At 59.8% G+C, this 99,968-nt stretch carries 93 protein-coding genes, 1 tRNA gene and 2 pseudogenes; 51 read left to right on the plus strand and 45 right to left on the minus strand.

Annotation, left to right across the window (positions count from 1 at the left end):
* Positions 1 to 29 precede the first annotated feature (29 nt).
* Together QP934_RS04295 and QP934_RS04300 are read left to right on the plus strand one after the other, a co-directional pair.
* Positions 30 to 209 (plus strand): hypothetical protein, encoded by a 180-nt coding sequence (locus QP934_RS04295; protein ID WP_419126884.1) that lies wholly within the window; start codon positions 30 to 32, stop codon positions 207 to 209.
* A gap of 813 nt (positions 210 to 1,022) precedes the next feature.
* Positions 1,023 to 1,370 carry a tyrosine-type recombinase/integrase gene (locus QP934_RS04300; RefSeq protein WP_419126935.1) on the plus strand — a complete coding sequence of 116 codons (348 nt, stop codon included), beginning with the start codon at positions 1,023 to 1,025 and terminating at the stop codon, positions 1,368 to 1,370.
* A gap of 54 nt (positions 1,371 to 1,424) precedes the next feature.
* On the opposite strand, the gene QP934_RS04305 is transcribed toward QP934_RS04300, so the two are convergent.
* Positions 1,425 to 2,141, minus strand: a complete 717-nt coding sequence (locus QP934_RS04305) for a trimeric intracellular cation channel family protein (RefSeq protein ID WP_284792205.1) — start codon at positions 2,139 to 2,141, stop codon at positions 1,425 to 1,427.
* Positions 2,142 to 2,263: 122 nt separating this feature from the next.
* Between QP934_RS04305 and QP934_RS04310 the strand changes: the two genes are divergently transcribed.
* From QP934_RS04310 to QP934_RS04360, 11 genes are all read left to right on the plus strand, one after another.
* Positions 2,264 to 3,460, plus strand: a complete 1,197-nt coding sequence (locus tag QP934_RS04310) for an MFS transporter (RefSeq protein ID WP_419126885.1) — start codon at positions 2,264 to 2,266, stop codon at positions 3,458 to 3,460.
* Between the two features lie 67 nt (positions 3,461 to 3,527).
* Complete coding sequence (gene glmU / locus QP934_RS04315; RefSeq protein ID WP_419126886.1) at positions 3,528 to 4,973, plus strand: bifunctional UDP-N-acetylglucosamine diphosphorylase/glucosamine-1-phosphate N-acetyltransferase GlmU; 1,446 nt, start codon at positions 3,528 to 3,530, stop codon at positions 4,971 to 4,973.
* Positions 4,974 to 4,988: 15 nt separating this feature from the next.
* Positions 4,989 to 5,963 (plus strand): ribose-phosphate diphosphokinase, encoded by a 975-nt coding sequence (locus tag QP934_RS04320; protein ID WP_049379117.1) that lies wholly within the window; start codon positions 4,989 to 4,991, stop codon positions 5,961 to 5,963.
* A gap of 254 nt (positions 5,964 to 6,217) precedes the next feature.
* Complete coding sequence (locus QP934_RS04325) at positions 6,218 to 6,868, plus strand: 50S ribosomal protein L25/general stress protein Ctc (RefSeq protein ID WP_419126887.1); 651 nt, start codon at positions 6,218 to 6,220, stop codon at positions 6,866 to 6,868.
* A gap of 92 nt (positions 6,869 to 6,960) precedes the next feature.
* Positions 6,961 to 7,491, plus strand: a complete 531-nt coding sequence (gene pth, locus QP934_RS04330) for an aminoacyl-tRNA hydrolase (RefSeq protein WP_340419149.1) — start codon at positions 6,961 to 6,963, stop codon at positions 7,489 to 7,491.
* Positions 7,492 to 7,496: 5 nt separating this feature from the next.
* A complete protein-coding gene (locus tag QP934_RS04335) occupies positions 7,497 to 8,357 on the plus strand; it encodes a fumarylacetoacetate hydrolase family protein (RefSeq protein WP_419126888.1) in 861 nt (286 codons plus the stop codon).
* Positions 8,358 to 8,433: 76 nt separating this feature from the next.
* A complete protein-coding gene (ppk2, locus tag QP934_RS04340; RefSeq protein WP_419126889.1) occupies positions 8,434 to 9,321 on the plus strand; it encodes a polyphosphate kinase 2 in 888 nt (295 codons plus the stop codon).
* 26 nt (positions 9,322 to 9,347) lie between these two features.
* On the plus strand, positions 9,348 to 10,526 hold the full coding sequence (locus QP934_RS04345; protein WP_419126890.1) for a sensor histidine kinase: 1,179 nt from the start codon (positions 9,348 to 9,350) through the stop codon (positions 10,524 to 10,526).
* Positions 10,519 to 11,178 (plus strand): response regulator, encoded by a 660-nt coding sequence (locus tag QP934_RS04350; RefSeq protein ID WP_419126891.1) that lies wholly within the window; start codon positions 10,519 to 10,521, stop codon positions 11,176 to 11,178. The genes QP934_RS04345 and QP934_RS04350 overlap by 8 nt, the downstream gene beginning before the upstream one ends.
* A gap of 86 nt (positions 11,179 to 11,264) precedes the next feature.
* On the plus strand, positions 11,265 to 11,978 hold the full coding sequence (locus QP934_RS04355; protein WP_419126892.1) for an ATP-binding cassette domain-containing protein: 714 nt from the start codon (positions 11,265 to 11,267) through the stop codon (positions 11,976 to 11,978).
* Complete coding sequence (locus tag QP934_RS04360) at positions 11,971 to 13,461, plus strand: hypothetical protein (RefSeq protein ID WP_419126893.1); 1,491 nt, start codon at positions 11,971 to 11,973, stop codon at positions 13,459 to 13,461. The genes QP934_RS04355 and QP934_RS04360 overlap by 8 nt, the downstream gene beginning before the upstream one ends.
* Before the next feature lie 142 nt (positions 13,462 to 13,603).
* Here QP934_RS04360 and QP934_RS04365 read toward each other — a convergent pair whose 3' ends face one another.
* Entirely contained in the window at positions 13,604 to 15,058 is a 1,455-nt protein-coding gene (locus QP934_RS04365; protein ID WP_408933131.1) for a glyceraldehyde-3-phosphate dehydrogenase, read from the minus strand.
* Between the two features lie 64 nt (positions 15,059 to 15,122).
* Complete coding sequence (locus QP934_RS04370) at positions 15,123 to 16,106, minus strand: nitronate monooxygenase (RefSeq protein WP_340419142.1); 984 nt, start codon at positions 16,104 to 16,106, stop codon at positions 15,123 to 15,125.
* A 35-nt stretch (positions 16,107 to 16,141) separates the two neighbouring features.
* Between QP934_RS04370 and pth (QP934_RS04375) the strand changes: the two genes are divergently transcribed.
* Complete coding sequence (gene pth, locus QP934_RS04375) at positions 16,142 to 16,789, plus strand: aminoacyl-tRNA hydrolase (protein ID WP_419126894.1); 648 nt, start codon at positions 16,142 to 16,144, stop codon at positions 16,787 to 16,789.
* Here pth (QP934_RS04375) and QP934_RS04380 read toward each other — a convergent pair.
* Both QP934_RS04380 and QP934_RS04385 read right to left on the minus strand, forming a co-directional pair.
* A complete protein-coding gene (locus QP934_RS04380; protein WP_049379102.1) occupies positions 16,786 to 17,478 on the minus strand; it encodes a potassium channel family protein in 693 nt (230 codons plus the stop codon). The two genes, pth (QP934_RS04375) and QP934_RS04380, sit on opposite strands and share 4 nt — an antisense overlap.
* Positions 17,471 to 18,823, minus strand: a complete 1,353-nt coding sequence (locus QP934_RS04385) for a TrkH family potassium uptake protein (RefSeq protein WP_419126895.1) — start codon at positions 18,821 to 18,823, stop codon at positions 17,471 to 17,473. Before QP934_RS04385 ends, QP934_RS04380 begins: the two co-directional genes overlap by 8 nt.
* Positions 18,824 to 18,904: 81 nt before the next feature.
* On the opposite strand from QP934_RS04385, the gene QP934_RS04390 reads away from it, so the two are divergent.
* Both QP934_RS04390 and QP934_RS04395 read left to right on the plus strand, forming a co-directional pair.
* Positions 18,905 to 19,741, plus strand: coding sequence for an SDR family NAD(P)-dependent oxidoreductase (locus tag QP934_RS04390; protein WP_419126896.1), 837 nt, complete (start codon positions 18,905 to 18,907; stop codon positions 19,739 to 19,741).
* Between the two features lie 24 nt (positions 19,742 to 19,765).
* Positions 19,766 to 21,400, plus strand: a complete 1,635-nt coding sequence (locus QP934_RS04395; RefSeq protein ID WP_225747269.1) for a peptide chain release factor 3 — start codon at positions 19,766 to 19,768, stop codon at positions 21,398 to 21,400.
* Between the two features lie 72 nt (positions 21,401 to 21,472).
* Here QP934_RS04395 and QP934_RS04400 read toward each other — a convergent pair whose 3' ends face one another.
* The gene (locus tag QP934_RS04400; RefSeq protein ID WP_239277803.1) at positions 21,473 to 23,038 is read right to left on the minus strand and encodes a TrkA C-terminal domain-containing protein; all 1,566 of its coding nucleotides are present in this window, start codon (positions 23,036 to 23,038) and stop codon (positions 21,473 to 21,475) included.
* Positions 23,039 to 23,190: 152 nt separating this feature from the next.
* A complete protein-coding gene (locus QP934_RS04405) occupies positions 23,191 to 24,060 on the minus strand; it encodes a patatin-like phospholipase family protein (protein WP_239277802.1) in 870 nt (289 codons plus the stop codon).
* Positions 24,061 to 24,085: 25 nt separating this feature from the next.
* On the opposite strand from QP934_RS04405, the gene QP934_RS04410 reads away from it, so the two are divergent.
* From QP934_RS04410 to QP934_RS04420, 3 genes are read left to right on the plus strand one after another with little or no spacing between them, the layout of a single operon-like run.
* A complete protein-coding gene (locus QP934_RS04410) occupies positions 24,086 to 24,427 on the plus strand; it encodes a hypothetical protein (protein WP_419126897.1) in 342 nt (113 codons plus the stop codon).
* Between the two features lie 11 nt (positions 24,428 to 24,438).
* The gene (locus QP934_RS04415) at positions 24,439 to 24,816 is read left to right on the plus strand and encodes a hypothetical protein (RefSeq protein WP_419126898.1); all 378 of its coding nucleotides are present in this window, start codon (positions 24,439 to 24,441) and stop codon (positions 24,814 to 24,816) included.
* 19 nt (positions 24,817 to 24,835) lie between these two features.
* Positions 24,836 to 25,375 carry a gamma carbonic anhydrase family protein gene (locus QP934_RS04420; protein WP_419126899.1) on the plus strand — a complete coding sequence of 180 codons (540 nt, stop codon included), beginning with the start codon at positions 24,836 to 24,838 and terminating at the stop codon, positions 25,373 to 25,375.
* On the opposite strand, the gene QP934_RS04425 is transcribed toward QP934_RS04420, so the two are convergent.
* Positions 25,372 to 26,025: a hypothetical protein gene (locus QP934_RS04425; RefSeq protein ID WP_419126900.1), complete on the minus strand. Its 654-nt coding sequence runs from the start codon at positions 26,023 to 26,025 to the stop codon at positions 25,372 to 25,374. The two genes, QP934_RS04420 and QP934_RS04425, sit on opposite strands and share 4 nt — an antisense overlap.
* 233 nt (positions 26,026 to 26,258) lie before the next feature.
* Here QP934_RS04425 and QP934_RS04430 point away from each other — a divergent pair, with 233 nt between their 5' ends.
* The 5 genes and pseudogenes from QP934_RS04430 (at position 26,259) to QP934_RS04450 (ending at position 32,892) form a co-directional block, all read left to right on the plus strand.
* The gene (locus tag QP934_RS04430) at positions 26,259 to 28,637 is read left to right on the plus strand and encodes an MMPL family transporter (protein WP_419126901.1); all 2,379 of its coding nucleotides are present in this window, start codon (positions 26,259 to 26,261) and stop codon (positions 28,635 to 28,637) included.
* A complete protein-coding gene (locus tag QP934_RS04435) occupies positions 28,630 to 29,226 on the plus strand; it encodes a TetR/AcrR family transcriptional regulator (protein ID WP_419126902.1) in 597 nt (198 codons plus the stop codon). Before QP934_RS04430 ends, QP934_RS04435 begins: the two co-directional genes overlap by 8 nt.
* Positions 29,227 to 29,349: 123 nt before the next feature.
* Positions 29,350 to 30,551 (plus strand): annotated as a pseudogene (locus tag QP934_RS04440) (NAD-dependent epimerase/dehydratase family protein).
* Between the two features lie 17 nt (positions 30,552 to 30,568).
* Complete coding sequence (locus tag QP934_RS04445; RefSeq protein WP_419126903.1) at positions 30,569 to 31,717, plus strand: glycosyltransferase family 4 protein; 1,149 nt, start codon at positions 30,569 to 30,571, stop codon at positions 31,715 to 31,717.
* Positions 31,714 to 32,892 (plus strand): DUF6882 domain-containing protein, encoded by a 1,179-nt coding sequence (locus QP934_RS04450; protein ID WP_419126904.1) that lies wholly within the window; start codon positions 31,714 to 31,716, stop codon positions 32,890 to 32,892. Before QP934_RS04445 ends, QP934_RS04450 begins: the two co-directional genes overlap by 4 nt.
* On the opposite strand, the gene QP934_RS04455 is transcribed toward QP934_RS04450, so the two are convergent.
* Positions 32,869 to 33,912, minus strand: a complete 1,044-nt coding sequence (locus tag QP934_RS04455) for an enoyl-CoA hydratase/isomerase family protein (RefSeq protein ID WP_419126905.1) — start codon at positions 33,910 to 33,912, stop codon at positions 32,869 to 32,871. The genes QP934_RS04450 and QP934_RS04455 overlap by 24 nt on opposite strands.
* Positions 33,913 to 33,936: 24 nt before the next feature.
* On the opposite strand from QP934_RS04455, the gene QP934_RS04460 reads away from it, so the two are divergent.
* The gene (locus tag QP934_RS04460; RefSeq protein WP_284786517.1) at positions 33,937 to 34,779 is read left to right on the plus strand and encodes an HAD family hydrolase; all 843 of its coding nucleotides are present in this window, start codon (positions 33,937 to 33,939) and stop codon (positions 34,777 to 34,779) included.
* A 120-nt stretch (positions 34,780 to 34,899) separates the two neighbouring features.
* Positions 34,900 to 38,652, plus strand: a complete 3,753-nt coding sequence (locus QP934_RS04465; protein WP_419126906.1) for an acyltransferase family protein — start codon at positions 34,900 to 34,902, stop codon at positions 38,650 to 38,652.
* Positions 38,653 to 38,842: 190 nt separating this feature from the next.
* Here QP934_RS04465 and QP934_RS04470 read toward each other — a convergent pair whose 3' ends face one another.
* Both QP934_RS04470 and QP934_RS04475 read right to left on the minus strand, forming a co-directional pair.
* Positions 38,843 to 39,166 (minus strand): putative quinol monooxygenase, encoded by a 324-nt coding sequence (locus QP934_RS04470; RefSeq protein ID WP_005323747.1) that lies wholly within the window; start codon positions 39,164 to 39,166, stop codon positions 38,843 to 38,845.
* 88 nt (positions 39,167 to 39,254) lie between these two features.
* A complete protein-coding gene (locus QP934_RS04475; protein WP_419126907.1) occupies positions 39,255 to 39,845 on the minus strand; it encodes a hypothetical protein in 591 nt (196 codons plus the stop codon).
* Between the two features lie 165 nt (positions 39,846 to 40,010).
* Here QP934_RS04475 and QP934_RS04480 point away from each other — a divergent pair.
* Positions 40,011 to 40,924, plus strand: a pseudogene (locus tag QP934_RS04480) (AEC family transporter).
* Between the two features lie 4 nt (positions 40,925 to 40,928).
* Here QP934_RS04480 and QP934_RS04485 read toward each other — a convergent pair.
* Both QP934_RS04485 and QP934_RS04490 read right to left on the minus strand, forming a co-directional pair.
* Positions 40,929 to 42,662 carry an alpha/beta-hydrolase family protein gene (locus tag QP934_RS04485; protein WP_419126908.1) on the minus strand — a complete coding sequence of 578 codons (1,734 nt, stop codon included), beginning with the start codon at positions 42,660 to 42,662 and terminating at the stop codon, positions 40,929 to 40,931.
* Complete coding sequence (locus tag QP934_RS04490; protein ID WP_419126909.1) at positions 42,629 to 44,437, minus strand: ABC-F family ATP-binding cassette domain-containing protein; 1,809 nt, start codon at positions 44,435 to 44,437, stop codon at positions 42,629 to 42,631. Before QP934_RS04490 ends, QP934_RS04485 begins: the two co-directional genes overlap by 34 nt.
* A 92-nt stretch (positions 44,438 to 44,529) precedes the next feature.
* Here QP934_RS04490 and QP934_RS04495 point away from each other — a divergent pair, with 92 nt between their 5' ends.
* On the plus strand, positions 44,530 to 45,873 hold the full coding sequence (locus tag QP934_RS04495) for a hypothetical protein (RefSeq protein ID WP_419126910.1): 1,344 nt from the start codon (positions 44,530 to 44,532) through the stop codon (positions 45,871 to 45,873).
* Here the strand turns inward: QP934_RS04495 and QP934_RS04500 are convergent, their stop codons facing one another.
* The 4 genes from QP934_RS04500 to QP934_RS04515 all read right to left on the minus strand — a co-directional run bounded on the left by QP934_RS04500 (position 45,874) and on the right by QP934_RS04515 (position 50,109).
* A complete protein-coding gene (locus QP934_RS04500; RefSeq protein ID WP_419126911.1) occupies positions 45,874 to 46,854 on the minus strand; it encodes a 4-(cytidine 5'-diphospho)-2-C-methyl-D-erythritol kinase in 981 nt (326 codons plus the stop codon).
* The gene (gene rsmA / locus QP934_RS04505; protein ID WP_419126912.1) at positions 46,855 to 47,715 is read right to left on the minus strand and encodes a 16S rRNA (adenine(1518)-N(6)/adenine(1519)-N(6))-dimethyltransferase RsmA; all 861 of its coding nucleotides are present in this window, start codon (positions 47,713 to 47,715) and stop codon (positions 46,855 to 46,857) included.
* 72 nt (positions 47,716 to 47,787) lie between these two features.
* Positions 47,788 to 48,969 (minus strand): resuscitation-promoting factor, encoded by a 1,182-nt coding sequence (locus QP934_RS04510; protein WP_049379068.1) that lies wholly within the window; start codon positions 48,967 to 48,969, stop codon positions 47,788 to 47,790.
* A gap of 285 nt (positions 48,970 to 49,254) precedes the next feature.
* Positions 49,255 to 50,109, minus strand: a complete 855-nt coding sequence (locus tag QP934_RS04515) for a TatD family hydrolase (protein WP_419126913.1) — start codon at positions 50,107 to 50,109, stop codon at positions 49,255 to 49,257.
* Here QP934_RS04515 and QP934_RS04520 point away from each other — a divergent pair.
* Together QP934_RS04520 and QP934_RS04525 are read left to right on the plus strand one after the other, a co-directional pair.
* Positions 50,108 to 50,602, plus strand: a complete 495-nt coding sequence (locus QP934_RS04520) for an N-acetyltransferase family protein (RefSeq protein ID WP_419126914.1) — start codon at positions 50,108 to 50,110, stop codon at positions 50,600 to 50,602. The genes QP934_RS04515 and QP934_RS04520 overlap by 2 nt on opposite strands.
* Positions 50,603 to 50,612: 10 nt before the next feature.
* Positions 50,613 to 51,113: a GNAT family N-acetyltransferase gene (locus tag QP934_RS04525; protein ID WP_284791868.1), complete on the plus strand. Its 501-nt coding sequence runs from the start codon at positions 50,613 to 50,615 to the stop codon at positions 51,111 to 51,113.
* 134 nt (positions 51,114 to 51,247) lie between these two features.
* Here QP934_RS04525 and metG read toward each other — a convergent pair whose 3' ends face one another.
* From metG to rsmI, 3 genes are all read right to left on the minus strand, one after another.
* On the minus strand, positions 51,248 to 53,080 hold the full coding sequence (gene metG, locus QP934_RS04530) for a methionine--tRNA ligase (protein WP_419126915.1): 1,833 nt from the start codon (positions 53,078 to 53,080) through the stop codon (positions 51,248 to 51,250).
* A gap of 153 nt (positions 53,081 to 53,233) precedes the next feature.
* A complete protein-coding gene (locus tag QP934_RS04535; RefSeq protein ID WP_284811053.1) occupies positions 53,234 to 55,090 on the minus strand; it encodes a BCCT family transporter in 1,857 nt (618 codons plus the stop codon).
* A 247-nt stretch (positions 55,091 to 55,337) separates the two neighbouring features.
* Positions 55,338 to 56,192, minus strand: coding sequence for a 16S rRNA (cytidine(1402)-2'-O)-methyltransferase (rsmI, locus tag QP934_RS04540; RefSeq protein WP_419126916.1), 855 nt, complete (start codon positions 56,190 to 56,192; stop codon positions 55,338 to 55,340).
* Positions 56,193 to 56,216: 24 nt separating this feature from the next.
* Between rsmI and QP934_RS04545 the strand changes: the two genes are divergently transcribed.
* Positions 56,217 to 57,836, plus strand: coding sequence for a dolichyl-phosphate-mannose--protein mannosyltransferase (locus QP934_RS04545; protein WP_419126917.1), 1,620 nt, complete (start codon positions 56,217 to 56,219; stop codon positions 57,834 to 57,836).
* Between the two features lie 17 nt (positions 57,837 to 57,853).
* Here QP934_RS04545 and QP934_RS04550 read toward each other — a convergent pair whose 3' ends face one another.
* Positions 57,854 to 58,555 (minus strand): zf-HC2 domain-containing protein, encoded by a 702-nt coding sequence (locus tag QP934_RS04550; RefSeq protein WP_049379054.1) that lies wholly within the window; start codon positions 58,553 to 58,555, stop codon positions 57,854 to 57,856.
* A complete protein-coding gene (locus tag QP934_RS04555) occupies positions 58,542 to 58,955 on the minus strand; it encodes a DoxX family protein (protein ID WP_419126918.1) in 414 nt (137 codons plus the stop codon). Before QP934_RS04555 ends, QP934_RS04550 begins: the two co-directional genes overlap by 14 nt.
* Before the next feature lie 156 nt (positions 58,956 to 59,111).
* On the opposite strand from QP934_RS04555, the gene QP934_RS04560 reads away from it, so the two are divergent.
* Complete coding sequence (locus QP934_RS04560) at positions 59,112 to 59,828, plus strand: DNA-3-methyladenine glycosylase I (protein WP_419126919.1); 717 nt, start codon at positions 59,112 to 59,114, stop codon at positions 59,826 to 59,828.
* Positions 59,829 to 59,842: 14 nt separating this feature from the next.
* Here QP934_RS04560 and glpR read toward each other — a convergent pair whose 3' ends face one another.
* From glpR to QP934_RS04580, 4 genes are all read right to left on the minus strand, one after another.
* A complete protein-coding gene (gene glpR / locus QP934_RS04565; protein ID WP_419126920.1) occupies positions 59,843 to 61,219 on the minus strand; it encodes a gephyrin-like molybdotransferase receptor GlpR in 1,377 nt (458 codons plus the stop codon).
* 143 nt (positions 61,220 to 61,362) lie between these two features.
* Positions 61,363 to 62,073, minus strand: a complete 711-nt coding sequence (locus tag QP934_RS04570; protein WP_269953248.1) for a GNAT family N-acetyltransferase — start codon at positions 62,071 to 62,073, stop codon at positions 61,363 to 61,365.
* A complete protein-coding gene (gene glp, locus QP934_RS04575; RefSeq protein ID WP_419126921.1) occupies positions 62,073 to 63,383 on the minus strand; it encodes a gephyrin-like molybdotransferase Glp in 1,311 nt (436 codons plus the stop codon). Before glp ends, QP934_RS04570 begins: the two co-directional genes overlap by 1 nt.
* Positions 63,384 to 63,438: 55 nt before the next feature.
* Positions 63,439 to 64,365, minus strand: a complete 927-nt coding sequence (locus QP934_RS04580; protein WP_419126922.1) for a UTP--glucose-1-phosphate uridylyltransferase — start codon at positions 64,363 to 64,365, stop codon at positions 63,439 to 63,441.
* A gap of 67 nt (positions 64,366 to 64,432) precedes the next feature.
* Between QP934_RS04580 and QP934_RS04585 the strand changes: the two genes are divergently transcribed.
* The 3 genes from QP934_RS04585 (at position 64,433) to mscL (ending at position 66,361) form a co-directional block, all read left to right on the plus strand.
* Positions 64,433 to 65,008 carry a 5-formyltetrahydrofolate cyclo-ligase gene (locus QP934_RS04585; RefSeq protein WP_198492743.1) on the plus strand — a complete coding sequence of 192 codons (576 nt, stop codon included), beginning with the start codon at positions 64,433 to 64,435 and terminating at the stop codon, positions 65,006 to 65,008.
* 48 nt (positions 65,009 to 65,056) lie between these two features.
* A complete protein-coding gene (locus QP934_RS04590) occupies positions 65,057 to 65,758 on the plus strand; it encodes an SAF domain-containing protein (RefSeq protein ID WP_419126923.1) in 702 nt (233 codons plus the stop codon).
* Positions 65,759 to 65,869: 111 nt separating this feature from the next.
* The gene (mscL, locus tag QP934_RS04595) at positions 65,870 to 66,361 is read left to right on the plus strand and encodes a large conductance mechanosensitive channel protein MscL (RefSeq protein WP_284786789.1); all 492 of its coding nucleotides are present in this window, start codon (positions 65,870 to 65,872) and stop codon (positions 66,359 to 66,361) included.
* Between the two features lie 111 nt (positions 66,362 to 66,472).
* Here the strand turns inward: mscL and QP934_RS04600 are convergent, their stop codons facing one another.
* The 7 genes from QP934_RS04600 to QP934_RS04630 form a co-directional block, all read right to left on the minus strand.
* On the minus strand, positions 66,473 to 66,691 hold the full coding sequence (locus tag QP934_RS04600) for a hypothetical protein (RefSeq protein WP_419126924.1): 219 nt from the start codon (positions 66,689 to 66,691) through the stop codon (positions 66,473 to 66,475).
* 16 nt (positions 66,692 to 66,707) lie between these two features.
* The gene (locus QP934_RS04605; protein WP_419126925.1) at positions 66,708 to 67,316 is read right to left on the minus strand and encodes a MogA/MoaB family molybdenum cofactor biosynthesis protein; all 609 of its coding nucleotides are present in this window, start codon (positions 67,314 to 67,316) and stop codon (positions 66,708 to 66,710) included.
* An 85-nt stretch (positions 67,317 to 67,401) separates the two neighbouring features.
* A complete protein-coding gene (locus QP934_RS04610) occupies positions 67,402 to 68,868 on the minus strand; it encodes a trypsin-like peptidase domain-containing protein (protein WP_419126926.1) in 1,467 nt (488 codons plus the stop codon).
* Positions 68,869 to 68,977: 109 nt separating this feature from the next.
* Positions 68,978 to 70,537 carry an ATP-binding protein gene (locus QP934_RS04615; RefSeq protein WP_419126927.1) on the minus strand — a complete coding sequence of 520 codons (1,560 nt, stop codon included), beginning with the start codon at positions 70,535 to 70,537 and terminating at the stop codon, positions 68,978 to 68,980.
* Complete coding sequence (locus tag QP934_RS04620) at positions 70,534 to 71,232, minus strand: response regulator transcription factor (protein WP_284786491.1); 699 nt, start codon at positions 71,230 to 71,232, stop codon at positions 70,534 to 70,536. The genes QP934_RS04615 and QP934_RS04620 overlap by 4 nt, the downstream gene beginning before the upstream one ends.
* Before the next feature lie 164 nt (positions 71,233 to 71,396).
* Positions 71,397 to 71,570, minus strand: a complete 174-nt coding sequence (gene rpmF / locus QP934_RS04625) for a 50S ribosomal protein L32 (RefSeq protein WP_005279913.1) — start codon at positions 71,568 to 71,570, stop codon at positions 71,397 to 71,399.
* Between the two features lie 15 nt (positions 71,571 to 71,585).
* Positions 71,586 to 71,855, minus strand: a complete 270-nt coding sequence (locus QP934_RS04630; RefSeq protein WP_005323793.1) for a type B 50S ribosomal protein L31 — start codon at positions 71,853 to 71,855, stop codon at positions 71,586 to 71,588.
* A gap of 473 nt (positions 71,856 to 72,328) precedes the next feature.
* Here QP934_RS04630 and rpmB point away from each other — a divergent pair, with 473 nt between their 5' ends.
* The 6 genes from rpmB to QP934_RS04660 all read left to right on the plus strand — a co-directional run bounded on the left by rpmB (position 72,329) and on the right by QP934_RS04660 (position 75,150).
* Positions 72,329 to 72,565 (plus strand): 50S ribosomal protein L28, encoded by a 237-nt coding sequence (gene rpmB, locus QP934_RS04635; RefSeq protein WP_005279911.1) that lies wholly within the window; start codon positions 72,329 to 72,331, stop codon positions 72,563 to 72,565.
* A gap of 2 nt (positions 72,566 to 72,567) precedes the next feature.
* Positions 72,568 to 72,732, plus strand: coding sequence for a 50S ribosomal protein L33 (gene rpmG / locus QP934_RS04640; RefSeq protein ID WP_005279910.1), 165 nt, complete (start codon positions 72,568 to 72,570; stop codon positions 72,730 to 72,732).
* A 3-nt stretch (positions 72,733 to 72,735) separates the two neighbouring features.
* Positions 72,736 to 73,041 carry a 30S ribosomal protein S14 gene (gene rpsN / locus QP934_RS04645; RefSeq protein WP_005279906.1) on the plus strand — a complete coding sequence of 102 codons (306 nt, stop codon included), beginning with the start codon at positions 72,736 to 72,738 and terminating at the stop codon, positions 73,039 to 73,041.
* 15 nt (positions 73,042 to 73,056) lie between these two features.
* Positions 73,057 to 73,311, plus strand: a complete 255-nt coding sequence (gene rpsR / locus QP934_RS04650) for a 30S ribosomal protein S18 (RefSeq protein WP_005279904.1) — start codon at positions 73,057 to 73,059, stop codon at positions 73,309 to 73,311.
* Between the two features lie 241 nt (positions 73,312 to 73,552).
* A complete protein-coding gene (locus tag QP934_RS04655) occupies positions 73,553 to 74,332 on the plus strand; it encodes a putative nucleotidyltransferase substrate binding domain-containing protein (RefSeq protein ID WP_349819563.1) in 780 nt (259 codons plus the stop codon).
* Between the two features lie 101 nt (positions 74,333 to 74,433).
* Positions 74,434 to 75,150 (plus strand): TetR/AcrR family transcriptional regulator, encoded by a 717-nt coding sequence (locus tag QP934_RS04660; RefSeq protein ID WP_349819564.1) that lies wholly within the window; start codon positions 74,434 to 74,436, stop codon positions 75,148 to 75,150.
* 16 nt (positions 75,151 to 75,166) lie between these two features.
* On the opposite strand, the gene QP934_RS04665 is transcribed toward QP934_RS04660, so the two are convergent.
* Genes QP934_RS04665 through QP934_RS04685 form a run of 5 tightly spaced genes read right to left on the minus strand, consistent with a single transcriptional unit; the run spans position 75,167 to position 80,603 of the window.
* The gene (locus QP934_RS04665) at positions 75,167 to 75,793 is read right to left on the minus strand and encodes a hypothetical protein (RefSeq protein ID WP_340419110.1); all 627 of its coding nucleotides are present in this window, start codon (positions 75,791 to 75,793) and stop codon (positions 75,167 to 75,169) included.
* Between the two features lie 24 nt (positions 75,794 to 75,817).
* Positions 75,818 to 76,744, minus strand: a complete 927-nt coding sequence (locus tag QP934_RS04670) for a hypothetical protein (protein ID WP_340419109.1) — start codon at positions 76,742 to 76,744, stop codon at positions 75,818 to 75,820.
* 15 nt (positions 76,745 to 76,759) lie between these two features.
* Entirely contained in the window at positions 76,760 to 78,292 is a 1,533-nt protein-coding gene (purH, locus tag QP934_RS04675) for a bifunctional phosphoribosylaminoimidazolecarboxamide formyltransferase/IMP cyclohydrolase (RefSeq protein WP_284811062.1), read from the minus strand.
* A gap of 27 nt (positions 78,293 to 78,319) precedes the next feature.
* Positions 78,320 to 78,928: a phosphoribosylglycinamide formyltransferase gene (gene purN / locus QP934_RS04680; protein ID WP_349819566.1), complete on the minus strand. Its 609-nt coding sequence runs from the start codon at positions 78,926 to 78,928 to the stop codon at positions 78,320 to 78,322.
* A 22-nt stretch (positions 78,929 to 78,950) separates the two neighbouring features.
* On the minus strand, positions 78,951 to 80,603 hold the full coding sequence (locus tag QP934_RS04685; RefSeq protein ID WP_419126928.1) for a DUF6350 family protein: 1,653 nt from the start codon (positions 80,601 to 80,603) through the stop codon (positions 78,951 to 78,953).
* 431 nt (positions 80,604 to 81,034) lie between these two features.
* Here QP934_RS04685 and QP934_RS04690 point away from each other — a divergent pair, with 431 nt between their 5' ends.
* Together QP934_RS04690 and QP934_RS04695 are read left to right on the plus strand one after the other, a co-directional pair.
* Positions 81,035 to 81,784: a M23 family metallopeptidase gene (locus QP934_RS04690; RefSeq protein WP_198492735.1), complete on the plus strand. Its 750-nt coding sequence runs from the start codon at positions 81,035 to 81,037 to the stop codon at positions 81,782 to 81,784.
* Between the two features lie 648 nt (positions 81,785 to 82,432).
* Positions 82,433 to 83,191 carry a M23 family metallopeptidase gene (locus QP934_RS04695; protein ID WP_269953237.1) on the plus strand — a complete coding sequence of 253 codons (759 nt, stop codon included), beginning with the start codon at positions 82,433 to 82,435 and terminating at the stop codon, positions 83,189 to 83,191.
* On the opposite strand, the gene pcrA is transcribed toward QP934_RS04695, so the two are convergent.
* Positions 83,188 to 85,701 (minus strand): DNA helicase PcrA, encoded by a 2,514-nt coding sequence (pcrA, locus tag QP934_RS04700; RefSeq protein ID WP_419126929.1) that lies wholly within the window; start codon positions 85,699 to 85,701, stop codon positions 83,188 to 83,190. The two genes, QP934_RS04695 and pcrA, sit on opposite strands and share 4 nt — an antisense overlap.
* Before the next feature lie 97 nt (positions 85,702 to 85,798).
* Between pcrA and QP934_RS04705 the strand changes: the two genes are divergently transcribed.
* The 3 genes from QP934_RS04705 to pgi all read left to right on the plus strand — a co-directional run bounded on the left by QP934_RS04705 (position 85,799) and on the right by pgi (position 89,240).
* On the plus strand, positions 85,799 to 86,122 hold the full coding sequence (locus QP934_RS04705; RefSeq protein WP_023021988.1) for a chorismate mutase: 324 nt from the start codon (positions 85,799 to 85,801) through the stop codon (positions 86,120 to 86,122).
* Between the two features lie 47 nt (positions 86,123 to 86,169).
* On the plus strand, positions 86,170 to 87,516 hold the full coding sequence (locus QP934_RS04710) for a Na+/H+ antiporter family protein (protein WP_049377695.1): 1,347 nt from the start codon (positions 86,170 to 86,172) through the stop codon (positions 87,514 to 87,516).
* Positions 87,517 to 87,602: 86 nt separating this feature from the next.
* Positions 87,603 to 89,240 carry a glucose-6-phosphate isomerase gene (gene pgi, locus QP934_RS04715; protein WP_419126930.1) on the plus strand — a complete coding sequence of 546 codons (1,638 nt, stop codon included), beginning with the start codon at positions 87,603 to 87,605 and terminating at the stop codon, positions 89,238 to 89,240.
* A gap of 167 nt (positions 89,241 to 89,407) precedes the next feature.
* Here the strand turns inward: pgi and QP934_RS04720 are convergent, their stop codons facing one another.
* The 3 genes from QP934_RS04720 to QP934_RS04730 are packed head-to-tail and all read right to left on the minus strand — an operon-like array spanning position 89,408 to position 95,482.
* A complete protein-coding gene (locus QP934_RS04720; RefSeq protein WP_284791883.1) occupies positions 89,408 to 89,821 on the minus strand; it encodes a YccF domain-containing protein in 414 nt (137 codons plus the stop codon).
* A 24-nt stretch (positions 89,822 to 89,845) separates the two neighbouring features.
* Positions 89,846 to 90,664 (minus strand): DNA-formamidopyrimidine glycosylase family protein, encoded by an 819-nt coding sequence (locus QP934_RS04725; RefSeq protein ID WP_419126931.1) that lies wholly within the window; start codon positions 90,662 to 90,664, stop codon positions 89,846 to 89,848.
* Positions 90,665 to 90,682: 18 nt separating this feature from the next.
* On the minus strand, positions 90,683 to 95,482 hold the full coding sequence (locus QP934_RS04730; RefSeq protein ID WP_419126932.1) for an ATP-dependent helicase: 4,800 nt from the start codon (positions 95,480 to 95,482) through the stop codon (positions 90,683 to 90,685).
* A 35-nt stretch (positions 95,483 to 95,517) separates the two neighbouring features.
* Here QP934_RS04730 and QP934_RS04735 point away from each other — a divergent pair, with 35 nt between their 5' ends.
* The 5 genes from QP934_RS04735 (at position 95,518) to QP934_RS04755 (ending at position 98,041) form a co-directional block, all read left to right on the plus strand.
* Positions 95,518 to 96,276: a 3'(2'),5'-bisphosphate nucleotidase CysQ gene (locus tag QP934_RS04735; RefSeq protein ID WP_419126933.1), complete on the plus strand. Its 759-nt coding sequence runs from the start codon at positions 95,518 to 95,520 to the stop codon at positions 96,274 to 96,276.
* A gap of 10 nt (positions 96,277 to 96,286) precedes the next feature.
* The gene (locus QP934_RS04740; protein ID WP_284767722.1) at positions 96,287 to 97,084 is read left to right on the plus strand and encodes a thymidylate synthase; all 798 of its coding nucleotides are present in this window, start codon (positions 96,287 to 96,289) and stop codon (positions 97,082 to 97,084) included.
* The gene (locus QP934_RS04745; RefSeq protein ID WP_284766833.1) at positions 97,084 to 97,614 is read left to right on the plus strand and encodes a dihydrofolate reductase; all 531 of its coding nucleotides are present in this window, start codon (positions 97,084 to 97,086) and stop codon (positions 97,612 to 97,614) included. The genes QP934_RS04740 and QP934_RS04745 overlap by 1 nt, the downstream gene beginning before the upstream one ends.
* Positions 97,614 to 97,895 (plus strand): glutaredoxin domain-containing protein, encoded by a 282-nt coding sequence (locus QP934_RS04750; protein WP_284811066.1) that lies wholly within the window; start codon positions 97,614 to 97,616, stop codon positions 97,893 to 97,895. Before QP934_RS04745 ends, QP934_RS04750 begins: the two co-directional genes overlap by 1 nt.
* Before the next feature lie 70 nt (positions 97,896 to 97,965).
* Positions 97,966 to 98,041 (plus strand) — tRNA-Arg (locus QP934_RS04755).
* A gap of 80 nt (positions 98,042 to 98,121) precedes the next feature.
* On the opposite strand, the gene QP934_RS04760 is transcribed toward QP934_RS04755, so the two are convergent.
* The 3 genes from QP934_RS04760 to QP934_RS04770 form a co-directional block, all read right to left on the minus strand.
* Positions 98,122 to 98,355, minus strand: a complete 234-nt coding sequence (locus QP934_RS04760) for a hypothetical protein (protein WP_419126934.1) — start codon at positions 98,353 to 98,355, stop codon at positions 98,122 to 98,124.
* Positions 98,343 to 98,546, minus strand: a complete 204-nt coding sequence (locus tag QP934_RS04765; RefSeq protein WP_287555919.1) for a helix-turn-helix transcriptional regulator — start codon at positions 98,544 to 98,546, stop codon at positions 98,343 to 98,345. The genes QP934_RS04760 and QP934_RS04765 overlap by 13 nt, the downstream gene beginning before the upstream one ends.
* Positions 98,547 to 99,016: 470 nt before the next feature.
* Entirely contained in the window at positions 99,017 to 99,478 is a 462-nt protein-coding gene (locus QP934_RS04770) for a hypothetical protein (protein WP_287555922.1), read from the minus strand.
* Positions 99,479 to 99,968 lie beyond the last annotated feature (490 nt).

The raw sequence follows: 99,968 nt of genomic DNA on the forward strand, positions 1-99,968 counted from the left end.
ATAGTGGTCAGGGTCTCGTGGGCTCGTAGATGTGTATAAGAGACAGCAACAAGGACGACATCCACAACAAGCTCGACGCACTTTCCAGCAAGATTGAAGACTTCAACGTGAATTACGACAAGTTCGTCAAGACCATCGACTTTGACAAGATTCAGGACGCACTGAAGGTTGTCGAAAAGATCATCATCATCGCGGGCAAGCTCGCTTAACTAAAACAAACTCCACTAGTGCTCTGTGCGTTACCACAACGCCCAGAGCATTTTTCTATCCCCACCCCAACAAAATGTCTTCTATCAAATCCTGCAAAAGCAGCAGGGGAAAGCCTAGCGCGTCCAATACCGCTCCCCCGATGGCAAATCACGCACAAAGCGTGGATTCCGCACAAAGAACGAAGTTCAAGCATGGTCGGATAAAAATGCAGTGCCGATTCGTGAACAAGACTGGATAAACCCTAATTCAGGACGCGTAACAGTCACTGAGCTTGGAAACACATGGTTAAGTACATTGTCGCCTGTTAAGCCGTCGACGCGGGAACTGTACCAACAAGTGTGGCGCGGATGTGTAAAGCCAGAGTGGGGACTAGCGGCGGTGGCGTCAATTAAGCCCTCCGAAGTTCAACAATGGGTATCGGGGTTGGAGTATTCACCGTCGTGGGTGCGGCCCGCGCATAATGCTTTGGCGCAGGTGCTGGATGTTGCGGTAGCGGATAGGCGTATTAGTGAAAATCCGGCGCCTGGCGTGAAACTGCCACGAAAGGTGCCGACGGTGAAAGTCTATTGGACGCTGGAAAAGTTGCGTTTGTTCGCTGCGGAGTGTGGCGACCGTGAAGATCTTATTTTGCTTTTGGGGACGTCGGGTTTGCGGAGGGGTGAAGCTATCGCGCTTCGCCCTCGCGATTTGAGCCCCGAGCGGCATCGGATTCATGTGGTACGCAACGCTGCAAAGGTGGTCAACGGCATTCGGGTGGGCACGCCTAAGCACACGAGCGATGAACGGTGGCGGTGGCGTCGCACGTGATGAGAATGTTGGCCGATAGAAGTGTTGATTTGGATTCGGAAGAGTTGTTGTGGACAGGCCAACGTGGTGGGTGGTTACGCACACCGGGGCATAATACGTGGTTTGACGGGGCATTGAAGCGAGCGATGGTGAAGGACCCGTCGTTGGTGCGCGTGGCTCCGCATGGGCTTAGGCATGTGGCCGCAAGGTTGCTGGTAAATGCGGGGGCGAACGTGTTGGCAGTGTCTCGCCAATTGGGACATGCTGATGCGTCGGTGACTTTGCGGGTGTATGCAGAGTTGTTTGATGATGGGTTGGATTCTGTAGCTGCGAAGTTGGATGAAGGGTTTTCGGATGTCGTCAATTGGGGATAAAACGCCTGTTTAGCTGGGGTGTTAACTAGGTTCGAGTCCTGGTGGGGAAGCTTTTTAGTTTTTCTTCCTGCCGCGGCGAAAGCCTTTGAGCTCGGCTTTCTTCGCGATCGCCGCCACTTGGGCGGCGGTGTAGTTAACGGGGGCTACACCGGCACGGGGCAGGACCCAGCCGCGCCAATAGGACACGATGGCCATGCCACTGCCGACGATCGGCGCAACCACCATGCCGAGTGCAAACTGTCCGTAATCGGCAAAGGCAACCATGACGATGCCGGTGAGGATGGAGGGCACGGCATACAGGGGGCTGCCGCCAAAGATGGAGGGGATTTCCCCGGAGGCAATATCGCGGACCATTCCGCCGCCCACCGCGGTGAGCACGCCTAGGAAGACACAGGGAATAAGGGGCATGCCGTGGGTGAGCGCCTTGACGCAGCCGGTGGTTGACCACACACCGAGGATGATGGCATCGCCGTGTTCGCGAAATAGCTCCCAGGCCTTGCCCTTGAGATCGATGAGGAATGCGATGAGTGCACCGCAGCATGCAAGGCCGAGGTACCACGGGTCTGAGATCGCTGCCGCTGCTCCATCCCCGATGAGCATGTCGCGGATCATTCCACCGGCCAGCCCGGAAAAGAGGGCGAGGAACACGAAGCCCACAATGTCGAATTCGCGGCGGCGGGCAAGGGTGCCGCCAATGATGCCGTTCAAAACCACGCCGAGAAGATCGAAGGCTTGGTAGAGCGAATTGATGAGGGGATCAACATCGTGCATGATTCTTAGGCCTCCTGCCGCGCGGGTAGAATTTCGGCGTGACTGCGGCCGTGTTTTACTCTCCGGCGTGTCAGCATGGCTCTTATTTAACCAACTAGTTTCTCTGAAAGATCGCATTTCTCATGTCTAAATCCAATGCCCGGTATTTCATCTGGTCCAATGGCCTGCAAAACTTGGGCGATCAGATTGTTGCTGCCAAGACGGTCCTGCCCGCGCTTTTTAGTGCGGCCGGAGTGCCTGCCTTCTTTACCGGTCTGCTCACCCCTATCCGCGAGTCCGGTTCGATGCTGCCGCAGGCGGCGCTGACCCCGTGGGTGACTACGCATAAGGCCCGCAAGCGCCTGTGGATTATCGGCTCTTTGGGCCAAGCGGTATCCGCCGCGGTCATCGCGCTCGCGGCATTTTTTACCCGCGGGGCAGTATTGGGCGTGGTGGCGTTGGTGGCCTTGGCGGCTCTGTCCCTCTTCCGCGCGCTGTGCTCGATTGCGGGCAAGGACGTGCAGGCGCGCACCATTTCTAAGGGCGCACGTGGCCGGGTGACCGGTAGCGCGGCAGCCCTCGGTGGCGGTGCTACTTTGTTGACTGGCATTATCCTCTACTTTTTGGGCGAGCTCAGCATTCCCATGATGGGCACGGTCCTCGTCATTGGTGCGGCCACGTGGGCCATTGCCGCGTGGGTCTTTTCGGGCGTGGATGAGCCGGTGCCAGAGGAAACCGAAGGGGGCATCGATAAGCACTGGTGGAAGGATACCTGGCAGCTTTTTACTAGCGACGGGCAATTTCGCAACTTCGTCATTGTCCGCGCGCTCCTGCTCGTTTCGGCGCTATCTACCTCTTTTATTGTGCTGCTCAGCAGCAACCTTTCGGGGCTCTACGGATTCGTTCTTGCTTCCGGCCTAGCCTCCCTGGTGGGCGGGCGTATCTCCGGGGTGTATTCGGATAAGTCCTCTAAGAACACCATGGCCGCGGGCGCGGCCGTGGCTTCCGTCGTGCTGGTGCTTTTGGTCGCCAGCTCGCACTGGGCACCGGATGCGGTCAATGCCTGGGTCATGCCGATTGGCTTCTTCGCCGTCAACCTAGCGCACACGGCCATTCGCGTGGCGCGAAAGACCTACGTGGTGGATATGGCCGGCGGCGATAAGCGCACCCAGTATGTGGGTGCGGCCAATACGATGATGGGCATTATCCTACTCATTGTCGGTGGCATTTCCTCCGTGGTGGCACTGGCCGGACCTGAGGCAGCGCTGCTCTTCCTTGCCCTTATTGGTTTCCTCGGGGTGTGGCGCGCCCGCGGCCTGAAGGAGGTTTCTCACACATAAATCGCACTTGGGCTATAGGATGTAGTCCGGATAAGAATCAGACTCGACCCCAGGAGTTCAATAACCCGTGGTAGCAACAACCTCGTGTGCTGTCGTCGTCCTTGCGGCTGGCGCCGGCACCCGCATGAAGTCCACCAAGCAGAAAACCTTGCATGAGATTGGCGGGCGCACCTTGCTTGGCCACGCTCTGCATGCTGCGGCCGGGATCAACCCGGAGCGCATTGTGACGGTGGTGGGCCACCAGCGCGATCAGGTCTCCCCCGCCGTGGATGCCATCGCCCAGGAGTTGGACTGCGAGGTACTGCAGGCAGTGCAGGAGGAGCAGCTGGGCACCGGTCATGCCGTGGCCTGCGGCTTGGAGCCGATTCCGGACTTCAAGGGAACCGTCATTGTCACCAACGGCGATGTCCCGCTGCTTACCCCGGAGACCATCGAAAGCCTGCGCGCCACCCACACCGAGCAGGGCAACGCGGTCACTGTGCTCTCGATGCGCCTCGATGACCCGACCGGTTACGGCCGCATCATTCGCGCTGCGGACGGCAGCGTGTCTGCCATCGTGGAGCAAAAGGATGCCACCGAAGAGCAGCGCGAGGTCGATGAGGTCAACTCCGGCGTTTTCGCGTTTGATGGGCGCGTGCTTGCCGACTCCCTCCAGAAGCTCGACTCCAATAACGCCCAAGGCGAGTTGTATATCACCGATGTGCTCGAGATTGCGCGTACCGCTGGACACGGCGTCGGCGCGCACGTAGCAGCGGATCCGACCGAACTCGCGGGTGTCAATGACCGCGTGCAGCTCGCCGCTGCCGGCCGAGAGCTCAACCGCCGCATGGTAGAAAAGGCGATGCGCGGCGGCGCCACCATCGTGGATCCAGACACCACCTGGATTGGCGTCAACGTCACCGTGGGCTCCGATGTCATTATTCACCCAGGTACCCAGCTGTGGGGCGCTACCAGCATCGCCGATAACGCCGAGATCGGCCCCGACACCACCTTGACCAATATGCAGGTGGGCGAGGGCGCTTCTGTCGTGCGCACCCATGGCAGCGATTCCGTCATTGGTACCAACGCTAAGGTCGGCCCGTTTACCTATATCCGCCCGAAGACCGTGGTGGGCGAGGACGGAAAGCTCGGCGGCTTCGTAGAGGCAAAGAACACCCAGATTGGGCGCGGTTCCAAGGTACCGCACCTGACCTATATCGGCGATGCCACCGTGGGCGAGCAGTCCAATATCGGCGCCTCCTCCGTCTTTGTGAACTACGACGGCGTGAACAAGCACCACACCACCATCGGCAGCCACGTGCGCACCGGTTCTGACACAATGTTTATCGCTCCGGTCAATGTCGGTGATGGCGCATACTCCGGTGCGGGTACAGTTATTAAAGACGATGTTCCTGCGGGAGCACTCGCAGTCTCCGGTGGCAAACAGCGCAACATCGAGGGCTGGGTTCAAAAGAAGCGTCCGGGTACTCCCGCGGCTGATGCCGCAGCCCGTGCGCAGGACAACGAAAAGTAAGGGGCATATTCTCCCATGACTGGCAAGGTAACTGGTAGCAGCAAGAACATGAAGCTCTTCTCTGGGCGTGCACACCCAGAGTTGGCGGAGGCTGTGGCTAAGGAGCTCAAGACCGATCTGGTTCCTACCACCGCCCGCGACTTCGCCAACGGCGAAATCTTCATTCGCTTTGAAGAGTCCGTGCGTGGTGCCGACTGCTTCGTAATGCAGTCTCACACCCAGCCGCTCAACAAGTGGCTAATGGAGCAGCTCATCATGATCGATGCTCTCAAGCGTGGCTCCGCTAAGCGCATCACCGCCATCCTGCCCTTCTACCCATATGCACGCCAGGATAAGAAGCACCTGGGCCGCGAGCCAATTTCCGCCCGCCTGGTAGCAGACCTTCTGCAGGCTGCTGGTGCGGACCGCATCGTGTCCGTGGACCTGCACACCGATCAGATCCAGGGCTTCTTCGATGGCCCAGTCGATCACATGCACGCCCAGCCCATATTGACCGATTACATCAAGTCCAAGTACGCCACCGATAACATCACCGTGGTCTCCCCGGATGCTGGCCGCGTGAAGGTGGCAGAAAAGTGGGCCCACGACTTGGGTGATGCCCCGCTGGCCTTCGTGCACAAGACCCGCTCCAATACTGAGGCCAATAAGACGGTGTCCAACCGCGTGGTCGGCGATGTAGAGGGCAAGGACTGCGTGCTTCTCGACGACATGATTGACACCGGTGGCACCATCGCCGGCGCCGTGCGCGTTCTGAAGGACGCCGGTGCGAAGAAGGTCATTATCGCCTGCACCCACGGCGTCTTCTCTGATCCAGCCCGCGAGCGCCTGTCCGAGTGCGGCGCGGAGGAAGTTATCACCACCGATACCCTCCCGCAGTCCACCGAGGGCTGGTCCAACCTCACGGTGCTGTCCATTGCACCGCTTTTGGCACAGACCATCCACGAGATCTTTGAGAATGGTTCCGTGACCACCCTTTTCGACCGCGCCTAAACATGTTCTACTATCACTAGTCGCCGAGATTTTACTTCGGCGGCTTTTGATTTGTTACCGGCACACGTGCTAATCTAACTCAGTCTCGGCGAGGGCGACCTCAGGCTGAGGAAGCCGTTATCGACGCGATTGAAGTTAGAGCATGTTGCTTTTTATATACGCCTGCGATGACTCGTCCAAGACGTCCATCGGCAGGCTTTCGTCGTTTTATCGCGTTGGCCGCGCCGCACTACTTTAACTAAGGAGAACGAAGCATGGCACAGCGCCCAGTAATTAAGGCTGAAGCACGTACCGAATTTGGCAAGGGTGTCGCACGCCGCCTGCGTCGCGAGTGGAAGGTTCCAGGCGTCATCTACGGTTCCCACCAGGAGCCGGTCCACTTCGCAGTTCCACTGCTGGACATCCAGTCCCTCGTCCGCAACAACGGCGTCAACGCCGTTCTGGAGCTGGAGATTGACGGCGAGCAGTACCTGACCATGGTTAAGCACGTTGACCAGAACGTCCTGACCTTCGACATCGACCACGTTGACCTGCTGGCTATTAAGCGCGGCGAGAAGGTTGAGGTTGAGGTTCCGGTTACCCTGACCGGCGAGCCGGCCCCAGGCACCATGCACATCCAGGATGCTGACGTACTGCTGGTTGAGGCAGACGTACTGAACATTCCGGAAGAGCTCGAGGTTTCCATCGAGGGCCTCGAGGACGGCGCAGTTATCACCGCCGCCGACGTCACCATGCCGGAAGACACCACCCTGGTGGCAGAGGAAGACACCGTTATCGTCTCCATCTCCCTGCCTGAGGTTGATGAGGAGCTCGAGGAAGCAGCTGAGGCTGCTGAGGAAGGCGGCGCTGACGCTGGCGCCGAGTCCGTCGACGAGGGCGAAGAGTCCTCCGTCTCCAAGGAGTAATCCCCTCCCCTTCACACGCATAGGCCGCCGTGAGATTCGCTTCTCGCGGCGGCCTTGCCGTTTTTCTCTCTGCCTATGAGACAATTGAGCGCGTGACTCCACTTCTCGTAGTAGGCCTTGGCAACCCCGGCCCCAAGTACGCAGACACCCGACACAATATCGGCTTCGATGTGGCAGATGAACTCGCAGGAAAGCTCATGAGCAGCTTTTCGGTACACAAAAAGACCAACACCGAAGTCGCTGAGGGCATAGCTGGCGGCCGCAAAATTATCTGCGCAAAACCACGGTCATATATGAACCTCTCCGGCGGGCCGATCAAGGCTTTGACCCAATACTTTCATCTCTCAGCCGCTGACATCATCGTTATCCACGATGAGCTAGAACTCGATTTCGGCACCATTAAGCTCCGCAAAGGCGGCGGCGACCATGGCCACAATGGGTTGCGTTCAACCACAAAGTCTCTGGGTACCAAAGACTACCAACGCCTTTCAATAGGAATCGGGCGCCCACCGGGGCGCATGGACCCTGCGTCGTTTGTGCTCAAGCCTTGGGCAAAGCAGGAAAAGGCAGAAATCCCCATCCTTTGCGCCGACGCGGTCGAGGAAATCTTGCGCGTAGGATAGTCGCCATGAAATTGGCTACCCTACGCACTGGCTTTGGAACTTCCGCTATCCGCATCGACGGCGATAACGTGGGTGTTGAATTGGATTATGAAGATGTCGGCCAGCTGCTGCGCAGCGAAGATTGGCGCAAGGCCGCCCAGCTTTCCGGCGAGCCCTTGGTCTTTGACCACGCTGATTTGGAAGCCGTCGTACCAACTCCCGGCAAAATCATCTGCGTAGGGCTTAATTACGCCAAGCATATCCGCGAGATGGGACGCGAATTCCCCGAACATCCCACCTTGTTCATCAAGTTCGCCGATGCCCTCACCGGCCCCTATGATGATGTCTTCATTCCCGAATATGGCACACGGAAGCTGGATTATGAGGGAGAATTGGCGGTCATCATCGGCGAGCGCGCCCACCGTGTCACCCGTGACGAAGCACTGGATTATGTGGCCGGCTACGCCATCATGAATGACTACACGCTGCGAGACTTCCAGCGCCAAACTAGCCAGTTCCATGCCGGCAAATCCTTTTATTGCACAGCCGGCTTCGGCCCTTGGCTTACCACCGCGGATGAGTGGTCACCGGGGTCCGGAGCTGTCCTCACCACTACCGTAGGCGGTGAGGAAAGGCAGCGCGATAATACCGATGACCTCATCTTTTCCGTAGCTGAGCTCATCGAGTTCTGCTCACAGCTCTATCCACTCAATCCAGGCGACGTCGTCGTTACCGGCACGCCGGAGGGCGTGGGCTTTGCCCGCACCCCGCAGCAATTTATCGAGGACGGCCAGAACGTCACCATCGCCATCGAAGGCTTGGGGCATATTTCTAATACCACCCGCTATGGAGAGCCCGGCTGCGGCCCCGGCTGTACTTGTTCCTAAGCTGTGCCCAGGTTCTCACTCCAAAGTGGGCGGTAGCGTTTTCATCCCAGCCGCTTGTGCCGGTTAAGCTGGATTAATGAGCACAAAAAGCAGTAAAGCCCCTAAGAAACTCAACAAGAAGGCCTACGAAAAGGAGCTCGAACGCCTCCAAGCGGAGCTCGTGGACATGCAGCAGTGGGTCGTTGAAACCGGCGCCCGCGTAGTCATCATCATGGAGGGACGCGACGCCGCCGGCAAGGGCTCCGCGATTAAGCGCATCACCCAGTACCTCAACCCGCGCACCTGCCGCGTCGAGGCGCTACCTGCACCGAACTCGCGCGAACAGGGCCAGTGGTACTTCCAGCGTTACGTGGAAAAGCTGCCTACCAAGGGCGAAATCGTCATCTTTGACCGCTCCTGGTACAACCGCGCCGGTGTCGAGCGCGTCATGGGCTTTTGCACCGATCAGGAATACGTCCGCTTCCTGCACCAAGCACCCACCTTTGAGCAGATGTTGGTAGAAGACGGCATCATGCTGCGCAAGTACTGGTTCTCTGTTTCTGATGAAGAGCAGATTAAGCGCTTTGAGTCCCGCCGCAACGATCCGCTGCGCCGTTGGAAGCTCTCCCCTATGGATCTGCAGTCCATTACCCGCTGGGAGGACTACTCCCGTGCCAAGGATGCGATGTTCATCCACACCGATACCCCAACCGCGCCGTGGTACACCGTGGAATCGGAAGATAAGAAGCGCTCGCGCATCAATGTCATCTCGCACCTGCTGAGCACCATTCCCTACGAGAAGATCGAGCGCGAGATGCCTGAAATCCCACAGCGCCCGGATTCCGATGGCGAAACCTATGAGCGCCCTGCCCGCGAAGAGTTCCGCTACGTACCAGACGTCGCCGCCAAGCTGGAACGCAAGTCCGAGCACAAGACGGCGAAGAAGACCTCAAAGAAGGTCAAGAAGAAGGATAAGAAGAAGTAGCACCGGCTGTATTACTATCTTCATTCATGAGCACTGACACCGTCGCGCAAGCGCGTTTAGGAGATAAAATCCTCACCGCGGTGGCGGTGCTCATTGCGCTATTTTATGTCATTTCTGCCGCGAAGAATCCCAGTATAATTGAGATTATTCAGGCAGTTCTATCGTTGCTCTTCCTGCCATTTATGTGGATCTGGCGGAGCCGTCCCGTGCTTAGCGCCACGGGCTTTATTGTGTTGCTCGCGGCATGGGCCGTGGCTTGGATGAGCCAGCTGCCCACCAATCTAGGGCTTACCCCTTGGGCCCTGACTGCACCCATGGCGGTGTATGCCACCTCCCGCTATGTCACGCGCCGCGCCATTCCCCGCACGGTGCTGGCTCTAACGATTCTTGGCTCCTTCATTTCGCCATTCATGTGGCGCATAGATCCGGAGTCTTTCGTTTTGCATTACCAACTGGACCGCCGCTACTTGGCCATGTTGGTCGTGCACTGGGCTGTTTTGGGCACCACCTACTTCGCCGCCGCACGCTACTTCGACTTGGCACGCCAGCGCGAGCACCTAGCCCAAAAGCGTTTCCGCCAAGCCCAAGAGGAAGAGCGATTGCTCATCGCACGAGAGTTGCATGATGTATTGGCCCATTCCCTAACTTTGATAAAGGTTCAGGCGAATGCTGGAATCATTGCCGGGCGATCAGATGCTAAAGCTACCGAGGAAGCGCTGGCCAGCATTCGTGATGGTGCAGATTCTGCGTTGGAAGAGGTTCGTGGCATCGTCACTGCGCTGCGCAGCACTGGTCCCACCACGCTGAAGCCAACCACGCAGCTAGAGCACATCGAGGGAATCATCGATGGCTTCCGCGCGGCGGGCTTGGACATTTCTGCCCGCCTGCCGCAAAATTGCGAAGTTCCAGCGCTCACGCAGTTGGCACTGGTGCGCATCATTTCTGAAGGCCTAACTAATGCGTTGCGGCATCAAGGAGCCGGTACACGGGTGGAAGTAGAGCTAGCGCTAGCCGACGTCGCCCAGATCGCCCTTAAATCTACCAACCCCTCCCCAACTGCCAGCCAAGTGCCCGGCAGCGGTGTGGGTCTTGTCGGCATTGCAGAACGCGCGCACGCTTTGGGTGGAAATCTGGAGACCCGGGGCGATGCCAAAAAGTTCATCGTGCGCGCCGAACTACCGTTGCAGAAGGAAAGCCGTGTCTAAGATTCGTGTCCTGCTCGCCGATGACCAAGCGATGCTTGTCGCCGCTTTGTCCACCATTCTCAACGCACAGGATGATATTGAGGTCGTTGTCACCGCGAACACCGGCGCAGAAGCCGTCACCGCGGCGATGAGCCACCGCATTGATGTAGCCATCCTGGATATCCGAATGCCGGGAATGGACGGTATCGCCGCGGCCCAAGCAATCCTTTCTCGCGTCCCTGACTGCCGCGTCATCATGCTCACCACATTTAATGAAGACGATTTGGTGGCTCAATCTATCGCCGCTGGCGCACATGGATTTCTGCTCAAAGATGCCGATCCGGAGGTGCTGGCGCGGGCTGTCCGGGACGTCGCCAAGGGCGCATCGGTACTGGCTGCTCAGGTAACTGGACCGGTCCTGGAGACCTACCGCACCGCCCTTACCCGTGGACAATTGAGCGCGCAGGAACGCCAAGGGCTTAGTCTGGTTACCCAGCGCGAGATGGAGGTACTTTCGCTCATCGCCCGAGGGGCCACGAATTCTGAAATCGCCGCCGAGATGGTCATCGCTGACACGACGGTAAAGACTCATGTCTCGGCGCTACTTTCCAAGCTTGCCGCGCGCGACCGAGTGGCGCTGGTTTTGCTGGCTCAGCGTGCTGGAATTGCCTAGTCTCCTACTACGGTAGGAGATGTTCGCTGCAAAGTCCGTCTTGTGGGCGGAAGATATTCGCGTCCCAGCGCGCAAGACTACGCAGTATGAATTATGAAGTCTCCTTTGAGCACGTCTCCAAGTCTTTTGGGCCTCACATGGTTTTGCGCGACGTAGATTTTCGCATCGCGCCTGGTCGCGTCCACGCCTTATTGGGACGCAATGGCGCCGGAAAATCTACGCTTTTTTCGATCTTTTTAGGCCTGCTCTCCGCCGATTCCGGAATGGTTAAAGTAGATGGCGTTCCCTGGTCTCGTGAAGTCCTCGACCACGTTGGTGCCTCCGTCAACGGCCCTGCCTTTTACGGGCATCTCACTGCTGCAGCCAATCTTCGCGTACATACTAGATTGCTCGGGCTGCCGGAGGCTGAGGTCGACCGCGTGCTCGCTATCGCCGGTCTCAACGAAGTTGGTTCCAAAAAGGCAAAGACTTTTTCTACCGGTATGAAGGCACGCCTCGCCTTGGCTCAGGCTCTCCTAGGCGATCCAGAAATCCTGGTGCTGGATGAACCACAAAATGGCCTTGATCCGCAAGGCATTGTAGAACTGCGGAACCTCTTGCAAAAGCTTGCTTCTGTCGGCCACACCGTAATCGTGAGCTCACATCAGCTCGGCGAGGTTGTCCATCTAGCCCAAGACATCACCATCCTTGCTGAGGGTTCCATTCGTTATTCCGGCGCACTGGAGAACTTGGCTCCCAGTGGTCAACTTGAAGCAGAATTTTTCCACCTGACGTCTCCGGATGGTGGGCGCCATGTTTAAGCGCTACCTTTCCGCCGAGTTCCTGCGCAGCCGCGGTAGCGCGCTGCAATGGCTCCCGCTCCTAGCCATACCGCTCGTGGTGATGACCGTACTATTTTCCTCCTTTGCGTCCTCCGCGAAGGACGCTACTGGCGTCTTAGGATGGCAGTCCATGTTCATCACGGGCATGTATGCACCTCTCATTGCGCTTTTTGCCACTGTTCCCGAACACCGAGAGGCCCGTACCCGGAGCGGCGGAACACTGTGGCGGCGAGTCAATCCTCACTATGAACAGGCATCACGCTTTCTTGTCATTCTCACCAGCCTAGCGGCCTTCCACCTCCTGAATTTCGGAGTTTCCTGGGCAGTGGTCGCACTTCAAGGACGAGCGAACCATCAATTGTTACTAGTAGCTGGAGTCTATTCCTTCCTGGGTGCCATCGGCATCGCCGGTCTCGCTGCAGGGAGTGCACGTCGTTGTGGTCTCGCCGCCGCGCTCGGTGCGGGTATTGTCTGGCAGGTAGTTAGTGTTTTACCGAGCATTGTCGAAGGCAATGCGTGGTGGGCTTTCCCTCCAGCATGGCCGTTGCGGCTATTACTTCCTGCACTGCGCATTCATCAAAATTCCGTTCCTCTCGATCCGGGAGATCCGCTGCTGCAAGAAAGTCCTGTGCCTGCTGCGGTGCTATGTCTCCTATTGGCGGTAGTCGGTGCCTGCGCAGCAATCCTTACTCCTCGCCGTACACGACCTCTTTCTCTGCTCCGCCGCGCGGAGGCACCTGCTACTACTGCCGCACCAACTACCGCTGCTGGAACTTGGACCCCCGCAGTTATACCTCGTGCCGCCGCTCGTTCCCGGCTTTTGGGCGCGGTGCGCGGACTTCACCGTGCCGCTTTGAGCCCCGCACTCATCGCCTGCCTAGCTTTAACCGCACTGGCTCTGGTTTTCCTCTCCGCTATCTACCCGCCCAGCTATGTAGAAGGATTCTTCCTCTTCCTATTGCTACCGGTAGGTGCGGGGACCCTTCCAGTGATGGTGTGGCCCCTTCTCGCGCCCTCGTGGCCTCTCAGTTATATTGAGTCGCGCTATAGCCCAATCGCACTTCTTTTGTGGCTATTTGGCACTGTTGTGATCGTGTGTTCTGCCGCATCGTTCGCGATGGTCTGCTCTGGGGGTTCTGCCACGACCGCAGCAGCACAGCTGCCTCTGGCTGTGGGGGTGGGCTTTGCCATCACGGTAGTTTCCCTAGTTATCGTGCTGCTTCTCGGTATTTTGAGCGCGCTCGCCTTCACTATCGTAGGCACGATAGTCTCCGTAACCCTCGGCGGTGATGTACTAGCCAAGACCTTCTTGTGGCTCCTTGCCTTTCCAACGTGGCCGATGAATGCCGATTCTCCTGGACGCTACACCGTCGCGGCGCTTCTGACATTATTGATTGCTGTCGCTGGTTCATGGGCATCCGCACGGTTACTACGGACTACTGCTCTGCGACCCACAAGGTAGATACGCTACAAAGCAGCCACAATATCGGGCGCCTCAGTCCGTTTTGGGTTAACAACGCGGCTGCAATATCGGCCCAGCGCCGGGGCATAAGGATAAAACGACTAAAGCCCGCGGTTAAGCCGCGGGCTTGGGCTAGGTGTGTTTAAAGCTCAGCAGGAGATACACGCTTTGGCAGAACAACCGGGCGGGTGTGCGCCAGCTCTTCTACGATGCGTACTACCTGGTTGGAGTAGCCATACTCGTTGTCGTACCACACGTACAGCACCAGGTGCTTGCCGGAGGCGATGGTAGCAACGCCGTCGACGATGCCAGCGTGGGTATTGCCGATGAAGTCAGAGGAAACAACCTCTGGGGAGGCAATGTAGGAAATCTGCTGGCGCAGGTCGGAGTGCAAAGAGACATTGCGCAGGAAGTCGTTGACCTCATCACGCTCTACTTCCTTGGACAGCTCGAGGTTGAGCACGGCCATGGACACGTCCGGGGTAGGAACGCGGATGGCATTGCCGGTGAGCTTGCCCTCAAATTCCGGCAGAGCCTTAGCCACAGCCTTGGCTGCGCCGGTAGCGGTAAGCACCATGTTCAGGCCTGCGGCGCGACCGCGGCGATCGCCCTTGTGGTAGTTATCGATGAGGTTCTGGTCATTGGTGAATGAGTGCGCGGTCTCCACGTGGCCGTGGGTTACACCGTAGCGGTCATTGATGACCTTGAGAACCGGGGTAATGCCGTTGGTGGTGCAGGATGCAGCGGAGAGAATCTGATCCTCATCGGCGATGTTGTCGTTATTGATGCCATAGACGATGTTCTTGATATCGCCCTTGCCCGGCGCGGTCAGCAGCACGCGGGAGATGCCCTTGGCCTTAAGGTGCTGAGACAGGCCCTCGCGGTCGCGCCATGCGCCGGTGTTATCTACCAAGATGGCGTTGTTGATGCCATAAGAGGTGTAGTCAATCTCGGACGGATCGTTTGCGTAAATCATCTGGATCTTGGTGCCATTGGCCCAAATGACCTCATTTTCCTCATCCACGGAGATGGTGCCGTTGAAAGCACCGTGGACGGAATCGCGGCGCAGCAAGGAAGCGCGCTTGAGGATGTCACCGTCGCCCTTCTTGCGCAGGACGATGCCGCGCAGGCGAACGCCACCATATGCTGCCTCGCGGGCGACGAGCAGGCGGGCCAGCAGGCGGCCGATGCGGCCGAAGCCGTAGAGGACGACGTCGGTGGTCTCTAAGTCAACGCCAGCACCGACGATCTCGCACAGCTCGCCTTCCAGGTACATGCGGAGGTTTTCCTCGTTGGACTCCTCCCACCCGAGGACCAAGCGGCCGAGGTCGACGCTTGCGGCGCCCAGATTCATGTCTGCCAATTCCACCAGGATAGGCAGGGTCTCCGCCGTGGACAGGTGGCGCTGCGCGATGCGGCGGCCATAGCGGTGAGACTTGATGATGTCGATATCGGTCTGGCCCACCAGTGGGCGGCCGAAGATGGTGGTGACAACGTTATTGTTGCGGTGCAGCTGGTGAATGAGCGGAATCATCTGCTGCGCCAGCTCGAGGCGCTCGTTCCAATCATCATGGCCAACATGTGCGTTCGCAGTCACGTAATTCATTCCTTTTCTGTCACGGGGGTGGCATTAAATCTTCAAACATAAATATTAGCGCCTACTACTGTGGGTTTTGGCATAGTTCGTTCAGGATGTTGGCCACAGTACCCCCGTTTATTTTCTCCACTTCGGTTCCTACGAGGCAATAAGCTACGGCATCATCGTGCTGTGCACGGCGTTCCTTAAGCACAGGATTCAAGAGCGGATAAACCGGTGGAAGGTTGGGATGACTGCGGGTGTACTGAGTTTCTAGTCCACGGGCAAAGCGGCCCGAGAAAGCACGGGTAGACACGGTCTGCCCACCACGGCGCAGTAGCTGCCGGTTGTAGTCACTCGTTCCCGCCTCTTCGGTGAGCAAAAATGCGGAACCGCAGGAACATGCGCCGACGCCGTCCCAGGACATAGCGGTGGCTATATCGTCTGCAGTGCGCAGGCCGCCAGCAGCGATGAGAGGAAGATCAGGGGCTGCGGTATGCACGTCGGACACTAGCTCTTCCAAGTCGCGGGAATCGGGAGTCGCGGCTAAATCCCAGGTTCCGCGATGGCCACCGGCGGCCGGGCCTTGGACGCAGAGCACATCGACGCCGCGACGTGCGGCCGCGGTTGCCTCCGCAGAAGTGGTGACGGTGGTCCAGGCCTCTGCGCCCGCGGCGTGGATTCGCTCTATCTGTTCGGGTGTGAAGGTTCCAAACATGGACCACACCACGCGGGCGCCACCGCGCAGCGCTAGAGCCAGCTTCTCTGCAAAGCCAAAGGAGTAATCGGGATCGGGCAATGGCTGGTTTTCTGCTTCCGCCAGCTCGCGTGCGGCGGTACGTTGTGCCCCGGAAAGCGGCTGTTGTGGGCAAAAGAGGTTTACTCCAAACGGAATGCCGGCGCACTGGTCAATCTGTGTGCGGGCAGTGTCTATGCTCGCAGAGCCCACACCTAAGGTGCCAAAAGAGCCGGCGGCATGGGCGGCGCGCACTAGTTCCGGGGTGGTGGGACCGCCGGCCATGGGCGCGGGAATTACGCTACGGGAAAGGGAGCTAATAACCTGACTCATACCACCCCACCCTACCGAGAGAGGAAGCTAGCGCAGTGGCAGATTTAGGAGATTTTTTCGCACGGATCTTTGGCTCGAAGGATAAGCCGCAACTAGGACTCACACCGTCCGAGCTTGAGGCGGAGTGGCTTATTGTGGGCTTGGGCAATCCCGGCGCAAAGTATGCCGCTACCCGCCACAATGTGGGCTATATGGCCATCGATGATCTATTAGCCGCAGACGGAGACGTACTCGAGCCGGTACGTGGGATGGATGTGCAGGTCGCGCCACTTAGCTGGGCGGGGCAGAAAGTACTTGCCGTGCGTTCGGGAACCTTTATGAATCTTTCTGGCGATCCAGTAGCGCCGCTGGCACAGCAGCTAGGAATCGCCCCAGATCACATCATTGTTCTCCACGATGATCTGGACCTTCCGGCCAATAAGATCCGGATCAAGCAGGGCGGAAATGAAAATGGGCACAACGGACTCAAGTCGCTCACGGAGCGCTTGGGCACCCGCGACTATCTGCGCGTGCGCATTGGTATTGCCCGACCACCCAAGGGATCGTCCATTCCGGATTACGTATTGGGCCCCGTGGATGCGGGCGCCGGCTTTGATGACGCCATCGCCACCGCGGCCGAGGCCGCCCGCCTCATCGTGACAGACGGGTTAGGCAAGGCCCAGAACCAGATCCACTCGCGCTAGCACTGGGAAAATTTTTCTAGGGCCTGGGGGCTGCCGGCGGCGACGATGAAATCGGTGGGGGTGAGCTCGGTGGCGTCGGCAAGCGGGGCCCACTCCCCTTCCGCGCGGCGCACAGAGACCAATTGCACACGGTGCGTGCGCCAGATGGCAGAAAGGTCGAGCGGCCGGCCCACCAATGAACTAGGAACGGCCATCTGGGTCACGCCATAATCAGTAGCAATCTCCGCAAAATCACGGAAACGCCCGCCCAACAGGTAAGCCACGCGGCGGCCAGTATCACGCTCGGGCCGGATGACGTGGTGGGTACCAATCTGGCTGAGAATACGCGCATGTGCCTCCGAATCAGCCTTGGCCCAGATATCTTTCACCCCCAACTCCACCAGGTTAGATGCGGTAAGAATGGAGTCTTCCAAATGGGAGCCGATGGCGACAATGACGCGCTCGACCTCCTCCACGCCCAGCTGGCGCAAGGCCTCTGGGTCAGTGGTATCGGCCGCAATGGTCTCGGTGAGGTAGGGAGCTTCTTCGCGCACGCGCTTTTCGCTGGAGTCGATGCCGAGGACCTCAACGCCATTGGCCATCAGCTCATGAGCAAGCGAGGAACCAAATCGGCCTAACCCAATAACGACGACGGGCGGAATATCGATGCCGGCGCGGGAGCGTCCCAACGCCTTGAGAATATTAGCCAAGGAACGGCCTTTCTTCGGGGAAGCTATAGCGCCGGCTAACGGATTTCGCCGCCAGCGCTGCTACCAAGGTGGTTGGGCCAATGCGACCCAGGTACATGATGAGGCATAGCACAATCTGCGAGGGTGCAGACAGGCTCGCGGTAATTCCGGTGGACAAGCCCACCGTAGCGAATGCGGAGAGCACTTCGAAAGAAACTTGGTCACCACTGAATTCTGGATCGAAAAAGCGCAGGGCCGCCACGCCCAGCGTGACCACCATGACGCCGGCAAAGCTCAGCGCCAGCGCCTGGCGGGTTACCGATCGCGGAAGGCTGCGGTGGCCAATGGTGGTGGTTTCCCGGCCCGTAAATTCTGCTGCCATGGCAGCCAAGAGCACGCAAGCGGTGGTGACTTTAATGCCGCCGGCGGTACCGGCAGAGCCACCACCGATGAACATCAAAATATCGGTGCCCATCAGTGTAATGGGGTGTGCCTGGCCATAATCGATAGCATTAAACCCCGCCGTGCGCGGAGATGCACTAGCAAAGAAAGAGTTGAGCAACTTATCCCCCAGCGACATCGAGGACAAAAGCCCAGTCCACTCCATGCACGCGAAAAAGACGCCGCCGGCGAGCAGGAGCACCATTGTGGCCGTTAGGGTCATGCGGGCAGTAATGGAAATGCGGTGGACCACATGGCGATCGCGGCGTACCAACCGCGCCAACTCCGCCCACACCGGAAAACCTAAACCGCCACCAATCAATGCGGCGGCCAAGGGCAGCAAAATCCAGGCATCAGAAACAAAGGGCACCAGGTTATCGCTATTGGTGCTAAATCCCGCATTGTTAAACGCAGAAACCGCATGAAAGATGCCCTCCCATACTGCGCGCGGAAAGGAATGCCCATAGCCAATCATCAAGCGCGCAGCCACAATGACGGCGATGATGCTCTCAGCCACCGCGGTAAATGCGAAAGTAAAAATCAGCGTCTTGCGGATACCACCAGGGGCGATAGGGCGCCCCTCATAAGCGCCGGTTTTGCGCGCCTTAAAGCTAATCCGGCCGGTAAATAGCAGGCCAGATAGCGAAGCGAGCGACATGATGCCCAGGCCGCCCAGTTGTATAAGTGCCAAGATGATGACCTGGCCGGCCGGGCTCCAAAAACTGCCGGTGTCCACGACGATGAGGCCGGTAAGCGAGACCGCAGACGTAGCAGTAAACAAGGCAGACAGGAAGGAAGCGCGGGCGGTGCCGGCCTCGGCGAACGGCAGCATGAGCAAAACCGTTCCCACCAGAATCAGCACAAGGAAGCCAGCCGCGGTCAATCGCGCCGGGCCCCACTGCCGTATGGAAAGCAAACGTTTCACCAGCGGAAGTATAGACCTGCTTTCGGCGCAGGGAAACTGCTGGCCGGCACTACCCCTCGGTGGACGGTTAGCATTGGTGTTATGACTTCGCCAAATAGCACTGCCAAGACCATTGTGATTACCGGCGCATCCGGCGGGTTGGGGGCCGCGGCAGCTCGTCAGTTGCACCGCACCCGGCCGCAAGACAACCTGGTTATCATCGGCCGCAATCCGGAAAAGACCCGCGCGGTGGCCGAGGAAGTCGAAGGCCAGTACTTCCTAGCGGACTTCGAATCCCTGGGCCAGGTACGCCGCTTGGCACAGGATTTGGAAGGCTTAGAGCACATCCACGCCTTGGGCAATAATGCCGGCGGCATTTTTGATGGCCCGTCCACCACCGCCGATGGATTTGAGCGCACCTGGCAGGTCAACGTGGTCGCGCCTTTTCTATTGACCTCACTGCTACGGGATAAGCTGCGCGCGGATAACGCGAACGTGGTACAAACGGCTTCCCTAGCCAATTTCCTTATGTCTAAATTCGACCTCAGCGATCCCACTACGCTAGAGCACTTCAGCCCCGAGCGCGCCTACGGCAACGCCAAGTTGGGCGATATCCTGCTCACCCGTTATATCGATGCTCACGGGCTTAGTGCGGTCTCCTTCCACCCCGGCGTGCTTGCCACGGACTTTTCCAAGTCTTCTACTGGCCTAATGTCCAAGATGTATTCCGGGCTGATTGGCAAGACCTTTGGCACGCCTGCAGACGGCGGCGATAACCTCGCCTACTATTTGACCGGCACCGAGGGAATCCACTTTGAATCCGGCGAATACTACAACGACAAGCGCAAACCTGGCGTGCAGCGCCCCATTGCGAAGAAGCTGTCGGTAGCTCGCCGCGTCTTTGATGATTTGGGGCGCCGCCTCAATGTGGAGTGGTAGCGCGAAACCACTAGACTATGCCGCATGAGTTCTGTCGTTTCTGAGGCCTCGCGCCGCCGCACGTTTGCCGTTATCGCCCACCCGGATGCTGGTAAGTCCACGCTGACGGAGGCGCTGGCGCTGCATGCACACGTTATTAATGAAGCCGGCGCGGTCCACGGCAAGGGCAACCGCAAGTCCACCGTGTCTGACTGGATGGATATGGAAAAGGACCGCGGCATTTCCGTGGCTTCCTCGGCGCTGCAGTTCGAATATGCACCGGAGGGCCACGAGGGCGAGCCCTACATGATCAATCTGGTCGATACCCCGGGCCACGCGGACTTCTCGGAGGATACCTACCGCGTGCTCACCGCGGTGGATGCGGCAGTCATGCTTATCGACGCCGCCAAGGGCCTCGAGCCCCAGACCCTCAAACTCTTCCGCGTGTGCAAGGCCCGCGGCCTGCCTATCATTACCGTCATCAATAAGTGGGACCGCGTGGGCCGCGAGCCCCTAGAGCTTGTCGACGAAATTGTCAACGAAATCCAACTGCAGCCCACCCCACTGTACTGGCCGGTAGGCATTGCCGGTGACTTCCGCGGCCTGGCACACATCAACGATGATGGCGAGGCCGATGAGTATATCCACTTCATCCGCACCGCCGGTGGTTCTACCATCGCCCCAGAGGAACACTTTGCTCCGGATGCCGCCGGGGAGAAGGAAGAAGAGGTGTGGGAGACCGCAGTCGAGGAAGCCGAGCTCCTTGCCGCCGATGGTGCCCTGCACGACCAGGAGCTTTTTGAACAGTGCGTGACCTCCCCACTCATTTTTGCTTCCGCGATGCTGAACTTTGGTGTGCACCAGATTTTGGACACCCTGTGCGCCATTGCCCCGGCTCCCCACTCGCGCGACTCCGATCCGAAGGCAGTTGAGGCTGCCACCAGCGCCATTGATGAAGTCCGCGAGGTCAGCGATGACTTCTCTGGCGTCGTCTTCAAGGTCCAGGCAGGCATGGACCAAAAGCACCGCGATAATCTGGCCTTTATGCGCGTGGTATCCGGTGAATTCGAGCGCGGCATGCAGGTCAACCACGCCCAGTCCGGCCGCAGCTTTTCCACCAAGTACGCCCTGACTGTCTTTGGTCGCACGCGCGATACCGTGGACACCGCCTATCCGGGCGATATCGTAGGCTTGGTCAACGCCGGCTCGCTTGCCCCTGGTGACACCATCTATTCCGGCAAGAAGGTGCAATTCAAGCCCATGCCGCAGTTCGCGCCGGAGGCCTTCCGCATTCTGCGCGCGAAGTCGCTGGGCAAGTACAAGGCCTTCCGTAAGGGACTGGAGCAGCTGGCAGCCGAGGGCGTGGTCCAGATTCTCAAGAACGAGGCACGTGGCGATGCCTCCCCTGTCATGGCGGCGGTGGGCCCCATGCAGTTCGAGGTCATGCAGGCCCGCATGGAGTTCGAATACAACGTGGAAACCGTCACCGAGCCTATTCCCTATTCCGTGGCTCGCCGCACCGATGCCGAATCCGCCCCAGAGCTCGGCCGTCAGCGTGGTGTGGAAATCTTTACCCGCCAAGATGGCGAGCTCATCGCGCTCTTTGGCGATAAGTGGAAGCTCGCCTTCATTGAGAAGGAACACCCAGAGCTCACTATGGAAACCCTCGTGGCGGATTAGAAACCACACAGGTCCACATAGCAGAGAAAAAGGCCGCTTCCCGTTCTGGGAAGCGGCCTTTTCCGTTGCGTGTTAAACCATCAACATCACAGGGACAACGGCAATCTTGACCACCTGCCCCACCACAATGGTGGCCGCATAACCGGTCATGATGCGCGAGTCGGAGCTCAGCCCCGTGGCGTAATTGACCACGGCCGGCTGAGCAAAGATGCCAGAAAGTCCGCCAGAGGTACGGGTTTCGGACTGACCCATGAAGCGATTCGCTACAGCGAATAAGACCGAAACCACCACGGTGACAATGGCGGCGAGGATCATGCACTTCAGACCCATCCAGGAGAAGGCGGTGGACAAGAATGCCTCGCTGGATGAGAGGCCCACAGACGCCAAGAAGATGACGAGGCCCCACTGCTGGAAGGCGGTATTAATGGAAGCCGGAACCTGCCATGGAATGCGGCGGGTGCGGTGCAGCGCACCGAGGATAAGACCGGTAATCAGCGGGCCGAGCGCGAAGCCCAGCTCGAAAGAAGCACCACCTGGCATCGGTACCACGACCTGGCCCAGCAGGTAACCCAAGAAGAGGCCACCACCCAAGGCCACCCAGTTCAGCTCGGAGTAGGACTTAATGGAGTCGCCGAAGTAATCCTGGATATCGCCCAAGCGGTCAAACTTCACGATGAGCTCGAGGATATCGCCGGAAGCCAGGTGAGTTTCATTATTGGCCAAGAATTCCTCATCGCCACGCTGTACGCGAACAATGCGCCCACCGTAGCGCGAGAAGAGATTTAGTTCCTCCACGGTGCGACCCGCAATATCCTGGTTAGAAATAGCCACGGTTTCGATGACCAGGCGCTTATCCACGAACGGAGTTTGCGGCTGGCGCTTGCCCAACATCTGGGTGAGTTCGCGGGCCTTGGCCTTGGTGACCATCACGCGCAGGATATCGCCCTTGTGCAATTCGGGGCGATCGCCGGCAACCCGGACCTTATTACCGCGGCGAATGGTAGCGATAACAAAGTGATCCTTGAACTGTTCTTCCAAATCATCGTAGTTCACGTCTTTGGTAACGCGAATGGTGCGGGAGCGGAAGATCTTGGAGGCAGAATTGTCCTTATCGTGCTTGGCGGGCCAATTCTGCTTGAGCAGGAATGCCACGACCAAAATGGCCACCGCCACACCCACGGGATAGCCCAGCGAGTAGCCCACGGCGGGTAGCTCTTCACCGGTTTGTTGCTGGGCAACTGCCAGCGACGGCGTCGAGGTCGTGGCGCCGGCAAATACACCAACGGAAGCCAAGGTATCCAGCCCCAGCATGCCACCAAAGAGGATGGCTGCGCCCGCGGCCACCACAATCGCAATGGTCGCCGTGAGCATGTGCTTCATCTGCTTGGAAAAGCCCTTGAAGAAGCGCTCACCGGCGGACAGACCTTGCATATAAATAAAGAGTCCCAAGCCCAGCTCTTGCAGGGAGCTTAAGATGTCTTTATCTAGGTCAATAAACGAGCCGAAGGCCAAGCCCACAAACAGCGTGCCTGCCGCACCAAAGCGCAGCGGACCGAAGGGGATCATGCCAAATAGCGTGCCGAGCAGCACTATGAAAAAGATGCTCAACCATATATTTCCATCAAAAATTGCTAACACGCTGGAATATTTTAGGCATTTTCCCCCAAAATTCCACGTGAAAGGCACATTCTTTAACGACCACCAATGGCATCGCTACTGCTTAGACCCTTTTCGCCAGGGGCCACCCACCTCCAGCAGTGGCACATCTCACAGCTAACGCCCATAGTGAACTAATCGAGGAGGAATTCCTTCCACCGTGGCCACTCCGTGTAGGTCTGGGCTTTCCCTGCCTGATAGTTCGCCCGCAGCTTGTGTACGTTGCGTTCGGTGGAGGCCACCTGCATATCTTCCGGGAAAAATAAATGCGCCTTCCCTTGGCGCTCCAACTCCAAAAGCCGATCTTTGGCTGCGTTATAGAGGGCGGGGCGGGCTATAAGGGCGTCGGCAATAGCGGGATACCTGCGGAAGATGCGGCGGACGAAGGCTGGGCGCGCAACCTCCGGGCGCACATACCCGCGCGGCTTAGTACCAATAAACAGAAACTTCTCGTATCCGGCCTCTTCTGCTTGCGCAATGGTAATGCCACCGGAAGAGCCCAAAGCACCGTCCACGTACGGCGCGCCGTCGATAAATCGCATCGGCATAATCAGCGGCAGCGTGGAGGAAGCGCGCACGCGCACGAAGAGATCTTCCGGGGTGTGGATGTCCTGGCGAGTCCAGTAAACAGACTCGCCGGTATCGGCGCGCGCTGCAGCAAGCACCATATCGGCCGGATGCTCGCAGTAGGACTGCCAATCAAAGGGCAAATCCCTGTCTGCTGCGCGCTCATAGATGTACTCGGCATTGAAATACCCGGTGCCACGCACCAGCGAACCCACGCCACCGAAGCTAGGGTTTTTAGCAAAGTCCGTAAAAGACTCTTCGGCGCGGCGGGCATCGCGCGACAAGTAATTAACGGTGTGCGATGCCCCGGCAGAGACGCCGCCTACCCAGCCAAAGTCCACGCCCTCTTCGATAAGTTTGACCATACAGGCGGCCGTATAGGAATTGCGCATGCCGCCGCCTTCAATAACGAGTGCGGTGTTGCTGGCGTCAATCATGGTGCCCCATACTACGCTGGGCCCAATGAAGCGCATTTTCCGGCAATTACTCGCGGACGAAGAAGGCACCTTCGATATCGAAACCGGCCAGCAGCCCCGCACCGGGTTCGCCTATAACCCCACCGGGAAGGCGCTGCTGCGGGTGCCGGAGCCTACCCCAACCGCGGTGAGCAAGGCCTTGGCCATAGCCAAAGAACACGGCGCGCGGTACCTCGGCACATGGCGCCAGCCCGATGGTCCGCTCGTCTTCCTCGCCACGGCCGTCACCCACGATGAGTCCGTGGCCCGCGAGCGCGTTGCCGCCACCGGCCAGCGTGCGTACTTCGACTTGGAGCGCTGCCGCACCATCACCGTGAGCGCTCACTAGACTGGGCTCCCATGGGATTAAAAGATGCACTTACCCGGCTGACCGGCACGCAGTCCCCGCGCTTGGCCCGCCCAGATTCCGCGGCGCTCGCTGCCCACGTTGACCGGCTGGAAATCCACACCGCAGGGCCACTTATCATCGTCGTTACTGACCAGCCCGGCGCCGAGGTACTGCGAGAGGTAGCCCGCGCCCGCGAGTCGGCTACGCTGGATTCCCCCACCTCGACGGTGCACTTTCCCGCCGTGAAAAAGGAAGCCCTGCCCATCAAAGATCCCCGGCGCGGCTGGGTCATTCCGCTTACGCCCGCGCTTGCCGACGCCCTCGTAGAAAACCTCCCCCACCCCGGCGACTACGAGCTTTCCCCCGCCCTAGCCGTGGTAGTGGAATAGTTTCCTTGAAAGGACTGACATGCTGCTTTTGCCCTGTGCCGGAAAGAAGCCTCGCATCCACCGCAGTGCGTGGATTGCACCCAATGCCACCATCATTGGCGATGTAGAAATCGGCCCGGATTCTTCCGTGTTTTATGGCAGTGTCCTGCGCGGCGACGTGGGCGCAATTCGCATTGGCGCTAGGTGCAATATCCAGGACAATTGCGTCTTCCACGTAGAAGAAGACACGCCGTGCGTACTAGAAGATGATGTCACGGTGGGACACATGGCGATGGTTCATGCCGCGCATGTGGAGGCCGGTTCCTTGGTGGGAATGTCCTCTTCGCTGCTCTCGCGCTGCACTATTGGCACCGGCTCGCTCATCGCGGCAGGCGCCGTGGTACTGGAAGGAACCACCATTGCGCCGCGGAGCTTGGCCGCCGGCGTGCCCGCCAGGGTGCGCCGCGAGCTCAGCCCGGAGGAATCACAGGCCTTCATTGCGCATGCTGCCCGCTACGTGGACTGCGCGCGCAGCCAATCCGATGTGGCGTTGAGCCTGGATGAGGTCACCTTTGATTAAAGGGAAAGCACGCCCATGAGGATGAGGAAGACCGCCACGAGGTAGCCACCGAAGAGCGCCACCTGGGTGCTATTGGCGCGCGCCGCGGCAAAAAGGCGGCCGGCGGCCGATTCGGGATGGGCGCGCACCACCGCAATAAAAAGGCCACAGATAGTGGGCAGGGACAAAGCCAGGCTGGCGTACCACACCAAGCCACCGTACTGAGCGGCCGGAGCGATGTCTTCGGTAGCCAGGTGCATGAGTCCGTAATAAAACGGCACCGAGGTCAACGATTGCACCACGCCCATAATGAAACCGATGATCGCAGTAAGCAGCGATGGGGTACGCAACGGCTCAAGTAGTCGATTTACTAAGGCATTGGGCTGTCCTTGAGAGCGCCACGCGCCGAACCCCACCGCGATGCCGACTGCGACAAGTACCCAGCCGGCAACAGGTGAGCTCAAAATAGCCTCGATCTGGTCTTTTACTCCCAGCAGCACAAACATCACCACGGCCGCCGCGGCGAGAACGCCAATCCAGTCTCCTACCACCACTAATGCGGCAATGCGTCGATACTTACCGCGGGGCAAGATGATGCCAATGGCCACGAGGATGCCAATGAGTAGCGCATTGACGGAATCCAGGAGGGCAAAACTAACGGCGTGAAGCATGCCGGTCAGTCTACCGCCCCATGCCGCCATCGCCGATACGCCCGAGGGCACAAGACCTATATCTCACGAGCGGCTTCCTTGGTCCACCGCACATGCCTTTGCACGCATTCCGCAATATTGCGTACACTGTGCAATGTTTCGCACGGGGTGCAAATTTCTCCCCGCGGATTCCATAGTCACTGTCACCCGCGCGCAGAACACTGCACGCATACTGCACAAGAAAGCACATTTTTATGTCTAAATTTCTCTACCGGCTAGGTAGCTGGTCCTACCGCAAGGTGTGGCCCTTCCTAGCCTTTTGGCTCATCGTCTTGGTGGCCATGGCGGGACTTACCGCCGGCTTTGCCAAGGCCCCCAACCCTAATTTCTCCATGCCAGAGATGGACTCCACCACCACCCAAGACAAGATGATGGAGCGATTCGGCCAAGATACCGATGCCATGAGTGCACCCGAAGGCACCGTGGTCATCCAAGCACCGGAGGGCAAAGACCTCACCGATAAACAGGTAGCTGGCAAGGTAGATGACCTCCTTAGTGAGCTCAAAGACACTGGCGCGCTCAAGGACCAGGACAAACTGGTCAGCCCGGTGATGGCTGCAGCCGGCATGGAAAAGCAAATGGGCGAAAAGATGAAAGCCCAGCACATGCCAGACGAGCAGATTAAGAAGAACCTGCAACAGCTCTCCCCTCTGAGCGAGGACAAAACTACCGGTACCGTCACTATTACCTTCGACGCCGACGAAGTCAGGGACATCCCAGAAGAGGACATGACCAAGGTCACGGACGTCCTCAACAAGTACGACGAGGGCGAGCTCACCGTGAAGTACCAGGGCAACGCCTTTAGCTCCGCGGGCCAAGAGATGGGCGGCAGCGCCGAGATTATCGGCCTCATCGTCGCCGCAATCGTGCTGCTGATTACCTTCGGTTCCTTCGTGGCCGCTGGCATGCCGTTGATTTCCGCCATCATTGGCGTGGGCATCGGCATCCTCGGCGTACAGGTATCCACGGTCTTTACGGATACCGTCTCCGATATGACCCCGACATTGGCCTCCATGATTGGCCTGGCCGTCGGCATCGATTACGCGCTGTTTATTGTCAACCGCTTCCGCAACGAGCTCATCACCTCCTCTGGTCTCAACGATCTTTCGCCAAAGGAACTGGCCCAAGAGCTCAAGAAGATGGATAAGGCCACCCGTGCCCACGCCATGGGCATGGCGCTGGGCACCGCGGGCGGTTCCGTTGTCTTCGCCGGCACCACCGTTGTCATCGCCTTGGCCGCGCTGACCATTATCGGCATTCCATTCCTGGGCACCATGGCCATCGCCGCCGCGGCAACAGTGATCATCGCCGTATTGGTTGCCAATACTTTCATTCCCGCCCTGCTGGGACTTTTGGGCACCAAGATCTTCGCCGGCCGCGTGCCTGGCCCCAAGGTTCCAGACCCAGAGGACGAAAAGCCCACCATGGGCCTGCGCTGGGTACGTCGCGTGCGTGCCCACCCGTGGCTGCACCTTATCGCGGGCGTCGTCTTGCTGGGCATCCTGGCCGTACCATTTGCCCAGCTGCGCCTGGCCATGCCTACCGATGGCACCGCAAAGCCCGGCACCCCGCAGCGCGAGGCCTATGAGATTACGGCAGACGCCTTTGGTCCTGGCCGCAATGCGCCGATGATCGCGTTCGTTGATGTGGCCGACGTTCCCGAGCAGGACCGCATGCCGGCCTTCCAAGATCTCCTGAAGGAGATCAACGGCAATGACGGCGTAGAAAACGCCCAGATCGTGCAGACCACCGAGAACGGTGATGCTGCGCAGATCATGATTACGCCCACCACCGGCGCGACCGACGAAGAGACCACGGAAACCCTTAACCAACTGCGCGATTACCAGGGTGAGTTTGAAAAGACCGGCGGTTCCTACGGCATTACCGGTATCACCCCGATCTTCGATGACATTTCTGAGCGCCTCAATAACGTGCTCATCCCATACGTAGCCATCGTGCTGGGCTTGGCCTTCATCGTCTTGATGCTGGTCTTCCGCTCCATCTGGGTACCGCTCATCGCCGCAGCCGGCTTCGCTTTGTCGATGGCCGCCACCTTCGGCATCACCGTCGCCATTTGGCAAGAAGGCATGTTCGGCATCGTCGACGACCCACAGCCGCTGCTTTCCTTCCTGCCCATCATGCTCATCGGCCTTACCTTCGGCCTAGCCATGGACTACCAGGTCTTCTTGGTGACCCGCATGCGTGAGGGATTTGTCAATGGCAAAACGGCTGGCAACGCCACCTCGAATGGCTTCAAACACGGCGCCCGCGTGGTCACGGCCGCAGCCCTCATTATGATTTCCGTCTTCGCCGCCTTCATCTTGATGGACGAGCCGTTCATTAAGACCATGGGCTTTGCGCTGGCTGCAGGCGTGCTTATCGACGCCTTCGTGGTCCGCATGATGATCATCCCCGCCACCATGTTTGTGCTGGATAAGAAGGCATGGAGGTTCCCGCGCTGGTTGGATAAGATCACGCCAAACATGGACATCGAAGGCGAGGCCTTGCACTCTGACCGCGAGGAACTCCTGCGCACCCAACGAGAAAAGGTAGGCGAGACACACCGTGGCTAGTCTGCGCGAAGAAAAGAAGCGAGCTACGCGTCAGGCCATGGCCGATGCGGCAGCGCGCCTCGTCCTCGACGGCGGCGCCGAAGCCGCCACGGTCTCCGGCATTACTGCGGCTGTCGGGGTCTCCCCGCGCACCTTTCACAACTACTTTTCCTCGGTGGCCGATGCCCTGCTGTACTTCACGGCTGACGTGTTGGAATCTTTCGCCGCGGATATCCCCTCCGTGTGCCCTGACAAAAGCGTTACCGCCGTCTTAGAGGCAGCGCTGCTCGAGTCCTTGGAAGACGAAGAAAAGGAGCTGCGGTCCCTCCATACGCTCTACCGCATTGGTGAGGCCCTGGATAGCCTCAGCCACACCTCCGAAGAAAGGCGGCGTTTCGAGCGCGTATCTGACACCATCATTTCCGCCTTCCAGCAGCGCGGAACTGATTACACGGACTATGAGCTAGGCGTTGTCCTCAATGCGTGCGCCGGCGGCAGCGTTGCATTCCGGCAGGAGCTGGACCGGCGCCAAGCTGCGGGTGAAAACGTCAGCCTGGCAGAGAAGAAGCTGGTAAAGAACACTTTTTCTGTCCTACGCACCTTGGACTAGGCGCTAGCGCGCTACACCATAGGTTCATTCACTGTTAACCCTGCACGGCTCAAATATACGGGCTATGCAGGGTAAAATTTTCCCTTAGCCTCAGCACGACTACTAGTTCTGGAGAATGACACAGTGAAGATCGCGATTCTTGGTGGCGATGGCTTTTGTGGATGGCCCGCTTCCCTATTCCTTTCGGATAAAGGCCACGAGGTCGCCATCGTTGATAACCTCTCCCGGCGCGCCATCGATGCGGAACTAGGCGCCGAATCCCTCACGCCCATCGCTTCCATTGATGAACGCCTAGCGGCGTGGAAAGAGATAAGTGGAAAAGATATTTCCTTCGCCAACATCGATATCGCCCAGGATTACGCCGGGTTCGTGGAGTTCCTCCGTTCCTTCGCTCCGGATGCCGTCGTGCATTTCGCGGAGCAGCGCGCCGCGCCCTACTCCATGAAAAATCCCACCACCAAGCGCTACACGGTGGATAACAACATCAATGCCACCCATAACCTTTTAGCTGCGGTTGTAGAAACCGGCCTCGATATTCACGTCGTTCACCTGGGCACCATGGGGGTCTACGGTTACGGCACCGCCGGTATGCAGATCCCGGAGGGCTACCTGGATATCAAGGTGTCCGTACCGGAACAAGGCGAAGTAGAAAAGTCCATCCTCTACCCTTCCAATCCAGGTTCGATTTACCGCATGACGAAGGTCCTGGACCAGCATCTTTTTGCCTATTACGCCAAAAATGATGACTGCGCATTACCGACCTGCATCAGGGCATTGTCTGGGGCACCCACACCGCCCAGACCCAGAAGGATGAACGCCTGATTAACCGCTTTGATTATGACGGCGACTACGGAACAGTTCTAAATCGCTTCTTCGTGCAGGCCGGCATCGGCTATCCGCTGACGGTACATGGAACCGGTGGCCAAACCCGCGCCTTCATCCACATTCAAGACATGGTGCGCTGCATCGAGCTCGCTCTGGAAAATCCACCATCGCGCGGTGACCGCGTGAAGATCCTCAACCAAATGACCCAAACCCACCGCGTGCGTGACCTGGCGGAGCTCATCGCTGATATCTCTGGCGCCGAAGTAGCCTATGTTCCCAATCCGCGCAAAGAGTCGGCTGAGAACGAGTTGCACGTATCCAATGACACTTTTCTGGGGCTCGGCCTTAATCCCACCACGCTGTCAGAAGGCCTACTCCACGAGGTCGAAGAGGTTGCCAAGAAGTACGCGGACCGCGTTGACCGCAGTAAGATTCCGGCCCAGTCTTTGTGGACCGCACAGCAGGCAGCGGGCGTTCCAGTCACCACGCAGCAGAAATAGACAGCGATTTGCCTACTATGCGCATTGCCATTGTCACCGAAGTTTTCTTGCCCAAGATTGATGGGGTGGTCACCCGCCTGACCAATACGCTGGACCAGCTCGCGGAGCTCGGCCATGAGGTACATATCTTTGCCACTGGCACTCCGCCAGAGACCTATGCGGGCTTTCCGGTTACCCGCATCCCCAGCCACTCACTGTGGGTCTATCCGGAAATTCACTTTGCATTACCAAGCCTCCGGTTCTTCCGCGCCCTCCGCGACTTTGATCCGGATGTCATTCATGCCGTCAATCCCATTTGGACCGCGGCACTCGGAGTTTTTGCCGCCGAGCTCGATGCCGTACCGCTGGTTGCGAACTTCCACACCAATGTGCCGGAATATACCGAGGCCCTTGGTATTGGTTGGCTCCGGCCGATTACGCAGAAGGCCACTACGTTTCTCCATAACCGCGCTGCTATCAATCTCTGTACCTCCGGCCCCATGGTGGATAAAGCTCGCGACATGGGCATCCATACCGTACGGCTGTGGCCTAAGGCCGTTGATACGCAGGCCTATCGCCCTGACAACTATGACGCCCAGATGCGCTCGCGGTTGACCGGTGGGCACCCAGAGGCGCCGTTAGTTACCTATATCGGCCGTATTTCGCACGAAAAGGATGTGGCGCGGCTCAATGAGATCATGCGCCAGGTGCGCACGCGCGTTCCGGCCGCGCGCCTCGCCCTTATTGGCGCCGGTCCCGCATTAGAGGAGTTGCGCGCCCAATTCGATTCCGCCACCACTGTGTTTACCGGCTATCTTTCTGGCGCCGAGCTGCAAGCGGCCTTCGCGGTCGGCGATGTATTTGCCTTCCCCTCCGCCACGGAAACGCTGGGTTTGGTTGCTTTAGAGTCCTTTGCTTCCGGGGTGCCGGTGGTCGGCACCAATGCCGGCGGCATCCCCTTTGTCATCGAGCATGGAAAGACCGGGCTGCTGGTAGATGAGGACGCCACGGATGAGCAGTGGGCAAGCGACCTGTGCTCATTGTTGGAGGATCCGCAGGCGCGCCAACGCATGGGGTGCGCCGCGCGCGAAGAAGCGGAGCGCTACTCATGGAAGGAATCGACCAAGGCTTTGGTAGCCGCCTATGAGTACGCCATCCGTCACCCGTATCATCGTGAGCAACCATGACTGCTTACCACTCCATTGAAAGCGCCGCGGCTGATGCCCGCTTTATCCGTGCCGGAATCAACGCTGCCTTTCGCGAACACATCGGGAAGGCGACCGACGTGGAATTCAATTTCCTCGGCCCCTCAGCTGGCGATAGCGAAGCAAGCTATGCCACCGACCAGCTCGTGGAGGTACGGGTAAGCTCCGCGCAGCACGTGGCAGATTTTCGTGGCGTGCGCCTAGCCGTCATCGCCGCAGGCGCGTGGCACTGGACTACCGCTGCGACCGAGCACTTTGCTGACCTTCCGCAGTCAGGTACTGCCAGCGCAGACGTCGACCGCATGGTTGCTTATGCCTCCCTCATCGTGGGCAACATGCCGGTGCTGCGCGCCCAGCAGGGCAAGCACGTGGCCATCGTTGCGGTAGATTTCCACCCCCACCTGGACTTTCGCCGGACCTTGCTGCACGGTCTCCAACACAGCAACGCGGAGATGGACGAGAAGGGGCCGGCCCTCGAACTTGCCCGCTACCTAGATATGGAGTCCACCGAGGAAGAGCCCTACCTGCATTTTTCTGATGGCACCACGGTGCGTTGTAAACAGCCAAGCCCCGAAGTGCACAAGATTTCCAGCATCACCCCGGGCTTAGCGGCCGCCCGAGTCTTGGAGGATGCTTTTTATTTAGGCACCGAAAGCCAGATGTTTTTCCAGGGAAATTTCCCAGGTGCCACGGTAGAACTCGATGTGGATAAGGCCACCGCCACGGTGTCCTATCGTGGCGGGCAGATGACGGCTAACGCGGTGCTTATCGCGACCATTTCGGACCAGGAATTCACGTGGGCTTGGGCGGATCCGCAGCTCAAGGACACCACGGCGGCGCGGTTGGCGGAAAACCTAGCGCGCTTTGGCATCGACGAGACCGTGCCCGAACTGGTGCGCCCGCACCTTCCGCTTCAGCTGGCGCGCGAGCACCAGCTACCGCACCTAGCTTTGCCCATTTTGGGGATCTGGACTCTGGCGGGCACTACGCTTGCCGACGCCCGCGTGGGCCTCGTCCTCCTCGATGCCCCACAGCTGCACCTCCCGGAGCCGACCCCAGCCGCCACCGAAGCAACTTTGGCGGTGCCCCCTCCCTCATGGATCAACGCCGATCGCGCCCGCGCCGCCTATGGATCATTTCGCGGGGTGGAGGTGTAGGGCGCTGCGGAGGGCGTCCACGTCGACGTCGGAAAGCGCGGCAGGCTCAAATGCTGCATCGTTGGTTTTATCCACCAAGACCGCTCGCACGCCCTCGGCAAAGTCCCCACGCCGGTACATATAGGCGCCCAAGTTGGTCTCCATATCTAGGGCCTCGCGGATGCTGCTGCACTCCTGCTCGGCGTGGAATAGCTCCATGGCCGCCACGATGGAGGTCGGGCACGCCTGCGCGGTCAGCTTGTCTACCTGTTGTTTAAGCTCTGGGTACTTTTCCAGGGCCGCGGTGATGTCTTGCCAGGTGTCGTGGGAAAAGGCGTCCTCGATGGCGTCGATAAGCTCGGCCAAGGGGGCCTCGCCGCTAGGTGCGGTGGCGTGCTGGGCTAGCGCGGTGGCTAGTCCATGTTCGATAACCGCACTTGCAAAGGCCTCGCCGTCCGCGACATAGTGGGTGGCCAGCCCGCTCCACAGAAGGTCTGCGGCATACATGCGGTAGCCGGTGATCCCCCAGAACTTCGCCAGCTCGGCCGAGGCCTTGCCGCGCGTTCCCACCGCACGCTGGGCGGCATAGGCCATGCCCACGTCGGTGACATAGCCAATATTCATCTCTGGCATGGAGGCAAAGGTTTTCTCCGTAACCACGCGGTGGGACCCATGGGCGGAAATGCCCAGACCGCCGCCCATAGCGATGCCATCGATGAGCGCCACGATGGGCTTGGGATACTCCGCGATATCACCGTTCAACGTGTATTCGGTGGCGAAGAAGGCATCCACCTCATCCACTTTGCCTTCCTTGACCGCATCGCGGGCATAGCGAACATCGCCGCCGGCGCAATATGCCTTGGGGCTAGTCGAGGTAAACAGCACCTGTTCCACCTCATCGTTGGCGCGCCACTGCGCCAGCGACTCCGCAATGAGGTGGATCATTTCCGGGGTGAGGGAATTGAGAGCCTTGGGGCGGTTGAGTTCAATGACTCCGGTATGGTTACGGATTGAGGAAACGATAGGTGCAGCAGTAGTCATAGCCCCTAGTGTGACACAGAACGCATACACCTATCCACCATCAGCCAATTCACAGATAGGTTCGGAATTTTGCTCCCACAGCTCATCGCCCTGGATATGGACGGCACCCTACTGGACGGCAACGGCCAGCTTCCACCAGATTTCGCCGCGATCAGCACCCGTGCCCACCAGCTCGGCGTCACCCTAGTACCCGCCTCGGGCCGCCAGCTCGCCACCCTGCAAGAGATGTTTCCGCACGAGGACACCTTTATCGCAGAAAATGGCTCCGTGGTCGTCCATGATAATCGCGTCATCAGCGCCACTACCCTGCCCGGCACAGCCGTGCGTGCCGCCATGGCCGCACTCCAGTCTGTCGAAACCCCGCATACGGTAGTGCTATGCACGCCGGATACCGCCTATGTACACAAAGGCGCCGACGAGCAGGCCCGCGCTGAGATTGCCAAGTATTACAGGTCAGTGGAATGGGTAGATGACCTCGATGCGCTACTGGATGCGGACATCATCAAAATCGCCGCTTACTGCGCCGACGGCAGCGAAAAGCATCTACACCAGCCCCTTCTTGCGGCCGTACCGGAACACAATATCGCCATCTCTGGCGCCGTATGGCTCGATGTCATGGCTGCTGGCGTCAATAAGGGCGTAGCGCTACAGACCATGGCGGAGCTCCTCTCGGTTCCCATGCCTCGTACCGCCGCTTTTGGCGATTTCCTCAATGACTACGAGCTCCTCCGCGAGGCAGGCACCGCGATCGCAATGGAAAATGCGCACCCAAAGTTGAAGGAAATCGCCGATCGCATTGCCCCACCCAATACCGAATATGGAGTCATGACAGTTCTGCGTCAGCTTTTTGACAGCGAAGAGTCGTAGACTCGAATTTTCGCCTCCGCCCCGCGCGCCGCACCGTTACGCCCCCGCATGGGGAGAAGTGCTGGTGCGCAGGCTAAAATAGTCCGCTTAGAAAATATACGTAGTGCTTTGGGAGTTTTTGTGAAGCAAATTTTGCGCTCACTGCTGGGGAAGAAGAAACCTGGGCGTTCGAATGAACCACGCACACCGGTCTATCAGCCAGTACAGCCCAAAGCTGGCTCTACCAGTGCGCCCCAAACCCCTAATAAAAAGGATTCTGCGCCCCAGAAACCGGCCAACACCGAATCCACCACGGGTGCGCAATCCACCGAGCCGAAGGGCAAGCCCCAGGACCGCACCGCTAAGGACGGCGAGTCTAAGAACCAGGCTAAGCAGGCACCCGCGCGCAAGCCCACTCCGACGAAGCCTGCACAGGCTTCCGAATCCAAGTCTGCTGCTGCGAAACCGAAAGATGCAAAGCCTGCCGCCAAGCCCGCGGCTAAGGACACCACTCGCCCCAGCACCGAAAAGTCACAGGCGCACAAGGCCACTTCCGCAAAACCGCAGCAGCCTAAGTCCACCTCGCCATCGCCTGCAGCCAAGGCACCGAAGGCCAAGCCTGCAGCCCAAAAATCTGCTGCCAAGCCATCCACCGCACAAGAAACCAAGGCAGAATCCTCTCCCAAAGCAGCTGTTAAAAAGCAACAAGATTCGCCCGCTCAAGACAAGAAGCCACAGCGCAAAGCGCACGAACCGGTTCAACGACCGCGCCGCGGCGCAAGCTTTAGCACCACCCCCTCTAAGAACTCCCCAAAGAGCACTTCGACCCGCAGTGCTTCCCCGAAGCCGGCCGCAAAGCCTGTCACCCAACCCTCTCAGAAAGGCGCGGTAAAGCCCGCACAGCAGGCTCGCCCCAGCGCCGAGAAACCGAAGCAGGCACCCAAGCCTTCCTCTTCTTCCAGCGCGAAGAAGGCTTCCCCGCAACCGGCAAAGCCGCAGAAATCCCAGCCGGCTAAATCCAAGCCGGCCACCGGCCAGCAGCAAGCGCAAAAGCCACGCTCCCCCAAGCAGGTCCCGGCAAACTCGGCAAAAGAGCAACTACAGCCGCAACCAACGCCGATGAAGAATGCGCAGCCGTCGAAGCCCTCGCAACCTTCCAAAGGCCAAGGATCAGCGCGTACTCCCGGCGCTGCAAAGCAAAAGGCTGCTCCACCGGCCTCGGCCCCTAGCGCTCCAGCGCCAAAGAAGGGCACCACTACCCCCAAGCCGAAGGTAGCTGCGCCAAAGACTGCATCTGATCCTTCTCAGCAGAAGGCTGGGGCGGCGCAAAACCAGACTGCCCACAATGGAAACAAGGTAGTCCAGCCGAAATCGCAGCAAGGCGCACCCTCTAAGGGCAACCTGCCCACGCAACAGGCGAAAAAGCAACAGCCGCAGCCGAAGGCAAAGGAGACGACGCCTCAAGACAACGCCAAGAAGGTAACCAAGCGCCGCCCGCAGGTTAAGCCCTCCGATATCAGTCGCGGATTGGCTCGCAAATCGCAGCAGGTGGGCACTCCTACCCCAGCTCAGCAAAAACCGTCGCGAGCTGCCCAAAAGCCCAAGGCAAAGCAACAGCCTGATTCGCCCCAGCCGAAGAAGGCCGAGCCTCAAACCGCTCCGAAGATGGCGCCTACAAAGACCGACAAGTCCGCTGCGACAGGCACTGTAGCAGCTGGAGCGGGTACGGCCGCTGCCGCTGTCGCCGCTGAGAAAAAGCGAGACAAGGCACAGCCGTCGAAGAAGCAGCATCCAGCGCTTGAAAAGCCACAGGCAAAGGCGGCACCGCGCCAGCCACAACAAGCTGCGCAGAAGCCAGCATCACAGCAGGCCTCGGCCACGCAGGTAGATACTAAGTCTAAGTATCCGCTACAAAAGCAGGCCAAGGATCCTGAAGCACTGGCTACGCCGCCGGAGAGCAAGGTCGTTAAAAAGAAGCGCCACGCCCGCCTGCGCCAGGTCAAGGGGCTGGATGGACTGCGCGGCCTCGCGGTTATTGCCGTGGTGTTGTACCACTTCTTCCCTTCCCTTCTTCCCGGTGGTTACTTGGGCGTTGACCTCTTCTTCGTCCTCTCCGGATTCCTCATCACCTCGTTGCTGGTGCGCGAATTCCGTACCTTCGGCACAATCAGCTTGAAGGACTTCTGGGTGCGCCGATTCCGGCGCATCCTCCCAGCCGCAGTATCCGTCCTAGTCATGTGTACCGCTTTGGTGGCATGGATAGGCGGGGACCTAGCGGTCGGCTTGCGCCAGCAGTTCTTAGGCACCCTATTCTTTGTCAACAACTGGACGCAGATCGCCACCTCCCAGTCCTACTTTGCGGACAATGAGATTCAGGTCTTTGCCCACTATTGGTCGTTGGCTGTGGAGGAGCAGTTCTATGTCATCTGGCCACTTCTTATCACTGGCGTTTTCCTGATTTCTCGCCGCAAGCCGCGCCGGCTTCCCATCTTCGTAGCCACAGTCTTAGCTATCGGTTCCGCCGTGGCCATGGCACTCATTTACGTGCCGGGTGAAGACCCGACGCGCGTCTACTACGGCACTGATACCCATGCTTTTGGCCTGCTCACTGGCGCCGTGCTGTCTTTGCTAATGACCTCCACCAAGTCCGACCCACAGGCGGACTCGTGGGCAGCGGCAGGCAAAGCCGAATCGCGCATCGCCGGAATCATTGGCACTTTGGCGCTCATCGGCTACGGTGCCCAGCTATTCCTCATGCCGGATGACGCGGAGATCACCTACCGGGGTGGACTCTTCCTCACTAGCGTGCTTGGTGTCCTGATGGTGTGGGGCGTGGTTCGCGAACACGGCCCGATGACCCCGCTCTTTAGGACCAAGGTCATGCGCTGGTTTGGCCAGCGCTCCTTCTCGCTGTATCTCTGGCACTGGCCGGTCATCATGATGCTCAAGGCGCTTTTCGAGGGCAACCAGAACTCCGATAAATCGTGGATCCTAGGCCTTGTAGCCGTGCCGATCTCGCTGCTTCTGTCCGAGATTTCCTATCAGTTCATTGAGAATCCTTTCCGCCGCGGCGGCTATAAGAAGACGTGGAAGACCTACTGGTCCTCCCGTCCAGGGTTTAGCGAATTGCGCGATGGCTTTGGCAAGACCATGTGGCCGGTAGTCCCATTCCTGGTCATTGCCTCTGTAGCCGGCGTAGTCTACGGCGTTGTTAATTCCAGCGATAAGACCGAGTTAGAGCAGCAGCTGGAGCAGCTCCAGCAGCAGAACCAGAGCAGCAACAATGCCCCGGCGCAGCCGAATGATGCTGCCCCACAGCCGCCTGCTGAGGACAACGACGATAAGGCTGCCGCGAAGGATAAGAAGACCCGCCCGATGCCGCAGGGCAAAGACATCACCGCTGTCGGCGACTCAGTGATGCTGGCTGCTAGCGGCGCCCTCAAGCAACGCTTCCCGCAGATTTACGTCGATGCAGATGTATCCCGCCACTACACTGCGGGTATCCAGATTCTGCAGCAGCTCAAGGATTCCGGCCAGCTGCGCGATACCGTCTTCCTCGGGTTTGGCACTAACGGTCCTGCCTTCCCGGACCAGATCAAGGAAGCGCTGGATATCATCGGCGAAGACCACACCGTTGTCATGGCTGTTCCCTATGGCGACCGCGAATGGATGGCCCAATCCCAACAAGATGTCCTCGACGCAGCCAAGGAATACGACAACGTATATATTGCTGACTGGTGCGGACATGCACAGAGCAACCCGGAGATCCTCTACTCCGATGGCGTCCACCCGATGCCGGAACGCACCGGCGAGTACTCGGATGCCTTCTACGATGCTCTAAAGCAGTATTCAACTGGCGACAAAACTGTATCCTCTCAGTGCGTGCCGCAGTAAAGCACAGACCGGCGCGGGGCGGGGCATCGGAAAGCGCCTAGCTCCCTCCCCTCCCGCTCTTCGCGCTCACCGGAAGGTGTGCTCCGCTAGCAGCAGCATCCGCTGTGAGCGCGAAGGACGCTGGTGCACCTAAGCATAGAAAAAGCTCGCCCTCTACATCACGGTAGAGGGCGAGCTTTATTCGTTGGGATTAATCGACGGAGAATTCGCCCATCTTGTCCCAACCGGTGCGGCCTTCGATGTGAACGTTAATGATGTCTGGGGTTTCCACGAGGTACTTCGGGAATTCCTCGCAGGAGCGCTGGAAGTGCTCACTCTGGACGTGCTCTACGTCCTTACCGTCTGCGTAAGACTCCAGCAGCAAGAAGCGCTGGCGATCTTCTGGATCGCGGAACCACTTGAAGTCGATGCAGCCCGGCTCTGCATTGCAGGCCTCGGTGTACCAATTGATTTCATCGAGGAAGGTCTCTGCGTATTCGGGCTTGACGTGGAACTGTACGTTGATCAAAATCATGCCCCGATTCTACCGGCACCTTGCAGCTTCTTCATCGTCACAGTTGGAGGCCACGAATGCGGTGAAATCGGGGCTAGTGGAATGCGGTTTAGTTGAGGAAGAACTCCGCAACGTAGATGTAGGTTCCGTCATAAGCAGTTGCTACGCCAAAGCCGTGTGGGGAACCAGCATTGACTGGAACATCGCGGTTGAACCAGTTCAGGCGGTCTTGTGCCTGCTGCTCGGTGAGACGGTGAACAGAACCCTGTCCTTCATCCTTGTGATTCAGGCCGTGGGCTACCCCGCCCTTGTAGTCGAGCTTGCCGGCGGCACCCTGGTTGGCCCATTCCTGGGCGATGGCGCTGGCGTGGGCGTCCTTGCGGTGCCCAGCCTTCTCGAGGTGGGCGGTGGTGGCGGCCCCCAACTCACCAGCGACCTTGGGTGCGTGACCCGCTGGCTTGGCCAGGAATTCTGGCAGCGAGATATTGTTCTTCTCAGCCAGCTCATAAGCCTGCGGTGGCAAGGTGAGGCGGAAATCCTGCACAGCGGCGAAAGGATCAGAAGAGAGCTCCTGAGCCTGCGAAGAAGCCTGCTGAATCTGCGGTGGCAAGGCCGGCTGCGCAGAGGCCACGGTAGAAGTACCAGTAATGACAAGAGCGGTGGACAAGGCGGCTACGGTTGCACGGTGAGAAAGCTTCATGCCCTCCACCGTGCCATAAGTGGCCGGCGGTCTGGAAGGAGTTTCCAGGCTGCGCAGGTGATTCGATACAGCTTTGTTATGGTCCCTGTGTTCTTGGGGAAATCCGGATGGTGGGACAATATCCTCACCGCGCATTTTTGGAGTACTGCGAAAGGTTCTTGACTGTTGCTGGACGTATTGACCGGGTTTGCGATTATTTTCGTAGTCATCGGCGTCGGGTTTGTGCTGGCCCACAGGGGTGTTATTGGCAAGGGCGAGGCGCGCTTGCAATTCAATCGCACAGCCTTCTGGGCGGCACGCCGGCACTCATCTTTTCCAGCGTGGCTACATCCGATACCTCCGCGTTTGCGTCCCCAGTGGTGGCCGTCATTGCCGCTGCGTCCGTCGCCACCATGCTGTTGTATTGGCTGTGCAGCCGGCTACTCTTTCCACGCAGCGGCGCCGAAACCATGGCGGGTGCCGCTGCGGCGAGCTACTACAACTCGGTCAATATTGGCTTGCCCATTGCCACCTATGTCATTGGTGATGCCACCTTCGTCATCCCGGCATTGGTTCTCCAGATGGCGGTGCTCTCCCCGTTTATTATTGCAGGGCTCAATGCGCAGGGTACGAGCCTGCGTTCGATATGGGGCTCCGTACTCGCAGGGATTACCGCACCGGTGGTGTTAGCTGCGGTGGCGGGATTTATTGTCTCCGCGGCGCAGTGGCAGGTACCGGATGTGGTGATGAAGCCGCTGGAGATATTGGGTGGCGCCTCTATTCCTATGATCCTGATGAGCTTTGGTGCCTCGTTAAAGGGCGACGGGCTGTTGGAGGAGGACCGTCTGCCCACCCTAACCGCGACGGTATTGAAGTTGGTGGGCATGCCTGCTGTCGCACTGGCCGTGGGCGCAGCACTGGGCCTAGACGGCGCGGAGCTATATGCGGCATTGATTTTGGCGGCCTTGCCCACGGCGCAGAATGTGTATAACTACGCCGCTACCTATGAGATAGGAGAGACCGTGGCTCGGGATACGGTCTTTCTGACTACATTCCTGTCGCTGCCTGCGATGCTGGCCATCGCTGCCTTATTTGGCTAAACACCTAGTAGATGCCGACGTCAAGCGCGGCAAATTCGCGCTGCAGCGCATCGGGGTCAATGGCTCCCGCCACGTCTGGACCAGCGATGGCGGCGAAGCCGTCGAGCACCGATGCCCCGTAGTTATGACCGTGTCCATCGGGTACGTCCTTTGCGCCGGGCAGATCGGCGGCTACTTGGAGGGAGGAGATGATGGGCATCCACTGCATCACGCGCTCGGCAGAATACGGTGTTCGCTCGCGCATCCAATCCGGCTCCTTAATGGCCATCTGTGGTGACCACCAAGCCACCGGGTCCGAGGGGTGTTGGATATAGAGCATGCGGGTGCGTCCCCACTCCTCTTCTGGCACCGTGCCCCATTGGCGCACCTGCGCGTCATCATTGGCAAAGCGCACGACGAGGCCGCCGGCGTATTCAGGGGAAATTTCAGAAGAGCCAGGGTCGCGGCGCTCCACAAACTGGGTGCGCAAGCGATTAAAGTGCGGCGGCCCTGTCAACAAAATGCCGTCAACGGAATTGGCGATATCGCGCACCCCGGAAAAGGCCGCCTCAATGCCCGTGGTGCCCAAGGATTCGCCGTAGAGGTAGAGCTTCGGGCGTTTATCCTCCGGCAGCCCGTTCCACCAGTCCACGATGGGGTTGATGAACTCCTGCCCGGCGCGTTCTACCTGACCACCGCCGGACAGGAAATGCAGGGCCGAGGGCATGGCGGAGTATTGGGCGGCCGCGATGGCGGTGTCGCCGCCGTAGAGCAGCTCGAAGGCCTGGGCGGAATAGGAAGACACCCATCCTGTCCCGGTGGTCATAATGAGAAGTAGCGCCTTGCGGTCTTGAGCGTGGGTGCGCTCGAGTTCGTCGATAAGCAGTCGCGCTCGCTCTTCATTGGAGGCGCGATTGCCTAGGCCGGCATAGGCGCGAATGGGTTCTTTAGCGGGCTTTCCGGTAACCTCTTCCAATTCCGCGCGGTGCGCACCGGAGGAGAGGAAACGCGAGCCCTGCAGTCCCACCCCATTCCAGTCCACGCGGGAGTCTGGGGAGCCACTGCGCTCAACAGACGTGGGACGCTGCGCTGCGGGATCGGGTTCGGCATTTTGGGCGGTAAAGATCCTCTCCCCCACGCCCACAATGGCGCCGGGAATGAGGTTTTCCACGGTATACGTGCCCACTAGGGCCACGATGATTACCGCGCCCATAACGCGGTAGGCGGCACGGAAGCGCTGGGGAAAGTGGCTGGAAAGCCAGCGAACACAAAAGCGCAGCACGCGCAGGATGAAAAGGAAGGCGGTAAATACCGCAAGTGCCAACGGAACCACCAGCACATAGCTGGCAATGGTGGGTGCTGGTGCGGACAGGGTGTCTGCGAGTTGGCGTTGCCACCGCACGGCAAAGACCGCAAAGCCTATCATCCACACCACAAAAGCGGCGGTGGCAATGCGGGAAACGAGGCGGTAGCGCCGAGCTGGCCACGTGGTGGCATCAAGCCAGGAATGCCGGGGCGCCACATAGCGCACCACCAGTCGGTACCACACGAGCTTGAGGGCGATGCCCAGCGCATAGCCGAGCCCTGCGGCAATGCCGGAGACGAGTCCTTGGTAGAGCCAATCGCGCGGCAGGATGGATGGAGTAAGCCCCAGGGTAAATAGTGCTACGGCGCCGATAATGCCCCACAGGTCGAGGTGGCTGACGATATCGGCGATGCGGGCTTCTACCCTTCGAGCTTCTCCCCCAACTCCAGCCATTCCATCTCCAATTCCTCGTAGGCGCTGCGGTTTTCCTTTAGTTCTCCGTCCAATTCGGTCAAGGCCTGGGTATCAACCTTTTCCGCGGCGGTGGCCATCTTCTCATTAATCTGCGCGGCCGCCTGTTCCAGCTTGTGCATCTTGCGTTCGAGGGCGTTCATCTTCTTAGTGATTTCGCGCTCTTGCTGGGACGAGAGCTTCTTTTCGGATTTCGGTGCAGCATTGTCTGCCTTCTTTTCTCCCAAGTTGAGCACGCCGGAGCTCTGCTGGGCCTCGAGTGCGGCGCGCTTGCGCAGGTACTCGTCGATGCCGCCGGGAAGGTTGGTGAGCTTGCCATCGCCAAAGAGCGCGTAAGTGTTATCCGCGATGCGCTCAATGAGGTAGCGATCGTGCGAAATGACCACCAGGGTGCCTGGCCAAGAGTCCAAGAGGGACTCCAGTTCCTGCAGGGTATCGATATCGAGATCGTTGGTGGGCTCGTCCAGCAGCAACACATTGGGCTCGGCCATCAGTACGCGGGTCAGCTGCAAGCGGCGGCGCTCGCCACCAGAGAGGTCGCCTACCGGGGTGCGCTGACGCTTGGCGGAAAAGCCCAGGCGCTCAGCCAGCTGGGAGGCGGAAAGCTCCTTTTTGCCGAGCTGAACGTAGGTGGCGACGTCCTCGACGGCGTCGATAAGCCGGCGCTGCGGATCTAGGTCATCGAGTTCCTGGCGCAGCCAACCGAGGCGCACGGTTTGGCCCTCGATGCGTTTGCCGGCCGCCAGCTCGTACTCGCCGGCCAGGGTGCGAAGCAGGGTGGTTTTACCGGAGCCATTAACGCCCACCAAGCCGATGCGCTCGCCGGGGGCTAGGCGCCAGGTGAGGTGATCTACCAAGGTGCGACCGTCCGGGGACTGCACGGTGGCATCCTCTAGCTCGATAACTACGCGGCCTTGGCGCTGCTTGGAAAAGGCCATGAGCTCAACCTTATTGCGCGGCTCCGGCACGTCAGAGATCAACGCCTCGGCGGCCTCGATGCGGTAGCGCGGCTTGGAGGTACGCGCCGGTGCGCCGCGGCGCAACCAGGCCAGCTCCTTGCGGGCGAGGTTCTTGCGGCGCTGTTCCATGACATCGGCCTGGCGGGCGCGCTCGGCGCGGGCAAAGGTCCAGTCGTTGTAGCCGCCCTCGTAGGTATCGACCACGCCATCGTGCACCTCCCAGGTCCACGTGGCTACGGTATCGAGGAACCAGCGATCGTGAGTAACCACGACCACGGCTAGATTGCGCTTGAGCAGGTGGTCCGCAAGCCACTGCACGCCTTCCACGTCGAGGTGGTTGGTCGGCTCATCGAGTACCACGAGGTCCAAATCCTGCACCAGCGCGGCGGCCAGGTTCACGCGGCGGCGCTCGCCTCCGGAGAGCGAGCCCACCGGAGTATCTAGCCCAAGATCTACAATGCCCAGCCCGCCCAAGACATCGCGCACCTTGGCATTGGAGGCCCACTCATAGGTTTCCAATTCCAGGGGCTCAATAATCACTTGGGCGATGGTGAGCTCATCGGGCAGGTCAAAGCGTTGGGTGACCACAGCCATGCGCAAATCAGAGGTATGGGATACGCGGCCGGCGTCGGGCGGCTCGATGCCGGTGAGCACCTCCAGCAGGGTGGTTTTGCCACCACCATTAACGCCGACGATGCCAATGCGATCGCCGTTTTGCACACCTAGGGATACCCCGTCTAGGAGGGTTTTTAATCCATAAGTTTTGCTGACTTGCTCGAGGTTAATCAGGTTTGCCATAACGAGTGTCCATCTTAATACCTCCCTGCACATACCCCCGCATTTCTTCAGGCTATTGCGATTGATTTTCACGTCCAATAGTGTGCCTATATATGAAGCATTACACACTTTCCCTCTGCGCGGTGCTCTCTGCCGCGGCAGTAGCCATCGCCTCCTGTTCCGCCCCCACCGAAGAGGAAAAGGATTCCCTGCACTCCCACGACCACGCGCACAGCGAGGAGGACCACGCTCACAAGCACGACCATGAGCATGACCACGAGCACGGCCATGACCACGCCGGGCACTCACACGAAGGCTTCGAAGCCGAAGAGGGACAGACCGAGGTAGCCCAGCTGCCCACCCGTATCGCTATCTCCCATGCAGACGGCTTGAGCGCTTATGACGCCAAAACGGGCAAAGTAATCGGCGAGGACAAGATGAATGCCTTCCTTCGTCTCAACGATGCCGGCGATAATCGCCACGTCATGGTCACTAAGGGCGATAGCTTCCTCACCTACGACACAGGCCGCATTACCAAGGGCCACGGCGATCACAACCACTACTACACCGCAGAGCCCTCGCTTGGCGACGCCCCTATCAAGGCCCCGCACGCCGGCCACGTGGTCCACCACGATGGCTTTACCGCACTGTTTTCAGATGGCGATGGCGTAGCACGGATTTACAAAACCGAAGACATGGGCAAAGACGATGCCCAGCCGGTCAATACCGTAGATACGGGGGCTGCACACCACGGCGTGGCCGTACCACTGAAGGATGGCTCGGTAGTTATCACCAAGGGAACCGAGGACGAGCGCCACACCATCCAGCATCTGGATAAGGAGGGCAAGGTCCTTACTGAAACCACCAAGTGCCCTGGCGTGCACGGTGAGGCCGCCGCTGGAAACGGCAATATTTTCTTCGGTTGCGAGGATGGCCCTGTAGTCTTCGATGGCACAAAGTTCCACAAGGTGGACGCCTCCGCCTATGCCGGAGCAGGCGGATACCAGCGCTCCGGCAATGCTGCCGGTTCGGAGGAATCCGATGTCATTCTGGCCGATAATAAGACCGACAAGGATGCAGAGCTCGAACGCCCCACCTCCGTGGCCCTGGTGAATGCCAAGGATTTTTCCGCCAAGAAGGTTGAGCTCGATGCTTCCTACTGGTTCCGCTCCCTAGCCCGCGGCCCGCTGGGCGAGGCGCTGGTGCTCACCACCGACGGCAAACTCAACATCATCGACCCAGATTCCGGCGAAATCACTTCGCAGATCGATGCCATTTCCAGGTGGAAAGAAAATAAGGAGTGGCAGCAGCCGGGGCCCATCCTGCAGGCTGCCGATGGCTACGCCTTTATTACCGACGCCCAGAAGAAGCAGCTCGTGGTCATCGACCTCCTCCAAGAAAAGGAAGTTAACCGCTTCGACCTCGACATCGAGCCCACCGAGATGACGGTGCTCTAGCTACAGCACCACGGCGCCGCTAGCGGGACCATGGGTAGCCACACCCTTGGTGCCGGGAATTTCCACCGTCACTTGGGAGACCACTTCCCTAGCTTCTTCTGCCCCAACACAGAGGAAGGCACAGGTCGGACCGCTGCCGGAGACGATGCCCGCAAGTGCCCCAGCGGCCACACCCGCCTCCAGCGTCTTGCGCAGGTCCGGGCGCAGGGAAAGCGCCGCCGGCTGCAAGTCATTGTGCAAGTGCTGTGCCACCCGGTGCGGGTCGCCCGAGATAAGCGCCTGCGATACTGCCGCAGTATCCATGTGCGGCGCGCCGCCGCGACCCTTTTCTCGCATTTCATCCAGTTTGTGAAAGACCTGCGGGGTAGATAGCCCGCGATCCGAAGCGATGAGCGCCCAGTGGTAGGTGCCGCGCGCCATCATCGGGGTAAGCTGCTCGCCACGCCCCGTACCAAGCGCGGTGCCACCCAACAGGGTAAAGGGAACATCCGAGCCCAGCGCCGCGCCTAGCGCGTCCAAGATCGGCCCACCCACCGAGTCGATGTTGTAGTAGCCGCCATAGCAGCGCTCGGCTAAGCGCAGCGCGGCGGCCGCATCAGCAGAGCCGCCCGCCATGCCTCCGGCGGTAGGGATGGCTTTGTGGATTTCCAGCGCTACCTCCGGCAGCGCCTTCGGTCCATGGGTGGTGTATAGGTACTGCATGATGCGGTTAACCGCGGTCCACGCCAAGTTTGTGTAGTCCTCCGGCACACCCTGTGCATGAGGGCCCGTGACCTTTAATCCTTGAATGCGCGGCTTATCCACCTCGGGATGACCCAAGTCCGTGAGTGTCACGGTGTCATGCAGCTCCAAAGACTGAAAGACGCTGGCGAGCTCATGGAACCCATCCTCGCGCGGTTCCTCCACGCCGAGGTGGATATTGACCTTGGAGTGAGCGCGCGCGGTATAGACGAATGGATCGCTATCTAGTGGTGCACTCATTTAGATTCCTGCCAATCGTACGAAGTCCTCCACGGCGAGCTTTTCACCGCGCTGCTTCGGATCGATATCCGCCGCTCGCAGGGCTTCCTCGGCGGCGGCACCCGAACCAAAGTGGCCGGACAATGCCGCGCGCAGGGTCTTGCGGCGTTGGGCAAAGGCGGCGTCGATAACCGGCCAGACCTTAGCCCGCGACTCATCGGTGACCGGCCAAGGAGCATCTTCAAAGACCTCGATGCGCACCAGCCCAGACTCAATATTGGGCGCGGGCCAAAAGACGTTCTTGCCAATCGTGCCAGCCTTGGAGACCTTGCCATAAAAGCCCGCCTTGACCGAGGGCACGCCATAAACCTTGCTGCCCGGCTGGGCCGCGAGACGGTCCGCCACCTCGAGCTGGACCATCACCAGCACGCGGCGAATGGAGGGAAATGTCTCCAGCAAGTGCAGCAGAACCGGTACAGCGACGTTATACGGCAAGTTGGCCACGAGGGCAGTCGGCTCCGTGACGTCAGAATCCGTCACGCGCAACGCGTCCTTTTCCACTACGCGCAGGCGGTGTGCATACTCAGAGGCACGCTCGTCCACGGTATCGGGCAGCTGGGCGGCCAAACGGGAATCGATTTCCACCGCGGTGACCTCCCCCACGGCCTCAACCAAGCCAAGGGTCAGCGATCCCAAGCCAGGACCGACCTCGAGGACGCAATCTGTGGGATCCAGCTCCGCCGCGGCGACGATGCGCCGGATGGTATTCGGGTCATGCAGAAAGTTCTGCCCCAGCTTCTTCGTGGGCACGATGTCGAGCTTCTCCGCGAGGGCGCGGATCTCTACAGGACCCAAAAGCGCGGCGCCGGTGGAATTAGTCATGCCTTCTAACTTAGTAGAAGAGACAAAAAGGCCGCACACCACAGTGGGTGTGCGGCCAAGAAGCGCTACGGTTTAACGCAGGCCCAGCTTGGAAGTACATGCCGGCCATGCGCCCCAGCCCTGCGCTGCCTGCACCTTTTCTGCCACGGCAATCTGCTGCTCGCGGGAAGCCTGCCATGCCTCCGGTGCGTACTCGGTGCCGCCGAATGCTGCCCAGGTGGATGGGGTGAACTGCAGGCCGCCGGAGAAGCCGTTGCCGGTATTAATAGCCCAGTTACCGGTGGCCTCACACTGTGCAATGGAATCCCAGACGGAGCCATCGGCCACCGCCGGAGCAGCAGCACCGGAGTTGCCGCCCTCCTTCGGCTTTTCTTCCTCAGCCTTCTTGGTGCCGCGAGCGATGGTGGCGGCCTTAGGCTCGACGGTTACCTTTTCCTTGATGACGTCATTGGATTCCTTAGCGCCGTCCTTCATTACCAGCTTGTGGGTAATGACGCGCTTGCCCTTAACGCCTTCCTCGCGGACCTCTTCGGTGCCCTCTTCCAGCTCCGGGTCATCAACGTAATTAGGCTCGGCGTCAAACTCTTCTTCCGAGTCATAAACGGTGGTAGATACCTGGTCCACCTTGATGGACATACCCTCGGTAACCTTGGTCTCCTTGGACGGGAAGACGCGGTCATCGTCATCAACGTCGATATTGCGGGCCTTGAGAACGTCCTCAACGGTCTTAGCGGCAATCTTGGTGTAGGTTACCTTGCCGCCATCATTAATCTTGACGATCTTCGGGGACACAACCTCAAGGTCCATGCCCTCTTCCAGCTGGGCGTCCTCGTCCACGTCAGCATCACCGGACTTCACAGAAGCACCCTTGACCACGCCGCTGAGGTTACCCAGCAGGTCAGAAACGGTGAGGTCGGTGGTGGACAGCTGCTGCTGCACGCCATCGATGGTCACGGCTACTGGCTTGGCGGTGCGCACAGAGATCTCATCGCCATCACCCACGGACTCGGACGGGGCTGGGGAGACGATGTCCTCCTCGCCTACCTGCACGCCGGCTGCCTCCAGCGCGCCATCGACATCCTTGGCAAAGGTAGCCAACTCCACCTTGTCGCCGTTGATGTCCACGGTGACATCTTTTTGTGCTGCAACGGCTACGACACCGCCGACGGCTAGGGTGCCCAATACACCACCCGTTGCCAGGCGCAGTGGCAGCGAGCGAGAGTTATTGATGCGCTTGATCTGATGAGGTGACATGCTGAATGAATCTCCGGTAGTGCAGGTTTCAACAATTACAAGAGTTTAGGCCAGCAAAGTTGTCCACGCAGGCGTTTGCTTTACTGAGAGCCGCTGCTGCCGCACCAAGGGTGGCGCTGCAGGATCCTAAAACCTAAACGAACGATTAATAACAATACGATAACAGCCCCACAAAGTCGAGGACTAATCCACCACACGCCTCACTGGACACACAACCGCCACACCAAACACCCCCGCCACCTCTGACCAGCGGGTTTTATTTTTGTGAAAACCGTCACCTAGGCGTTAGCGCAGGCCGTAGACACGATCAAAAGTGTCATTTACCTCCGCCGCTAGCGCTTGCACCGTCTGGTGGCGCACGCGAGCGATGCATTCATATGTGCGCCCGATAAGAGCCGGTTCATTGCGCTGGCCCCGGTAGGGCTCTGGCGTCATATATGGCGCATCGGTTTCCACCAATAACTGGCCGGCCGGCGCCTTCGCCGCCGCCTGCCGCAGCTCGACGTTGCGCTTGAAGGTGACGTTACCGGCAAAGGACAATACGTAGCCGCGCTCCAAGGCCTCCTCTGCCACTTTCAGCGGCGAGGAAAAGCAGTGCAGCATAACGGTGTCGGGCGCGGGGGCGTCGGCAAGAATGCGCAGCAGGTTCGCATCCGCCTCGCGGTTGTGAATCATCAGCGTCTTGCCATGGCGCACCGCAAGGTCAATATGCCAGCGCAGGGATTCCTCCTGCTGGGCCATGGTCGCGGTGGTCTCCGGTTCGTGCTGCACCCAGTAGGCATCGAGGCCGGTCTCTCCCACTGCTACGCAGCGCGGATCCGCCACCATCTCCTCCAGTGCCACCTTGGTAGGTGCATCCAACTCGTTGGCGCGCACTGGGTGGATGGCACAGGCGGCATAAACATCCGGAAAGGAATGTGCAGTAGCCAGCGCCGCTGCCGATTCACGGCGGTCATCACCCACCGTCACCATGCGGCTAATACCGGCGGTGCGCGCGCGATTGACCAGCACCTCATCGGTGTCCTTGTGTGAGAAAAGATGCGTGTGCGCATCGATGAGGCCACTTAGGCCCGGTGCCGGAACGGGAGTGGAACGTCGCTTCTTTTTAGCCATGTAGGCAATTGTAATATTGGCTGCCATGTTGATCAGACCCGCTGGCCTTGCGGATATGCCCGCCATGACCGAGACCCTCAACTGGGCCATCGAGCACACCGATGTTATTTTCCGCGCTACCCCGGCTAACATCGCAGAGCGCGAGGCCTACCTGCGCCACATCTGGGAAGAGGGCTGCCCGTGCTTCATCGCGGAGTCCGATTCTGGCACCTACCTGGGGTGGGCGCTCTACCATCCTTACCGCGATCCGCAGGTGTGGACGGGCTGTTATGAGACCACCATCTATCTCTCCCCTGCCGCTCAGGGCCAGGGCGTGGGAACCGCGTTGCTTGGCGCCTTGGTAGATGCGGCCCGCGCCGATACAAAGGTTCATTCCCTGCTCGCCCTCATCGTCTCCACCAATACGGCATCGCTAAAGTTGCATGAAAAGTTCGGGTTTGAAAACGTGGGTACTCTTAAAGAGGTTTGCTACAAGTTCGATCACTGGTTGAGCCTCACCCACCTACAATTTCTGGTGTAAAGGAATTTCTATGCATATCCGTCCTGCTGAGCTTGCCGACGCCCCCGCACTCACCGCTATCTACAACGCCGGCTCCGCAGCGAAACCCGCCGCTAACCTGGTCACGTGGCAAGAAGATGTGTCTGACCGCGAAGAGTGGCTCAAGGAGATGTTTAAGGCCGGCTCCCCAGTCTTCGTAGCCGTGCACGATGATGAAGTCATTGGCTGGGCGGCCTACTTCCAGTTCGTAACCCCCGCCATCTATTACGGCACCGTGGAAGATTCCGTCTACATTGCGCACTCCGCTCAGGGTAAAGGCGTGGGCTCCGAGCTTCTCGACGCCCTCATGGACGTCGCCGCCGACGACGCCTACGTGCAGACGATGATCACCTATATCGTCGATACCAACGAGAGTTCTATCGCCCTGCACAAGAAGTTCGGCTTCACCGAGACCGGCCGCATGCCGAATATCCATACCAAGGATGGCGTCCGCCTCGGCTTGGTGCATCTCCAGCGCGATTTCGAGCGCTAAACCCGCAACCACCCTTCCCGGCAAGGATTCGGGTATTTCGTACTCTTTCTTTCTAGTCCGGAATACAGAAACGGCCGCGTTATGCCCTTTTCTTCGCCGAAAAGGGGACCATAACGCGGCCGTTTTAGGTGCTGTTACTTAGTAACGGGCGCCCACTCGGGGCCGGTCTCGCCCAGCTCTGGGTCGAGCTTAGAGATGAGTGGCTTCGGCTTTGCCAAGGCGGTGCCCGGCTCTACCTGGATGCGCTCCCACTTTGCCTGCTGCTGGGTGTAGTCGCCCATGATAACCGGATACTCGTGGCCCTCTGGCGGCAAGCCAGCACCAACGAGCTCCACGGGGATATCATCCTTGACATCGTGGACCTCTGGCTGGGCTGCCCACACGCCGCTACGACCCAAGGTTTCATGGACCTTCTGCGCGGTAAACGGCAGGTACGGCGTGAGCATGACATTGCAGTCAGAAACCACCTGGAGAGCAGTCCACAGCACGGTAGCCAGACGCTCGCGCTGGGCCTCATCCTTGGCCAACTTCCATGGTTCTTGGTCTGCAATATAAGCGTTGGCTTCGCCGACGACGTGCATGATCGCGGTAATCGCCTGCTTGAACTTGGACTGTTCCAACAAAGAACCGGCGGTCTCGAAGGTCTCTTCCGCCAGCTGCAAGATCTCCTTATCCTTTTCTTCCAGCGCTGCTGGTGCCGGAACCTCACCGAAGTTCTTAAACGCCATAGAAACAGTGCGGTTGACCAGGTTGCCCCAGCCATTGGCCAGCTCATTATTGATACGGCGCACGAACTCATCCCAGGTGAAGTCCGTGTCATTGTTTTCCGGACCGGCCACGGCGATGAAGTAGCGCAGGGCATCTGGGCCAAACTCCGCCAAGAAATCCTTGACATAGATGACAACGCCCTTGGACGAGGAGAACTTGGAGCCAGACATGGTCAAGTACTCAGAGGAGACAATTTCCGTAGGCAGGTTCAACTCGCCGTACTGGTGGAGTTCACCGCCCTTGTTGCCCTTGCCGGCATAGCCCAGAAGCTCGGCCGGCCAGATCTGGGAGTGGAAGGTGATGTTGTCCTTGCCTTGGAAGTAATAGTGGCGGGCCTCCGGGTTCTGCCAGAAGTCCTTCCACGCCTCCGGCTGACCAGTGCGGTATGCCCACTCGATGGAGGAAGACAGGTAACCGATGACCGCATCGAACCACACGTAGAGCTTCTTAGCGTTATTGTCCTGCCAGCCCTCAACGGGGATCGGAATGCCCCAGTCAATATCGCGCGTCATGGTGCGCGGGCGCATATCCTCCAGCAGGTTCAGGGAGAACTTCAAGACGTTCGGGCGCCAGTCCTCACGGGTGGAAAGCCACTTTTGCAGCTCCTCCTTGATGGAGGGCAGATCCAGCAGGAAGTGCTCGGTTTCAATGAACTTTGGGGTCTCGCCGTTGATCTTGGATACGGGGTTGATCAGGTCCACCGGGTCGAGCTGGTTGCCACACTCATCGCACTGGTCACCGCGGGCGCCGTCCGCGCCGCAGATGGGGCAAGTGCCCTCAATGTAGCGGTCCGGCAGGGTGCGTCCGGTAGACGGCGAAATAGCACCCTGGGTGGTCTCTTTGAGCATGTAGCCATTGGCATACAGGCCCTTGAAGAGTTCCTGTACCACGGAGTAGTGGTTACGAGTGGTGGTACGGGTAAAAAGATCGTAGGACAGGCCGAGGTTGGCTAGGTCAGTGACGATCTGGCGGTTGTAGCGGTCTGCGAGCTCGCGAACGGACACGCCTTCTTTGTCCGCTTGAACCAGTAGCGGAGTGCCGTGCTCGTCCGTACCGGAGACCATGAGTACGTTGCGGCCACGCATTCGCTGGAAACGTGCAAAGACGTCAGAAGGAACACCAAAGCCGGCCACATGACCGATGTGGCGCGGGCCGTTGGCATAGGGCCAGGCAACATTTACTACTACAGACTCAGTCATGGGTTCTACTGTATCGAAGCCGGCTCCTGCCCACACGATTAGGGCAGACATTTACTCCGCAGGTGAACCGCTTTTTCAGAACAAAGCGCCCACCGCTTCCCCACTGCTGAGGAAACGATGGGCGCTATGAAAGCAAACCGCAAAGGGCGCAAATTACTTGCGCTTCATCGGGCGCTTGAGACGCTCGTTGCGGCGCTTCTTAAGTACCTGCGTGCGCTGGTACTCGCGGTGCAAGCGGCGCTCGCGGGCCATCTTGCGCTGGAACTGCTGTGCCTCGCGGTACTCGAGGTAAATAATATCCTCGCTCAGAGCCTTGTAGATGGCGAACATCAGGCCTACGACAATGAACAGGAACGGCAGTGCAGCAACGATGGTGACGTTCTGCAGGTTAGACAGCGCGTCCTCATTAGCCAGGAGCAGGGTCAGGCCTACCAAGGCAGTCAGTGCGCCCCATGCCGCGGATAGCCACGGCTTAGCGGTAGAAGCACCATTTTGGGACATGGAGCCCATCACCGTGGAGGCGGAGTCCGCAGAGGTGATGAAGAAGGTAGCCAGAAGGACCGCCGCAACAATACCGGCAACGAAGCCGCCGGGCATGGACTGCAACAGATTAAACAGCTCTTCCTCAGCAGACTCGCCGGTAATGGATTCGCCGTTTTGCTCCATGTGGATAGCGGTGCCGCCGAAGATAGCGAACCACAGGGTGGATACGCCAGCTGGAATAAGCAGTACGCCGAGGCAGAACTCGCGGACGGAACGGCCACGGGAGATGCGTGCCAGGAACATGCCCACGAATGGGGACCAGGAAACCCACCATGCCCAGTAGAAGATGGTGTAGCCGGACAGCCACTCACCGGCGGTGCCGTTTTCGGACTCGGCCGTGCGGCCGATCATCTCGGTGAAGTAGTTGAGGTAGTTACCAATGGAGCCAGGAATCTGGTTGAGGATGGTAACGGTCGGGCCCAAGATGAACACGAAGATCGCCAGCACTGCGGCAAGGACCATATTCGCATTGGAAATGTACTGAATGCCCTTGCCCACACCGGACATCGCGGACAGGAGGAATGCGAGGGTAAGAACCAGCACGATGCCGATAACCACGGAATTGGTGGGGTTATCGATGATGCCGGATGCCTTCAAGCCGGCCTGAATCTGCAGGGCCCCCAGGCCTAGGGAGCAGGCGGTACCGAAGACGGTGGCGAAGATGGACAGGATATCGATGAACTTGCCCACCGCACCGTTGGCGTTACGCTCGCCGATGAGCGGCACGAAGGCCTGGCTCAATAGCTGCTTGCGACCAATGCGGAAGGTGGAGTACGCGATGGCCAAGCCAACGATGGCGTACACCGCCCAGGGGTGCAGCGTCCAGTGGAACATGGCATAGGCCATGGACGATCCAACGTTGCCAGTGCCCTCGCCCGGGGTGCCGTCACGGTAGTTAGCCAGCGGCTCGGAAGCGCCGTAGAACATCAGGCCAATGCCCATGCCGGCGGCGAACATCATGGCAATCCACGATGGCGTGGAAAATTCCGGCTCCTCATTAATGCGGCCCAACTTGATGGAGCCGAACTTGGAGGCGGCAATAAAGACAACGAACACCACGAAGACGGTGCCGAAGAGGATATAGGCCCAACCGAAGTTGTCCACGACCCAGGTCAGGGCCGAAGAGGAAAAGTTGGCAAAGTTGTCCGGGGCGGCTAGGCCCCACACAACGATCGCGGCGACCAGAACACCGGCGATGCCGACGATGGACCAATCGATTGGCATATTGTCACGATCGGCCGCGATTTCCACCTCAGGATCGTCATAGCGCTCCGGGTGGAAGCCATCGGAGTGAATCATATCCTGAAGCTGGCCGGTGGCAGATTGTGCGTCCAGCTGTTCGTCTACAGTCTGATAATTCTCAATAGGCTGCCCGCTCGAAGAAGCAGAGGCCGGCTGCGCCTGTGCGCCGACCGGTTCCTTTCCTTCTTCTGGCACGCCTGTGCCCATATTTTCCGAGTTCGTCATGAGCTATACAGTGGTGCGGAACTACTCAATTATCAAACGAAGCGCGTAGAAACTTCGCTGCTCAACGCCGTTTCCCAGGGATTTTCCACAATAATTTGAAAGGTTTTTACGCTTTATTTCCCCATGTAAATACCACTTTAAGCCGCCCACACGCCCGAGGACGATAACAATTCAATTACAAATCCCCCGTTAGTGAAGCCGTCTACGCGTGCTACGGGGTGTGACGTAATCGAATAAGCGGTGGGGACTAGTCCTTGCGAGCTGCCAAAGCGGCATCATAAAGATCGCGATTAGAAACCTCGGTGCCTTTGGCTACCTGCTTGCACGCGTCCTTCAGTCGCATCCCCGCGTCCGCTAGCTCGAGCGCCTTGGGCACCAAGTCTACAGCGGTAGCGGCAGCGGCAGTACCGCCCTCAATCACCACGGTGATCTCTCCCCGAGCACCGTCTACTGCCCACTCGGCTAGCTCGCCCAGATTGCCACGGCGGATTTCCTCATAGGTCTTGGTCAGCTCTCGGCACACCGCGGCCGGGCGGTCGGCGCCGAGAATTTCCGCTGCCTCGGCCAAGGTTTCGGCTACGCGGTGAGGAGATTCGAAGAAGACGATAGCTCGCTTTTCGTTGCGCAGTGACTCCAGCCACGCCTTGCGGGGACCGGGTTTGCGGGGTGGAAAGGCGTCGAAAAGGAAATGCCCCACGCCCAGGCCCGAAAGCGCCAGGGCCGTCGGCACGGCAGAAGGGCCAGGAAAACAGGTCACGGGGATATCGCGCTCGGCTGCCGCGGCCACAAGGGACAGGCCCGGATCCGAAATAATGGGCATGCCGGCATCGGTGACGACGAGAACGGTGCCTGACGCGGCGGCGTCGATAAGCTGCTGGGCTCGGTCCTTTTCATTGTGATCAAAATTGGACACCACCCGCCCGGAAATCTCGATCCCTAAAGCCTGGGCCAGATTGCGTACGCGCCGCGTATCTTCGGCCGCGATGACGTCCGCATGCTGCAAAGCATGCATTAAACGCGCGGAGGCATCTCCTACGTTTCCCAGCGGCGTGGCGGCGAGGATTACCCCGCGCGGTAGTGGATCCAGACCTAAAGCAGACATACTTCTAGCATTCCATACTCTTTAATGCGCGGTTGCGCTACGTTGTCGCCTAGACTCAACCAAGTGACTATTGCTACCGCTGCCCCATCGCGCACCACGCACGACACCGTGGCTCCGCCAGCACCCCGCGCCTATGCGTGGGGCAAGGCTGACTGGATAAGCACTAGCGTCGTCGGCGTCCTTGCGCTCATTACCCGCTTTATCGGACTTACCGCGCCCGTTTCCAAGGGCACGCCCGTCTTTGATGAGAAGCACTACGTTCCCCAAGCCTGGGACATGGTGCGAAGCTGGGATAACCTTTTTATCGGCGGTATCGAAACCAACCCCGGCTATGGTCTAGTGGTACACCCACCGCTGGGTAAGCAGATCGTGGCACTAGCCGAGTGGGTCTTTGGTTATTCCCCTTTGGGCTGGCGTTTTATGACGGCCCTCTTCGGAGCAGCCACCGTGCTCTTGACGATGTCCCTGGCCCGCCGGGTCTCCTTATCCTGGCAGGTAGCAACCCTAGCCGGTCTCATCGCCGTATTTGATGGCGTGCTCTTGGTCTCCTCCAAGTTCGGCATGCTGGATATCTTCCAAGTCTTTTTCGTTGTAGCCGCCGCCTGGGCGCTCGCCCGCGATCATAATCAGATGCGCGAGCGCCTCCACAACGCGTTTTTGAAGGACCGGATGGGCTCTTCCGCCTTCGGCCCGCGCTTTGGATTCCGCTGGTGGCGCCTCCTCGCAGGTGTCTGCCTTGGTCTTTCCCTGGGCGTGAAGTGGTCCGGCCTGTACTTCATCATGTTCTTTGGCCTAATGTCCGTCTTCAGCGACCTTGCCCTGCGCAAGCGCTATGGGGTGCGCCGCTATATCCTCGGTACACTGGTGCGCGATACCCCTGCTGCCCTGGCCTCCCTTGTGCTCGTGCCGGTACTGCTCTACGCCTGGACGTGGCGGGCTTGGTTTTCCTCCGAAACCGCCGTGTACCGCCATGCCAAGGTGGATGGCACCATCGAGGATGGATCGTGGCTGATGCACCTGCCCGATTCTTTGGCCGGCTGGTTCTACTACCATTCCTCTGTCTTGGAATTCCATGCCAGCCTTACCTCCTCCGGCGGCCACCATCACCCGTGGGATTCCAAGCCCTGGGCCTGGCTCGTTGGTGCCCGCCCTATTTTGTACTACTCCTCCACAGACCTGCAGTGCGGTGATGGCAGTAACGAATGCCGCAAGATGCTCTATCTCTTTGGCACCCCGGCCATCTGGTGGCTGGTCATCCCGGCCGTGTTGTGGGGACTGTGGTCACTCATTATTCGGCGCAACCGTGCCTTCCTTATCCCTTTGGTGGGCTTTGCGGCAGGCTTCTTGCCTTGGCTCGCGGCTTTTGACCGCCAGATGTACTTCTTCTACGCCACCGCTTTTATCCCCTTTGTCATCGTGCTTATTGCGTTAGCTTTAGGCCAGCTCATCGGGCATGGCAAGCCTGTGCGGTGGGGATGGTTGAAGAGCTTGGCCGGCGGCCCTGTACGTTGGGGTACCATCGCCGCCGTACTCTACCTAGCCCTGGTAGTGGCGATGTTCTTCTACTTCTCTCCCATTTTGTACGGCTACAAGATTCCAGATTCCTGGTACCACTCCATGATGTGGCTGCCGAGCTGGACCTAACCGCGCCTGAATGAAGTTTATTGCGGCTGTGCATTAAGGGACTTCCACCACGCGCGCACGAGGTAGCCCTTTTCTGCCGCCCAGGCCCACGCCAGGCTAAGAGTTGCCAGCGCGGTGGCGATGAGGAAATACACCTGCTCAATGGTAACGGTACCCAGCGCTATATCGCGCATTCCAAAGCCGAAGAGGAAGGCAAACATCGTGGCCGATACCGGAAGCAGGCCGGTGACCGCTGCGGGGCGCCAGGCGCTGAAGAATAGGCCGCAGGCCATGCCAAAGCGTACTGCCGCGCCCTCCATCAGCAGGTTGGCTCGCTCCGGATCCGCAGTGGGATCTAGAACTTTTCCTTCCGCGCCCAACGGTACGAGCCCGGAGGCGTGCACGATGAGCACCACTGCCCAGATCGCAAAGATGGCCCCCATAAGCACCATTGCGGCACGCGCAACCGTGAGGTTGGCTTGGCGAGCGCTCGCGGTACGTCGCCATTCCGGCTCCACGCCGGCCAAGATGACATCAGAAAGATCCGTGGGCGGAGCCATGCCGGAATCCACGGGCTCCACAAAGCTCAATGAACGCGATAGCGCGGCCGCCTTGTCACGGAAAGCGCGGCATTCGGCGCAGCTTTCCAGGTGAGTATCAATGACGTCCTGGGACAGATCGGAGTGCTCTCCATCCATGTGCGCGGAGATAGCCGCTTGGACCTGACTATGCGTCAACATTGCTGAGCACCCCGTCCATGCTGGCTCTACCGGAGCCAAAAATTACGATCATCAGCAGGGATAACAGCAATACCAGTGGGTATTCGATTCCACCATCGGCAGCAAATAGACCGTGGCCCAGGTGCACGAAATACAGGGCACACCCCATGAGCAATGCGAGTGCCCCGGCGACAAAAGTGGTAAGCAGACCAACGACGAGAAACGCACCGCCGGCCATCTCTCCTAGGGCGGCGATATAGCCAGAAAGCTGTGGCTGCGGCACCCCCAGGGCGGAAAATTGCCCCACGGTTTCATCCATGCCAGTCATAAACATCTTGTCCACGCCGTGTGCGATAAAGATTAATCCGAGGACCGCTCGAAAAATTAGCAGTGCGGCATCGCGTACGGCAGGTCTATTCATGCTGAACAGATTACCCTGAACCCCTCACCCGATGCGAAGGCAATGGACTACACCCATGCTCCTGGGAAAATCGCCCTTTGGTGGGGGAAGGAACGCAATACTGCGGCACGGGCTGTTTCAATGGGAACCACGCACAAAAGATAAAAGGAGAACACCATGAGCGAACCAACCACGCAGTCCGAAGAGCGAACCACCTTGGTCTATGACGATGATGGCCTGGGCCGCCCGCCTTGGGCGATGTCCTCGCCGATGTTAAAGGAGTACTACGACACCGAATGGGGCCTGCCCATTTTCGATGAAGCTGGACTCTACGAGCGCTTGAGCCTCGAATCTTTCCAGTCCGGCCTGTCCTGGGCGGTGGTGCTCAAGAAGCGCGAAGCCTTCCGTGCGGCCTTTTGCAACTTCGATCCGGACAAGGTCGCCCAATTCGGCGAGGCAGACGTGGAGCGTTTGCTTGGCGACGCCTCCATTATCCGCAACGAAACCAAAATCCGCGCCGCGATTAATAACGCCAAGGCGACCATCGCTCTGCGCGAGGAAGGCGGGCTGGCGGAGTTCATTTGGGCCTACCAACCTCCGGAAAACCTCTACCCCACCGTGATGGAGGATATTCCGAAAAAGAGCTACGAGTCCAAGCTCATGTCCCGCGAGCTCAAGAAGAAGGGGTTTCGCTTCGTTGGCCCGGTTACCTGTTTCGCCCTCATGGAAGCCATCGGGATGATTGATACGCACCTCATCGGCTCTCATCGCCGCGGTACCTCCGGGGTGTGGCTGGAGGGTGGCGTGCCGAATTATGGCCTAGCGCAGGAATACAACGCGCTCGCGAACTCGCAGACAGCGAGCGCCGACGAGCTCCACGGCGCTGCTAGCTAGGCCGCCACACGCGCTTATCCAGCGCGGCGGGCCGCTAGGTCATCGCGGCGACCGTAGCCATCCGGCCCGGCGTGCGGGCCGTCAAAGTCGCCGTCCTCACCATCGCTATAGCTCAGCGGAAGATGCACGAAGTCCGGACTCTCATCGTCGATTTCCACGACCACGGCGCCTGGGCGGCGCAGATTGCGCGGAATCTTCAGCTCTTCATCCTCGGCGTTGCGCACGCCCAAACGGGCGCGGCGCAGGTGGCGCACACGGCGGCGCATCAGTGCCTGTTCCTGGCGGACCTGAGAGCGAAGGGCGATCAAGTAGGCCACGGTGAGCACACCGGCGACCGCAGCCAACCACCAAGTCCAGCCACCAACTACGATGCCGAGGGCCACCGTGAGCACCACAGCCACGGCCAGCCCCAGCAGGGTGCGCTGACGTCGCTGGTAGCGCGTTGCAGACTTTTCCTTTTCCGCTACCGGATCCCAGCCACCGCGGCCCAAACGACGCTGGGCAAATTCGACCTCGTCCTCAGACAGGTCGGTATCCAAGCCGGCTTCGTCTGCTTCCGTGGCCGCTTCTAGTTTCTCGGACCCCTTGGCCTCGGACACATCATCCGCGCCGGCAGGCTCTACGGAGTCACTCTCCCTGACCTCGGCCTTGTCTACGGCGCCCGGATACATGAGGTCTACCGGCGAGGTATAGGTTTCGTCGTAGGTATAAGCATCGCTCGCCACGCTAGAGACAGCTGGGGCGCTAAAGACCTCAGCCTCGGCGGCGGCAACTTCGGCGGCATCGTTCTTCGAGGCCTTGTCCGCGGCGTCGTCCTCGTCCTCCAGGAGCACGTCATCGACATCGTCTGCCTCTGCGGTGTTGGCTTCCTTGTCCGCATCAGCCTGCTGGGAGGCAGGAACCGCAGCTGCCTGTGGCTCGACTGCAGACTCGTCTTGTTCTGCAATCGCTTCTTCCACCAATTCGCCGTCGATGGTCTCTGCCTGCTGCGTGGATTCTTCACCAGCGGTGGAGGCGGAAGCGCCAGTAAACGCTCGGCTACCGCTGCCGAAGGGCTGGGACTTGGCCCGGCGTGCGGCACCGGCAATCGTTACGGAGCGCGACGAGGGCTTGGTGGTCTCGGCATCGGATTCACTGTTGGCAGCGTCTGCAGCCTCGACGACTTCGTAGTCCGCCTCCTCCTCATCGTCCCGACGGTGGACGTCTTCAGCGCGCAGGCGCGGACGACGCCGGCCAGCGACCTTGCCGGAATCTCCTTCAAAGAGGACCCGGGTATCTTCAAAGGCCTCACCGGTATGGCTCATTGGGCGATTATTCCTACCCAATAACCACGGTGCGAGCACGAAGAGCCACACCACGATGATCGCGATAATCGGCACAGCTGTCGACACGAAAAGGACCTTCCCCTTGGATACAGATGATTACTCCACCTTAAACGGTGAAACCGCACCGTAGCACCCCAAATTCGCACAAATTACAATGTTGTTACTTATGTGAAAATTGAGGTGGTAATCCCAGCGGTTAGGCCGCTATTTCACGCCAGTCGTCCAGCTTGACGCAGGCGCTCCACCGCCGTAGAGGCAAAGTCTTCTTTCACCAACGCCACGTAGTGGTGGTCCTGCCACGCGCCGTCGATATGTAGATTGCGCCGCAAATACCCCTCATGCCGGAAGCCATTGGCGGCCAAGACGCGACCCGAGGCCGGGTTGTGCTCCAGATAGGTGGCAGTCACGCGGTGCAAACCCACCCGTCCAAAGGCATGGTCCACGCCCAAGGCGGTGGCGGCCGTAGCCACCCCGGCGCCGTGAACCGCGGAATATACCCAGTAGCCAATCCAGCAATCGCGAATGCTGCCATGCTGAATGTTTCCCAGGGTTACCTGCCCTGCGAATTTCCCCTCCACCTCAATGACAAGCGGGATCACCAGCGCCTCACGCGCGGCGGTGCGCAGGTACATCAGGTGATTCCACCACGCCTGCTGACTATGCGCCGCCGCCCACGGTGCGGCTTGGGTCGGCTCAACCGGACGGAGGAAGCTTTCATCGTCGATGCGCTGACGCCGCCACTCATGGCCGTCGGAACGCAGCAGGGGGCGCAAACGCATCCGCGCCCCCGAGGGAAAGACAGAAGAGGAGGGAAGCTGGACAAAAGGAGTAGATTCCGGCCACCCCGGATGCATGTCATCGGTGGGGCCGGTAGCAGGATGGCGAAACCTATCCGCCGCGTTGCCGAAAGGATCGAGCATTAGCTGCGCTGGGTCAAAAACAACACATCAACTACATCGCCTGGGCGGATTTCTGTGACCTCTTCCGGCACGCGAATCATGGCGTTGGCCTCCGAAAGGCCCGCCAAGAGGTGTGCCGGAGCACCTGCGGCACCGCCGAGGCCTTCCACCAAGTAGTCCGCGGTTTCGGCGTCGCGCATCAGGCGAGCGCGGATGAAGCCGCGCCGGCCGGGGCGAGAATCGATGTGGTTCAACGCGCGGGCACGCACCACACGGCGGTGCGCATTCCGCTTGCCCAGTGCCAAGCGGATAAGCGGGCGGATATACACCTCAAAGACCACAAGCGCGGACAGCGGATTGGACGGCAGCAAGAAAGTAGGAATGCGCTCCTCGCCCATCAGCCCAAAACCTTGGACGGAGCCGGGGTGCATGGCCACGCGCGAGGTATCAATATCACCAAGGTCGTCGAGAATCTCGCGGATCGCTTCGGCACCAGCGCCACCCACCGCGCCGGAGATAACCAGCACCTCGCTGCGGGCAATGTGCTTTTCCAACGCTTCGCGGATACGACGCGGCTCGCCCTCGGCAATGCCCACGCGGTGTACCTCTGCCCCGGCTTCGCGGGCCGCGGCAGCCAAGGAATAGGAGTTCACGTCAAAGACCTGCCCCAGCGCCGGCTCTTGGTCCAAGTCAACCAACTCGCGGCCAAAGGAAATGATGGTAATACGCGGGCGCGGATACACCAGCACCTTTGAGCGGCCCACCGCGGCTAGAAGGCCAATCTGAGCTGGACCCAAGACGGTGCCGGAGGATACAGCGACATCGCCAGGCTGGATATCGTCGCCTACCCGGCGCACAAAGTCACCAGAGCGCACCGGGCGGTGGGCGGTAACGCGCTTGCGGCCGCGGTCGGTCCACTCGAGGGGAAGGACGGCGTCGGCAAGCGTGGGCAAAGGCGCACCCGTATAGACGCGCACCGCTTGCTTAGGTTGCAGGCGCAGCGACTGCTTGGAGCCAGCAGGAACCTCACCCACCACGGGCAAGGAACGCTCTACCTCCGGCTGCGGGGAATCCGCATCCTCTTCGCTCTCAGTGGACTGTTCTTCCTGGTCCTTGTGGCGGCGCACCCGCAGACCCCGCTCGCCTCCAATATCCACGGCGCGCACCGCATAGCCATCGATGGCCGCTTGCGGGAAGCCTGGCAGGGGTTGGTTAGCCTGTACCTGCTCGGCGCACATCAAACCCAGCGCGTTGGAAATACCGATGCGCACCGGCTCCGGCGTCGTCGCCGCATCCGTTACCAGCGCCAACTGGTCATCAACTGAACGCATAAGGTCTATGCCCGCCCTTTCTTCGCTTCCACGTCCTTAGCCACTAGGAAAATCCCTAGGCTAGGCCGTGTTCGTCCTCATACTCGGCGATGATGTGCTTAATCGCTTTATACAGCGTGGGGCCGTACTTTTCATCGCGCAGGCCAAAGTCCACGTTGGCGGGAATATAGCCGCCGGGATTGCCCAAATCATGGCGCTTTCCTTGGTGGACTACCACATGGACGGGCTCACCCTCCTCAATGAGGAGCTCGATGGCGTCAGTTAGCTGCAGCTCGCCACCCTTGCCCGGCTTAATGCGGCGCAGGGCATCAAAGATCTTGCGGTCCAAAAGGTAGCGGCCGGTGGCCACGAGGTTAGAAGGGGCATCCTCTACCGCCGGCTTTTCCACCATGCCCACGACCTTCTTCACGCCAGGGGCATCGGTATCTTCCACGTCGAAGACGCCGTAGTTGTAGGTCTGCTCGCGCGCAACCTCGAAAGCGCACAGCACGCTGCCACCCAATGCCGCGCGCACACGCGCCATATCGGCCATGACGGTGGCGGGCAGCACAATGTCATCGGGGAGCATGACGGCGAAGGAATCCTCGTCTTCCCCAAGGACCTCTTCAGCAAGGCCCACCGCGTGGCCCAAGCCCAGCGGCTTTTCCTGCTCCACCGCAACGGGGTGAATGAGCTGGTTGGCGCGCTTAACCTTGGCCACCTGCTCGTTCTTGCCGCGGGATTCAAGGGTCTCTACCAGCTCGGGAAAAGCCTCGAAGTGGCGCATGACTTCTTGCTTATCGGGCGCGGTAATCACCGCCAGGCGACGCGCACCTACAGAAGCTGCCTCCTCTGCGATGAGTTCGATGCCGGGAGTATCAACAACGGGCAGTAGTTCCTTGGGAACCGTTTTGGTGGCGGGCAAAAATCGGGTGCCCATACCTGCCGCTGGAACTACAACCGTGGTGATTCCGCGGGCGGAATCTTCGCGTTCTATAGCCATGCACAATAGCGTACAACGCCACATTATTTTCCCGTGCACCGCTACGCCGCGGGGTTATGATTTATTTATGACCTCTTCCATTACCGCCAAAAACGAGCTGCGGGCCCGCTTGGTCCAGGCCCGCCGCGAACTTTCCTCCGAGGACCACGATGCTTTTACCGCTGGCGTGCGTAAGCATCTCGAATCCGAGCTCACCGAGTCCATGACCGTGGCCGCCTACTGGCCTTTGGGCTCTGAGCCCGGTGGTGCGGACTTTGTGCCGTGGCTCAAGGCCCATGTTTCCCGCGTCCTCCTGCCAATTTCCGGCGAGAATGGCACGCTGACCTTTGCCGAATACCGCGGGAAGGAAGCCATGCACACCAGCCCATTGGGTTTGAATGAGCCCCAGGGCCCAAGCTTTGATAGCAGCGTGCTGGCCGAGTGCGATCTGGTGCTCGCCCCCGCCATGGCAGTAGATGCCAAGGGCAACCGCATGGGCAAGGGCGGCGGCTACTATGACCGCGCGCTAGAGCCGCTTCCCCACGGCAAGCCGCCGGTTTTCGCCATGGTCTACCCCTCCGAATTCCTAGACGAGCTGCCTACCGAGGACCATGACCGCAAGGTTGATGCCGCCGTCACCGCAGAGGGCATCACCCGCTTCTAGTTTTTAGAGTGCGGGAACCATGCGCGGTTTCGGGCAGTCTAAAAGAGTATGCCCACTTCGCGTATACCCCGCCTCGTTTCCACCCTTCGTACCCCTGGCCACCGCCGCGGCGTTGTAGTGCGCCGCGCCATTGCGGTGGCCCTTCTTATTGCCGCGCTGGCTTCGGCCTTGTCTGCGGCTAAGGAACTGCCGCGCGTTCCCGTCTTTAGCCGCGACCTGCCTGCGGGGGCGGAGCTGGCGCTTGCCGACGTCGACTTAGCCCGCCTTCCTTCTTCTTCCATCCCCGATTCCGCGGTAGCGGCAAAGCCAGAAGAACTTACTGGTCGCGTGATTACCGCCGCAGCCGGCAGGGGCGAGGTGATTACTGATGCGCGCCTTTTGGGAGAAGACCTCGTCTCCAGCTTGGTCGGCGGATCGGAAGCCGCGGCTGCGCGAATGATCCCAGTCAAGCTTGCCGAGCCAGACATCATCCCCCACCTACACCATGGCGATACCGTGGACGTGGTGACCGCCGTCGATGCTGCGCCCTCCCCTGCTGGAGAGGGCGAGGCGCCCACAACGCCCACCGCGCGCGTTATCGCCACCGGCGGGCGCGTGGTGTCGACCTCTAGCGCCGAAGGCGAGGCCTCTTCCTCTACGGTTTTGCTCGCGCTGCCCCATGACCATGCCAATGATGTTGCCGCGGCGTCATTAAGCCAGCCGCTCACGGTGGTCATAGTTGGTGATCGCGCTCACCCGCAACAACACTAGGCCTTTTCAGCCACAACAGTTGTGGTTGGTTACCGCCTACATTAAGGTTTCACGATGCCCATGGTTCACACCAAACTTTAGTTATTCCCAGAAAGGTTCGTGCATTTCTCCATGCTCAAGGGTTTTAAAGACTTCATTATGCGCGGCAACGTCATCGAACTTGCTACCGCAGTCATCATCGGCTCCGCCTTCACCGCGATCGTCACCGCCGTTACTGACTCCATCATCCAGCCGATCATCAATTCCCTTGGCTCTGCTGAGGTGGACGGCCTAGGCTTCCAGATCACCGACAACAAGAACACCCTCGTGGACTTCGGCGCTGTAATCACCGCAGCGATTAACTTCCTCATCATCGCCGCAGTGGTCTACTTCCTCATCGTCATGCCGCTGAACAAGCTCACCGAGGCCGCTAAGCGCCGCCACGGTGTAGACCCTGAGGCTCCGGCACCAACCTCCGAGGAACTGCTCGCGGAAATCCGCGACCTGCTCGAGGCCCAGAATGTCTCCGATAAGGACATCCCGGGTACCGGCATTGACGGTTCCGCCCGCGGCGCTGCCGACGCCGATTACGGTTCTACCGGCGGCGGCCGCCACCAGGCCTAGTTCCCTGCGCTGCATATACAACGCAGAGCCCGCGGTTTCATTTCTCCGGAAGCGAAACCGCGGGCTTTTTAGATACCTCTGCGGCTGCAGACCTGCATCCTGTTTTAGGCACTAGCCGCCGTAGTGTGGGGGCTGATTCTCTCGGTAGAACTGTTCATCGCGCTGGCCGGACTGCCCCTCTGCCGCCGCCGAATCCCCGTCATCGACGGTAACGATTCTCTCTTCATCGGCACCGTGGGCAGCGGGTGCGCCGGGTTTATCAGCACTACGGTCATAGTCGGCAGCAGCAGATTGGCGAAATACTCGCCGACGATTTCTCCGCGACGTCATAGAAAATTCCCTGCGGTTACTGGACGCTAGATTGCTGCAGCTGGTCAATGAGGTGGTGTACCAGGGGCGCCAAGGTAGCCATGCCATCGCGGACGGCAGCGCGCGACGAGGCAAGGTTGACCACTACGGTAGAACCCGAAACACCAGATAGACCGCGGGACGTGCAGGCATCCACCGCGCCGCAGGCTTGGCCAGAAGAACGCAGCGCCTGTGCCACGCCCGGAACCATCTTGTCGATGACAGACCGGGTAGCCTCCGGAGTCTTATCGCGCGGGCCTACGCCGGTACCGCCCACGGTGAGGACCAGGTCCACCCCACCGACCACGGCGGTCTCAATGGCCTGGCGAATCTTGGATTTCTTGGAACGCACCACGATGGCGCCATCAACACGGAAATTGGCCTCCGCGAGCAGCTCGCTTACCAGCTGAGAAGTGCTATCGGATTGCTCACCGGGATGGTCAGTGACAATCACAATAAGCCCACGGCGCGGGGCAGCAAGGCTATCCTCCTGCTCGCTTGCCAGCAGGAAGGCATCATCGGGTTCGGCAACATCCATCAAGGAATCGCGCCTGGTCGCGCCGTCGGGCTGCGCGGAGTCGGTCACATCGTGCTGCGAATCTGGCATTTTTCTCCTTAAGTTAAGGCATTGCGGCCTTGTGGCGGGGTGAGGTACGGCGCATTTAGCACCTAATGAGGTCTTGCACAGTAATTTACTCGCCTGAGAGGGTTACCTCTACCTGACGAGATTCATCCGAGTCTTCGCGGGTAACCTCCAAGGTCACCGTCGCGCCAAAGTCTTGCGATCGCGCCGCCGCGATGAGCGCATCGGCGTTTTCGATCAGGCGATCGTTGACGCGGGTAACAATGTCGCCATCCTTTAGGCCCGCCTTATCTGCTGGGCCACCCGGCTCCACCCCGGCGATGCGGGCACCATTGCCGTCGTCGCGCGCTAGCACCTTCACGCCAAGGGTCGGGTGGGAAACTTTGCCGTCATTAATGAGCTCATCTGCCATGCGCTTGGCAAAATTGGATGGAATTGCAAAGCCCAGGCCAATGGAGCCGCCCTCGCCGGAGGAACTATTAGACAGCGAAGCAATCATGGAGTTCATGCCCACGATATTGCCGTCTCGATCCACCAAGGGGCCGCCCGAGTTGCCAGGGTTCACTGCGGCATCGGTCTGAATGGCGTCAATCAGTGAGGACTCGCCACCATCTTGGGAAGCGCGAACGGGACGGTTCTTCGCAGATACGATGCCCGAGGTTACGGTCGCATTCAGCCCCAAAGGAGACCCCACGGCCACCACCTCTTGGCCCACGGCGACGGAATCGGAGTCACCGAACTGCAAGAAGGGCAAGTCCTTGACGTCCTTGATCTTCACGATGGCAACATCCGTATTCGCATCCGAGGCCACCACGTTAGCTTCATGCTTGCTGCCGTCATTCATGGTCACTTGCATCATGCCACCGTGTTCAGCACCGGCAACCACGTGGTGGTTAGTCAGTACATAACCATCTGGGGAGATGACAGAACCGGAGCCTTCAGCCCCACCAGCACGAGTCATCGTCTGGATAGAAACCACCGCCGGCAAAACCTTGGAGGCTACTTCTTCCACAGAACCCTGTTCCGGTTCCTTACCGGTGCTATTGTTTGCCGGCTCAGCCTTGAGGGCTTCATTGACCACGGAGGTATCGTTATTGCCTCCCCCAGAACTCATGCCGACCACAGCGCCGGCAATCGAGCCTGCGGCGATGGCAGCGACGGCCGCCAGTGCGGTGGCGGCGCCCAAGCCGATTTTCTTCTTTTGCTCCGGCTGCGGAGGCAGAGGGGTGACCATCGGGCCTTCCTGCCCCTGACCGCTAAAGCTTTGGGTCTGTGGGGCATTCGGATAGGGCCCCAGCGAACCTAGCGTTCGCGGGTCATCACCTTCAGCACCGCCGCGCGGATGATTCCAGCCCTGCGAATAGGAACCGGTCTCATACGCCTGCGCACCAACGCCACCATAAGGACCAGTGCCATCGCTGTAGGGGCCAGCATTTCCGGCACCCGCATCCGGCTGTCCGGTCTCCCCAAAGTTCGGACCACCCTGGACCGGCTCGGCCCTACCCGGACCTTCCTGGGATTCTCCCTCTGGGGAGTTTCCATCAAAGCCGCGGTAATCGTCATTCCTCATGTTCATGAGAAAACTATGCCTCACTTCGCTTGGTCAAGACTGATATTGATCTGCCAACCTACTAGGAATTCCTGGAAGGATGCTGTATTACCTCACCAGTATAAACGCTTGTACGCTAGCCCTGATTAAACCAACGCTGCGCAAAGATTTCACCCCGGTCGCTCGGGTCTTCCTTATCACCCGGCAGCCCCTCATGCGGGTCTGCCAAACCGTCCACGAAAATCTCACCCGGCACAGGCTTACCCGGCAAAATGACTTCCATGCGGGTGCCACCATCATTAGACTCGCGGATCTTGATCGTGCCATCGTGGCGTTCAATTACCGATTTCACAATGGCCAAGCCCAAGCCCGAGCCCGGCATGGAACGCGCTTCTGCCGAACGGTAGAAGCGTTCAAAGACCTTCTCCCGCTCCTCCGGTGCAATGCCAGGCCCAGAGTCATCAAAGCGCAGGCGCACCTCGTGGGAGGATAGCTGCTCCATGGATACGCGCACCGTGCCAGTTGCCGGCGACCACTTAGCCGCATTGTCCATGAGGTTAAGCGTTGCACGGCCCAATGCGAAGGGGTCGCCGTCCAGCTCCCACGGGATAAAGCGCACCAAGAACTCCACATCGGGACGGCGGCGGCGCGCACGCTCCAGCGAAGCCATCATGACTTCACAAAGGTCAACCGGTTCCGGTTCGCGCTCATTGCCGTCCTCGCGCGCCAGATCAACGAGGTCCCCAATCAAGGTGGAGAGCTCATTCATCTGGGACATCACGTCATCTTCGAGGTCTTTGCGGTCCTCATCGCTCATGTCAAAGCCACCACCGGCGCGATTGAGCATCATCAAAAGCTCAATATTGGTACGCATAGAGGTCAGCGGGGTCTTCAACTCATGTCCAGCATCGGCTACGAACTGAGCCTGCTGCGAACGGGATTCCTGCAGTGCCTCCAGCATCTGGTTAAAGGAGGTGGTCAACTGCGCCATCTCGTCGTTATTGGAGACCTCAATAGGACGCAGGTCGTTGGTCTGCGTCACGTAATCCACCGCTCGCTTCAGCCGGGCGATGGGTTGCATACCGGTTTTGGACACGATGAGGCCGGCAAAAATGGCGAGCAAGATGCCAAGGCCAACGATAATCAGAAGCACCGTGCCCAAGATGGCTATGAGCCCTTGCGTAGGTGCGAGAGACTGAGCGACGACCACGGTAGAGCCGAGATCATGACGCTTGGCCAACACCCGCTCGCCGCCGACGGTACGCACGGAAGTTTCCGTGTAATCCTCCGTCCGGTGGAAGTCCCCGCCCACAGGAATGGTGTCGCCGTAGGAAAAGCTCATGGAGGGCGGTGATAGGGCTACACGGGTGCCAGGGTTATAGGCCTTAAAATCCTTGATTTCCTGGTCCACGTTATCCATGAACCGCGGGTCTTGGCTTTGCCGCAACAAGACATCGGCCTTGGCCTCCAAGCGCTCATCGACGGAGGCAGTAAGGGACATAGAAACTACCCAATACGTTGCCAGCGTCATCAAGGCAATGGCTACGGCCACCACAAGGCCGGTAACAGTAGCAAGGCGCCACCGCAGTGGCGTCCGTGAAGCCCAACTCCCCTGACGATCAGAGAACTCGGTAAGAGGGGTGGACTGTACCTTCCCGGAAGCCACCGCAGGGGAAGCGGGCTTCCTTAAAATCACGAATTAGACTCCCTCAAAACATAGCCCACACCACGGACGGTGTGGATGAGGCGAGCATCGCTCTCGCCCTCCGTCTTCTTACGCAGGTAGCCGATATAGACCTCGAGAGCATTGCCGGAGGTAGGGAAATCGTATCCCCATACTTCTTCCAGGATCTTGCTGCGCGAGAGAACCTTGCGGGGATTTTCCATCAGCAATTGCAGCAGCGCAAACTCGGTACGCGTCAAGGAAATGGCCCGGCCACCGCGGCTTACTTCGCGGGTATCGGCATCAAGTTCAAGGTCCTCGAAGCTAAGCTTGCTTTCCACCGGAGCTTCAGCGGCGATGGAATCTGCAGCGGCACGCCGTACCAAGGAGCGCACGCGGGCCAAGAGCTCTTCCAATGCGAACGGCTTTGGCAGGTAATCATCCGCTCCGGCATCGAGGCCAGCCACGCGATCCGAGACGCCATCGCGCGCGGTCAGAACGAGGATTGGACGATCCCAACCCTCACTGCGCAGGGTACGGCATACCTCTAGTCCATCCATGTTGGGCATCATGACGTCCAGAATCACCAATTCGGGATTCTCAGCGCGCACCGTCTCCACGGCTTCCAAGCCGTCGTTAGCGGTCAGCACTTCGTAGCCGTTAAAGCGTAGGGAACGGCGTAGCGATTCGCGGACGGCTTGTTCATCATCCACCACAAGGATTTTCATAGTCCTAATTATTACTGATGACAGTCAACTTCATGAAGTTAAGGGAAATATTTACCCCCATAGCCCCCCAAATACAGTTAAAACATGCTTATAGGAGGCTTCTAAAGCTAAAAATCCCCGCCCAGCCCTCTAAAGAGAGCGGACGGGGAGATTAAAGAGCGAGCTTAGAACTGCTCTACGTCAACCAGGCCCAGCTTGGCAGCCTTAACCAGGCGGCGCGGGATGCGGACGGTCTGGCCATCGATGGTGACTTCCTGGAGGGCTACATTGTCAGCCTTCCACTGGGAACGGCGTGCGTGGGTGTTCGCACGGGACTTCTTAAACTTAGGAGTTGCCATTTTCTACTCTCCTCCTTACGCGTTCTTCTTCTTGCGGCGTGCCATGCCACCGAAGCGCTGGTTGAAGCGCTCGACGCGGCCGGCGGTATCCATAACGCGCTGTGCACCAGTCCAGAACGGGTGGGACTCAGCGGTAACGTCAACGACGATCAGTGGGTACTCGTTGCCGTCTTCCCACTCAACGGTGCGGTCGGAGGAAGCGGTGGACTTGGTCAAAAAGGAGTGACCGGTACCAGCATCACGGAAGACTACCGGGTGGTAATCCGGGTGAATATCTTTCTTCATATATATTCCCTCAGGGTTGGACTACGGGTCGGTTCCACACGCTTGGTGAGGATCGTGCCCGAGTTGGGACGTACAAATTTCACTCTGTTAACCGCGCGCCGCGTGGCACGGGTCAACAACCTGAATTATCCTACAGCCAACTAACCCATATACGAAATCCCCAACCAGCGGCGACCACTCATTTCACTCACGTTTCTTGCATCACGCCTGGCGGCACCCCACAGGCAAACACCACCCCAGCACGGCAAACGGCCAAGGTGCCGCAGCGAGGCAGCGATTAGGTAATTCGCGCCCGAGGCTGTAAGATTTTCCCTTGCTGTTGTCAAAATATACGTTTTACGCCCCGTCTACTGGTGTTTGACGATGGCGCCGCACCCGCTCACACCTCACTTTTGAGCACTGCCACCCTCACACGGCAGTCGGCGCTTCATTGTCTATAGCCATGATGTGGGCGGCTAGGAGAAAGAAGACCCATGTCGGCTATTTGCCAGGTAACGGGCCGCAAGCCGGAATTCGGCAAGCAGGTCTCGCACTCGCACCGCCGCACTTCGCGCCGTTGGAACCCCAACGTGCAGCGTCGTCGCTACTACCTGCCCTCTGAGGGCCGTACCATCACCCTGAACGTTTCCACGAAGGGCATGAAGATCATCGACCGCGATGGCATCGAGTCCGTTGTGGCTAAGATTCGCGCACGTGGGGAGAAGATTTAAGTATGGCACGTAACGATATCCGCCCAATCATCAAGCTTAAGTCCACTGCGGGCACCGGTTACACCTACGTGACCCGTAAGAACAAGCGCAACAACCCGGATCGCATCACCTTGAAGAAGTTCGATCCGATTGCCCGCAAGCACGTCGAATTCCGCGAGGAGCGATAATCAATGGCTAAGAAGTCCAAGATCGCTAAGAACGAGCAGCGCAAGGAAATCGTCGCCCGCTATGCGGAGCGTCGCGCTGAGCTCAAGAAGATCATCAAGAACCCGAACACCCCGGATGAGGAGCGCCTGGAGGCTCAGTTCGAGCTGAACCGCCAGCCTCGTGACGCTTCCCCAGCCCGCGTACGTAACCGTGACGCTGCCGATGGCCGTCCACGCGGTTACCTCCGCAAGTTCGGCCTGTCCCGTGTCCGTATGCGCGGCATGGCTCACCGTGGTGAGCTGCCGGGCGTTCGTAAGTCCAGCTGGTAAAGGGGTAATTGCACAATGGCTAATAAGCGCAATAACCAAAAGAAGTTCCGTATGGAGCAGAGCCGTCGCCCAAAGAAGAACCCTTTGAAGGCTGAGGGCATCGAGAAGGTGGACTACAAGGACACCAAGACTCTGCGTCTGTTCATCTCGGATCGTCACAAGATCCGTTCCCGTCGCGTCACCGGTTTGACCCCGCAGCAGCAGCGTCAGGTTGCTACCGCAGTCAAGAACGCACGCGAAATGGCTCTCCTGCCGTTCACCACCCGCTAAACAGTAGCTGGGTATCAACAGCGCACTTTTGCCGCTGGCAAGTGTGACACGGTAAAAGAACCATAAGCTTTCGCCGCCTCCCTCCCCGAGGGCAGGCGGCGAAAGTCGTTTTAGCCCTCCTATCCCTTCTGCGCGGCCCACATGCCCGGATCACAGAACCGAAGTGTTAGATTGAAAACATTCGTGCACCCCGCAGCCGGCGGGGAAGCACCGGCCCCGCACTAGTGAAAGGCAGTGAGCAATGGCCCTGCACCAATCCCTACTCGATCTTTCCGAGCTCGCCCCGCACTGCCAGTCCCGCGCTACGGCCCGCGGACTGCTCGCAGAGGCCCAAGATATCTTGCGCAACGCGGTCGCCCACCAGGACAATGAGATTGAATTGGCCAACTGGTATTCCCGGCTGATTACGGATATTGTTCGCTCCCCGGGGGTCAACTCCCCAGTCCGTCTTAGCGGCGCGGCCGCCCGTGGCGACCAGCTGCCCTCCATGCCCGTGGTGTGGATGGGCGACGATGCCGATTTGCAAGAGGTCTTCGCCGATGTCGGTCTCCAAGCTCACGCAGCCGCCGATTCCATCGCCGCGCGCGTCGACGCCGGCCTGCCCCTTGGAAACGGCGGGGAACAAGCACTGCTAGAAGAAGCCTTGGGCCAGCGCCCGCCTGCCCTAAAGATGGTCGATGGCCTGCCGGACCGCGATGCAGCGGTCGATATTAAGGCCACGCTGCTCTCCCCCATTGCAGCTATCGCACGCTGGGCGGCACCTGGACCGCGCCCGACCGTTGACCGCCTGGCGATTGGCGTGGAACGCGATCTGCTCACCGCCGCGGACGCAGAGTCTTTGGACCTCGCGTGGCGCACCGGTTATGCGTTAGAGTTGCGCCGTTGGTATGAGGGCGTTAGCGATCGTCCGGCCACGCTGCGCGATCTTCCGCCGCTGGATCGCACCGCTTATGGTTCGGCGTGCCGCATTGTCTCGGCTGCGTTTGAATCCATTTCCCGGCGGGCAGAAGAATATAAATAGTCTCTACGGTGCGGATTCGGAAGCTGCACCTCATCGGGCATAAGATTGTACAGTTGACTATTAAAAGCGATTTCCCTTTGTGAAAGGAGGCGTCCCACCGCATGGCAGGCAATGTCGGTAGGCCGCGTAAACACAGCCCGCGGCGCAGAGGCAATAGCGCCCGTGAGGAGATTTTGGACGCCTCCTCCGAGCTTTTCACTACTCAGGGTTTTGCTACCACGTCCACGCACCAGATTGCAGACGCGGTAGGCATCCGTCAGGCGTCGCTGTACTACCACTTCCCGTCCAAGACGGAGATTTTCCTGACGCTGCTCAATTCCACCATTGAGCCCTCCCTGGAATTGGCCGATGAATTGGCAGGCACCGACGCCGACCCAGCTCAGCGCCTGTGGTCTTTGGTTGCCGCAGAATCGCGACTGCTACTTACCAGTGGCTGGAACGTGGGCCGCCTGTATCAGCTGCCGGTGGCTAATTCTTCGGAGTTCTCCGAGTATCACGAGTCGCGCGACCGCCTGCAGAATCATTTCCGTTCCACCGCCGCCGCCATTGTGGGCGAGGATGACCCCCGCGTGGAGCTTCCCTTCCACATCGCGCTGTCCGTTATTGAAATGCGCCCCAACGACGGCAACCCACCCTTTGATGCTTCCCAGTCGGTTCCGGAGACTGCCGCTATGCTTGCCGACGCCGCCTTGGCCGTCCTCGGCGCCTCCGTCCCCGACAATGCCGAAGAAACTACCTTGGAGCTGCTGAAGAACCGCAACGACTCCATCTCTGCGGCCGCCGCCGCAGCGGCCGACCGCAAGAAGAAGTCGCGCTAGCCGGTCGTTCCTCTCGTTAGCGCTGCCACGACTCCGTGAACTCGCCCGTGGCGGCCAATCCACCGCCCTCGCGCACGCTCACGCCACTCGGCGTCACCACGATGATCGACGGATCCGCATTGACGTAGTAGTTATTGCCGTCTTGGGTAACGTCGCTTGTTTGAAACTGACCATCAAACATCGACGAGCGATAGAACTTGACGCCACCACCGGTTTCACAAATGATGACCCTGCCGTCTGGCCCCGAACCAGCAAACAGGGCGCGTTCAAACCGGTTGCAACTTGCGTAACCGCCATCGAGCCAACCGTGCCCATTGAAATCAGAAATGTAGTTGCCTTCTCCAGTCTTCTGCCCACCGCCAGGGGAAGACGGAGCCTCCTGTTTTTCCGTCTGCGTGACCGTGACTACCGGCGGTTCCTCAGGGGATTCCTTGGTTTCGGTCTCTTGCGCGGCCGTAGTTTCCTCGGCGGTCTCCTCTTCTTTGTCGGAGTTATTGACCGTGGTCATTCCACTGCCCTCACCTTTGAAGCTGGGAGCGGATTCATCCGTGGAGTTACTGCAACCGCTCAGCGCGAGGCCGGCGGCCACGAGCGGGACGAAGCCTGCGGCAATAAGCGGGCGGAGGCTTAAGCGAGAAGTCATGAGTTTTCCTTTCTACTGACAGTCTTAACAGGCAGGGCTGGGCCACTGGGTTTCGGCCTGCGCTAGGGCTTCGGCCATGGAGGTAAGCACGTTTTGGGTGGAGGCGTACTGACCATCAGGAGAGGAGGCGATCAGTGCCACGGCGACGTCGTGCCCGCCAAGCTGCACGATACCCATCTGCCGCACGTCGTAGGCGCCGGCGGGGCTCGGGCCCCAGCCGCCCTTCATCAAGGCGCCCGGCAGAGTGCGCAGGCCGTAGGCTTGGGCAGGATCGGCGACACCCATGGCGTCGACAATCGGCTGGGCACCTTCAACGCAGCGCACCCCGGCCATGAACTTTGCTTGGTTTCCCACGCCCCACATGGTTTGGCCAAAAGCCGTAAATTCCGGCCGGGTGACCTGGGATTGGACTTGGGTGGCGGTATCGCCCGCCTCCGCGATGACACTTTGTGTGGCCTGCGCGGCTGCGGTCCCCTCCCCTAAAGCTGCCCACGCGGCCTTGGCAGCCTCGTTATCGGAGTAGGTGATTGCAGAGGACACTAGCTGGCTATCGGCCGCACCCGTGCGATTCGCCGCGATCAGCACCGGCACCTTGGAGGTTGACCACGCGGCCTCGGGAGCGGTGCGCCCCGCTTCAACGGCGGTCGTGCCATCGGAGACGGCGATGCCCACATCGCCGTTTTCGGCCACGATGCGGTCAAGCACGGCTTGGACATCGCCGGAAGGGGCCGCGGCCGGTGGCTCCGTGGAGGAGGAAGGCGCAGACGAGGCAGCCGGTGGTGCGGACGTGGTCTCTTTTCCGTAGAGGGGATCTGCCGTGCCACGTGCTTCGGTGTTGACGAAAGTAGGGGAATTATTCGCCGCGTCCTCATCGCCGCAGGCGCTTAGGGTGAGCGCGCAGGCGATAAGGGCGGCTGCCGGGCCCCAGGCCCGGCGGATAGGGAATGTCATGGCATTGAGCTTAGGCTAGTGCGCGAAGTGGCGGGTACCGGTCAGGTACAAAGTAACGCCGGCTTCTTTCGCCGCCGCGATGACTTCTTCGTCGCGAATGGAGCCGCCGGGCTGGACAACGGCCTTAACGCCGGCGTCGAGAAGCACCTGCAAGCCATCGGCGAACGGGAAGAAGGCATCGGAAGCGGCGAAGGAGCCCTCGGTGCGGTTGGCACCATCGGCTAGGGTGTTGGCGCGCTCGACGGCCAGCTTGGCGGAGTCAACGCGGTTGACCTGGCCCATGCCCACGCCCACGGTGGCATTGTCCTTGGCCAGCAAGATGGCATTGGACTTCACCGCGCGCACGGCGCGCCAGGCGAACTCGAGCTCAGCCAAGTCGGTCTCGTTGAGGGCCTCGCCCGCGGCCAGGGTCCAGTTAGCCGGGTTATCGCCCTCGGCCTGGTAGGTATCTGGCTCTTGGGTGAGCACGCCGCCAGAGATGTACTTGCGCTCCTCGTGCTGGTCTTCGTGCTCTGCCTGTAGCACGCGCAGATTCTTCTTGGCCTTGAGGACTTCGATGGCGCCGTCCTCATAGGAAGGAGCAACGATGACCTCGGTGAAGATCTCCTTGACCTGCTCGGCCATCTCTACGGTGACCTCGCGGTTGACGGCAATCACGCCACCGAAGGCGGACATTGGGTCGCACGCGTGCGCCGCGCGGTGGGCAGCGGCGATGGACTCTTCGGACACGGCAATGCCGCATGGGTTGGTGTGCTTGATAATCGCAACGCAGGGGCGCTCGTGGTCCCACGCGGCGCGCCAAGCGGCATCCGCATCCTGGTAGTTGTTGTAGCTCATCTCCTTGCCATTGAACTGAGTGGCATTGGCAAGGCCCTTGGAACCGATGCGGGTAACGGTGGCCGCCTGGTGAGAGTTCTCGCCGTAGCGCAGCGGGGTGGTTTGCCCCTCCTCGCTGAGCTGGTCCACGAACCAGGCGGAGACGGCCGCATCATAATCCGCGGTGTGCAGGAAAGCATCGCGGGCAAGGCCACGGCGCTGCTCCAGGGTAAAGCCACCGTTGGTGACGGCTTCCACGGCTTCACCGTAGCGGGAAGGGTCTACCACAACGGCAACAGACGGGTGGTTCTTGGCGGCTGCGCGCACCATGGATGGGCCGCCGATATCAATCTGTTCTACACAGCCATCAAAGTCCGCGCCCGAAGCCACGGTCTCGCGGAAGGGATACAGGTTGACCACGACGAGCTGGAAAGGCTCTACCTCGAGATCGGAGAGCTGGTTGAGGTGATCTTCCTTGCGGGTATCGGCCAAAATGCCGGCGTGCACGCGCGGGTGCAGCGTCTTGACACGGCCTTCCAAGCACTCCGGGAAGCCGGTGAGCTTTTCTACCGGAGTGACCTCGATGCCTAGGTCCGCGATCTTCTTCGCGGTGGAGCCGGTGGAGACGATTTCTACGCCTGCCTTATCGAGGGCGCGGGCTAGATCCTCCAGCCCGGTCTTGTCGTACACGCTGATAAGGGCGCGCTTTACCTGCTTGCGGTCTTCGCTCATGAGGAGGATTAAGCCTTTCGAAAAGTCTTAGTCTGCGAGTTGAATAGTTAGTTTCTCGTCGTGGACGTTAGCTGCACGCAGCACCTCCACGATGAGGTCGCGCTCTACTTGTTTAATGCGCTCGTGGAGGGTGGACTCGTCATCGTCCGCATTGATGGCAACGGGGCGCTGCGCGATGATGGAGCCGGTATCCACGCCCGCGTCCACAAAGTGGACGGTAGAGCCAGTGATCTTCACGCCGTAATCTAGGGCGTCGCGCACCGCGTGCGCTCCCTTGAAGGCAGGCAGTAGCGCCGGGTGGGTATTGATGGTGCGGCCTTCGAAGCGGGCCAGGAATTCCTGGCCCAGGATCTTCATAAAGCCCGCAGAAACAACAACGTCTGGCTGCGCAGCATCTACTGCGTCAACCAGACGTTGATTCCATTCGGCGCGATCCGCACCCAGCGCCACGACCTCGGTATCAATCCCGTGGTCCTGTGCGCGCGAAATACCGTGGCATTCCTTATCCGCCACCACCTTCACTACCTGGTAGTGCCCGGCTTGGGCATCCATGATCGCTTGCAGCAGGGAACCCGTTCCAGAAACGAGCACCACCACTCGGAGGCGTTCAGGGTCAGCGGTATAGCGCGGAGGCATCGGTGAAGTCACGCGCTATAGCCTAGCCCCTCTCCCCCTCCTCGGGGGAATCTTCGCTCGAGGAGTACTGCTCACTCTCCCCCATTTGGTCCTTGAGCTGTTGGCTCAGCGGCTTTGCGACGCCCCTTTCATCGCCCTCCTTAGCCTCCTCCGGCCGCTCCGCTACTTCGCCGGCTGGAGCGCCCTCTTCTTTCTGCTCTTCTTCCGGTTCCTCCGCGGCCGCGTCAGGTGCAGTATCTTCTGGCTCGTCCTCGACTACCTCGGCGTCAACGATTTCCGGATCCGTGATGGGCTCTCGCTCCGGTTCGGTGGGAGCCTCGTCGGCAGCGGCAGCGGGTTCGTCGGCGTATTCATCGGTGGGGGCCGCACCAGGTGCTGTGCGGGCCGCACGCCAGGCCACGAAGGCGAAGCCAGCGGCAACGGCGCAGCCAACGACAGCCATCCACAGGGCGGTGAGGCCTGCGGCAGTCCACAGCTGCGGGCCGGTCGAACCGTAGTAGCCAAGATCACCGCTGACGAGGTAACAGGCAACCAGCATGATTACTGCGGAGGCCACCGTAGCTACTAGTACGTCCTGAAAGCTCGGACGCTTCTTGTACAACGAGTAGATTGCGGCGCCGAGGGGGACGATCAATAGCGCCACCGCCCAGCTGGGCGCGGATGCAGGAATGCCGCCGGTAATCGGCAGCGGCGGCAGCGGCACGAGGTGGGCGCTAAAGAGGCTCACCGAGCCTTCGCCTACGGAAAACTCCGAGCCCACCAATACCGCTGCGGTGCTCACGATGGCATTGGGAATATAAAGCACGCTCAGCAGCACGAGTCCGGCAATGCCTAAGCCGGAGATCGTAGGATAGTCATTCATCATCTCGCCCTGGCGGGAGACGTTGACAAGGAATACCACCGCGAAGACTGCGGCTGCGCCAATGGCCAGGTAGGCGAGGTAGCGAAGGGCGTTCTGGGTGGCGTCGACAAGCGGGCGCGGCACTCCATAACGCTTGGCCAACGCCCGCCACAAGCGCCACCCCATGCCGGCCGCCATGGCGGCCAGGTGCAGAACAATAACGCGCAACAACGCCTGCGCCAGGTTTGGCGGGGAGACGTCATAGACCTTGCCCGCATCCCACAGCATCAGCCACGCGATGATGGTAAATACCACCGGCACGCCAAGCACGCAGGCCAAAAGAGTAAGCAAGTCCTTGACGCTAACCTTGTGCTTTACCGCGCTGCGCACCCGAACCGCCACCACCGCGGCAAGGATAAGCGCTGGCAAGGCGGGCAGGAAGGAAATATGCACATCAGCCGCAGAGACCGGGGCGAGGTTAAAGACCATCCAGGTCTCCGCCACGATGGTGTACCACCACGCCATGGGAGAGCCGGTGAGCATGAGACCGCCAAGCGCGATGGCCATAATGATAAGGACAATAACCACGTTGGGCACTGCCGCCGTAATGAGCATGCGGCGAATGCGCCCGGCTTTGGTCAACGGCGCGGGCGTACGGCGCACCTTGGCCTTGGAGCCGGCCTTGCGAGCGACGCGCTGCGCCGATCCAGAGGACTGGCGTGATCCACTGGGATGAGGCGCGCGTGGGGTGCGCTGCGCGCGCACCGTACGGCCCCGCGCCTGGCTACGCGGGCGGGGCGTTGACCGAGATTGGGGGCTGGTGTTTTTGTTCATCGGCGTCCACTTTGCCACCTTCCGGAAGTGAAATCGGGGTGGCGCGACGAGGCGCTCGCAAAATCACCGGCGGCAACCCCTGTACCCGGGCTATACAAATATATAAGGAGTATAAAATCTACCCTGGTTTCACACCCTTAACTCTGGCTGTAACACTATTGAAGGCAAAGGCTGCTAGTTTTGCGTGACGCACGCGGAGCTCGCGTGGGATCTTTATCGCACTAATGATATTCCGCGTGCCACATGTTGCCTGCTCGTGGACAATTTCCCCGAGGAGGGCTTGAAAGTTTCTTAATTTGGGTTGCTGTTATCTTTTCGAGACGCTACTGTTACATCTCGTTGGTAACAAGAAGGTCACAATCTCGTAACTAACTCGGTGGGGATGTAACACCCGTTCTGCGCAGATTGTGAAAATGACGAAAGAAGACCTAATGCGAAGCAAAGTTCAGCGTGGCGCCGGCCGCCATCGCAAGATTGTCACCTCGCAGACCGCGAAGGGCCGCATTGCCGTAATGACGGTTGCGGCAGGTGCAGTTTCCACGGCCGGCGTTGGTGGCGCAGCCGCCGCAAACATCCAGTCCGATGACGCGGCCACCACCAAGACGCAGTCCGTTGACTTCGAGCTCGCCTCTGACTCCACCCAAGTTGAGGATGCTGCTGCGGCTCCGGTTGATACCACCCCGCAGATCCTCAACGTTGCTGAGGCTAAGCCAGTTGCCGATCTGACCGATCAGCTCAACAAGGCCATTCAGGCCTCTGAAGAGCGCGCCGCTGCCGACGAGGCTGCTCGCGCTCCGTCCGTAGCTCGCCCGGCCGAGGGCGCATTCACATCTCCATTCGCTATGCGCTGGGGCACCTTCCACAAGGGCGTCGACATCGCCAACTCTCCCGGCACCCCAATCCTTGCCGTCATGGATGGTACGGTCATTGACTCCGGTCCAGCTTCCGGCTTCGGCCAGTGGATCCGCATCATGCACGACGACGGCACCATGACCGTTTATGGTCACATGCAAACTCTTGACGTAGCCGTTGGCGAGCACGTGCATGCCGGCCAGAAGATCGCCGGCATGGGCTCGATGGGCTTTTCCACCGGCTCCCACCTCCACTTCGAAGTTCACCCGAACGGTGGCGAGGCAATCGATCCGCAGCCTTGGCTGGCTGAGCGAGGCATCGACCTCTAAGGTCCCCACCCCAACACCTTCTTGTTAAGCGCCGCAGAGAACTTCTCTGCAGCGCTTTGTCATGCCCACAGATACCCTCCCCTCACCTAGTACACTCGCCCAGAAGATGGGATTACATCAACTGCGCCCCAAACCGCCCCAAGGGCGCACTACACCGCCCTTGGCGCCGCCTGAGGACTCCGCTGCCATTAGTGAACACAGCACCAGCTAGACCCTCGCCACGGCCCCACAAGGGCGCCAGAAGCGCATTCAGGCAAGTCCAGCGCGCAGGCTTGTCGCAGGTGAGTGGATATTTTCAGCTTTCAGCCGCCGATACCGCACGAGACTGCGCCCCCAAGCCATGAGCTCCACCCCCAAGGTCCACCCCCAGACCCTAAACCAATACTTTACAGACGCCACTCCAGTCACATTCACAACACGCGTAACAAGCTGGCATGTTCGAATAATTTCGAATTATTTCCGCCTCTACCAGCGTTTTTTAAGATTGCGCGGGCTGTTCGGGCGGGCTAACTTTTAACTCGTTGCCACGAGCGATTTCGAACGCAAGCATTTCCGCTTTCGGCGTGTCGCGGTTGGCAGTTGCAAGACGCCGCCCCTCTAGGGGCGGGCGTCCCGAGACCATGCACAGCCATGAAAAGGACTTTAACTATGAAGCGCATGAACCGCGCACGCAAGAACGTGGCGCTGAGCATCGTTACGCTTGGCACCGTACTTGCTACCGGCACCACCGCTTTTGCTGCAGAGCCAGTGGCTAGCGTGGACGTATCAGACGGCTCTTCCGAGCCCACCGCTACCAATGTAGATAACGCCGGAGTGGTCGACGCCCTCGTTGGCTTGGCCACTACTACCGTAGGGGTTCTCAACGGCGAGGCTACCCCGCAGGTAGATGGAAACGAATCCGGCGGAGTAAATATCGTCTTGGATCCTGGTTCTGTACCGGGATTGAAGGAAGCATTCGCTCCACAGGGAAATCACTCCGGACTCACCACGAAGCGCGGCAAGGACTCCGCGGGCAATACCGTGGTCTTTCCTACCTCCGGCACGCTTACTTCTGGCTTCGGCCAGCGCTGGGGCACGATGCACAACGGCATCGACGTAGCTAACCCGGTGGGCACCCCGATTCTGGCGGTCATGGACGGCACCGTCATCAACTCCGGCCCGGCACAGGGCTTTGGCAATTGGATCCGCATCCAGCACGATGACGGCACCATCTCCGTCTACGGTCACATGTCGGCAGACCAGCTCAAGGTAAATGTGGGCGAGCGCGTGACCGCGGGTCAGGAAATCGCCGGCATTGGCAACGAGGGCCACTCCACTGGCCCGCACCTCCACTTTGAGATTCACCCAGGTGGAGGAGCACCCGTTGACCCAGTCTCCTGGTTCAACGAGCGCGGCATTACGGTCTAGAGCTTTTCCATCGGCACCCCGCCGATGAGCATCAGCCGGACCTTACCGGAAGAACCAAAGTCCACGGTGACCGTGGCACGCTTACCGGAGCCGGACGTCTCAATGACAGTTCCGAGCCCGTACTTAGCGTGATTGACGCGGTCACCCACGGCAAGGTTGAGGTTATTGTTCTTAGGCATTGAGGTCGCCGCTGGCTTGCTGGTGCGCTGCGATGGGGAAGACGCAGCGCGCTGGCCACCGCGGGACCCGCCTCTACCCCACCCGGACCAATCGCGGCCGTAGGAACGACCATATTGGTAGTCGTCCTCGCCCCACGCGCCGGTTAAGGAACTATCGGAGTCTTCGCGCCGCCAGTTGATGAGGTCTTCTGGGACCTCGCCGAGGAAGCGGCTGGCGGGATTAGTCACCGGATTGCCCCACGCCGAGCGCAATATGGCACGGGTGAGATACAGCTGCTCACGAGCGCGGGTAATGCCCACATAGGCGAGGCGGCGCTCCTCGCTCAGCTCCTTCGGGTCACCCAGTGAGCGCATATGCGGGAATTGGCCATCCTCCCAGCCGGTCAAAAAGACTACGGGGAACTCAAGACCCTTGGCGGTGTGCAGAGTCATCATGGTGACCACACCAGTCTCGGAATCTGGGATCTGGTCAGCATCGGCCACCAGCGACACCTTTTCCAAGAATGCCTGCAGCGAACCGGGCGCAGCTTCGCCCTCCTCTACTAGCTCGGAGGGGTCCACTGCATCCGCACCGGATGCGGCAAGCTGGTTGGCCGCCTCCGAGGTGAATTCGCGCGCCACCGATACCAACTCGTTGAGGTTATCTAGGCGCGCACCGTCCTGCGGATCATTCGAATTTTCCAATTCCGCCTTGTATCCCGTGGCATCCAAAATGGCGGAAAGCAGCTCGCCCAAATCCGGTTGGCCGGTAACCTCATCGCGCATGGACGGGATCTGATTGCGGATACCCTCCATCATGTCGTTGAATTTGGTTACTGCGTTAATAGCCCGAGTGCCAAGGCCAGGGACGTCGCCCCGGGGGACATCGGCAAGCGCCTTGCCAAAGCTAATGCCGTGGTTTTCCGCATGGAGGGCAATATGCCCCTGCGCCTTGTCACCAATGGCGCGCTTGGGCACGTTGATGATGCGGCGCAGGCTTACCGTATCGTCCGGGTTATCCAAGATGCGCAGGTAGGCCACCATGTCGCGGATTTCGCGCCGCTCATAAAAGCGCGTGCCACCCACCACCTTGTACGGAATTCCGGAGCGAATGAAGATATCTTCCAGCGCACGGGAGGCGTTATTGGTGCGGTACATGACCGCGATATCGGAATAGCTGCGGCCCTTATCCGCCAAGGAGTCGATTTCAGAGGCGATGAACCGCGCCTCATCGTGCTCATTATCGGCAACATAGCCTACGATCTGCTCGCCCTCACCGTGGGCGGTCCACAGGTTCTTCTCGCGGCGATTCTCATTCTTGGCGATCACGGCATTGGCCGCGTTGAGAATGGTCTGCGTAGAGCGATAATTCTGTTCCAGCAAGATCGTGTGCGCCTGGGGGTAGTCGCGCTCGAATTCCTGAATATTTCGGATGGTGGCCCCGCGAAAGGCATAAATGGACTGATCGGAATCACCCACTACGCACAACTCGGGAGCATCGGGGCCGAGCTCTCCCCTGCCCACGAGCGCGGCAACTAGGGCGTATTGGGCGTGGTTGGTGTCCTGGTACTCGTCAATTAGCACGTGCTTGAAGCGCCGACGATAGAACTCCACCACCTGCTGGTGCTGGGTGAAAATCCGCACCACCTCACCGATGAGATCATCAAAGTCCACGGCATTGGCCGCGCGCAGGCGGCGCTGGTATTCGGCATAGACCTGGGCCACGGTGGTTTCAAATGGGTTCTTGGTCTGCTGCGCCTTTTCCAATGCGGATTCGGGACCGATGAGCTCATTTTTGTGATTAGAAATCTGATTAGCCAGGACCCGCGGGGTGTACTTCTTTAGATCCAGCTGCATATCCTTAGCGATCATGGACAATAGCCGGCGGGCATCATCGCCATCATAAATGGTGAAATTGGTATTAAGCCCCGGCACCAGCTGCGCATTTTGGCGCAAGATGCGCACGCAAATGGAGTGGAAGGTAGACACCCACATGCGCTCGGCCACGGGGCCGACCAGCCCGCCCACGCGCTCCTTCATTTCCGCGGCGGCCTTATTAGTAAAGGTAATGGCGAGGATCTCCCACGGATTTACCCCGCGATGGCGCATGAGATAGGCAATGCGGCGGGTAAGCACGGCGGTCTTGCCGGAACCAGCGCCGGCCACGATGAGCAGCGGGCTGCCCGTGTGGGTAACGGCCTCAAGCTGCTGTGGGTTGAGGCCCTCGGTCAAGGCATCGGGGGATTCGGATTCCGGGCTCGCTGCGCGCGGTGTGCCGAAGCCGCCAAAGGGGCTTGGTGTGGGTGCGCCGCCGGTGGACGGGGAAGGGCTAAAAGGAGAGTTTTCGTTCATAGTGCCTTCCAACCTACTAGCCCCACCGGACACGCCCCGTATCTGCCGTGCGAGCTGCTATTTCCTTTTGCGCGGGCGGGTGGCACAATATGGTCTTATGACCGCAGAAGATAACAAGGACATCGTCGATAACGGCCTGGACATCCGCACGCCTTCGGGTACGGATGATCCCCTATCTGATGCGGAGATCCAGCAGTATCGCGAAGAAATCAACCGCATGGACCGCATCATCTTGGATGCCGCCAAGCGCCGCACGGAAGTCTCTCAGGCTATTGGCCGCACCCGCATGAGCTCCGGCGGCACCCGTCTGGTCCACACGCGCGAGATCGCCATTTTGAATCAGTTCCGCGATGAACTTGGGGAAGAAGGCCCCACCATCGCCTCGGCGCTACTGCGGATGGGCCGCGGCCGCCTGGGTTAGCCGAATAATTACGACCCAGCCGATACTATGCAGTACCCTGAATTAGCATGAATGCAGTTCTCGTCGCCGTCATAGTCATGCTCGTGCTCGCCCTCCTGCGCGTGCATGTGGTGGTAGCGCTCTTCCTAGGAGCCATCGTCGGCGGGCTCCTGTCGGGCATGGGCCTCGATGCCACCATGGTCGCCTTCCAAGACGGCTTGGGCGGCGGCGCCAAGATTGCCCTAAGTTATGCCCTCTTGGGCGCTTTTGCCATGGGCGTAGCCTCGGCCGGGCTGCCACAGGTCCTGGCTAATTTCCTCATCCGCAAGCTCGGCGGCAGCGGCGAAGCAGACCCCAAGACCGCCCTGGCCACCAAGTGGATGCTCATCCTAGGGCTCATCGCCATGTCCGTGATGAGCCAGAACCTCATCCCGGTCCACATCGCCTTCATTCCGCTCATCATCCCGCCGCTACTTACAGTGATGAATAAGCTGCGCCTGGACCGTCGGCTAATTACCACCTGCCTGACCTTCGGCCTTATCACCACCTACATGTTCATTCCGGTGGGCTTTGGCTCCATCTACCTAAATGACATCCTGCTCTTTAATATCCAGCAGGCGGGGCTTGATACCTCCGATATCAATATCATGCAGGTTATGGGCGTGCCAGCGCTCGGTATGCTCGCCGGCCTACTCATCGCCATTTTCATTAGCTACCGCAAACCGCGCGACTATGAAAACCTGCCCATCGCGGCTGAGGAGCACCAAGAGGCCCCCTCTGCTTATAAGGTGTGGGTTTCCGTCGTGGCCATCATTGCCACCTTTGCGGTGCAGATTGTCATGCAGGCGCTCGACTTCGAATCCGATGGCCTCATGGTCGGTGCGCTGACCGGCTTGGGAATTTTGCTGCTTACCGGCGCGGTGGATTGGAAGCACGCGGACGATGTCTTTACCAATGGCATGAAGATGATGGCGCTCATCGGCTTCATCATGATCACCGCCCAGGGGTTCGCCTCGGTCATGACGGCGACCAATGAGGTCGGCCCGCTGGTGGATGCCACCGCCAACCTCTTTGGCACCAATAAGGTCCTTTCCGCCGGCGCGATGCTGGTGGTGGGCTTAGTGGTCACCATGGGCATCGGCTCTTCCTTTTCCACCTTGCCCATCATCTCCGTTATCTATGTGCCGCTATGCATGTCGTTGGGCTTTAGCCCCGCGGCCACCGTGGCGCTTATTGGCACCGCAGGCGCGCTTGGCGACGCCGGCTCTCCCGCCTCCGATTCCACCCTCGGCCCTACCGCGGGCTTGGGCGCGGATGGCCAGCACGACCACATCCGCGACTCGGTCATTCCCACCTTCATCCACTTCAATATTCCGCTGCTTATCGCCGGCTGGGCAGGCGCGCTCATCCTCTAAGACGGCCCGACGCGGTAGTGCTTTCTGGACTACGGTGGGAGGGGTACATGTTGCCAATGCGCTAGTTGCCAGAAAGGCCAACCATCATGGATATCACCGCATCTGCCCAGTGGAGCGAGCTCGCGAAGGTTTATGAGGAGAAGAAGGACCTCAACCTCCGCGAACTTTTTGCCGCCGATGCAGACCGCGCCCGCAACTTCACCTTCGACGCCGCCGGGCTGCACGTCGATCTGTCGAAGAACCTGATCGACGGGGACATCGTCAAGCAGCTGGTTGAGGTAGCCAAGGCCGCTGACCTTGAGGCCCGCCGCGACGCCATGTTCGCCGGCGAACACATCAATAACACCGAGGACCGCGCCGTGCTGCACACCGCACTGCGCATCCCTGCCGAAGATGACTTGAGCGTTGACGGCCAGGACGTCGCCGCCGATGTCCACGAGGTCTTAGGCCGCATGCGCGATTTCGCCACCGCGCTGCGCTCCGGCTCGTGGCTCGGGCATACCGGCCACACCATCAAAAAGGTAGTCAATATCGGCATCGGAGGCTCTGACCTCGGACCAGCGATGGCGGCCAAGGCACTGCGCTCCTATGAGGTCGCCGGCATCTCCGCCGAATTCGTCTCCAACGTTGACCCGGCCGATATGGCCGCCACGCTCGATGGTCTGGACGCAGAATCTACCCTATTCATCATCGCCTCCAAGACCTTTACCACCCAGGAGACGCTAACCAATGCGCACGCTGCACGCCGCTGGCTCATCGAGCAATTCAATGGTGACGAATCCGCCGTGGCCAAGCACTTCGTCGCCGTGTCCACCAATGCGGAGAAGGTAGCCGAGTTCGGCATCGATACCGAGAACATGTTCCCGTTCTGGAATTGGGTCGGCGGCCGCTACTCCGTGGATTGCGCCATCGGTCTGTCCCTCATGTGCACCATTGGCCCGATGGACTTCATGCGCTTCCTCGAGGGCTTCCACGCCATGGACGAGCACTTCCGCACCACCCCACTGGAAGAAAATGTCCCGGCACTCATGGGACTCTTGGGTGTCTGGTACACCAACTTCTTCGGCGCCCAGACCCACGCCGTGCTCCCCTATTCCCAGGACCTCGGCCGCTTCCCGGCCTACCTGCAGCAGCTGACTATGGAATCCAACGGCAAGTCCGTGCGCCGTGACGGCACCGCGGTTACCGCCCCATCCACCGGGGAAATCTACTGGGGCGAGCCGGGCACCAATGGCCAGCACGCCTTCTTCCAACTCATGCACCAAGGCACCCGCCTCATCCCGGCGGACTTCATCGGGTTTGCCCGCCCGAAGCAGGACTTCCCTACCGCCGATGGCTCTGGTTCTATGCATGACCTGCTCATGGGCAACTTCTTTGCGCAGACCAAGGTGTTGGCCTTTGGCAAGACCGCAGAGGAAATCACGGCCGAGGGCGTTGACGAGGCAGTCGTGCCCCATAAGGTCATGCCGGGCAACCGCCCGACCACCACCATCCTGGCCGAGGAACTCACCCCGCAGACCCTCGGCGCGCTCATCGCGCTCTACGAGCACATCGTGTTCACCCAGGGCGTTATCTGGGATATCAACTCCTTCGACCAATGGGGCGTGGAGCTGGGCAAGCAGCAGGCTAATGACCTGGCGCCGGCCGTCTCCGGCGCTGCCGCCGCCGACTCCGGCGACCAGTCCACCGATGAGCTCATCGGTTGGTACCGCTCCAACCGCTAAAGGCCCACTTTGAGCCGCGTTATCCCCTCCCACCCACTCGGCGGGGGGCGGATAACGCGGCTGCTTTATGGCCTAGCTTGCCCCACGGCGATGTAAAACAAGCACGTTCTGCCCAAGATCAGCGCGAAATCGGGCGAAACGTGCTTGCTTTGTCAGCGGAATGCGGTTTAGAGCTTTACCATCGGCTCCCAGCCGAATGGGATGTGATCAGAGTCCACAATCTTGCGGCCGAACGGGAAACAGGTCACCGGGATCATCTTTAGGTTGGCCAGCGCGGCTGGGATGCCCACGATGGTCACTACCTGTGCCGCCGCGGTGGTGACGTGGCCAATGGCCAGCCACAGGCCGGCGACTACGAACCAGACGACATTGGAGAAGGTGGACATGGAGCCGCTTCCCTTCACCGGCTGCACCACCGAACGGCCAAATGGCCACAGGGCGAAATTAGCCATGCGGAACGACGCCACGCCCGCGGGGATGGTGACGATGAAGATGCAAGCGATAATGCCAAAGATGAAGTAGGCCAAGGCTAGGAGGAACCCGCCGGTGATGAACCAAATGATGTTAAGAAGGGTACGCATGTCCCCCACACTAGCGCGGTCGTCTTACTGCGCGGGGTGAAAAGGCTGGCAATGCGGGCACCACCAGATGATGCGCTCGAGTTCACCTTCATCACCTCCGCGATCCACACCGCCGAGCGCGCCCTTGGTTATGAATGTGCCGCAGCGTCGACAGCGCTTGCGATTGCGGCCGAAGACATAGGTGGTCTCCCCGGCGCGGCGCACCCCCGTGGTTACGCGCACCGGGGAGGTGCGGTTGGCCCACATGATGCGCCGAGAGATATCGAGGATGCGGTCGGTATCGACCTCGGCCACCGGTGTGGCCGGGTGCACCCCCGCGAGGAAACAGGCCTCGGCGCGGTATTCATTGCCGATCCCCGCAACGACTTTTTGGTCTAGCAGCGCCGCTCCGATGGCTCGCTGCGGCCGGGAGTTAAGCCGGCGCAGGGCCTCCTCGCGGTCCCAGTCGGGGTCGAGAATATCCGGACCGAGGTGAGCGATGCGCTGGTGGTAGTGGTCAACAGGATAGATATCCACAAAGCCCAATTGGTGACCAACGACCTCGATATCGCGCGGGGAGTTGGCCAGCTGCAGCACGATGCGGGCGGTATGCCCGGGCTTGCGCCAGCGATCGCCTGCGTAGTGGATGGCCCAAGCGCCTTCCATTTTGAGGTGTGTGTGCACGATGGTCTGGTCGAATTGCATGAACAGGTGCTTGCCGTAGGGCCAGACGCGCTCGCACACCATGCCGTCTAGGTGCACGGTGGCATAGCGCGGCACGCGCACGGAGCAACCGGTCACCTCGCGGCCGGCCATGAACTGCAGTCGGTTGGATAGCTGCAGGACGGAATCGCCTTCGGGCATAACACCTCCTGTGGATCTTTAGCGGCGGTACCCGCCGCGCGGGCGGAAACCACCATTATTGCGCGGAGCGGGCGGTGGATCATCAAAGCTGAGCTCTTCGATGGCCTCGGAGGCCCGGCGGCCTGCCCGCGGGGTGCGCGGAGCGGCGGCGCGGGCGGAGATGCGCACGCCCTTAGGCGTAATCCCGGCGCCGGCTTCGCGCAGGTGGGCCGCCGCATCGGTTTTATGGATGGGGCTGCCATTGCACTTTTCGACGACTAACGGGGACAACGCTCCCCTCGCCACCATGTCCGTGAGCGCGGAAACCAAGCGGGGATATACCTCGGCGGGGTCGATGCCATCGGGCAGCGATTCGATAAAGGTGGTGAGGGTTTTGCCGCCGCGGGTGAGGTGGGCGATGGGTAGGCCGTCGATAAGCACTACCAGCGCGCCGGCCGAACGGGTGGGGCCGCCGGTGGTCTTGCCGTCGGCGTCGTCGCGTTGCGGCCAGGGGAGGGCCGCACCGTAGGGATTGGCCGGGTCGCAGGCGGCGAGGACAAAGGTCTCGGGCTCGGTGGTACCAGAGGGCCAGCCGGTCACGTCCGGGGAATCGGCCAGGCCGCGCAGGCGGTCGATAATGGCGGGCGTCGAAAATTGAGCAGCGCCGAGCCCGTCGATGACGTAGCCGCGCATGGCCTTGCCGGATTCTTCAAAACCGGAGAGCACCTTATAGGCCAGAGCAAAGCCGCCGAGCACGTCTTCGGCCACGACGGAGCCGCGGGTGAGCACGCCGTAGCGGTCGAGCCAGGCCTCGCCGTGGGCGACGGACCGGGAGGTGGCATCGGTAGAGGCTGGTACCGCCAGCGACCACCGGCCCATGACATCGGGCGGGGTCCCCGCGCCCGCGGCATTCTGCGCCTGGGCGAAGGAGGTACGACCCATGCGCAGGCGGGAGCGAGTGGGCCGCCGCTTCGAGCGATGCGCGGTGCGGCCCGAGCGGGAACCGCCGGAAGACAGTCGGGTGCGAATAGGCGCGAAAGAATCGGGGCTCACCAGGCCCATCTCCACTAACCCCCAGAGGGCCTCGCGGGTCTCCTCGGTGGTACCGGGGGCCTCGGCGGCAATATCAGCAAAGAGGAAGCCACCTCCGCGGCCGAGGACATCGAGGATGGAGCGCTGCACCATGCTGACGCCCTCGGCATCCGTTTCCGGGGCGAGTTGAGCAGCATAGTCTGAGGGCAACAGCATGATCCAGGGGTCGGCCGCGCCGGCCTTGCCAGCACCCACAATGAGCACCTCGCCATTGGAAGTGAGCTCATCGAGCATGGTGGGTGAATAATCGCCCACCCGGGCGGGCAGGATGAGCGATTCCCACGCGGAGGCGGGCAGGCGCACCCCGGCGAGCTGCTCGATGACGGAAAAGACGCCATCGGCACCGCGCAGGGCCGGGCGCTTTCCAGCCGGTGCGATGCTATGCCACTCCGGCAAGAAACGGGCGAAGGTAGCGCCCGAGACCGGCTCGGTAGCAGCCCGCGCGGCGGCGAGCGAGCGCGAGCGAATGGTCTTCAGCACCGCGGCGGCGCAGTACTCCTGCTCCTCCACTCCCTGCCGGTAACGGCCTTCCACTACCCCATCGAGCGCGCCGAGGACGGTGTGCGCGGCGGAGACGGATATGTCGAAGGCCGCGGTGAGATCGCGCAGCACAAACGGACCGCGGGTGCGGGCCCAGCGCGAGACCAGCTGCGGTAAGGCATCGGAAATAGTGGCTACCTGGGCGGGGATGCCGGGAGGAATGGGGATGCCCAGGGCGTCGCGAAGCAGGGGCGCATCCTGTGCTTGGGCTAGGTGCTCGCGGCCGCCAATGCGCACGCGCATAATCCGGGTGCCCAGCTGGTCTAGGGCGGAAAGCGGCACGTCGGTGTGCTCGCCTAGCTCGTCTATGGGAATCGGCCCCAGCACACGAAGCAGGTCCGCAACTTCCTCGGTGGTGCGCGCCCGGCGCGAGGGATGGGTGCGCTGGAGCTGGGCATGGACCTCGGCGATGATCTCCGGATCGAGCAACTCGCGCAGCTCCACCGTGCCGAGCAGCTTGGCTAAAAGCGCCGGGTCGAGGGCCAAGGCGGCCGCGCGCTTTTCCGCCAACGGGGAATCGCCCTCGTACATAAACGCGCCGGTGTAGTTAAACAGCAGCGAAGAGGCAAACGGCGAAGGCTGCTCGGTGGTGACCTCCGCGATGCGGATGCGCCGGTGGCCCAGCTCCCGCATGACTTCCGTAAGAGCTGGGACATCGTAGACATCCTGGACGCACTCGCGCACCGTCTCCAGGATGATGGGGAAGGACGGATACTTGCGGGCAACGTCCAAAAGCTGTTCGGCGCGCTGGCGTTGCTGCCACAGCGGCGCGCGCTTGCCGGGATTGCGCCTAGGCAAAAGCAGCGCGCGGGCTGCGCACTCGCGGAACCGGGAGGCAAAGAGCGCGGAGTTGCCCACTTGCTCGGCCACGATATCAGCGATCTCATCCGCGTCGAAGGCAAAGATGGATCCATCGGGCTCGGATTCTGCCTCCGGCAGGCGCAGCACGATTCCATCATCGCCGGCCACCGCCTGCGGATCCATGCCGGTGCGCTCGCCTACCCTGGCCCCCACCGCAAGTGCCCACGCGGAGTTGACCGGCCGGCCAAACGGGGTATGCAGCACCACACGCCAATCGCCTAGCTCATCGCGGAAGCGCTCAAGCACCAAAGTCTTTTCATCCGGGATGACACCGGTGGCTTCATTCTGCTCCTGCAAATAGGCCACGATATTGGAGCGCGCATTATCATCGGCATCTGCAATGATATCCGGCGACGAAAATACCTCGCGGCGGTACTCGCCCAACGCCTTGCCCAGCTCATAGGGGCGGCCCGCGCCATCGCCATTCCAAAACGGCAGGCGCCCGGTATGCCCCGGTGCGGGCGTGACCAACACCTGGTCGCGAGTGATGTCCTCGATGCGCCAACTGGTAGCGCCCAAGGTAAACACATCGCCCACCCGGGACTCGTAGACCATCTCCTCATCCAGCTCGCCCACCCGGCGCGGAGCACCACCGGAGCCCTCGCCCGAACCGGTATAGAGGAATACGCCAAACATGCCCCTATCCGGAATCGTGCCGCCACTGGTCACGGCCACGCGCTGGGCGCCAGGCCGCGCGGTCATTACTCCCGTCACACGGTCATAGACCACGCGGGGTTTAAGTTCCGCAAAGTCCGTGGACGGATACACACCGCTTACCAAGTCCAGCACGGAGTCATAGACTTCCCGCGCTAGATCGCGGTAGGGCCAGGCCCGGCGGACCATCTCGTACCACTCATCGGCATCGAGCCCGTCCTCGCCGGCCGCGGCCACGGCCGCCACTGTCTGCTGCGCCAGTACGTCCAGCGGGTTGCGCGGGGTATGCATTTCCTCAATGAGCCCGGCGCGCATGCGCGATACCGTCAGCGTGGACTGCACCAGATCCGCGCGGTGCTTGGGATAAAAGGAGCCGTGCGAAACCGCGCCCACAAAGTGCCCGGCGCGGCCCACGCGCTGCAGCCCGGAGGCCACGGAGGGCGGCGATTCCACCTGCACGACTAGCTCCACGGCACCCATATCGATGCCCAGCTCCAGCGAGCTTGTGGCCACCACGGCATTGAGCGTGCCCTCCTTCAGCATCGTCTCTGTCATCGCGCGCTCGTCCTTGGATACCGAGCCGTGGTGGGCGCGGGCGATGACCGCCGGGGCCTTGCCGGCGACGTCGACCTGTTTCATCAGTTGGGCTGGGTCGCGCCGAGTCTCAGGCGAGAGCGAATCCGGATCGTGCTCTTGTGCATAGAGCTCATTGAGCCGGCTGGTCAGTCGCTCGGCGGTGCGCCGAGAGTTTACAAATACCAACGTGGAGCGATGCGCCATGATTTCCGCATAGAGGTCATCCTCAATAAACGGCCAGATGGACTTGGCCGTGGGCAGCGCGGATTCATCCACGGAAGGAGAGCTGATGCCAATCGCATCATCCACCGTCATCTCCCCAATGGTGGAGCCTTGCTCCGGCGTGGGGAGATCGGACATATCCTCCACCGGCACATGCACGTCCAGCTGCCACTTCTTCTCCGCGGCCGGCGCCACAATTTCCACCGGCCGGTTGCCGCCCAAGAAGTTTGATACCGCAGACAGCGGCCGCACGGTGGCGGAAAGTCCAATGCGCTGGAAGTCTCCTGCCACCTGCTGCAGGCGCTCCAAAGTCAGAGCCAGATGCACGCCGCGCTTGGTACCGGCTAGGGCATGGATCTCATCGATGATGACGGTATCCACCGTCTTTAAAATCCCCGCCGCCTTGGAGGTCAGCATCAAATAGGCCGACTCCGGGGTGGTAATCAAGATATCCGGCGGCGTGCGCACCTGCTGCGCACGCTCCGCGGAAGGCGTATCGCCCGAGCGCACGCCTACCGATATATCCGGCACCTCCAGCCCTAGGTTCTCCGCAGTGCGCGCGATGCCGGTCAGCGGGGCGCGCAGGTTATTTTCCACGTCCACGCCCAGCGCCTTGAGCGGCGAGATATACAGCACCTTCACCCCGGCGGCGGATCCAGTTGTCCCTGACCCCACCGGCAGCGCCAGCTGCCCCTCGCGCTCGACCAAATTATTCAGCGCCCACAAGAACGCGGCGAGCGTCTTACCAGAACCGGTAGGAGCCACCACAAGGGCGTGCTCGCCACGGGAAATCTTCTCCCAGGCCTGCGCCTGCACGGCGGTAGGAGCAGCAAATACATCCTTAAACCACTGCGCTACTTGGGGCCGGAAGCGGTCGAGGATGTTTTCTGGCATGCCCACACTCTAGTCCGCGTTGTAATGTGGGCACCATGACCGTCGAGATTTCTGATTCCCGCCTGACCAATTCCCTCGCCCAGGGCTGCGGTGAGATCCTGAAAGGCGTGCGCAACGGGGGCCTGCTACGGGGCCTTTCGCTTGGCGACGCCGGCGATGAAGCCGCCCAAGAATGGATCTCCCGCGTCCTCGAGCAGCACCGTCCCCAGGACGGCATGCTCTCTGAGGAAGCCTCCGATGACCTAGCCCGTTTGAAGAAGGACCGCGTATGGATCGTGGACCCGCTCGACGGCACCAAAGAATTTGCCACCGGCCGCCAGGACTGGGCCGTGCATATCGCCCTGGTAGAAAACGGTATCCCCATCCACGCGGCGGTAGGCCTGCCGGACAAGGGCGTAACCTTCAAATCCTCGGACGTGCGCGCAGTCACCGGCCCGCTGTCCAAGAAGTTCGTCATCTCCCGCAACCGCCCGCCCAAGGTAGCCGACTACATTGCGGAAAAGATGGGCTATGAAACCGTGGGCGTCGGCTCTGCGGGCGCCAAGGCCATGCACGTGCTGCTCGGCGATTATGACGGCTATATCCACGCCGGTGGCCAGTACGAGTGGGATCAGGCCGCTCCGGTGGGCGTCGCCCAGGCGGCCGGCCTGCACTGCTGCCGCCTCGACGGCTCCGAAATCCGCTTCAATAATGAGGACACCTTCATCCCGGACATCCTCATCTGCCGCCCCGAGCTGAAGGATGAAATCTTGGAGCACGCCCAGGCCTTTGCCGCGGAGCACGGCGTATTCTAAACTAGTGCGCATGATTGAGACCCCGTATGAGGATCTGCTGAAGAAGGTCCTAGAGACCGGCACCCCCAAAGGCGATCGCACCGGCACCGGCACGCGTTCTATTTTTGGTGCGCAGCTGCGCTATAACTTGGCCGAGTCCTTCCCGCTGCTGACCACCAAGAAGGTCTACTTCCATGCGGTGTTGGGCGAGCTTTTGTGGTTCCTCAAAGGCGAGTCCAATATTAAGTTCCTGCAGGACAATAAGGTCCGCATCTGGAACGAATGGGCGGATGAGAACGGCGAGCTAGGACCGGTCTACGGCGTGCAGTGGCGCTCCTGGCCCACCCCGGACGGGCAGCACATCGATCAGATCCAGCAGGCGCTCGACACTCTGAAGAATAACCCGGATTCCCGCCGCAACTTGGTCTCTGCATGGAACGTCGCGGAGCTAGACAGGATGGCTCTGATGCCCTGCCACCTGCTCTTCCAGCTCTACGTGGCCGATGGCACCTTGTCTATGCAGGTCTATCAGCGCTCGGCCGATATGTTTTTGGGCGTTCCCTTTAATATCGCCTCCTACGCGGCGCTGACCCACATGTTTGCCCAGCAGGCTGGCCTCAAGGTGGGCGAGCTCATCTGGACCGGCGGCGATTGCCATATCTATAACGACCATGTGGAGCAGGTCAAAGAACAGCTTTCCCGCGAGCCGCGCCCCTACCCGCAACTCAACCTCCACAAGGCGGAAGACATGTTCTCCTATGACTTCACCGATTTTGAGATTGAGGGCTACGACCCCCACCCCACCATCAAGGCGCAGGTGTCCGTCTAATGTTGGGCGCAATCTGGGCACAGTCCCTGGACGGCATCATTGGCGATGGCGAGCAGATGCCCTGGCACGTGCCGGAGGATCTCAAGCACTTTAAGGACGTGACCATGGGCGCGCCGGTCATCATGGGACGGAAAACCTGGGAGTCCCTCAACCCCAAGTTCCGCCCGCTTCCCGGCCGCGAGAACTACGTGCTCTCCTCCCGCACGCCCGGCCAGTGGTCCGCCGGCGCCCAGGTGCTTACCGCGATGCCCTCGCTTTCCGACGCCTGGGTTCTCGGCGGCGGCCAAATCTACACCGCTACTTTGGACCAAGTGGACCGCATTGAGGTCACCCTCATGGGCGTTAATATCGGTAGCACCTACGGCGATAAATCCATCTACGCCCCCGCCATCCCCGAGGAGTTCGGCCTGGCCCACAGCACCGACTGGCTCACCTCCGCCAAGGGCCACCTCGCGCTGCCGGACAAAGAGGCCAGCGACCTCCCCATCAAGTACCGCTTTTTAACCTACGACCGAAAGGATACAGCCTAATGACTGTACAAACCCCCGAAACCAACTCCGACGTCACCATTTTCTACGCCGACTGGTGCCCCTTCTGCGCCAAGCTCATCAAGAACTTGGACCGCACCGAAACTCCATACGAGCTTGTCGACGTCGAGGGTGAAAACGCCGACGACATCAATGCCTGGATCGAATCCGTCAACGACGGCAACCGCATCATCCCCACTGTCCTCTACTCCGACGGCACCCACGAGACCAACCCACCAGCTTCCTCCGTGCGCAATAAGCAGAAGGAATTGGCCGAAAGCTAACCCACACCCCAGCCATTTCGGGGCGCTCCTGCCCCACTGCTATGATTAGCCAAGTTGCACACGCAACCCCGCCCCAGTAGCTCAGGGGATAGAGCACGGCTCTCCTAAAGCCGGTGTCGGTGGTTCGAATCCACTCTGGGGCACCAAGTTTTTCACAATAAATCCCTGTTGACCAGTGTCAACAGGGATTTCTCAGCAGTGCACCCTGCCCCTCATGGAACCCCTGCTACTGTTCCTCATTCTCGCGCGCAATTGGAATTGTAAGCGCCACGTAAACAGTGAGGCTCACCAGCAAGACGAGGTGTAAAGGCTCCTCGAACATCGCCCGCGAACCGTTCTGTATCCATTCAAACCCCAGCAAGGCAATGATGCCGACGGTCTGGACAACGAAAGCAATTCTGATGTTTCGCAAATTCTTGGCAAGCAAACGCTCGTCAGAGATTTTGTTTAAGAATGGCAATTTGGTTCCTCCCAAAATAGTTGATCCAGCGAGCTACCCAACCTGTGGCAGATCGCAAGGCAAAGCTTCAAGGTCGGGTTATACCGGCCATTTTCAAGCAAATTGATTGTTTGACGCGTAACCCCAACATCCTTGGCCAACTGAGCCTGGGTCAGCTCAGCCTGCAGCCTCGCAATCTTTAAGGGACTCATCAAACCTCCTAATGTCGGGTATACACGACTATATGTAATCTATACACGACATTCAAGGGTTCAGTACAGCACCCCAAGGATGAAAAGCTCTGACACTGCATAACTTTGTACTAGCCGCGACTAAATCCGCCAGCACTTCTCGACACTGACCCCAGCTGAGATATTGCCAAAAGACCCTCGCCTTTCCGACGAAATGCATCAACCTTTGACAGGCCCACGAAAGACAACCTAGGAACACAAACGCCGCCGATTCCACAACTCGAAGTTCCTATAATTGATCTGACCCTAGTATTGACCAAGACATTTGCAACCAGAGCCTTCGTCTCGGCGATCATATACAATCTGGATTCATCTTCTTCACAGCCTGCTTTTTATGAATTGCTCTGGTTCGAAGCACGGCCGCCCTCCCGCGCCGACTAGACAAGGCTTTCAGCGAACCATTCCACCGCATACCGGAATAAAGGCCGGTATCAGCCCTCTGCTTTGAAAGTCAGGCGAGTCAATTTCCACCCCGGAAACTTTTCCGGTTCCATAACTACGTTGGACACATCCACCTGGAGTTCTTCTTCAAGTTTTACCCGCTCTTGAAAGTCGTTCGTATTCCTAACATGCCTATAAGCCACATCCGCTGTCTGCCCAGGTCCAAAGTGCAAAGTTCCGACTATAAAGTCTCCGTATCGGGGAATATAGAATCCTCGGGTACCTCCCCGGAAACCATCCGGCCGATAGAACACCTCTCCATTATCAAACTCCCATGCACCACCTATAACTACGGCTTTGAACCGATTATTTTTGATGACCGCTCGTTGGGAACCGAGGTAGTGCAACTCAAGGTCCGGCTTTCGCAAATTATCAAATGCCCAAAGAGCAATCGCAACAAGGAAGCCAGAAATTATTCCGGACACCACTCCAGTAATAAGATTTACAAACATGCACAGATTATAAAATCTGCCGGCTAGTGGCCATCGGAGTGAAAATCATTTCACAGGATGAATTGGAAAATCACCCCATGGATTTTCCACTCTGAAATACTCAAAAGGCCGATGCGGAAGCAATTCGACAGTCCCGTCGGTACGACGAATCCAATGCTCACCACGAGCATCCGTAAACGAAATCTCAACTCCTGGCTTCCGCATCATTCCTCCCCAGGTATGTTCCAACCACATAGAATACGTTCCAGGGGGCACCATCCAACGAAGGTACCGATTAGTATTTGGGCGACAATCTTCGCTCATGGCTGATACCGCCTCACTCGTCTGGGGCCCGCTGCCTACGGAAATAACTAGATGAATAACGGGCCTGACCCCCGGAAAGTAGACACGTCGGGGGTTAGCTATGCTGCTTGGGTCAGTGTAGCTGAATTCTCGGCTTCAAAGACGTCAGGAGCTGAAAGATTGCACCAGGAGTGCCGTCGGCGTGTGT

It is taken from the genome of Corynebacterium sp. MSK122 (assembly GCF_030229435.2).
GTDB classification, from domain to species: Bacteria; Actinomycetota; Actinomycetes; order Mycobacteriales; family Mycobacteriaceae; genus Corynebacterium; species Corynebacterium marquesiae.

Coding starts and splice junctions, on each gene's coding strand:
- QP934_RS04665 (WP_340419110.1), bottom strand. CDS start 75,793: ATGACTTCTCGCTTAAGCCTCCGCCCGCTTATTGCCGCAGGCTTCGTC.
- QP934_RS04735 (WP_419126933.1), top strand. CDS start 95,518: ATGACCGTCGAGATTTCTGATTCCCGCCTGACCAATTCCCTCGCCCAG.
- QP934_RS04485 (WP_419126908.1), bottom strand. CDS start 42,662: ATGGCTGGAGTTGGGGGAGAAGCTCGAAGGGTAGAAGCCCGCATCGCC.
- QP934_RS04295 (WP_419126884.1), top strand. CDS start 30: ATGTGTATAAGAGACAGCAACAAGGACGACATCCACAACAAGCTCGAC.
- QP934_RS04410 (WP_419126897.1), top strand. CDS start 24,086: ATGAAGCGCATTTTCCGGCAATTACTCGCGGACGAAGAAGGCACCTTC.
- QP934_RS04345 (WP_419126890.1), top strand. CDS start 9,348: ATGAGCACTGACACCGTCGCGCAAGCGCGTTTAGGAGATAAAATCCTC.
- rsmA (WP_419126912.1), bottom strand. CDS start 47,715: ATGACTAATTCCACCGGCGCCGCGCTTTTGGGTCCTGTAGAGATCCGC.
- QP934_RS04570 (WP_269953248.1), bottom strand. CDS start 62,073: ATGCTCGATCCTTTCGGCAACGCGGCGGATAGGTTTCGCCATCCTGCT.
- QP934_RS04395 (WP_225747269.1), top strand. CDS start 19,766: ATGAGTTCTGTCGTTTCTGAGGCCTCGCGCCGCCGCACGTTTGCCGTT.
- QP934_RS04545 (WP_419126917.1), top strand. CDS start 56,217: ATGCGCGGTTGCGCTACGTTGTCGCCTAGACTCAACCAAGTGACTATT.
- QP934_RS04750 (WP_284811066.1), top strand. CDS start 97,614: ATGACTGTACAAACCCCCGAAACCAACTCCGACGTCACCATTTTCTAC.
- QP934_RS04685 (WP_419126928.1), bottom strand. CDS start 80,603: ATGAACAAAAACACCAGCCCCCAATCTCGGTCAACGCCCCGCCCGCGT.
- QP934_RS04455 (WP_419126905.1), bottom strand. CDS start 33,912: ATGACTACTGCTGCACCTATCGTTTCCTCAATCCGTAACCATACCGGA.
- QP934_RS04475 (WP_419126907.1), bottom strand. CDS start 39,845: ATGAAGCTTTCTCACCGTGCAACCGTAGCCGCCTTGTCCACCGCTCTT.
- QP934_RS04705 (WP_023021988.1), top strand. CDS start 85,799: ATGACCGCAGAAGATAACAAGGACATCGTCGATAACGGCCTGGACATC.
- QP934_RS04740 (WP_284767722.1), top strand. CDS start 96,287: ATGATTGAGACCCCGTATGAGGATCTGCTGAAGAAGGTCCTAGAGACC.
- QP934_RS04320 (WP_049379117.1), top strand. CDS start 4,989: ATGACTGGCAAGGTAACTGGTAGCAGCAAGAACATGAAGCTCTTCTCT.
- mscL (WP_284786789.1), top strand. CDS start 65,870: ATGCTCAAGGGTTTTAAAGACTTCATTATGCGCGGCAACGTCATCGAA.
- QP934_RS04305 (WP_284792205.1), bottom strand. CDS start 2,141: ATGCACGATGTTGATCCCCTCATCAATTCGCTCTACCAAGCCTTCGAT.
- QP934_RS04725 (WP_419126931.1), bottom strand. CDS start 90,664: ATGCCCGAAGGCGATTCCGTCCTGCAGCTATCCAACCGACTGCAGTTC.
- rpmB (WP_005279911.1), top strand. CDS start 72,329: ATGTCGGCTATTTGCCAGGTAACGGGCCGCAAGCCGGAATTCGGCAAG.
- QP934_RS04520 (WP_419126914.1), top strand. CDS start 50,108: ATGTTGATCAGACCCGCTGGCCTTGCGGATATGCCCGCCATGACCGAG.
- QP934_RS04300 (WP_419126935.1), top strand. CDS start 1,023: ATGTTGGCCGATAGAAGTGTTGATTTGGATTCGGAAGAGTTGTTGTGG.
- rpsN (WP_005279906.1), top strand. CDS start 72,736: ATGGCTAAGAAGTCCAAGATCGCTAAGAACGAGCAGCGCAAGGAAATC.
- QP934_RS04425 (WP_419126900.1), bottom strand. CDS start 26,025: ATGCTTCACGCCGTTAGTTTTGCCCTCCTGGATTCCGTCAATGCGCTA.
- QP934_RS04370 (WP_340419142.1), bottom strand. CDS start 16,106: ATGAGTCAGGTTATTAGCTCCCTTTCCCGTAGCGTAATTCCCGCGCCC.
- QP934_RS04495 (WP_419126910.1), top strand. CDS start 44,530: ATGAAGCATTACACACTTTCCCTCTGCGCGGTGCTCTCTGCCGCGGCA.
- QP934_RS04430 (WP_419126901.1), top strand. CDS start 26,259: ATGTCTAAATTTCTCTACCGGCTAGGTAGCTGGTCCTACCGCAAGGTG.
- QP934_RS04605 (WP_419126925.1), bottom strand. CDS start 67,316: ATGCCAGATTCGCAGCACGATGTGACCGACTCCGCGCAGCCCGACGGC.
- QP934_RS04525 (WP_284791868.1), top strand. CDS start 50,613: ATGCATATCCGTCCTGCTGAGCTTGCCGACGCCCCCGCACTCACCGCT.
- ppk2 (WP_419126889.1), top strand. CDS start 8,434: ATGAGCACAAAAAGCAGTAAAGCCCCTAAGAAACTCAACAAGAAGGCC.
- QP934_RS04325 (WP_419126887.1), top strand. CDS start 6,218: ATGGCACAGCGCCCAGTAATTAAGGCTGAAGCACGTACCGAATTTGGC.
- QP934_RS04490 (WP_419126909.1), bottom strand. CDS start 44,437: ATGGCAAACCTGATTAACCTCGAGCAAGTCAGCAAAACTTATGGATTA.
- QP934_RS04720 (WP_284791883.1), bottom strand. CDS start 89,821: ATGCGTACCCTTCTTAACATCATTTGGTTCATCACCGGCGGGTTCCTC.
- QP934_RS04500 (WP_419126911.1), bottom strand. CDS start 46,854: ATGAGTGCACCACTAGATAGCGATCCATTCGTCTATACCGCGCGCGCT.
- QP934_RS04335 (WP_419126888.1), top strand. CDS start 7,497: ATGAAATTGGCTACCCTACGCACTGGCTTTGGAACTTCCGCTATCCGC.
- QP934_RS04405 (WP_239277802.1), bottom strand. CDS start 24,060: ATGATTGACGCCAGCAACACCGCACTCGTTATTGAAGGCGGCGGCATG.
- QP934_RS04670 (WP_340419109.1), bottom strand. CDS start 76,744: ATGACATTCCCTATCCGCCGGGCCTGGGGCCCGGCAGCCGCCCTTATC.
- QP934_RS04420 (WP_419126899.1), top strand. CDS start 24,836: ATGCTGCTTTTGCCCTGTGCCGGAAAGAAGCCTCGCATCCACCGCAGT.
- QP934_RS04555 (WP_419126918.1), bottom strand. CDS start 58,955: ATGAATAGACCTGCCGTACGCGATGCCGCACTGCTAATTTTTCGAGCG.
- QP934_RS04710 (WP_049377695.1), top strand. CDS start 86,170: ATGAATGCAGTTCTCGTCGCCGTCATAGTCATGCTCGTGCTCGCCCTC.
- QP934_RS04580 (WP_419126922.1), bottom strand. CDS start 64,365: ATGGCTATAGAACGCGAAGATTCCGCCCGCGGAATCACCACGGTTGTA.
- QP934_RS04450 (WP_419126904.1), top strand. CDS start 31,714: ATGACTGCTTACCACTCCATTGAAAGCGCCGCGGCTGATGCCCGCTTT.
- QP934_RS04355 (WP_419126892.1), top strand. CDS start 11,265: ATGAATTATGAAGTCTCCTTTGAGCACGTCTCCAAGTCTTTTGGGCCT.
- QP934_RS04550 (WP_049379054.1), bottom strand. CDS start 58,555: ATGTTGACGCATAGTCAGGTCCAAGCGGCTATCTCCGCGCACATGGAT.
- QP934_RS04560 (WP_419126919.1), top strand. CDS start 59,112: ATGAGCGAACCAACCACGCAGTCCGAAGAGCGAACCACCTTGGTCTAT.
- QP934_RS04655 (WP_349819563.1), top strand. CDS start 73,553: ATGGCCCTGCACCAATCCCTACTCGATCTTTCCGAGCTCGCCCCGCAC.
- QP934_RS04310 (WP_419126885.1), top strand. CDS start 2,264: ATGTCTAAATCCAATGCCCGGTATTTCATCTGGTCCAATGGCCTGCAA.
- QP934_RS04620 (WP_284786491.1), bottom strand. CDS start 71,232: ATGAAAATCCTTGTGGTGGATGATGAACAAGCCGTCCGCGAATCGCTA.
- QP934_RS04730 (WP_419126932.1), bottom strand. CDS start 95,482: ATGCCAGAAAACATCCTCGACCGCTTCCGGCCCCAAGTAGCGCAGTGG.
- rpsR (WP_005279904.1), top strand. CDS start 73,057: ATGGCTAATAAGCGCAATAACCAAAAGAAGTTCCGTATGGAGCAGAGC.
- QP934_RS04510 (WP_049379068.1), bottom strand. CDS start 48,969: ATGTCACCTCATCAGATCAAGCGCATCAATAACTCTCGCTCGCTGCCA.
- QP934_RS04445 (WP_419126903.1), top strand. CDS start 30,569: ATGCGCATTGCCATTGTCACCGAAGTTTTCTTGCCCAAGATTGATGGG.
- glp (WP_419126921.1), bottom strand. CDS start 63,383: ATGCGTTCAGTTGATGACCAGTTGGCGCTGGTAACGGATGCGGCGACG.
- QP934_RS04415 (WP_419126898.1), top strand. CDS start 24,439: ATGGGATTAAAAGATGCACTTACCCGGCTGACCGGCACGCAGTCCCCG.
- QP934_RS04535 (WP_284811053.1), bottom strand. CDS start 55,090: ATGACGAACTCGGAAAATATGGGCACAGGCGTGCCAGAAGAAGGAAAG.
- QP934_RS04695 (WP_269953237.1), top strand. CDS start 82,433: ATGAAGCGCATGAACCGCGCACGCAAGAACGTGGCGCTGAGCATCGTT.
- pgi (WP_419126930.1), top strand. CDS start 87,603: ATGGATATCACCGCATCTGCCCAGTGGAGCGAGCTCGCGAAGGTTTAT.
- QP934_RS04585 (WP_198492743.1), top strand. CDS start 64,433: ATGACCTCTTCCATTACCGCCAAAAACGAGCTGCGGGCCCGCTTGGTC.
- QP934_RS04600 (WP_419126924.1), bottom strand. CDS start 66,691: ATGACGTCGCGGAGAAATCGTCGGCGAGTATTTCGCCAATCTGCTGCT.
- QP934_RS04690 (WP_198492735.1), top strand. CDS start 81,035: ATGCGAAGCAAAGTTCAGCGTGGCGCCGGCCGCCATCGCAAGATTGTC.
- pcrA (WP_419126929.1), bottom strand. CDS start 85,701: ATGAACGAAAACTCTCCTTTTAGCCCTTCCCCGTCCACCGGCGGCGCA.
- QP934_RS04360 (WP_419126893.1), top strand. CDS start 11,971: ATGTTTAAGCGCTACCTTTCCGCCGAGTTCCTGCGCAGCCGCGGTAGC.
- QP934_RS04390 (WP_419126896.1), top strand. CDS start 18,905: ATGACTTCGCCAAATAGCACTGCCAAGACCATTGTGATTACCGGCGCA.
- QP934_RS04630 (WP_005323793.1), bottom strand. CDS start 71,855: ATGAAGAAAGATATTCACCCGGATTACCACCCGGTAGTCTTCCGTGAT.
- QP934_RS04515 (WP_419126913.1), bottom strand. CDS start 50,109: ATGGCAGCCAATATTACAATTGCCTACATGGCTAAAAAGAAGCGACGT.
- QP934_RS04770 (WP_287555922.1), bottom strand. CDS start 99,478: ATGTTTGTAAATCTTATTACTGGAGTGGTGTCCGGAATAATTTCTGGC.
- metG (WP_419126915.1), bottom strand. CDS start 53,080: ATGACTGAGTCTGTAGTAGTAAATGTTGCCTGGCCCTATGCCAACGGC.
- rpmF (WP_005279913.1), bottom strand. CDS start 71,570: ATGGCAACTCCTAAGTTTAAGAAGTCCCGTGCGAACACCCACGCACGC.
- QP934_RS04745 (WP_284766833.1), top strand. CDS start 97,084: ATGTTGGGCGCAATCTGGGCACAGTCCCTGGACGGCATCATTGGCGAT.
- rpmG (WP_005279910.1), top strand. CDS start 72,568: ATGGCACGTAACGATATCCGCCCAATCATCAAGCTTAAGTCCACTGCG.
- rsmI (WP_419126916.1), bottom strand. CDS start 56,192: ATGTCTGCTTTAGGTCTGGATCCACTACCGCGCGGGGTAATCCTCGCC.
- QP934_RS04470 (WP_005323747.1), bottom strand. CDS start 39,166: ATGATTTTGATCAACGTACAGTTCCACGTCAAGCCCGAATACGCAGAG.
- purN (WP_349819566.1), bottom strand. CDS start 78,928: ATGCCTCCGCGCTATACCGCTGACCCTGAACGCCTCCGAGTGGTGGTG.
- QP934_RS04765 (WP_287555919.1), bottom strand. CDS start 98,546: ATGAGTCCCTTAAAGATTGCGAGGCTGCAGGCTGAGCTGACCCAGGCT.
- QP934_RS04590 (WP_419126923.1), top strand. CDS start 65,057: ATGCCCACTTCGCGTATACCCCGCCTCGTTTCCACCCTTCGTACCCCT.
- purH (WP_284811062.1), bottom strand. CDS start 78,292: ATGAGCGAAGACCGCAAGCAGGTAAAGCGCGCCCTTATCAGCGTGTAC.
- QP934_RS04660 (WP_349819564.1), top strand. CDS start 74,434: ATGGCAGGCAATGTCGGTAGGCCGCGTAAACACAGCCCGCGGCGCAGA.
- QP934_RS04610 (WP_419126926.1), bottom strand. CDS start 68,868: ATGAACATGAGGAATGACGATTACCGCGGCTTTGATGGAAACTCCCCA.